Origin of the sequence: Pseudomonas poae RE*1-1-14 (assembly GCF_000336465.1) — a bacterium.
In the GTDB taxonomy this organism is placed as follows: Bacteria; Pseudomonadota; Gammaproteobacteria; order Pseudomonadales; family Pseudomonadaceae; genus Aquipseudomonas; species Aquipseudomonas poae.
On the sequence record NC_020209.1, the window covers coordinates 2,524,192 to 2,639,534 of the forward strand.

Consider the following 115,343-nt stretch of genomic DNA (forward strand, 5'->3'; position numbering starts at 1 on the left):
CACTTCTCAACCGCTGATGCACTTGTTCGATTTCCTCCAAAATTTGCGCCACTTCATCCAGATGCCGCGCCCAGGCGGATGTAGCACTGCCAATACCAATCGAGCCATACGCAAGAAAACTCTGCAGCAAATCATAATTGCCGATCACCACCGCGCCGACCGACGTATTCAATTCCAGGCTGCGACGAACCTGTTCAGCATGCCGCATCAACCAGGCCTCCTCGCCGGAACAGCTCACGCTGCCGACATCGGGAATAATCACCAATTGCCCCGGTGCCACCAGACCAGGGCGCAGGTGTCGGTTCAGTACGTCGAAATGATCAGAGCGCTGTCGATTCAGGCCGCCGCCCATCAAGCGCGATTTCAAACTCTCGTAGTCCATTGTGCGGTCATTGATATAGCTCTGCGCCATGCCTTACATCCGGGATGCAATGAAACTGGCGTCGAAATATAAGCAGGGGAGCACGGCCTGGACACAAGTCCGGGAGGGGTCCATCACATTTGGGAAGCTGCCTACACGGCAGAGACTTTGCGCTTACAGAAAGCGGCCCGACCTACCGTCAAACCTTCGGCAATAGCCGGTAGTCGGGAGCGCTCACTGAAGCCAGGCGCACCAATAGTCCCAACTGACAGCCCAAATCATCGCAAGTCGATAGGGCCATCCGGTCCAGCGTTTGAGTGATAGCGGAACGGCGGATAACTCTGCCTCAGTCATAAACCTTTTTTTCACGGCGTCCGTTGGATCACATCAGATTTGAATGTCGAACCACCAAAACCAGAGGCACCAAACGATGGTTGCGCCTCCCCAAATATAAGTAAGGTAAAAGGGCCACAGCACCCAACGCCTGAGTAACAAGGAAATGGATTGCAGTTCGGCCTCCGTCACGATTCCTGCTTCCACGTGGCGTTTTGAATCGGACAAAAACTCATAAATCTGCAACATGCGATAAAACCTGTCGATTGGCTGGTTTCTTCCCCAAAAGCGTTTAGTGTCGCGAACCTTTTCATTTTGGCTGAAGCAGCTTTCCAGACTGTCGAGTTTTACGTATTCGGCAAATAGTCGCAGCCCCAGGGTAACAAGGCCTCCAACAAACCAGACGACGGTGTAGACGAGAAAGAATGACACTTATCAGGCCCCTTCAGGTTCGAATATCAAGTCTCCATTAACTTCAATGATCTCCCCGCCCAAAAAAGCACCTCCAGCACCACCTGCATTTCCGCCTGCGCTGCCTCCCGCTGCACCTCCAATGACTCCACACGCAAGTAATCCATTTCCTTTCAAATAAACGCCCAGATACAAGCGACAAGCACTACGAGCTACATCAGCAGCTAATTTTGCCCCAATGGCAGCTCCCGTCACTCCGCCCACAAACCTGCCCATTTCCACATATTTCGCTCGTCTGCACTGCGCTTCCTTACCCGTCACACAGGCTTCCTTGATCTCCAAACCTGTGACGCCAACATCCAACAGCAATCCTGCATATGTCCCTTTGCCCAACCACTTCGACGTCTGCGTTATCGCCTTGATTCTTTGCGCATACCCTGCAATTTCATTCTTGTGCAGATAACTTTTCGTCGACAATCCGAGTACCTTCTTCAACGATTGATTGCCTTGCAATCCCGTCCCGAAACGCGCTGCTCCTTGCAGCTGCGCATCCAGTCGACCAAACAGCATCTGCCGCTGCCGAACAAATCCATCCCTGTCCAACCCGCCACTCTTCAACCGTTGGTGCAAACGTTCGATTTCTCCCAGTGTTCGCCCCACTTCATCCAGATGTCTCCCCCAGCCAGACGCTGCACTTCCCACACCAATCGAGCCATACGCAAGAAAACTCTGCAGCAAATCATAATTGCCGATCACCACCGCGCCGGCCGACGTATTCAACTCCAGGCTGCGACGAACCTGTTCAGCATGCCGCATCAACCAGGCCTCCTCGCCGGAACAGCTCACGCTGCCGACATCGGGAAATAATCACCAATTGCCCCGGTGCCACCAGACCAGGGCGCAGGTGTCGGTTCAGTACGTCGAAATGATCAGAGCGCTGTCGATTCAGGCCGCCGCCCATCAAGCGCGATTTCAAACTCTCGTAGTCCGTTGTGCGGTCATTGATATAGCTCTGCGCCATGCCTTACATCCGGGATGCAATGAAACTGGCGTCGAAATATAAGCAGGGGAGCACGGCCTGGACACAAGTCCGGGAGGGGTCCATCACATTTGGGAAGCTGCCTACACGGCAGAGAATTTGCGCTTACAGAAAGCGGCCCGACCTACCGTCAAACCTTTACCACTTTGGCGAGCGGGCCTGTCGTGGCGAGCGGATTTGCCCGCGTTGGGGTGCGAAGCAGCCCTTGAACCAGGCTCTGAGTAGTGTCAGGTAAACCGCGTTTTTCTTGATTGGGGGCGCTTCGCACCCCAACGCGGGGCAAGCCCGCTCGCCACAACAGACCCCCTCCCACATTTGAACAGGTGTACATCAACAACCACGCTTAGTACCCGGTCATCTCCAGATACCCCACCCCGCCCTCAAACTTCACCGGACCTTCCCAGTACGGAATATTCAAATCCATCCAGGCCTTGGGATTGACGGCCTGCGTCGTAATATCCAACCCCTTGCCGGGAATCTTCAGCGACCATCGCGTGGGAATACGGCGCTCGTCAATCTCGGTGGTGGCCAATGGCGTGAGCTGGATATCGGCGTTATGCAAGGTCTGCGTCACCCCTTGCGGATCAATCCAGGTACCCGTCAGGTAACCCGAACCGTCCTTTTGCCGCACACGAAACAGCATCAACTGCTCGCCCCCGTCCAGGTGCAGCGAAAACCAGTCCCAGCCCGTCTGGCTGGCGGCCAATGGTTGGCTGCTCCACTCCCGATCCAGCCAGGCCGGCCCGGTCACTTGATACACCTTGCCATCGATGCTGACACTGCCGCTGGCCGTGAAAAACGGCTGACTGTAGTAGTACGACGCCTGGCCCTGATCCGATTTACGGCTGTAGCCACGGTCACCTTGCAGCACCAGCGGGCGGCTGGAGGTCAGGCGCAAATCGTAGGCAAACTGCGCGCCGCCGGCCTTGAGTTGCATATCCGCCAAGGGGCTTGTCGCGTCGGCACGGCTGGCAAAATTCCAATCGTCGATCCAGGCAGCAAACGGCGCCGCCTGAGCACCGGCCTGGCCGACGCCGCCACGGGCATAACGCTCGGCAGCATAGTGCCGGGTGGCGGAAGTAACGGCGGCATGGCCCAGCCAGACGCTGGAATCGCGCCAACCAGCCTGCACGGGACCGGCCTGCAAGGCATTGCGAAACAGCGTCCACTGCACGCCAAACACATTGCCCTGGGCGTCCTTCACGTTGGCGGTCACGTACCACCATTCGATCCGAAACCCTGGATGAGCGCCGTGGTCTTCGGGAAACGTGAACACCTTGCCCGGCACCACTTGCGCAAAGTCCGCCGCATCGCTGCCAAGGCCGGCGAAGCTTTCTTCGGGGGCGGGGGCTTTGTCGCACGCGCTCAACAGCAGCAACGCGCACCACAGCCAGGCTTTAATTTTCATGGGCGAAGGTCCTCAGCAGATCCGCCGGGCGGCTACGGTACAGCTGCCACAGCGGCCAGGCCGAGGCCAGCAGCGTGGCGAGCATTGCCAGGCCCAGCAACTGCGCCAACTGCCACGGGAACACCTGCAACGGCAGGCGCCAGCCAAAGGCCTGCACGTTGATCACCGCATCCAGGCACCAGGCCAGCAGCAGGCCCAGGGGCAAGGCCAGCACCAGGGTCAACACCGCCAGCAGCCAGGTCTGGCCCAGGTTGAGCAGCATCAGTTGGCGGCGCGTCACCCCCAGCGCCCACAACGGCGCGAGTTGACCGAGGCGGCTTTGGCTCTGGGTCAACAGGCTGATGAACAGCGCCACGCCGGCGACGCCGAGGGTGAGGCTGTTGAGCGCGGCCGTGGCGGCAAACGTGCGTTCGAACACCTGGCTCGACCAACCTTTGAGCTGCTGTTGATCGATGATACGGCTGTCTTCCAGGGCAAACGTGCGCTGCACGGCCTGGATCAACGACGGTACATTTTGCGGCAGTACGCGCAGGTTGAAGCGCACCGGCGACAGCCCCGGCCAGTGCGACAACAGGTGCTGTGAATCGACCAGCAGATGGCCCTTGGGGTTGCCGTAGTCGGCGTAGATCCCGACCACCGAGGGCGACCAGTTGCCCTGCGGGGTGGGCAAGTTGAACGTATCGCCCAGTCCCACCTTCAAGCGCCGCGCCAATTGTTCGCTGAGCATCACCGTATCGCCTTGATGCAGGCGGTCCCAGGGTTGGCCGACGGCTTCCAGCAAAGGCCAGTGCTGACGGTAAGTCGGGTCGTCGACCACACCGAACACGTCCGCGGGCAAGCCCTGCAACTGCACGCTGACCTGCCAGGCGGGCAGCACCGCCTGCACCTGCGGTTGGCGCGCCAGCCAGGTGTGCATCTGCTCGGCCTGCGCCGGGTTTTGCGGGTTGAGGTAAAGCTCGGCGGTGAGGCGCTGTTCCAGCCAGTTATCGAAAGTGTGGCGAAAGCCCGAGGTCATGGAGCCCGCACCGATATTGGCCGCCAGCGCCAACAGCAGAGCCATCAGCGCCAGGCTCAGTGCCGGCAGTTGCTGGCGACAGTCGGCGAGGAACCACTGCCCCAACACCGAACGGCTGCGCCCCAGCACGCCCTTGAGCAGCGCATTGAGCAACACCGGCAAGCCAAGCGCCGCGCCCAGCAACAGAGCGGCCATCAGCACGAACCCGGCGGCCAGGCTGTTGCCCAGCCACAGCGCCAGCAGCGCAACCAGCAGCGCCGCCCCCGCCACCCAACCCTGACGTCGCAACCAGCGGCCATGGGCCTCATGCCAGGCCTGGGCGTTGGCCAGCGCCAGCAGCGGCAAGCGCGCCGCGCGCCACAGGCTGCCGGCGCCGGCCAGCAGTGCACCGAGCAGGCTCAAGCCGAGCCCGGCCAACCACCAGCCCGGGCTGAGGCTCAGCTGGCCTGGCACTTCGGCGCCATACAGGCCGCGCAGGCTGGCAGCGACATCCGGCAGTAACAGACTGGCCAGCAGGTAACCGCTGGCCACGCCCAGTACGCCGCCGAGCAACGCCAGCACGCCCAGCTCCACACCCAGGCTGAGGATCAGCAGCCGCGCACTGACCCCGCACGCGCGCAAGGTGCGCAGCAGGCTGCGTCGTTGCTCCAGGGCCAGACCGATGGCTGCGTGGACGATAAACAAGCCGACCACAAAGGACAGAAACCCCAGGGCATCCAGGTTCAGGTGAAAGCTTTCGGTGAGGCGCGCGAGGTTGTTGTCTTCGCCCTGCTTGAGTTGCAAGCCGGCCGGTGGCGTTGGATGGGAGGCGGCGAAGGTCTTGTCCAGCAGCAGGCGCGACAATTGCCCCGACATGCCCAGCAAAGGTTGGGCAAAGCCGATGTCCATCAGCAGCAGGCCGGGAGCCATGTCCGGCTGGGCCTGCAAGGGCGGCAGGGTTTGCCCGCTGACGGTGTGCGGTTGCTCGCCCTCGCGCAGGCCGAGCGCGTGCAGGGTCTGCGGCGAAATCCAGGTGCGCCCCGGCGCTGCAAAAAACGCGAGCATCTGCGCCTGGCTCAAGCGCTGCCCTGCTACCGCGCCACTGCCAGGCAGGGACAGCGGCTCAATGCCCATCAACTGCAGGCGTTGGTCTTCATGCCCCTTGAGCAGCACGCGCCCCTGCACCACGGGCGATACCGGCCAGCCGGCGCGACGCAACTGCGCGAACAACGCCTGGGGGAAAGCGGCGCTATCCGGCGCACTCAGGCTGGCTTGCGGCTCACCGCCAATCAACTGGCCGGCGCGTGCGTAACTGTCTCGCGCCTGGCTGTTGAGGGCTTGCACACCCGTGAGCAACGCCGTGGCGAGCCACAAGCCGGTGAGCACACTGAAAAACTGCACGGGGTGACGCCGCCAGTGGCTGAGCAGCGCGCGCAAGGCCCAATAAAATACCCTCATTTCAAGGCGCAACAGCAGGCACGACCTGCCCGCGATGCAGCACCACCTGGCGGTCGAGCCGCGCCGCGATGCGCGGGCTATGGGTGACCATCAACAGACTGGTGGGGCTGTCGCGCAGCAGGTCCAGCAGCAGTTGCAGTACGTCGTCGCTGGTAGCTTCGTCGAGATTGCCAGTGGGTTCATCCGCCAACAGCAGGCCCGGCCGTGACGCCAGGGCGCGGCCCACCGCGACCCGCTGCTGCTGACCGCCCGAGAGTTGCTCGGGATAACGCTTGAGCAAGTCGCCCAGGCCAAGGCGCTCGACCAGTTGCGCCTGCCACTGCGGATCAAAACGCCCAGCCAGGCGCGCCTGGAACGCCAGGTTATCGTCGACGCGCAAACTGCCGATCAGGTTGAACTGCTGGAACACCAGGCCGATTTCGCTGCGCCGCCACTGCGCCAGTTGCGCCTCGCCCAATTGGTCCAGGCGCTGCTCGCCCACCTGGATACTGCCGGCGTCCACACGGTCGAGCCCGGCCACCAGGTGCAGCAACGTGCTCTTGCCGCTGCCCGACTCCCCCATCAGCGCCAGGCTGCTGCGCTCGCCCAGATGCAGGTCGACGCCAGCCAGCACCGCCAGCGGCCCCTGAGGGGTGGTGTAGCTTTTGCGCACACCGTGCACCTGCAACATAAACATGCTCACTTGAAAAACCGAAAACGAGAATAACGGCTGATGGCGCAACGTAAGCAAATTTTTCACATGGATTTCACTGCCCGCCCACCACTGCCACTTTAAATTGCGGGCCTGTTACGGATGCGCCTGCAACTTGTTAGTTATCCAATGCGACAACTTTTAACCGTCGAATGTTCAGCCAAAAGACAGCCGCCCTGTGACAGCCTCCTTATCCCACTGCGGGTATCCGTTAATGCATTGCGCCTACTTGAATATTAATAAATACGGGCCATGGTGAATGATGTGGTTGACCTCACGCTGACCAAACCGCGCACGCGCCGACGCTTTATCAAGCGCTGGCAAACGTGGCGGATGAGCCTTGCCGTCGTAAGCCTGATGCTTGCGGGCTGGCTGTTGTGGCCTGCAACACCCCGCGACCTGGGTGTGGGCAAGCGGCTGATGACTGCGCACCTGCTGCCTGCCTGGCGGGAAGGTGAACTGATCGTGCTGGTGCGCCATGAAGAGCGCTGTGATCGCTCGAAAAACCCCTGTCTCGGTCCACTTGACGGCCTCACCGCCGTCGGCAACCAACACGCCGAGGCGCTGGGAAAAGCCTTCAGGGTATTGGGCATGACGCATACCGATGTGCTTGCCAGCCCCGCCACTCGCACGGTCCAGACCGCTCAGGCGATGTTCGGCAAGGTTCAATTGACGGCCGATCCGCAGGCCATCTGCGGCGAGGCGATCGGCGAAGAGTTGCTGCAACACAAACACCCTGGACGCAACCTGATCTTTGTCACTCACAGTGGCTGCATCGCCGACTTCGAAAAAGCCCTGGGCTATCCCCACGCGGCGTTTCCCCAGTACGGCAGTGCGCTGTTTATACGCGCAAGGGCCGACGGCAGGTTCGACACCCTGGGCCTGGTCAATGGTCCGGCATGGCCGGCTGTTTTGAAAAACCTGTAAACACACTCTTTTACATATCCAGCCCTGCCTATTCAGCAAAATGACAGGCCTGCTCTGGCATGTTGAGCCGCGCGTTAATTAACGCAGCCCACCATAACTCGACCCAGTTAGTGAACATTTTGAGTCCTGCTCTTATTACTTATATAGCCCCCCACTCCGTCAATAAGTGTCAAGGAGCCGTGCGCTCATGACCCGATTAAAACCTTTTCCCCTACTGTTGCTGGCAATCGCCGCGTTTTACCTGCTGCCCCTTGGCCTGCACGGCCTGTGGGTGCCCGACGAAACCCGCTACGCCCAGATCAGCCAGGAAATGCTCACCAGTGGCAACTGGGTGTCTCCGCATTTCATGGGGTTGCGCTACTTCGAGAAACCCGCCGGCGGCTACTGGTTGATTGCCCTGGGCCAGGCGGTGTTCGGCCAGAACCTGTTCGGCGTGCGGATTGCCTCGGCACTCACCACGGGCCTGAGCGTGCTGCTGGCCTACCTGATCGCCCGCCGCCTGTGGAACGACCCACGCAAAAGCTACGCCTGCGCCCTGCTCTACCTGAGCTTCGGCCTGGTGGCCGGGCAAGCCGGGTATTCCAACCTCGATCCGCAATTCACGTTCTGGGTCAATCTCAGCCTGGTCGCGCTGTGGTTCGCTCTCGACAGCCGCACGCCACGCGCCCGACTCGGCGCCTGGGCGCTGCTCGGGGTGGCCTGCGCCATGGGTTTCATGACCAAGGGGTTCCTCGCCTGGCTGCTGCCGGTGCTGATCGCCGTGCCCTACCTGCTGTGGCAGCGCCGGTTGGGTGAGCTGCTGCGCCATGGCCCATTGGCTGTCGGCATTGCCCTGCTGCTGTGCCTGCCCTGGGCCTGGGCGATTCATATGCAGGAACCGGACTACTGGCGCTTCTTTTTCTGGCACGAACACATCCGTCGATTTGCCGCCGATGATGCACAACATGCACGGGCGTGGTGGTTCTTCCTGCCGATCCTGGTAGTGGCGTGCCTGCCCTGGGCCGGGCTGCTACCCAGCACACTGCTCAAAAGCTGGCGGGAAAAACGTCAACCGGCCATCGTGTTCCTTTCCCTCTGGCTGTGGCTGCCGCTGGCGTTTTTCAGCCTGAGCCGGGGCAAGCTGCCAACCTACATCATGCCGTGCCTGCTGCCGCTGGCCCTGTTGATGGGGCATGCGCTGATCGACCTGGTCCACCAGCACAAACCACGCGCGATCCGCCTCAACGGCGTGATAAACCTGGTCGTCGGCCTGCTCGCGATGGCGGCCTTGATCTACCTGCAAATCGACCGCCCGCTGTACGGCAACAGCCATGCCGAGATGTTCAGCCTGTCGCTGGCATTTATCGTGCTGCTGGGCTGGATCCTTGCCAACCTGCTGCAAGCCTTCCGCCCGCTGACGCTGTGGGCGACACCAGCGCTGGGCATCGGCCTGCTGGTGGTGTTACTGCCGGTGGGGATGCCGGCGCAGATAGCCAATAACGAAATGCCCGATCAGTTCGTGCTCGAACACCTGGACGAACTGCAGCAGACCCAGGCGCTGTTGAGCAATCAACTGGAATCGGCGTCCGCACTGGCCTGGCGCCTGAACCGCGCGGACGTCACGCTTTACAACACCGAAGGCGAACTGCGCTACGGCCTGCAGTATGCCGATGCGGCGCACCGCAAGGTCAACCTGGAGAACGTCCAGGCCTGGCTCGCCGAGGCGCGCAAACACGGTTCGGTCGGCGTGCTGCTGCGCGTCAGAAGCACCAGCGAACACCGTGAAGAGGGGCAACTGCCACCCGGTGGCAAGCGCTACCGCAAGGGCGACCTGGTCATTACCCTCTACCCGCAAACCCCTTAGGACTACCCATGAGCTTCTGGAAAACCGAACGCGGCGCCCTGCTGTTGCTGCTGGGCGTATCAGCCCTGCTCCTGCTGCTGGGCCTGGGCAGCCGCGACCTGTGGGGACCGGAAACACGCTGGGCGAATATCGCCCTGCAGATGCTGCAAAGCGGCGACTACTTCGACCCTTATCTCAAGGGCGCGCCCTACTATGACAAACCCCTGCCCTCCTACTGGCTGATCACTGGCTTTGCCAACCTGATGGGCGGCCTGGGCCCGTGGTCGCTGCGCCTGTCGTCAGTGATCGCCGCGTGGTTGAGCATCTGGCTGGTGTACCTGATCGGCGAGCGCCTGTTTCGCAAGGGCACCGGGCTGATTGCCGGCTGGATGCTGGCCACCACGTTCTATTTTCTATTCTGGGCGCGGGTGGCCACGGCGGATGTGCTCACCGTGTGCGGCGTGCTGGCCGCCGTATGGTGGTACTGGCGCGGGCCGGACGACACGCGGCTGGGGCGCTATACGGTGTTTTTCCTGCTGCTGGCGGCGACGTCATTGTTCAAGGGCTTGATCGGTTTCGTACTGCCGGGCCTGGTGCTGTTACCGCACCTGCTCAGCGAACAGCGCTACAAACGCCACTTCAACCTTCGCCTGCTGCTGGCCGTGCTGATCGCCGGTGCGTTCTATGCGATTCCCTTCGTGCTGTCCCATCTCTATGGCGCACCCACCTATGGCGAAAGCGGCCTGGAACTGGTGTTCAAGGAAAACGTGGTGCGCTTCTTCGACCCCTTCGACCATATGGGGCCGATCTACACCTACCTGATCTACCTGCCGGCGTACACCCTGCCATGGGCACCCTGCTGGATGCTCGGCCTGTGGCTGGTGCTGCGCCACTGGCGCGACACGCCGCCCAATGTGCGCTGGCTGGTGTGGGGGCTGGGCCTGTTGTTCGTGTTCTTCACCGCCAGCGGCAGCCGACGCAGCTACTACGTACTGCCCCTGGTACCTTTTGCCCAACTGCTGGCGGCATGGTGGTTGAGCGAGCGCCTGGCGAAAAACCCCGCCAGTCGGCCGCGCTGGCAAAAGGGCTTTGGCTTCGCTGCGGGCTTGATGCTGCTGGTGATCGGCGGGGTGTATCCCTGGACCAACGGCAATGGCGGCGTGACACAGTTTGTCGAGGACGTGAAAGCACAGGCGGTGAAAACAGCGCCGTGGGATCAGTGGCAGATGGTATTGGTGGAAGTCGACAACAAGCTGCCGATGTACCTGAACAATGGCGGCAAACCCTTCTACTACGTCAGTGAAACCCAAAACTTCCCGCGCCAGGGCGACAGCGCCACGCTCATGGCCTGGCTGGAGAAAACCAGCGGCCAGCGGTTTGATCCACAGCACACCATCATCATCGCGCAGTTCTCCAAAGACGACCCGACGCCGCTGGCCTATCTGGGGGTGGATCACCAAGTGATTGTTACCCAGCCGGATAATGGAGAGCGGTTGTTCCACAAGCGTGAAGGTGGGAGTGTGGGGTTTATGCCAGTGCGCCAATGAAACAACCCCGGTCCTTATTTACACGGGATATCCAGTATGGGCGGGCTTGCTCCCGATAGCGGTGAATCAGTCAACCCATCATCGACTGACCCTCTGCCATCGGGAGCAAGCTCCCTCCCACTGGGAGCGCATTTCAAACTCGGGTTCAGCGTTAATACACCCTCAAATCCTGCGACGACGATTGAGCTGCGGAATGCTGGTTTGCGCCACTTCCACCCGCTGCACCTGCACCTGGGTGCGCGCGGCCAGTTGCGCCACGGTCGGCTGGCTGAACAGGGTGCGTGCATCCACTTCCAGTCCGGCCTTGCGCAGGCGTGCCACCAGGTTTACCGCCAGCAGGGAATGGCCGCCCAGCTCGAAAAAGTGGTCATGGCGCCCCACTCTCTCCAGTTTCAGCACATCGGCCCAGATCCCGGCCATGGTGGTTTCCACCTCGCCTTGCGGCGCCTCGTAGGCGCGGCTGATCACTGCCTCGAGGCCCGGCTCCGGCAAGGCCTTGCGGTCGAGTTTGCCCGCCGGGTTCAGTGGCAACGCCTCGATCTGCACGAAGGCGGCCGGCACCATGTACTCGGGCAGTTGCTCCAGCACATGGGCCCGCAGCGTTTCAAGGCTCGGCGCCGTTTCGCGTACGGTGAAATAGGCCACCAGACGATCTTCTCGGATCAGCACTGCCACTTCACGCAACGCCGGATGCGCCAGCAGGCGTGACTCGATCTCGCCCAACTCCAGGCGCACGCCGCGCAGCTTGACCTGGAAGTCATTGCGCCCCAGAAATTCCAGATTGCCGTCCGGCAGGTAACGCACCAGGTCGCCGGTGCGATACAGGCGGTCGCCGGCCACGAACGGGCTGTCGATAAAGCGCTCGGCGGTCATCTGCGTCAGGCCCAGGTATCCGCGCGCCACGCCAACCCCACCGATATGCAACTGGCCGCTGACCCCCAGCGGCACCGGCGTATCGTGGTCATCCAGCACATAAAGGCGCGTGTTGCTGATTGCGCGGCCGATCGGCAGTTGCAGCGCTGGCACCGGTGCGCCGGGTTCGAGGGTCCAGGCGCTGCTGTCGACGGTGGCTTCGGTGGGGCCGTAGACGTTGTGCAGCCGCACATGGGGCAAGCGCGCCTGCACGCCACGGGCCAGGGTTTCGGTCAGTTCGCCGCCGCCGCACAGCACGTCGGTGAGGCTGGTGCACAGCGCCGACTCGTCCAGTTCGAGGAACTGTTGCAACATCGCCGGCACGAACTTGATCACGCTGATGCGTTGCTCGCGAATCACCTGCGCCAGGTACGCCGGCTCCCGATGCCCGTCAGGTCGCGCCAGCACCAGGCGCATGCCGTTGGTCAGCGGCCAGAACAGCTCCCACACCGAACCGTCGAAGCTGAACGGCGCGCGTTGCAGCAGCGCGCCGCCTTCAGCATTCGGGCACAGTGTGGAACCCCAGTGCATCAGGTTGCTCAGGCCGCGATGCTCGATCATCACACCTTTGGGCGTGCCGGTGGAGCCGGACGTGTACATCACGTAGGCCAGGTTGGCGGCACTCAGGCCCGGCACCAGCGGATTGCCGGTCGGCGCGTGGCGCCAGGCGCAGCAGTCGAAGTCGATCAGCGGAATCGACACGTCGCCCGGCAGGTCGCGCGTTGCGGCATGCACCAGCAGCGCCACTGGCTGGCTGTCGTGCAGCATGTAGGCCAGGCGCTCGCGCGGGTAACCAGGGTCCAGTGGCACGTAAGCGCCGCCGGCCTTGAGAATCGCCAGCAAGCCCACGACCAGATCCAGCCCGCGCTCGACGCACAGCGCCACCCGCGAATCGGGCCGCACCCCGCGCTCACGCAGGTGGTAAGCCAGCTGGTTGGCGCGCTCGTTGAGCTGTTGGTAGCTCAGCTGCTGCTCGCCGGCCTGCACCGCGATGGCGTGAGGCGTATGCCGCGCATGCGTCTCGAACAGTGCCTGCACGCTGAAAGTGTCGGGGTAGACGGTGTCGGTGGCGTTGAAGGCCACCAGCAAGGTGCGCAGTTCGCCGGCGGGCAGCACCGGCACGTCGCGTAGCGCCGACGTCGGCGCCTGCTCCAATGCCCGCACCAGGCCACACACCGCCGTGTCGAGGTAGGCCAGCAGCCGCGCGGCGCCGATCTTGTCTGGCGCCTTGGCCTTGAGGCGGAACCCGTCGGCGGTGTCATCCACCGTGAGCATCAGCGGGTAGCTGAGGACGTCTTCACTGCTGAGCAGGGCAATCCCGGGCACCAGCTTCAGCTCGGGATCAGCCGAGGTATGCCGGTAATTGAGCAGGCTGTTGAACAACGGCGATGCGTTGCTGCAACGCTGGGCCAGCGCCAGCGACGCCTGCTCGTGAATGAGCAAGGCACTCAGTTGGGCGTGGGTGTCACTCAGCGCATCCACCACACGTTGCCCGGCCAGCCGCACCCGCAGCGGCAGCGTATTGATGAACATGCCCAGGGCGCGGTCAGCGCCCTCGCCCGCCTGCAGGCGGCCAAGCAATACGGTGCCGAACACCACGTCATAACGGCCCGACACACGGCTGAGAACCTGGGCCCAGGCCAGGTGAAACAGGCTCGCGGCACTCACGCCCACGGCACGAGCCTGTTCGCGTATGCGTTGATTGAGGTGTTCGCCGAGGGCCTGTTCGGCCTCTTCAGTGTCAGCGCGATTGGCCTGGCGCTCCTGCAAGCCGAACGCCAATGTCGGTTCGTCGACATCCGCCAGACGCTCGCGAAAAAACGCCTCATGGGCGGCCTGGCGCGCTGGCAAGCGGCTCTGCGCGACCACATTGCGATACGGCACCGGCGCCGGCAGTTGCGCCTGCTGGCCGAGCAGGTGCGCGCGAATCTCGTCCACCAGCACGGTGGTCGAGGTGGCGTCGTTGACCAGATGGTGGAAGCGCAATCGCGCAACCCAGCGCTGCTGCTGCGGCTGTTCGGCATAGTCCAGGGCCATCAGCGGCGCCTGACGCAAGTCCAGCGGTTCATGGGTGTCGCCCAGCGGCGCGACGCGCAAGTGCGCCTTGCGCCACACCACCTGCATCGGTTGTTCCAGCGCATCCCAGGCCAGGCTGGTGCGCAGGATGTCATGGCGGTCGATCACCTGTTGCAAAGCCTGGGCAAAAGCATCGAGCTGCTCGCGCCGGGCAAAGCTGAACATCGCGTGCTGCTGGTACGGGTCGCGCTCGTCGGTGAGGTGGTGATAGAGCAAGCCTTCCTGCAACGGCGCCAGCGGGTAGAGGTCCTGCACATTCGCCGCGCCGCCGGGAATGCCCGCGACGATGCGGTCGATGCTCGGCTGGTCGAGTTCGGCAAGGACCAGCAGGTCCGGGGTGATGTGGGTGCAATCTGGCGCAATGCGGTTGGCCGGCACCGCCGCTTCACGGCCTTGGCTGACGGCCGCCAGCGCCGCCAGGGTGGGCTGGCCGAACAGCACCTGTACGTCGGCATGCAGCCCCGCCTCGCGCATGCGCTGCACCAGTTGCACCGCCAGCAACGAGTGCCCGCCCAGCTCGAAGAAATGATCATGCCGGCCCACGTGCTGCACCTGCAGCAGCTCGGCCCAGATCTGCGCCAGGGTGGTTTCCGCGCCGTCGTACGGTGCTTCGTAGCGCCGGGTGACAAAGGCGTCCTGGGTCGGTGACGGTAACGCCTTGCGGTCGAGTTTGCCGTTGGCGGTGAGGGGCAGACTGGTCAGCTTCACGTAAGCGGCGGGCAGCATGTAGTCGGGCAGCGTCGTCTGCAGGTGCGCGCGCAGGGCATCGATATCGACAGGGCCATGCTCGATGAACCAGGCCAGCAGTTGCCCCTCGCGGAACTGCACCACGGCCTCCTTGACGGCAGGATGGCCGGCCAGGGCAGTCTCGATTTCTCCGAGCTCAATGCGCACACCGCGAATTTTCACCTGGTCGTCATTGCGCCCCAGGTATTCAAGGTTGCCATCGGGCAGCCAGCGCGCCAGGTCGCCGGTGCGGTACATGCGGCCGGGGTTGAAAGGGTCATCCAGAAAGCGTTCGGCGCTGAGGTCCGGGCGGTTGAGGTAACCGCGCGCCACGCCGTTACCGCCGACATACAACTCACCCGCAATGCCAATCGGCAGCAGGCGTTGCCGGGCATCCAATACGTAGACCCGGGCATTGGCCACAGGCTTGCCGATATGCAGCACCCGCCCCGCTTCGACCCGTGCGGACGTGGCGACCACCGTGGCTTCGGTGGGCCCGTAGTTGTTGATCACGTCGAAGGTTTGCCCACGGCTGAACGCGCGCAGGCGGTCGCCACCGATGAGCAAGGTGTGCAGGGTCGGATGTTCCAGGCCCTGGCTGAAGGCGTACTCGGCCACCGGCGTGGGCAGGAAGCACACGTCCAGCGGCTGCGCGCGCCACCAGTCGAGCAGCGCATCGATGTCTTCGGCGCCGTTGCGAGCCGGCGGCAGGTGCAGCGTGGCGCCCACGCACAGCGCCGGCCAGACCTCCCAGGCCATCGCATCAAAGCCGAACCCGGCGACGCTGGCGGTGTGGCTGCCCGCGTGCAGGTTGAAGGTCCGGCAGTGCCAGTCCACCAGGTTCGACACGCTGTGGTGCTCGACCATCACGCCTTTGGGCAGGCCGGTGGAGCCGGAGGTGTAGATCACATAAGCGAGGTGCGTGGGCTGCACCGCCACGTCGGGATTGGTGCCCAGGTGCAAGGCAGGCCGGTCCAGCTCGATCACCGGCACATCCAGCGCAGGCAGGCGCTGGCGCAGGTCATGTTGGGTCAGCACGGCGACCGGGGCGCTGTCGTGCAGCAGGTAGTTGAGACGTTCGGCGGGATGAGCCGGATCTACTGGCACATAGCAGGCTCCGGACTTGAGGATCGCCAGCAGCCCCACCAGGGTGTCCAGCCCGCGCCGGGCCAGGATCACCACGCGGTCGTCCGGCTGTACACCCTGTTCGATGAGCTGATGGGCCAGGGCATTGGCCTGTTGATTGAGCTGGGCATAGCTCAGTTGCCGCTCATGGTACACCGCCGCCACGGCCTGCGGCGTGCGCGCAGCCTGGGCTTCGATACGCGCGTGCAGGGTACTCGGCTGGGTGTCGGGCTGTGCGGTGGCGTTGAACTGTTGCAGTTGCGCCTGCTCGGCCGGGGTGATCAGGGACATTTCGGCGAGGGCGAGCGCCGTGTCTTGCAGGCCCTGTTCCAGCAACCCGATAACGCGCTGGGCCAGTGCCTGGACCTCGTCGTGACTGAAATACGCCTCGTTGTACACGCAATGCAGGCAGGCGGTGTCCTGCACGCGGTTGCTGCGCAGGTGAATGGCAATCGGCAGCGCTTCATGGTGGTTGGAGACCTTGACGGCGCGGGCCTGAAACTCGCCGTAGCGCAGCTCATGGTCGTCCTGCTCGTAGGACACCGACACCTCGAACAGCTGACCGCGATCCGTGCGGCGCAGGCCCAGCTCACGGTTCATCTCGCTCAAGGGGAAGCGCTGGTGGCGCATGTCCTGCTTGAGTTGGTCGCGCACGCCGCGCACCAGCTCGCCGAAAGACAGCTGCTCGCTGAATTGAAAACGTACCGCGCTGACCTGGGCAAACATCCCCACGGTCGCGCGAAATTGCGCATTGGCGCGGTTGAGCATCGGCAGCCCCACCACCCACTCATCGCGCTGATGGGCGCGGGTGAAAGACACATATAACGCCGCCAGCCATACATGGAACGCCGAGGCCTGGTAACGGCTGGCCACCTCTTCCATGCGGTGCAGCAACGCCACGGGAAACCCTTGCACCAGCGTGCTGCTCGGCGCTGGCGCGGAGTGCCGTGGCGTCAGCAGCGGCTCGGGCAGGGTCTGGTATTTGTCCAGCCAATACGCGCGGTCGCGTGTGCAACGCGGCGACTGCCGGTAGTGCTGGTCGGCGTCGATGAAGTCGATATACGACGGCGCCAGTATCTGTGGCCGCCGGCCTTGGGCCAGATCCGTGTAGAGCTGCGCCAGGGAATGCAGCATCTGGCCGAAGCCCCAGCCATCGAGGATCAGGTGATGGGCCTGGGTGCCGAGCCAATAGTGGTCAGCGTCGAGCTTGACCAGGAAAAAGCGGAACAACGGCTCGCCCTGCAACGCATAGGGCCGGGCCATCTGCGCCTGCATCAAGGCCTGGGCGGCGACTTGCGGCGCGGGCAAAGCCGAAAAATCGTGCTGCGGCACCTCTACCGTCAGTGCCGCAGCGAAGTACTGGCGTGGCAAGCCGTCGGCGTCGCTGAACAGCTGAGTGCGCAACCCATCGTGCAGGGCTACCAGGTGCTCGATGGCCTGCTGGATCAGCGCCGGCTCGACCGGGCCGTCAATGTCGAGAAAACCACCGATGTTGTAGAGCGGCGAGTCACCCGCGCGCTGTTGGTCGAGCCAGATGTCCTGCTGGGCGGCGGTGAGTGGGAAGCTGGGCGAAGGGCTGAAAATGTGCGGCATAAGATCCTTCTCATGGGGGGGGGGCGCCAGGGAGGTCCATCACGGCGAAATTGCCGGATTGGAGCATGGGGGTACGGGGCTGCCTGACACCCCAAACCCGGACATTCAAATGAATGGATCCGGCCAGGCTGAAGGTTCACCGCTGAAACGATTAAAGCGTTGTAGGAGATTGGCTATATCTGCCCGAGGATGGCAATTAGACATCTCAGCTTTAAATGGGTATTTCCCTTTTGAATCAATGGATTAAAAATCCATAAAAATCTGCGAGGGTTATGCGTATATGGAAATACCTGACAGAACCGTCGAATTATTGGCGGCGCTTTTGTGGCAGGTTGTGTCCCTCGTTTCCGCTACATACGTAGGACAAATCCATATGGCTAAATGAAATCTCGAACGCCGAGTTACGTTCAAGCAGTACGGCGCGTCCCGCACAGACCCAGGGCGCCCAATGACGGTTTTCGACATCAAGGATGAGATGGCTATGAGTCTGACGCGTACCCTGAGCAACACAACCAGCCCGCATTTCTATGCCGAAATGGGTGAACTGATTTCAAGCAGCGGCCAGGAAGACTTCGCCGCACACATGCTGCACCTGGTGGACAAATGGGTGCCGATCCACATGGTGGACCTCAGCGAATGGACCCTGGACGAGCTGCGTGATCGCGTGCTCGATATCAAGCTGCTCGGCAGCGCGGGCCTCAAAAGCGAGCTGTCTGCACCCCAGACCCTGCACCCGCTCAACGACCATCCGCTGCTGCGGGAGATGCTGCGCATGCAGGACCCGCTGCTGATTCAGATGCGCGCCCAACCCAACAGTGCACACCCGCGCGGCACCTCGCACCAGTGCAACCTCGTGGCTCGCCAGGGCAACCGGCGCCAGGTGATTTCGTTTTACCGCCCGCCGGCCCAGCGTGGGTTTTCCCTGGCACAACTGTCCTTCCTCAAGTGCCTGTCGGATACGCTGCTGCCGTTGCTGGAGCGCCATGCCCAATTGCTTCACCAGGCGCCGCAGAACAGTCTGGAACCGGTGCATAACCCGCTGGAGCAATCGCAATTGCAGCGTGAGTTCTACAAGCGCCTGTCGCTGAGCGATATCACGTTGTCGGCGCGGGAGCAGGAAGTGTGCCTGGGCCTGTTGACCGGCGGCACCGTGCCGCAGATGGCGGAAAAACTCAGCGTAAAAAACAGCTCGGTTGAAACCTACCTCAAGCGCGCCGCCGCCAAACTGGGCGTGAGTGGCCGCCATGGCCTGGCCAAATGGATGGTGGGCACGTGATGAGCAGGCCCTTGATTAATAGCGTCACCGTCACAGCCGTCGGCATGGCCTGCCTGCTCGGCGGCTGCTCGCTGATTCCCGAGTACCAACGGCCCCAGGCACCGGTGCCGCAGCACTACCCACAGGACGGGGTATACCGCCAGGCGCAAGCGGGCACGCAAACCACCTCGGACTGGCAGCACCTGTTCCATGACCCCGCGCTGCAACAGCTGATTGGTGAAGCACTGGTCAACAACCGCGACCTGCGGGTGGCGACGCTGAATGTCGAGGCATTCCACGCCCAGTACCGTATCCAGCGTGCCGACCTGTTCCCGGCAGTGTCCGCCGCCGGTGCCGGCAAGCGCCAGAAAGTGCCGGCGGACGTGACGGGCACCGGAAAGTCGGCGATCACCTCCAGCTATTCGGCCACCCTGGGCATCAGCGCTTATGAACTGGACCTGTTCGGCCGTGTTCGCAGCCTCAGCGAACAGGCGATGCTCACCTACCTGGGCACCGCAGAGGCCCGTCGCAGCGCGCAGTTGAGCCTGGTGGCGAATGTGGCCAACGCCTACCTCACATGGCGTGCCGATCAGGAGCTGCTGGACCTGGCACAACAAACCCTGACCGCCAACGAACGCAGTCTGCACCTCACCGACCGCAGCAAACGCGCGGGCAAGGCCTCTGCAGTGGAGGTGGTGCAGGCGCGCACCAGCGTCGAAAGCACCCGCGCCAGCGTGGCCCGTTACCAGCGCCAGGTGGCCCAGGACCTCAACAGCCTCGCCTTGCTGATCGGCGGCCCGGTAGACCCAAGCCTGCCGTCGCGCCCGCTGGCCGACGACCTGGTTGCACGGGTGCCCGCCGGCTTGCCCTCAGACCTGCTGCAGCGCCGCCCGGATATCCTCCAGGCCGAATACCAGTTGCAGGCCGCCAACGCCAATATCGGCGCCGCCCGCGCAGCGTTTTTCCCCTCGGTGAGCCTCACGGCCAATGCCGGCAGCGCCAGCACCGAGCTGTCGGGGCTGTTCAAGGGGGGCTCGGGCACCTGGACGTTTCAGCCGCAGATCAACCTGCCGATCTTCAACGCCGGCAGCCTGCGCGCCAGCCTTGACTACGCCAAGCTGCAAAAAGACATCACGGTGGCCCAATACGAAAAATCGATCCAGACCGCCTTCCAGGAAGTAGCCGATGGCCTCGCCGCACGTCAGACGTTCGTCGACCAGCTCAACGCGCAACGGGATTTCGTGGCCGCCAGCCAGACCTATTACGACCTTGCCCAGCACCGCTACCGCAGCGGTATGGACAGCAACCTGACGTTCCTCGACGCACAGCGTTCGCTGTTCAGCGCGCAGCAGGCATTGATCGTGGATCGACTGGCGCAGTTAGTGGCGCAGGTGAACCTGTATACCGCGCTGGGGGGCGCGTGGGCCGAGGCCCCGCGCCTCGCGGTTGCACCCTAGAGCAATTTGAGCCCGATCGCCGAGCGGTTGCGCCATTGTGATTCATTCAGCTCGGCTGCCTTTCCGTAGTCATCCAGCTTGCCGTTGATGACTGCCATTGAGTGCACTGAGTCAGCGACCGTGCCGATGGCCCCCCGCCTGAAGTCTTCAAGGGTGGCCGGGGCCACGTAGTTCTTCAGGCCCAGGCGGCGCAGGGCCTGCCCTGGGTATTCGCCATCGTTCAAACTGGTCAGGGCAGCGGTGTAGTCCTTTTTATCAACACCATCATTGCCTTCCATCTGGGCTCGCTTGCCACTGACGGCATACAGGAACTGTGCATTGACCAGCACGTCATTGGGCCTGTTTGCCTTGAAATCCGAGGCTTTGCGGGCTTGCTCCAACTCTGCGTGACTGATGTGCAGCCTGTAGGCATCGCGCATGACTACCTCAAAACCCGTGGCGGTCGCCCGTACCCGCTTGAAGACGCCGTGAGGGTTGTGACCGAACCTCATCATTGCCGCCTTGATTGCGGAAACGGTGACGCAGTTCCTTTCATCATTCTGATAAAAATCCGTGAATACATCGGCCGGTTTTATGCCGATATTCGCCGCCGTGCCGCGGATAAATCGCCCAGTCTCGACCGCACCCGGCGCCTGGTTTTCAGCCTGCGTGATGCGCAGGCGATTCACTTCGTGGGTGTCATACCGGACGCTCTGGCGTGCAGACAGTTGCCTTAGCCGTTTGCCCAACACGTCCATCGCACTGATCAGGTGTTCTGCGTTCTGCCTCGATGCAGGCTCGATCGGCGTACGCGCCGCGCCATGATCCGCCCTTCCAACATGCACATTCAGATTCAGCATTTTCCAACTCCAATCGGTGGCCGGTGCAGTCAATCAGCAAGCATGGCGACTTTCAGGGAAGGCGAGACGGGCCTGTTATACAACTGCCCCTCCATCACCCCGTCAATGATGACGCCGTTCTTGTAGCTGCCGCCTGACTTCACCGGCACACCCACCTGCGAGCCCAGGGTTTGCGCATCGACCACCCTGATCTGCTCTTTCAAGCCCAGCAAAGAGAGTGCCGAGTACCCATCGATGCCCTCACCCGCCGACGCCAGCACGCCCGGATAAGTGCGGTGCGCATGGTAGGCACTGTCCTCGCCATAGAGCTTCATGAACGGGTCCGAGGCTTTCTGAACATCCAGCTCGAGGCTCTGGCGCTTGTTCATCACGGCAAACAGGAAGCTGGCATCCTTGATCATGTCTTCATCGCCGCCGCTGAACTTTGCGGCCCTGAACGCCAGGTTCAGTTCTTCGAACGAGATATTCAGTTTGAAACCATCTCTCAGGGTGATGGTGTAGCCGTCCTTTGCACTCAGCACTTCCTTGAACACGCTGGCCGGGCTCTGCCCGAATTTCATCATTGCAACTTTGATGGCGCCTACATGTTCCTCTCTGCCAGAGCTGCCCAGGTAAGGGTAGTTTTCGTAAGACGCACGCAGGCCGTTGACGATGTCGTCCGGCTTGCGTCCTTGAGGTGCAGTCGACAGGAAACTCGTGAGCGGTTCGTAATGTTCATCCGCAAACATCTCAATCAATTCGCTATCGAAACGGGTGCGGGTACTTGCCAGGTTCGGCCGCTCCATGAACGCTGCCAGCCTGTCGCGCCAGACATTGTCCATGGGAGACGAGGCACATGGGGCCGGTGCAGGTTCCGCGCGTGGTGGGGGCGCGACAGTCACCGCGGGCAGTGGACTTGGCAGCGCTTTATCCTTGGCCATCCATTGATTCAATGCACTGACCAATGCGTCGTACATCTTCAACAAGGCCGCCAGTTCGGGATCTTTTTCCTGTGCCGCTAACTGTTGGCCAATCTCACTGAGCGCCGAGAACTGCCGAAGAGGATCAACGCTGTCGCTCGTTGTTTGTGGGTGATTGATTGATTCAGGCGTTTGGCGGGTGGGCACGAAAGTTTCACCGCCCAACATCATTGGACGATGGTTGTACGCAGCACTCATGAACATGACATTCAAGTCTCGGTAATTGAAATAAAGGTCGACCCGTCGATGTGGGTACTTCTGCGTGGCGGATCGAGTTCGATCGTTCCGGCCTTCAGCGGGCTGATACGTAACAACGACCTTCGATCTCAACCAATTGCCGGGGAAATGCGCTGCCTCGGCGTGTTTGTCCGAGGCGCGCTGCCCTGCTGGAACTCGCGCGGCGTACAGCCAAACTCACGCCGAAACACCGTGTGCAGATACTGCGCCGAGGTGAACCCGCAGCTAGCGGCAATATCGGCAATCGCCAGCGCCTGGTTGCCCAATTCCCTGGCGGCGGCGGCGAGTTTGAAGCGCAGGATTTCGTCATGCACGCTGCAGCCGCGCACCTTGCGAAAGTGCGCTTCCAGGGAGGAACGCGACACGCCGACATAGGCTGCGACTTGCGCGGTCTTGATGCCCTGGCAGGCGTACTGGCGAATAAACAGCAGGGCCTGCATCACATAGGGATTGCCCAGCGGTTGATGCAGGCTGGAGGCTTGCACGTTGATCGCGTCCGGCGGCACCAGCACCTGGGTGCCGGTGCAGGGTTTGCCATGCAGCATCTGGTGCAGCAACACGGCGGCGGTACGGCCCATGGTCTCGGTGCCCTGGATCACCGAACTGAGCGGCACCCGCGTAAGGGTGCGGGTCAGCGGGTCGTTGTCGATGCCGATCAGGGCGACCTGCTCGGGCACCGCAATGCCCGCCGTAAGGCAGGCTTGCAAGAGCTGCCGGGCGCGGGCATCGGTGACGGCGATAATGCCGATGGGCTTGGGCAGGCTGTGCAGCCAGGCGATCTGCTGTTCCACCGCGCTGTCCCACAGCGGCGCGCTGGTGCCCAGGCCGCGGTAGATCTGCACCGCCAAACCGTCACGCTGCATCAGCCCGCGAAAGGCCTTCTCCCGCTCCTGGGCCCAGCGGTTGGCCTGGGCTTCGGGCAGGCTGAAACAGGCAAACCGCGTCAGTCCGGCCTCGATCAGGTGTTCGTAGGCAAGCTTCATCAAGGCGTGGTTGTCGGTGGCCACGTAGGGAATGCCCTTGGGATAGGCGCGCACATCCTCGTAAGAGCCCCCCACCGCCACCACCGGCAACGCGCTCCCGGCCAGCGCCTCGCCGATCAGCGGGTCATCGAAATCGGCAATGATGCCGTCGCCCTGCCAGCGCTCGATGCCCTTGAGTCGGCACAGGAAGTCCTCTTCCAGAAACAGATCCCAGGACGCGCGGGTGCTGCTCAGGTAATTGCCGATCCCCGCGATGATGCCGCGGTCGTAGATTTTACTGCCGTTGAAGAGCAAAGCGATGCGGTGGACGGGCGGTAGGGTTTTCATTGTTGTTATCCTGAAGCCGGTCCGGACAGACTAGACCGCGCCACTCAAAATCGCACTACACCTTGGTGATTTTCATAATCGCCAGGCCACAGGCCATTGCTAGTATCCAGACACCGCCAAGAACAATAAGGAAAACGCCATGCCGTACTTCCCCGGTGTCGAGAAGGTTCGCTTCGAAGGCCCAGACAGCGACAATCCCCTCGCCTTTCGCCATTACGATGCCAACAAGCTGATCCTCGGCAAACCCATGCGCGAACACCTGCGCATGGCCGTCTGTTATTGGCACACCTTTGTATGGCCGGGCGCGGATGTGTTTGGCTCAGGCACGTTCAAGCGGCCGTGGCAGCGCAGCGGTGATCCGATGGAGGTCGCCATTGGCAAGGCTGATGCGGCCTTCGAGTTCTTCGCCAAGCTGGGCGTCGATTACTACAGTTTTCACGACACCGATGTGGCGCCCGAGGGCAGCTCGCTCAAGGAATACCGCAACCACTTTGCGCAGATGGTCGACCATCTGGAGCGCCATCAGGAGCAGAGCGGCATCAAGCTGCTGTGGGGCACCGCCAATTGCTTCAGCAATCCGCGCTTCGCCGCTGGCGCCGCGAGCAACCCGGACCCCGAGGTGTTTGCCTGGGCCGCCGCCCAGGTGTTCAGTGCGATGAACGCCACGCTGCGCCTCAAGGGCTCCAACTATGTGCTGTGGGGCGGCCGTGAAGGCTATGAAACCCTGCTCAACACCGACCTAAAACGCGAGCGTGAACAGCTCGGCCGTTTCATGCGCATGGTGGTGGAGCACAAGCACAAGATCGGCTTCAAGGGCGACCTGTTGATTGAGCCCAAGCCCCAGGAGCCGACCAAGCATCAGTACGATTACGACAGCGCCACGGTGTTCGGCTTCCTGCACGAGTACGGCCTGGAGCATGAGATCAAGGTCAATATCGAGGCCAACCACGCAACGTTGGCCGGGCACAGTTTTCACCATGAAATCGCGACGGCCGTGTCATTGGGCATTTTCGGCAGTATCGACGCCAACCGTGGCGACCCGCAGAACGGCTGGGACACCGACCAGTTTCCCAACAGCGTCGAGGAAATGACCCTGGCCACCTACGAAATCCTCAAGGCTGACGGATTCCGTAACGGCGGCTATAACTTTGATTCCAAGGTGCGCCGTCAGAGCCTGGACGAAGTGGACCTGTTCCACGGGCATGTCGCGGCCATGGACGTGCTGGCCCTGTCGCTCGAACGGGCGGCGGCGATGGTGCAGAACGACACGCTGCAGCAGTTCAAGGATCAGCGTTATGCCGGCTGGCAACAGCCCCTTGGCCAGGCAGTGCTGGCCGGTGAATTCAGCCTTGAGTCGCTGGCCGAGCACGCGTTCACCCATGAGCTCAACCCGCAGGCGGTAAGTGGGCGGCAGGAGATGCTGGAGGGTGTGGTCAACCGGTTTATCTATCGGTGAAGTTTGGCTTCTGTGGTGAGCCTGCGTCTGTGGCAAGCAGGTTCATTGTGGCGAGCGGGCTTGTTGTGGCGAGCGGGCTTGCCCCGCGTTGGGGGGCGAAGCGTCCCCAATCCAGCCAAACGCGGTGTACCTGATACGGCTCAGCGCCTGGTTTTGGGGCCGCTGCGCAGCCCAACGCAGGACAAGCCTGCTCGCCACAGGGAATCTGCGCTTAACTGAACGGCATTAGGGCTTGCCCGCTCGCCACAGAGGCCCGCTCGCCACAATCAGTACTGTGTTTGCCTAGAGTCTTCCAACAACAATAAAAGGACGCACCATCATGAAGTCATTCAAACGTACTTTGCTTGCCGCCACCCTGGCGGTGCTCGCCCTGCCGGTGATGGCCGACCCCGCCCACCCGAAAATCGGCTTTTCCATTGACGACCTGCGCCTGGAGCGCTGGTCTCGCGACCGTGATTATTTCGTGGCGGCGGCGGAAAAACTCGATGCCAAGGTGTTTGTGCAATCGGCCGATGCCAATGAGCAAAAGCAGATTTCGCAGATCGAAAACCTGATCTCCCGGGGCGTCGATGTGATCGTGATCGTGCCGTTCAACGCCACGGTGCTGACCAACGCGGTCGCCGAGGCCAAGAAGGCCGGGATCAAGGTGGTCTCCTATGACCGTCTGATTCTTAACGCGGACATCGACGCCTACATCTCCTTCGATAACGAAAAAGTCGGCGAGATGCAGGCCAGCGGCGTGCTGCAGGCGGCGCCCAAGGGCAATTACTTCCTGCTCGGCGGCGCCCCCACCGACAACAACGCCAAGGTGCTTCGCGAAGGCCAGATGAAGGTGCTGCAACCGGCCATCGACAAAGGCGATATCAAGATTGTCGGCCAGCAGTGGGTCAAGGAGTGGAACCCTACCGAAGCCCTGAGCATCGTCGAGAATGCCCTGACCCGGAACGACAACAAGATCGACGCCATCGTCGCCTCCAACGACGCCACCGCTGGCGGCGCCATCCAGGCCCTGGCCGCACAGAAGCTGGCGGGCAAGGTGCCGATCTCCGGGCAGGACGCCGACCTCGCCGCAATCAAGCGTGTGATCGACGGCACCCAGACCATGACGGTGTACAAGCCGCTCAAACTGATCGCCACCGAAGCCGCCAAACTCTCGGTGCAACTGGCCCGCAGCGAAAAACCGGCCTACAGCTCGCAGTACGACAATGGCAGTAAAAAGGTCGACACCATTCTGCTGACACCGACCCCGCTGACCAAGGCCAACGTGGACCTGCTGGAGAAGGACGGCTTTTACACCAAAGAGCAGATCGGCGGGCAATGACCGTCATGCCCGACTACCTGCTGCAAATGAACGGCATCGTCAAACGCTTTGGCGGTGTCAATGCGCTGAACGGCATTGATCTCAAGGTACGGCCCGGCGAGTGCGTGGGCCTGTGCGGCGAGAACGGTGCTGGCAAATCCACGCTGATGAAGGTGCTGTCGGCGGTCTATCCGCACGGCACCTGGGAGGGCGAAATCCTCTGGGACGGGCAGCCGCTGCAGGCCCAATCCATCCGCGAGACGGAAGCCGCCGGCATCGTCATCATCCACCAGGAACTGACGCTGGTGCCGGACCTTTCGGTGGCCGAGAACATCTTCATGGGCCACGAACTGACCCTGCCCGGCGGGCGCATGAACTACCCGGCGATGCTGCACCGCGCCGAAGCGCTGATGCGTGAACTGAAAGTGCCGGACATGAACGTGGCGCTGCCGGTGTCGCAGTATGGCGGCGGCTATCAGCAACTGGTGGAGATCGCCAAGGCCCTCAACAAACAGGCGCGCCTGTTGATTCTCGACGAGCCCTCCTCGGCCCTGACCCGCTCGGAAATCGAAGTGCTGCTCGACATCATCAAGGGGCTCAAGGCCAAGGGCGTGGCCTGCGTGTATATCTCCCACAAGCTCGATGAGGTGGCGGCCGTGTGCGACACCATTGCGGTGATCCGCGACGGCAAGCACATCGCAACCACGGCCATGGCCGACATGGATATCCCGCAGATCATCACGCAGATGGTCGGGCGCGAAATGAGCAACCTCTACCCCGCCAGACCTGACGGGGTGGGCGAAGTGATCTTCAAGGCGCGCCACGTCACTTGCTACGACGTGGACAACCCCAGGCGCAAGCGCGTCGACGATATTTCCTTCGTGCTCAAGCGGGGTGAAATCCTCGGCATCGCAGGTCTTGTGGGCGCCGGGCGCACGGAGCTGGTGTCGGCGCTGTTCGGCGCCTACCCCGGCCGCTACAGCGCCGAGGTGTGGCTGGACGGGAACGTGATCGACACGCGCACGCCGCTCAAATCGATTCGCGCCGGGCTGTGCATGGTGCCCGAAGACCGCAAGCGCCAGGGCATCATTCCCGACCTGGGCGTGGGTCAGAACATCACCCTGGCGGTGCTCGACACCTACGCGCACCTGACGCGCATCGATGCCGAGGCCGAACTGAGCAGCATCGACCAGCAGATCGCGCGCATGCACCTGAAAACCGCCAGCCCGTTCTTGCCGATCACCAGCCTCTCCGGCGGCAACCAGCAAAAGGCGGTGCTGGCGAAAATGCTGATGGCCAAACCCAAGGTGCTGATCCTCGACGAGCCTACACGCGGGGTGGACGTGGGCGCCAAATATGAGATCTACAAACTGATGGTCGCCCTCGCGGCCGAGGGCGTGGCAATCATCATGGTGTCGTCGGAACTGGCCGAAGTGCTGGGGGTGTCGAACCGCGTGCTGGTGATCGGCGACGGCCAGCTGCGCGGCGACTTCGTCAACCAAGGCCTCACCCAGGAACAGGTGCTCGCCGCTGCGCTCAGCCAACACAATAATGATCGGAAGACCGCTTAGATGAATCAGGTCAAACAGCTTTTTACCCGCTACAAAATGCTCGCGCTGGTGATCGCCGTGGCGTTCATCTGGCTGTTTTTCAGTTGGCAGACCGAGGGCGGTTTTCTCACGCCGCGCAACCTGTCCAACCTGCTGCGGCAGATGTCGATCACCGGGATTCTGGCGTGCGGCATGGTGCTGGTGATCATCAGCGGCGAGATCGATTTGTCGGTGGGCTCGTTGCTCGGGTTGCTGGGCGGGCTGGCGGCGATTCTCGACGTGGTGTACCACGTCCCGCTGCTGGCCAACCTGAGCCTGGTGGCGTTGTGCGGGTTGATGATCGGCCTGGCTAACGGCTACATGACGGCGTATCTACGCATCCCTTCGTTCATCGTCGGTCTGGGCGGCATGCTGGCGTTTCGCGGGATTTTGCTGGGGATCACCGGCGGCACCACCATTGCGCCGGTGTCGCCGTCGCTGGTGTATGTGGGCCAGGGTTATCTGCCGCATGCGGTGGGAGTAGGGCTGGGGATTTTGCTGTTTGCACTCACCGTGTTTCTCACCTGGAAGCAACGGCGCAATCGCGCGCTGCACGGCCTGGCCGCGCATTCGCGGGTGCGTGACGGGCTGCGTGTGGTGCTGATCGGAGCGGTGCTGGCCGGGTTCGTCACCACCCTCAACAGCTACGACGGCATCCCGGTGCCGGTGCTGCTGTTGCTGGCGCTGCTCGGGGTGTTCAGCTACGTCACCAGCCAGACCGTGTTCGGCCGCCGGGTGTATGCGGTGGGCAGCAACATGGAGGCCACGCGGTTGTCGGGCATCAATGTGCAGGCGGTGAAGCTGTGGATCTTCGGCATCATGGGGGTGATGTGCGCCCTCGCCGGCCTGGTCAATACCGCGCGCCTGGCGGCCGGCTCGCCGTCGGCGGGGAATATGGGAGAGCTGGATGCGATTGCCGCGTGCTTTATCGGCGGGACGTCGATGCGCGGCGGCTCGGGCACGGTGTACGGCGCGCTGCTGGGAGCGCTGGTGATTACCAGCCTGGATAACGGCATGTCGATGCTGGATGTGGACAGTTACTGGCAGATGATCGTCAAGGGCAGCATATTGGTGTTGGCGGTGTGGGTGGATGTGAGCACACGCACGGGGCGGCGCTGAACCCCAGTCTCACTGCCACCCTAAACCCTGTGGGAGGCGGTTTGCCCCCTCCCACATTTGACTGCATTTCAAGGCGTGTTCCGAGTGGTCTCCCTATTCAAACGCCTGTCGATTCTCCGGCGTGATCAACTTGAATGGTACCCACACCACCGTCGACTCCAGCACTTCGCCGCGCACCAGGCGCAGCGCGGTGTCCACGGCGCCACTGGCCTGGCCGGCGGCATCCTGGAACACGCTGACCGCCATCTTGCCCTCGGCCATCAATTTCAACCCGTCCGGTGTGCCGTCGATGCCGCCAACCCAATAGTCCCCGGCCTGCTTGCCGGCCTTTTCCAGCCCCATGATCGCGCCGATCGCCATTTCGTCGTTATTGGCCGCAATGATCGAAAAATCAACACCCTGCTTGAGCCAATCAATGACAATCGTGGCGGCCTGGCTACGTTCCCAGTTACCGACCTTTTTCTGTACCACTTTCATATCCGGGTATTTGGCGACGACTTTTTCCACATCCTCGGTGCGCATCAGGGAGGACGCGTTGGCTGGGTCGCCCACCAGAATCACTACGTTGCCTTTATAACCGGCACGGCGCGCCAACTCTTCCATCTGCAAAGTGCCCGACTCCAGTTCGTTGGAGCCGACGAACGCGGTCTGCGCCGGCCACTTTTCCGGGTTCGGGTTGCGGTTGACGAATACCAGCGGGATCTTGGCCTCTGAAGCCAACTGCATCATTTGCGCTGCACTTTTGCCGTCAACCATCGCGATGATGATCGCATCCACCTTGGAATTGACCAGATTGCGAAATTGGCGCATCTGCAAATCAATACTGTCTTTGCCATTCTCCATAAAGATATCGGCATTCATGACGCTGGCCTGTTGCTGCACACCATTGCGCAGCAGGGTCTGGAAGTTATCGTCGTATTTTGCCATCCCCACGCCCAGCAAGGGCGTGGCGGCCTGGGTGAGGCCCGGGACGAACAGCGTCGCGCCCAGCGCGAGCATTAACCATGCTTTCATGTTCTGACTCCTGCGGCTCAAACGCTGAAATGATGGAGCAGCTCGCGCTGCACTTTAGCCATGTCCGACAGTTCCTGGCTGCTGATGGCGGACTGCTCCGCACCGCTGGCGGTCTGTTGGGCCGAATCGTTGATCTGAATGACCATCCGACTGGTTTCCTGCACCGTGGCACTTTGCTGCTCGGTGGCGGCGGCAATCTGAATATTCATGTCGCGGATGCTGTCGACCGCGCCGCTCATGGAGAGCAACAGGTCACCGGCGCCCGAGGCCAGCGACACGCATTGACTGGACTGCACCTGACTTTCGTTCATGACGTGCACCACCGAATGAATTTTTTCCTGCATGAGCCCAATCATGTCCTGAATTTCGCTGGTCGAGGTCTGCGTACGGCTGGCCAGGGAGCGCACTTCATCGGCCACAACCGCAAACCCACGCCCTTGCTCGCCGGCACGGGCCGCTTCAATCGCCGCATTCAGGGCCAGCAGATTGGTCTGTTCGGCGATGGTGCGAATGGCCACCACAATGCCCTCGATGTTCTGCCCGTACTTCTGCAACTCATCGGTCACCTGCGTGGCTTTGTTCACCTGCTCGGCCTGCTGGCGGATATTGACGATGGTCTCGGCCACGCGCTCCTGCACCCGGTGCGTGAGATCACTCGTGTCGTCCACCGCCTGGCGTGTGTCCTGCGCGCGCCGCGCAACCTCTTCGACCGTGCTTTCCATCTGTGTCATGGCCGAAGCGGCCGATTGCAAGCGGTCCTTCTGCTCATCCACCACGCGGGTGGTCTGCTCGCTGTTCAAGGCGTTGCTTCCAGCGGTGACGGCCAGCGCATCGGCAGAGCTGATCAACTCACGGAAGGTCTTCTGCAGGGCTTTGGTCAATTCGTTCAGATAACCGCCCAACTCACCGAACTCATCCTTACGGCTGACATCGAAACTGACCCGCATGTCCCCGGCGGTAAGTGTCTTGAGTACATCGCGAAAGGCCGCCAACGGACGCCGCAAGCTGAAAGCGACCCACGTACCAATCGCCAACGCTGCCAGCACCGCCAGCACGCACGCGATCAACAGCAAGCTGCGGCTGGTGCCAATCGTGGCATTGGCCGAGTGACTGGCCTGGTTGGCGACCTCCAGGGACTGGCTGCCAAACTCGCCAATTCGCTCCAGGGTGGCCTTGAGCGCCGCGTCCACGGCATCGCGTTGCTGCTGCACTTGCGCTGCCAGTTTCGCCTCCACCTGATAGGCCTGGAACAGACCGTCAGGGGCGGTCAGGTCCGTGAGCAGGCGATTGACCATGACGCCGGCAATCCGTCCGACTCTCGGATCAATCGCCGTCAGGGCCTGGGCGCGCGTGCTGATCACTTCGTCCTGCAGGTTGAGCACGCGCTGTAATTTATCAATGGCGGGCGTGACGGAATGAGCCGCGAAGCCATCGTAGGATTTGTTGACTTCCAACAGCAGTTTTTCTGCGGCCGCCACCTGCTGCGGCTCGCCGGCACTGCGCGCCTGCGCGATGTAATCACGCAGATAGCTGGTCAACTGCATCGCCTGCGCACTGCTGTAGCCTTGCAGTTTGCGGGTCAGTACCCACTGCTGCACATGCTGCAAGTGAGACGTCATCAACGCCTGCGCCTGTTCGGCGTAGGCCCCTACCTGTTGACGCTGCTGCGCCAGATTCGCCCGCAACGCCTCATGCTCGCCGGTATAGGCCAGGGTGCTGTCGAGCAATTGGTTGAACAGGGTGATGCTCTCGGTAAACGGGCGCTTGCCGTCCTCGATCTGCTTGGGGTCGGTGCTGATCTGAATGGCCAGCAACGCCTGGTTGGCGCGCAGGATGTGCACGTACAACTCACTGGCGGCCCGGCTCAAGGGTGCCGATTGGCCGGTGATGGTGGACAAGCGACTGCTGATGGACTGCGTGTTCTGATAGCTGATCCCTGCCATGATCAGCAGCAACAGCACCAACACCGCAAATCCACCGATCACGCGCTGCAATATGGTCATGGCTACCCCTTTTTGATTTTTATTCGTTGGCCTGAACGACGACCAGGCGTGCACCTAGTGGCTGTATCGGCCCGGCGGGCGGGGACTTGAGCGCTGAAGACGGATTGAAAAGCGGTAAAAAAAAGTGGGAAGGAGCAAGCCCCCTCCCACCGTTGGATCGGTTTACACCTGATGAGTCAGGCCGATTTTTACACGGCGGTCACGGGTTCAACACCACATCGCGCATCGCGGGGATGTAACCGTAGTCGTAAGCCTCCTGCACAAACGAGCGATCGCCCTTCAATACAATCCTCACCGTGGGCGCTTCGGTGCCGCCGATGCGGAAGTCGTCACCGGTGGTGGGCACGCTGTCGATAAAGGACGTCACCAGGCCGTTGGGCATCACGCAATGAGAATAGGTCTGGAACGGCTGCGACGGTGGATTGCCAAGCACCAGCCCGGAGGCGTTCATCGGCGTGTAAGGGCCAAACAGGCGGTCGCCGACAAAACCGTAGACGCCATCAGGGCCGGTCACCCCATCCGCGTAAGTGAATTTATGACTGATGGTGAACAGGTAGTATTTGCCGTCCTGGAACACATAATGCGGCCGCTCGGTTTGATCGTTCACCCCCACGGCAGTGACCAGCGGCGGCAGGATTTCCCATTCGTCGCCGGCAAGGTCCTTGGCGACGGCGAGGCCGATGCAGCCGACCTGATAGCGCGCGCCCCCCACGCCCTCGTGCCCAGGCGGCACCAGGCCCAGCTCATTCGGGCCCACGTCGTGGGTGCCGCGTTCGCCGGCGACGTTGCCTTCAAACACCATGTACAACTTGCCATCCACCGGGTCGATAAACGGGCTGGGGTCGCGAAAGTTCCAGGTCGAGTTCTGCGCTTCGGTCTGGTAATAAGTGCCGTCTGCCTCGAATAGCGCCTTGACCTGGGTGAAGCCGCGTAGCTCCACACCGTTATCGGACGTGACGATTTGGCCTCTGACCTTGGCGATGGTCGCACCTGGGGTGACGCAGGTGTAATACAGGTCGATGTCGCCGTTGTTATTGAGCAGGATCGGGGTGCCGGCCCATTCACGCGTGGTCGGTGATACCCCTTCGGCCATGACCCGGCCACCGAAGATCCAGTCCTTGCCGGTGCGCGAGTACCAGTAGCAGATGCGCGCATGGCCATGGCGATCTTCCCAATCGCGCTTGATGTCGTAACGGCCGTCGGCATTGATGAACTGTGGATCGTGGGGACGACGGTCAGCCGTCAGGGTGAAAATGACGGACCAGCCGTTGACCGAAACCACCGTGCCATCCAGCGTGCGCAACGGCATGGTGTCCCAGATAAAGACCTTGTCGCTCATCACTGGAAAGTCGGCAGGCACCAACGGCTGGGTGGTGGTCGGGTCGTTTTCGTTGACTTTGAGCGCATCGGCGCGCGTCCAGCGAGTGGGGATAATCGTTGTGTGTTTCATCATTAAGTCCTTTTAATCGTGGTGAATTAATCCATTACTGCACACAGTGCCTGGCGTGGCTGACGTGACCCTTCCTGGGTGATCAGCACTTAAACACTGTGTTTATATACAGTATTCGGCGTTCGCCACGCCGTCAACCCTTGCGCCAAAAAAATGTGGGAGGGCGCTTGCTCCCGATGGCGGTCTGTCAGTCATGCCGATGTCGACTGATTTACCGCTATCGGGAGCAAGCCCCCTCCCACATGGGTCCTGGAGTGCCTGTTGAATCCTATTTAGAGACCGGCATCGCAAACTCCGCGCCCTGCTCGATGCTCTCTGACCAGCGCTGCATGATCGACTTCTGTTTGGTGTAGAAGCGCACGCCCTCAGTGCCGTAGGCATGCATGTCGCCAAACAGGCTTTTCTTCCAGCCGCCGAACCCGTGCCACGCCATCGGCACCGGGATCGGCACATTGATGCCGACCATGCCCACTTCGATGCGCCGCGCGAACTCACGGGCGATGTTGCCGTCGCGGGTGAAGCAGCTCACGCCGTTGCCGAATTCGTGGTCGTTGACCAGTTGCACGGCTTCGGCGAAGTCATTGACCCGCACGCAGGCCAGCACCGGGCCGAAGATTTCTTCGCGGTAGATGCTCATCTCTTTGGTCACGTGATCGAACAGCGTCGCGCCGAGCCAGAAACCGTTTTCCAGGCCGGGTTCGGAGGGCACGTAGTCACGGCCGTCGAGCAGCAACCGGGCGCCGGCCTGCACGCCCTGTTCGATGTAGCCACTGATGCGTTCCAGCGCCGCACGGGAAACAATCGGGCCCATTTCGGCCTTGAGGTCGCGGCCATCGGTGATGCGTAACTGCCTGGCACGTTCGGTCAGCGCGGTGACCACTTTATCGCCCACATCGCCCACCAGCACCGCCACGGAGATGGCCATGCAACGCTCGCCGGCACTGCCGTAGGCGGCGCCCATCAATGCGTCGACGGTTTTTTCAATATCGGCGTCGGGCATCACCACCATGTGGTTTTTCGCACCGCCCAGGCCCTGCACGCGCTTGCCGTTGCGCGCGCCGGTCTCGTAGATGTAGTGGGCAATCGGCGTTGAGCCGACAAAGCTCACGGCCTTGACGTCCGGGTGTTCAAGCAGCGCGTCCACCGCTTCCTTGTCGCCCTGCACCACGTTGAACACGCCCTGGGGCAAGCCGGCTTCGCGCAGCAGCTCGGCCATGAACAGCGAGGCGCTCGGGTCGGTGGGGCTGGGTTTGAGGATGAAGGTGTTGCCGGCGGCAATGGCGATCGGGTACATCCACATTGGCACCATCACCGGAAAATTGAACGGCGTCACGCCCGCCACCACGCCCAGGGGCTGGCGCAGGGTCCAGTTGTCCATGCCGCGGGACACTTGGTCGGAGTGTTCACCCTTGAGCAGATTCGGAATGCCACAGGCGAATTCGAGAATGTCAATACCACGGTCGACTTCGCCCTGAGCATCGGTGAACACCTTGCCGTGCTCGGCAACGATGATGCTGGCCAGCTCGTCCTTGCGCTCACGCAGCAGGTGCAGGTACTGAAACAACACGCGGGCGCGGCGGATCGGCGGCGTGTCGGCCCAGTCGGCAAAGGCGGCCTGGGCGGCGGCAACGGCTTCGCCCACGGTGTCGCGACTGGCCAGGGCGACGCGGCCGGTCACTTCGCCGGTGGCCGGGTTATAGACGTCCTGATAGCGATCATCGCGGCTGACGCGCTGGTCGTTGATGTAATGCTCAAGGGTGGTAATCATGGCAGCGGATCCCGGGTCGGTTAGCGTTGGCACCTACCATAGGCTTCCGCTTTGTTCCAAACCAGAGCAGAATCCAGAACTGATTGTGCACACAGGCGAACAATTGCCCCATGGAAAAAACCGAAATCGAAGGCCTGTGGACGCATATCCACTGGCTCTCCGTGCTGGAAGAGCACGGCACCTACACCGCCGCCGCTGCGCGCCTGGGCGTAAGCAAATCGGCGGTGAGCCAACGCATTTCCGAGCTGGAAGCCGCCACCGGCACCCGCCTGGTCACCCGCACCACACGCAGCGTGCGGCTCACCGACGCGGGGCGGTCACTGACCCGTGAAGTGCGCAGCGCCTACGAGCACATCGCCCGCAGTTTTTCCTCGGTGCGCGATTGGGCAGGAGAAATTCGCGGCCTGGTGCGCCTCACCGCGCCGGTCGCATTCGCGCGCCAGCAACTGGTGCCGCACCTGCCCGAATTCCTGCGTCAGCACCCACAGGTTCGCATTCAGCTGGACGTGTCCGATGCCTTGAGCTCACTCGCCGCCGAAGGCTATGACCTGGCCGTGCGCCACGGCTTCCAGGTGCCGGAAACCCATGTCGCCTGGAAACTCTGCGACACCACCTCGGTGCTGGTCGCCACCCAGGACTATCTGCACCGTCACGGCGAACCCCGCGAACCCGCCGACCTCATTGCCCACAACTGCCTCTACTATCCGCGCGGCGCCGACCAGCCCGCGTGGACCTTCGAGCGCGGCGTCAAAAAGACAGAACGCGTCACCGTGCCCATTGCCGGCAGTTTTTCCACCAATAACAGCGAGGCACTGCGTGACTCGGCGCTCAATCACCTGGGCATCGCCCTGCTTCCGGATTTCAGCGCCCACGCCGCGCTGGCCAGCGGTACGCTGAAGCAAGTGCTCAAGGGATGGCGATTGAAAGGCGCATTCGCCGATGAAATCCACTTGATACGGCCGTATTCGCCCCATGTGCCGAAGGCGGTGAGTGCATTGGTGCTTTTTTTGAAAGAGCAGCTGTCGGCAGGCTTTGGTCCTGGTAGTGACGCTGAGCGGCAGGTTGCGAAGAAATCCGATTGAATATTTTTTGAAAATGCTGCGATGCGTAGGATATTTCACACAGTTTTCACAGGCGGACACTTAAGCTCTACTCAGCTCCTAAGTGAACACCTTTTAAGCCCGCGCCCCCATCGTGGGCTTTTCTTTGTGTGGCGCAAAAAGCCCGGCTCAATGGCCGGGCTTCTTGTTAGGGAGCAGTACTCAATTGTCCGGGTGCTCACTCGCCACCGAGTCGGCCGCGTCCACGTCAGACATGTCTTCCTCGTCATCAGCCGGCAACGACTGCTCCGGGGCGTCCCGCTTGGGATCATGGCCAGTTTCACTGTCGGTGCCCCTGGTCACGGGCTGCTGTGAAATGTTGCCTGGGGCGTTCTCGTCGATTTCCATGCTGGCTCTCCGCTTGGGCGTCCGGGATATCCGCGCTCGAACATGAGAAGCACCGTGGGCTGACAAGTGCCGCTTGATAGACGAACGGTGGCCTGTTCAGACCTTGCTCGGTCGGGAGACCTTGAAATAGATCTCTTCGTCCGGGTCATTCTGGAACAGGTCATCGGAAATGGCCCGACTGTCCAGCAATGCCTGCGCGTCCTCCCAGGACATCTTGACCACTGCCTGTTTTTTTCCGGTGACGACATAGACCACGTCCATGCCATGGTTAGCCAGCGCCGCCAGGTAATCGGCCTCAGGCATCGCCTCGCTGAGCTCGTAATGACGCTGTTCTGCCGTCGTGACGCCTCCCATTTCAGCCAGCTTCCGGAGGGTCAGGCCCATGCGCCGCCGCTCCTGTTTCAACCTCCGGCCGATCTCTTTCATCACACACCTCTGCCTGGCTGATTCGCCTGATGACTATTTTTGGTAGAAAAAGATGCGTGCCAAAAATTCAGTTTAATCGTCAGGCTCTGGCGTTAACGGCTTTATCAATCGGCGCTGTAGAAAATTTGAATTAGCGGGTTGTCCTCCCGGTCAAGAATTATGAACGCAGTCAATCTGACGAGGTGAGCGCAATGACTATCCAGGCAGAGACACTCGTACAACTGACCGAAGCGCTGCGCGAACGCGGCTTGAATCTGGTGTCGGATGTGCACTTTACCCGTGCGCCTTATCGGCACAATCACCGCTGGATCTGCTCGGTGGAATGAAGGTCAGGTCAGACGTGCAGCAGCGTCACACAAAAACAAATGCCCCGACGAATCGGGGCATTTGCTGTGAGCCGGTGCAGACCGTGTTTTCACACCGCCCGCCCAGCGTTTTTTCACTTACTGCAAACTCACCTGACGCAGTTGCGGATCGCTGTCACTGCCGATCGTGATGCGTTTGGGCTTGGCCTCTTCAGGCACCACGCGCAGCAGGTTGATGCTCAGCAACCCGTTGTTCAGCGAAGCCCCGCGCACCTCAATGTGATCGGCCAGGCGGAACGACAACCGGAAGGCTCGTTGAGCGATGCCCTGGTGCAGGTAAGTCACCTCTTTCTCGCTTTCACGCTTGTCACCGACAACCGTCAAAACGCCCTTCTCGACCTGGATATCCAGATCCGCTTCAGTGAGCCCGGCGACTGCAATGACAATGCGATATTCGTCATCACCGTGCTTTTCTACATTATGAGGCGGATAGGTATTCGGAGCCTCGCTGCGCAGCGCAGACTCAAACAGGTCGTTGAAACGATCAAAGCCCACCGACTGACGGAACAGAGGGGCCAGGGAAAGAGTAGTAGCCATTTTAAAATCTCCTGATTAGATCCAAGTGATTTAATGCGCGACCCTGATTCGGCGTCGCGTGAAGGGAATTTATGTGCGGGGTGGAAGATTTCAAGGGCCGGATTTGAAATTTTTTTAAGGGCACGTGGCCCTGCGCTGAAAATCCCGTAGCGCTCGTCGGCTCACCGGCCATCGGGGAAAAGACCCGTTAAGCAAAACTAAATAAATCTTCATAAAGGGCTGAACGCCCTGTAAAGCAGGGGGTGTGTGGCTTTTCAATTATTTGGCGAGCTGAATGTTGTCATGCCGACTATCAAGTTACCCGACTTGGCGCCGACTCACGGGCATCTCGGAAAAAATCAAAGGCACACACCTGATGAGCGCAACATGGTTGGATAACCTGAAAGTCAGCAAGAAGCTCGGGCTGGGCTTCGCCGCTATTTTGCTGGGCGTGCTGACCGTCGCCGCAATCGGTTACTCCAGCACCAACCTGCTGATCGAGCGCCTTGGCAAGAGTGGCAAGGTCGCCGAGATCAAGGCTGATGTCCTCAACGCCCGCATCGCCGCACAGGCCTACGCCACCGGGCCGAGTGCTGCCGGCGTGCAAGCCTACAGCGGTGCGCTGGACAAGCTGAGCCGCAGTGTCGATGAGGGCATTGAGGTGTTCGACTTGTCGAGCAATCTGGCCAGGCTGCGTGACATCAAGGAGCAGGTTGGCGGCCTGAAGCAAACGTTTGATCAATTGGTCGGCATCAATCAGAAAATCGATGATGCCTTGAAACCCTTGATCAAGGTCTCGGACGAGGTCAGTGCCACGTTCGAAAACCTGCTGCAAAAGACCATTGACGACACCATGCGTGCTCCGGATGAGACCGGCATAAAGCAGGTCAAGATCGCGGGTGACTTGCGTAACGGCATGACCAACTTCCGGCTGGTGTTTCGCCGCTATCTGAGTATCCCCTCAGCCGATAACCGTCAGGCGACCTATAATTCTGCCGACGCACTGATCGCCCAGGTGGCGGCGGCCCGCAGCGAATTGCCAAGCCAGGCGAACGCCGCTGTAGACACCGCGATGAACGCGCTCAAACAGTACAAGGTGCTGATGTCGTCGATCTCGGAAATGCTTCAGCAGGCCGATCAGGTTCGCGGCAACCTGCAAAAGCAATCCATCGCAACAGCGGTCGTAGCCGATGATTTGGCGGCACAGCAGATTGTTGGCGCTCAAAAAGAAAAGAACACCGCCGTCGTTCAGTTGCTGAGTGTCGCGCTGGTGGTCTTGCTGATGGGTATCTTTGCTGCGTTTCTGATCACCCGCCAGATAACCCTTCCATTGAATGATACGGTCATTGCCGCGCGCCGGATTGCTGACGGTGACCTGACGCAGGACACCCTCACCACCCGTCAGGACGAACTCGGCTTGTTGCAGAACACCATGCAGCACATGACCGTTTCCCTGCGCGGCCTGATCGGTGGCATCGGCAACGGTGTCACGCAGATCGCTACGGCGGCCGACCAATTGTCTGCTGTCAGCGAGCAAACCAGCGCGGGCGTCACCCTGCAAAAAAACGAAGTCGACCAGGTCGCCACCGCCATGAACGAAATGGCCTCCACGGTACAGGAAGTAGCGCGTAACACCGAAGACGCTTCGCGGGCTGCCAAACAGGCCAGCGAACGTGCGGCCCATGGCAGCAGTGTGGTGCAGCACGCCACGCGGGAAATTGGTCAGTTGGCCGGTGAAGTGAAGCAGTTGGGCGAAGCCATGCAGCGCCTGACCGAAGACAGCAGCAAGATCGGCAGCGTGATTGACGTGATCAAGGCCGTCGCCGAGCAGACTAACCTGCTCGCGCTCAACGCCGCCATTGAGGCCGCGCGCGCCGGTGAGCAAGGTCGCGGTTTCGCCGTAGTCGCCGACGAAGTACGCTCGCTGGCACAGCGCACCCAGCACTCCACAACTGAAATCGAAGCGCTGATCCAGAGCCTGCAACAGGGCACGGGCGCCGCGTCAGGTTTGATGGATGCAAGCCTGCAACGCACCGAGGGCACCGTGGTGCTGGCGCGTCAGGCTGAACAGGCATTGGTTGAAATCAATCAGTCCATTGGCACGATTGAACAGATGAGCCAACAGATTTCAGCCGCTGCCGAACAACAGAGCGCAGTGGCCGATGAAATCAACCGCAGCGTACTAAGTGTGCGTGACATTGCCGAACAGTCTGCCTGCGCAACCGAGCAAAGCGCAGCATCGACTGCAGAGCTGGCACGCCTGGGCGGCGATTTGCAGAACATGGTCACTCGTTTCAAGATTTGAATATCCGGAGCCAGGCGCCTCGTGACGCGGTCACGAGGCGATCCACCGCTCTCGCGCCTGCACGACGCTGCACACTCCGACGCTGCCCCAGAAACGCAAAAGCCCCGCTTTCGCGAGGCTTCTGTGTAAATTTTGGCGGGAAACCAGGGATTCGAACCCTGGGAACGCTATTAACGTTCGCCGGTTTTCAAGACCGGTGCATTCAACCACTCTGCCAATTTCCCTTGTGCATCACGGGATTATAGTAGCCCTTCCCGTCTCAGCGGGCGCCATAATACCCGAATGAAACACACTGTCAAACTCTCGCCATCGCTTGTTACAGAGCGTCTGTTATGATCTTTGCGACTGAACGTTTCAAAACCACAGGAGTGTCGCCATGCGCGAACAGAATTACGCAGTGAATGGCAACGCCCAGGCTGAGCAGCTTGAAGTCAGCCGCGTGTTGCGCAACACCTACGGCTTGCTCGCCCTGACCCTCGCCTTCAGCGGTGTGATGGCGTTCATGGCTCAGCAGATGCGCGTCGGCTACCCGAATATCTTTGTTGTACTGATCGGCTTCTACGGTCTGTTCTTCCTGACCAACAAGCTGCGTGACTCGGCTTGGGGCCTGGTGTCGGCGTTTGCCTTGACCGGTTTCATGGGCTTTATCCTCGGCCCGATCCTCAACCGTTACCTGGGCATGGCCGGCGGCGCCGAAGTGGTCAGTTCGGCGTTTGCCATGACGGCATTGGTGTTTGGCGGCTTGTCGGCCTATGTGCTGATCACCCGCAAGGACATGAGCTTCCTCGGCGGCTTCATCACCGCAGGCTTCTTTGTGTTGCTGGCGGCGGTGGTTGCAGGCATGTTCTTCCAGATCAGCGGCCTGCAACTGGCGATCAGCGCAGGTTTCGTACTGTTCTCGTCGGTGTGCATCCTGTTCCAGACCAGCGCGATCATCCATGGCGGCGAGCGCAACTACATCATGGCGACCGTCAGCCTGTATGTGTCGATCTACAACCTGTTTATAAGCCTGTTGCAGATCTTCGGCATCATGAGCCGCGACGACTGATTCATTGCCGCAAACAAAAATGCCCCGTATCGAAAGATACGGGGCATTTTTATTGCGCGAGATTCAATATTGGTTGGGTTCCATCTCCAACTCAACCTTGAAACGCTGGGCGATGTCCTGCTGGATACGCCGCGCGAGGTTGGCAATATCCTGCCCGGTGGCGCCGCCGTAGTTGACCAGCACCAATGCCTGCAGGGTATGCACGCCGGCGTCTCCATCTCGAAAACCCTTCCAGCCGGCCTTGTCGATCAGCCAGCCGGCGGCGAGTTTCATTTGGCCACCGGCCTGGGGATAGGCCACCAAATCCGGGTACTGGCATTTCAGCTCGGCTGCGAGTGCCTCGGACACCAGCGGGTTTTTGAAGAAGCTGCCAGCATTGCCCAGTTCTGCCGGGTCCGGCAGCTTCTCGCGGCGAATGCTGCAGATCGCGCGGCTGACATCACTCGGCGTGGCATCGGTGATGCCCTGCGCCGTCAGGCGCTGTTGCACCGGGCCGTAGTCGAGTTTCAGGTGACGGGTGCGGCTCAGGGCAAAGCGCACGCGCAGGATCAACCAGCGTCCTATGTGTTGCTTGAAAAGACTGTCACGGTAGCCGAACTGGCACTCCTCCAGGCTGAAATCGCGCAGCTCGCCGGTCTGGCGATCCAGGGCGGTGAGGCCGGCGAACACATCCTTGATCTCCACCCCATAGGCACCGATGTTCTGCATCGGCGCCGCACCGACAGTGCCGGGGATCAGGCTGAGGTTTTCCAGACCACAGAAACCGTGCTCCAGGGTCCACAGCACAAATGGATGCCAGGGTTCACCGGCTTCGGCCTCGACCACTACGCGGTTGTCGTCGTCCTGCAACACCCGAATGCCACGGGTTGCCATGCGCAATACCAGGGCGGGAATGTCCTGGGTCAGCAGCAGATTGCTGCCGCCGCCGATCACCAGCAACGGCAGCGCCTGCGCAGCCGCATAGGTCAGCGCTTCACGCACATCGGCATCGCCATGGGCCTCGGCGAACAGTTGGGCGCGCACATCAATGCCAAAACTGTTGAAGGGCTTGAGCGAGACCTGCGCCCGCACCTGCAAGGTCATAACCGCCCCTTCAATTCGATCACCAATAAATCACAGGCACGCTCGATCAGGTCCAGCACCCTGTCAAAGCCTTGTTCGCCTTCGTAGTACGGGTCTGGCACTTCGTCCACCTCGGCATCGAAGCGGCGCAGGAACAGATCCAGCTCCGCCTTGCCCTGCCCCGAATGCATCGTCTTGAGGTGACGCAGGTTACTGTGGTCCATCGCAAGGATCAGGTCGTAGCGCGCGAAGTCAGCGCGGCTGACCTGCTGGGCGCGCTGGGACGACAAGTCATAACCGCGTATCAGCGCTGCACGCTGGCTGCGCTGGTCGGGCGGGTTGCCGACATGCCATTCACCGGTGCCGGCGGAGGCCACGTCGACCTGACCCGCCAGCCCCGCTTCGCGCAATTTATGGCGCAGCACGCCTTCAGCCGTGGGCGAGCGACAGATATTGCCCAGGCAGACAAACAAAACCTCCATCAGGCCCCCAGCAGGCGACGAACGCGATCGAGGTCTTCCTGGGTGTCGACACCGGCAGGAGGCGCTTCGAGTGCATCGCCGACATGGATGCGCACGCCGTGCCACAGGGCCCGCAGCTGCTCCAGGGACTCGGTGTTTTCCAGCCAGCATGGGCCCCAGCTGACGAAGTCGTGCAGGAACCCGGCGCGGTAGGCATAAATGCCGATGTGACGGCGGTACGGCACGCCTTTGGGCAACAAATCGGGATGTTGGGCAAAGGCATCACGCGCCCAGGGCAAGGTCGAACGGCTGAATGTCAGCGCCAAGCCATTGAGGTCGCTGACCACCTTGACCACGTTCGGGTTGAACAGGGTTTCCACGTCTTCGATCGGTTCGGCCAGGGTCGCCATGCGCGCTTCGCCATGGGCGGCCAGATTGGCGGCGACCTGATCGATCACGCTCGGTGGAATCAACGGCTCGTCACCTTGCACGTTGACCACGATGGCGTCGTGCGCCAGGCCCAGTTGCGTGGCCACTTCAGCCAGGCGGTCGGTCCCGGAGTTATGGTCTTCGCGGGTCAGCACCGCCTCGGCGCCAAACCCCTGGCAGGCTGCGACGATGCGTGCGTCGTCGGTAGCCACCACCACGCGTTCCGCGCTGCTTTTGCACGCTTGTTCCCACACCAGCTGAATCATCGGCTTGCTGCCGATCATTTGCAGCGGCTTGCCCGGCAAGCGGGTCGATGCGTAGCGCGAGGGAATGACAACGGTAAAGGCGGTGGTCATTTATCAAGACGCTCGTCGGTGGTCAGGGTGCGGGCTTCGCTTTCCAGCATCACCGGGATACCGTCGCGGATCGGGTAAGCCAGACCGGCGCCTTTGCTGATCAACTCGGTTTTGTCGGCGCTGAGCTTGAGCGGGCCTTTGCAGATCGGGCAAGCGAGGATGTCGAGCAGTTTGGTGTCCATGAAGGTTTCCTGGAAAGAAGCGTATTAGGGCAAGGGACGTGCGGGCAGCAGGCGCGTCAGCTGCGTGTCGAACCAGGCGATAAACGCCGGCGACGGCAGCGCATCCACCGCAAGGTACCACCAGTCGGGCTGTGCAAAGGCGCGGCACTTCACCGCGTCCTTCTCGGTCATCACCAGTGGCAACGACGGAGTAAAACTCAAGACCTCGGCGCTGTAGTGCGCGTGGTCGGCAAACCCATGGGGTATGGGCTGCCAGTGTAGCGTTTCAAGGGTAGTGAAGAAACGTTGCGGGTTGCCTATACCGGCGACCGCATGCACGGCCTGCCCCGCCGGAAAATGGTCAACCGGCCTGCGCTCGCCGCTGTACAGGTTGATCAGTGCGGTGGGCTGCAGGCGAAAGGCAAAACCGTCTTCGCGATCGGCACCTGCGCCGTTATACAACAGCGCATCGACACTCTGCAGACGCTCCACCGGCTCGCGCAGTGGCCCGGCAGGCAGGCAACGGCGGTTACCCAGGCCACGGGCGGCATCGATCAACACCAGTTCAAGATCACGGGCCAGGCGGTAATGCTGCAGGCCGTCGTCAGACAGAATCAGGTCCAGCGGTTCGCTTTCCAGCAAGGCTTGTACCGCACGGCTGCGGTCGGGGTCGATCATCAGCGGCACACCGCTGCGCTGCACGATCAGCAACGGCTCATCGCCGGCCACGGTGGCACTCTGGTCGGCCTCGACCCGCCAGGGCAGTTGCGGCGGTTTGGCGCCGTAACCACGACTGACCACGCCCACGCGCAGACCGGCGCGACGGCAGTGTTCGATCAACCACAGAATCAACGGCGTCTTGCCGGTACCGCCCACGGTGATATTGCCCACCACCACCAGCGGCACGGGCGCTTTATAGATCTCGCCCTCTCCCGCCACGAAGCGCGCGCGCTTGCGCTGCACCACCCGACGATATAGACACTCCAACGGCGTCAGCAGTGCAAGGGCCGGATGGCCCGCGTACCAGGCCTGGAGCAGACGGTCGGAGATTGCCATCAGGGTTGCCCCGCCGCCTCGACAGTGCTCATGCGTAAATGGCTGAAGCCCAGCTTGCCGGCGGCGTCCATCGCAGTGATCACGGCCTGGTGCTGGGCCTTGCCATCGGCACTGATGGACAGCGGCATTTTGGTGTCGCCGCCGGACTCCTTCTGCAACGCATCCATCAGGCTGTTGAGGTCGTTTTTCTCCAACAACTGGTTGTTCACGGTGAACACGCCGTCAGCGCTGATGGCGATGTCCAGTTGCTTGACCTGCTGGTCCTCGGCCGGCGAGCCGCTCACCGCCTCGGGCAGGTCGACACGCAGCGCGGTCTGCCGGGTGAAGGTGGTGGTCACGACAAAAAACAGCAGCAGGATAAACACCACGTCGATCAGCGACGCGAGGTTGATATCGACATTTTCCCGTCGCTTGCGGCGAAATTTCACACCTTGTCCTCAACCAGGTCCACGTCACGGTCGCCCTGCACCACTTCTACCAGCTTGATGGCTTCCTGCTCCATGCCCACCACCAGCTCATCGATGCGCCGTTGCAGGAAACGGTGGAAGAACACCGAAGGAATACCCACCATCAGGCCCGCTGCGGTGGTGATCAAGGCTTTGGAGATACCGCCGGCCAACACCGCCGCGTTGGTGGTCATGCCCGAGCCCATGAACGAGCTGAAGATATCGATCATGCCCAGCACGGTGCCGAGCAAGCCGAGCAACGGCGCCATCGCGGCGATGGTGCCGAGCGCATTGATGTAGCGCTCCAGCTCATGAATGACGCGGGCGGCGGCCTCTTCGATGCATTCTTTCATGATCTCGCGACCATGCTTGGAGTTGGCCAGGCCCGCCGCGAGGATTTCTCCCAAGGGCGAATTGGCGCGCAGTTCCTTGAGCTTCTGTTTGTCGAGCTGCTTGTTCTTGATCCAGCCCCACACCTGCCCCAGCAGATGCTCGGGGGTCACCCGACTGGCACGCAGGGTCCACAGACGTTCGGCAACGATGCCGAGTGCGGCGATGGAACTCAAGATGATCGGCAACATCATCCAACCACCGGATTTGACCAATTCCCACACAGTGAATGTCCCCTCGAAAAAGTGCGCCACTTTACCATATAGGTTCGGTCACGGGGCTCGTCGGCGACGGGCCCGCCCGTCGCAGCCCTTGAGTGGGTTGGATGGCGGATCAGCGTAACGGTTCACGCCAGAACCGGCGTTGCGCGCGTGCAACCTGCGCCGGCTGGAAGGCCCCCAATTGCAGGCGCACCGCACCGTGCTCGGCGCTGTCATACACGCGGCTGCCCAATGCCCGGTAACGCTCCATGACCTGGGCATGAGGATGACCGAATGCATTGCCACGCCCACGGGAGATCAGCACCGACGTGGGTGCCAACTGCTGCACAAAAGGCCGGGACGACGAACTGCGGCTGCCATGGTGGGGGACCTGCAGCCAGTCGGTGCGTTGCGCCAGCGGCGAGTCGAGCAAGGCACGCTCGGCGGCGCGATCAATATCGCCGGTGAGCAGCAACCGTTCGCCGTTGGCCTGTACCTGCAACACGCAGGACTTCGGATTGCCGTCGACGGCGCCAGGCCATTGCCACAGCTCGAATGACACGCCGTCCCACTCCCAGCGTTCGCCACTGAGACACGGTTGAGTGCCGAGAAACCCGGGCAGGCCGTCGGTTTCACCGCCCACCACGCGCTTGACCGGCAGCCCTCGCACCACTGCGGCCGCCCCGCCGGCATGGTCGGCATCGGCGTGGCTGATCAGCATCAAATCCAGTGACGCGATACCGAGTTTTTTCAGCGACGGCAACACCACCCGCGCGCCCAGGTCTGTGGCCCGCGAACGGGGGCCGGCATCGTAAAGCAGGGTGTGATGACGGGTACGCAGGACAATCGCCTGCCCCTGCCCAACATCCAGCTGCAAAACCTCGGCCCGTCCATGGGGCACCGGCTCGCGCGGTGGAAACACCGCCAGCAACAGCATCGGCCAGCCCAACAGCCGAAAAGGCACGCCGCCGGGCAGCAGCACGATCACCGCGCCGGCCAGACTCACCAGCCAGTACCCCAAAGACACTTCAGCCGGTATCCACGCCGGCAGGTACCCGGCCAGCAAGGCAAGACCCTGGAACAACAGGTCCAATGCGCCACCCGCCAACCACAGCACGACCTCCCCCACCAACGGCACCGCCAGCAGGAAAGTTCCCAGCAATGCCAACGGCAACACCACAAGACTGATCCACGGAACAGCAATCAGATTGGCCAAGGGAGCACTCAGGCTGATCGGCAAACCCAGTATCAACAACAAGGGGAAAAGACCGATGGCGATCAACCACTGCGGGCGCGTCCAGGCCTGCCAAAGGCTCCAGGGGCCCAATCGCCCGCCGAAGGCCAGTATCAAAACGGCAACGGCACCGAACGATAACCAGAATCCGGGCTGCAGACTGGCCAACGGCTCCAGCACCAGCACCCCGTTGAGTGCCAGCAGCAACGGCCACCAGGCACCCAGATGGCGAAAGCGCAAGCGCCACAGCAACACCAGGCCCACCATGACGCAGGCCCGCTGCACTGGCACACCGAACCCTGCCAGCAGGCCGTAACCCAGTGCTGCAACAAACGCCAGCCCACAGGCCCAGGGCAACCACGGCCAGGTGGCGGGCCAGCAACCATAACGCGCCAGCAACGCGATCAACCCATAGATCAACCCCGCCAACAAGCCTACGTGCTGGCCGGAGATCACCAGCAGGTGCACGGTGCCGGTGTCCTGCAACACTTGCCAGTCTTCGTCCGCCAGCCCGGAGCCGTCACCCAGCACCAGCGCGGCCAATCCCGCTTCGCGGCCCTGGGCATCCACCGCCATCAGGCGCTGGCGCAGCGCATCGCGCCAGGCGTTGCGGGCCGGCGTCAGGCGCTCGCCGTCCTTTACCGTACCGGTCGCGCCGATACGCTGCGCCAACAGCCAGGCTTCGTGATCGAACCCATGAACGTTGAGCAGCCCGGACGGTCGCTTCAGGGTCACGGCCAACCGCCAGCGCTCGCCGCTATGCACCGCCGGTCCACCATGCCAGGACACCCGGATGCGCCTGGGCAAACGGGCATTGCGTGACCGGCTGTCGGCCAGCTCGAAGCGCACGCCGCTGGATGTTTGCTGTGGCAACCCGACCACCCGTCCCTCCAGCCAGCGTGTCTGGCCGTCCAGGGCTGAGGTTAAACGGTCATCCAACGCCCATTGCGCGCTGATGCACGCCCAACTCACACCGAACAGAAAAAAGGCCAGCGCGAAGGTGCGAAACGGCAACAGCATCAAGGCCAATACCGACATGGCCAGCAGCCATCCCGTCGCCGGCAATGCCGGTAGAAAACGCAGGGCCAGCAACCCCAGCGCCAAGGCGAACATCCCTGTCTTCATGAGTCATCCTTTTCAAGTGACCCACTCAGTCATAGCCGGGCGGCGGACGGTGCCCATGATGTTTTGTCACAAAGTCTGAATTTTCTGTTTATAGAATGCGGGCATACTTGCCCCTCGAACTGACCTGGACCCCTTATGCCCCGGCGCTTATTCAAACGGTACATGCCTGACCCCAGCAGTATCAGGGAACACAAGTCATTACAGTTTCTTGGGACCTTGCTGCATGACCCGAACCTTTGGCACCTGAACCGGCATTCGGTGGCGCGGGCCATGGCCGTGGGTCTGTTCGCGGCCTTCATTCCAATTCCCTTGCAGATGTTATTGGCGGCGGTGCTGGCCATCGTGGTGCGGGGCAACATGCCCATCGCCGTCAGCCTGGTGTGGCTGACCAACCCGATCACCATGCCGGTGGTGTTCGTGTGCACCTACATGACCGGCGCCTGGCTGATGAACGTGCCGCCGCGCAGCCTGCCCGAACACCTCACCTGGGAATGGATCAGCGGTCAGCTGAGCACGCTGTGGCAGCCGTTCCTGCTCGGTTCGGTGGTGCTGGGCCTGGTGCTTGGCGCCCTCGCTTATTGCCTGACCATGGGCTACTGGCGCTGGTGGGTCGCGCGCCAATGGAAGCGCCGCAAACTGCGCCGCCGCTGACCCGCCGACACGCCGCACCTGCTCGACACCATTAATTTTCAGGATTCCAGGCCGCGCAAATGGCTACACTGCGCAGGTGGCGCGGGCCGGATGCCCGCGTGGAAGATTGATATCAGTGGTAGCAGGAGAAGTGGCGTGCTTAGAAGAATGGGAATTAAAGGCCGCGTACTGTTGCTGACCTTATTGCCGACCAGCCTGATGGCATTGTTACTGGGCGGGTATTTCACCTGGATGCAGCTCTCGGAGTTGCAGACCCAACTGCTGCAACGCGGCGAAATGATCGCCGAACAACTGGCACCGCTGGTGGCGCCCGCACTGAGCAGCAAGAACGCTGACCTGCTGGAACGCATCGCCACCCAATCCCTCGAGCAGACGGACGTGCGCACCGTGTCGTTCCTCGCACCGGACCGCACGCCCCTGGCCCATGCCGGCCCGACCATGCTTAACCCGCCGCCGACCGGCAATAATTCGCACCTGCTGCAGCGCACCGGCAATGACGCCACGCGCTATCTGCTGCCGGTGTTCGGCCGTCATCGCAACCTGGCCGGCGAGCTGATCCCCGATGAAGCCGACCGCCTGCTGGGCTGGGTAGAGGTGGAACTGTCGCACAACGGCATGTTGCTGCGCGGCTACCGCAGCCTGTTCGCCAGCCTTCTGCTGATCGCTGTCGGCCTGATCTTTACCGCGGCGCTGGCCCTGCGCATCAGCCGCACCATCAACGCGCCGATCGGCCAGATCAAGCAAGCCGTGGCCCAGCTCAAGGACGGCAACCTGGAAACCCGCCTGCCATCGCTGGGCAGCCAGGAGTTGGACCAGCTCGCATCGGGCATCAACCGCATGGCCGAAACGCTGCAGAACGCTCGCGAAGAACTGCAACACAGCATCGATCAGGCCACCGAAGACGTACGCCAAAACCTCGAAACCATCGAAATCCAGAACATCGAACTGGACCTGGCCCGCAAAGAGGCTTTAGAAGCCAGCCGTATCAAGTCGGAGTTCCTGGCCAATATGAGCCATGAAATCCGCACCCCGCTCAACGGTATTCTGGGCTTCACCCACCTGCTGCAAAAAAGCGAACTGTCGCCGCGCCAGCTGGATTATCTGGGCACCATCGAAAAATCCGCCGACAACTTGTTGGGCATCATCAACGAGATCCTTGATTTCTCGAAGATCGAAGCCGGCAAGCTGGTGCTCGACAGCGTCCCCTTCAATCTGCGCGACCTGCTGCAGGACACCCTCACCATCCTCGCCCCCGCCGCCCATGCCAAGCAGTTGGAACTGGTCAGCCTGGTGTACCGCGACACCCCGCTCGCGCTGGTCGGCGACCCGCTGCGCCTCAAGCAGATCCTGACCAACCTCATCAGCAACGCGATCAAGTTCACCCGTGAAGGCACCATCGTTGCCCGGGCAATGATCGAGGACGAACAGGAAGACAGCGTACAGCTGCGCATCAGCGTGCAGGACACCGGCATCGGCCTGTCGAGCCAGGATGTGCGCGCGCTGTTCCAGGCGTTCAGCCAGGCCGACAATTCGCTGTCACGCCAGCCCGGCGGCACCGGCCTGGGATTGGTGATTTCCAAGCGCCTGATCGAACAGATGGGCGGCGAAATCGGCGTCGACAGCACTCCGGGCGAAGGCTCGGAGTTCTGGATCAGTCTCAACCTGCCCAAGACCCGCGACGATGTCGACGACCTGCCCTCTGCGCCGTTGCTCGGCCGCCGCGTTGCGGTGATGGAAAACCACGAACTGGCGCGTCAGGCCTTGCAGCATCAGCTGGAAGACTGCGGTCTGGCAGTGACGCCGTTCAATACCCTGGAAAGCCTGACCAACGGTATCACCAGCGCTCACCAGACCGAACAGGCCATCGACCTCGCGGTGCTTGGCATTACCGCCAATGACATTCCGCCCGAGCGCCTCAACCAGCACCTGTGGGACCTCGAACATCTGGGTTGCAAAGTACTGGTGCTGTGCCCGACCACTGAACAGATGCTGTTCAACCAGTCGGTGCCCAACCCCAACAGCCAGTTGCAGGCCAAACCTGCGTGCACGCGCAAACTGCGCCGGGCCCTGGCCGACCTGATCAGCCCGCGCCCCTCGCGCGCCGAGCCTGGCGAGCCGCTGTCCAGCCGTGCACCGCGAGTACTTTGCGTCGACGATAACCCGGCGAACCTGTTGCTGGTGCAGACCCTGCTCGAAGACATGGGCGCCAAGGTGCAGGCCGTGGACAGCGGTTACGCGGCGATCAATGCGGTGAAGCAGGAAACCTTCGACCTGGTGTTGATGGATGTGCAGATGCCGGGCATGGACGGACGCCAGAGCACCGAGGCGATTCGCCAGTGGGAAAGCGAACGCCACGGCACGCCGCTGCCGGTGGTCGCGCTCACGGCCCACGCCATGGCCAACGAAAAACGCGCGCTGCTGCAGAGCGGCATGGACGACTACCTGACCAAGCCGATCAGCGAGCGGCAGCTGGCCCAGGTGGTATTGAAATGGACCGGCCTGGCCCTGCGCAACCAAGGGCCCGAGCGGGTCACCGAAAACCTCGGCCACGGCGTGCAATTGCAAGTGCTCGACCATGAGGAAGGCCTGCGCCTGGCCGCGGGCAAGACCGACCTGGCGGCCGACATGCTCGCCATGCTGCTGGCGTCGCTGGAGGCCGACCGCCTGGCCATCACCGTCGCCCGCGAAGCCAATGACAATCAGGCCCTGATCGAACGCGTCCACCGCCTGCACGGTGCCACGCGCTACTGCGGCGTGCCGCAACTGCGCGCCGCCTGCCAGCGCGCCGAAACCTTGCTCAAGCAGGACGACGCCAAGGCCACAGCGGCGCTGGATGAACTGGACATGGCCATCACCCGGCTGGCCAGCGAGGCACGAGTAAGCGCCTGACTCTTGTTGATCAGCGGTCACATACCGGGCTCATGATAGGCAGGCACCCGTGATAGGATGCCGCGCCTATTTGGAGGATCCATGGCCGAACACGATTTCCGCTTCAGCTTGCTGAGCCCGCAACACACCCTCATCGAATGCCGCGCCCTGGTGCCGGGCCGTTACCAAGTGACCGGCAACGGCGGTTCGATCAAGCATGGCGACGTGCTGATCGTCACCCTGCGCGGCAGTAAAACGCTGTCGATGCGACTGACCGTCGAAGGGGACGCACGCTACTCGATCCGCCCTGCCGGCCAGTGGGTTGCCATGGCCCACGGGCCGCAATTCGGCGAGCTGGAGATTCACACCTGGAAGGTCAACTGCGACAGCTGCGACAGCGTGCTGGAATTTGAATTTGCCGTTGAAACCAAACTGACCAAAGCGCCGCTGCAACCGGCGGCCAACGCGCGTATCAAGGAGTTGGGCTGGACCAGCGATGGCGACAGGCACCGCTGCCCGAAATGCCAGCAGGCCGCACAATGAGAGGCCTGCTGCTCGTCGCCCTTGCAGCTGGCCTGAGCGGTTGCGCCGGTAACACGGTCACGCTCAAGCAGGATCACAGCTACGTGGTGGAATGGATCGGTGAACGGCCGCTGATGGATGACGCGAACCTGACGGTCACCCTCGGCGCCGATGGCCGCGCTTACGGCAACGGTGGCTGCAACCACTGGTTTGCGCCCTACACCGTCAACGGTAACGCCCTCAGCTTCGGCAAAATCGGCAGCACCCGCAAGCTCTGCGCCGCAGCCCTGATGGAGCAGGAACAGCGCTTCTTTCAGGCCCTGCAAGGCGTGCAACGCTGGGACCTCTCGCCCATCGAACAGACCCGCTTCTGGCCGGCCGAAGGCAAACCGATTCGCCTGTGGCTTGAAGAAGGCTGATCGCAGAGTTGACGCACACCCAATGAGGGAGGGGGCTTGCCCCCGATGGCAGCGTGTCAGTCCATACATCGGTTGACTGACACACCGCTATCGGGAGCAAGCCCCCTCTCACATTTAGCCGCGCAATGCCTTGAGTTTGGCCAACACCCCCGCCGCCGTCTGCTCGCCCATCAACTGCTCGCGCACCTTGCCCTTGTCGTCAATGATGTAGGTCACCGGCAACGCCTCGCTGCGCGGAATATCAAAGAGTTCTTCGGGGTTCTGCGCCAATACGGTGAACTTGATCCCCAGCTTCTCGCTGGCGGCCTTGAGTTCCTCGCCTTGCACATTGTCGAAATTGACCCCGAACACGCCGACGTTCTGGGCTTTGAGCTGTTCAGACAACGCATTGAGCTCGGGGATTTCCGTGCGGCACGGGCCACACCATTCCGCCCAGTAGTTGACCACCAGCCACTGTTTGTCCAGGCGCTCTGCCGCCACTTTCTGGCCGTACTGGTCGACGCCGTAGTCGTTGCCGCAGCCGCTGAGCAGCAGGGTTGTGATGATCGCCAATGCACCGATCAGTCGCCTTGTCATGGAGTAATCCTTCGCAAAAATGAACGTGGGCTGCGACCGGTTGCCTCTTACGGTTTAAGGACGGGCCGCCACGCGGGTAGAATACCCGCCACCTTACGCAAGATGCGACCCGCACATGACCGATCTGACGCTTTATCACAACCCGCGCTGCTCGAAATCCCGCGGTGCGCTCGAACTGCTTGAAGCCCGCGGCCTCGCCCCAACCGTGGTGCGCTACCTCGAAACCCCTCTGAACGCCGCGCAACTGACGGCGTTGCTTGGCAAGCTCGGCATCACCGCGCGCCAGTTGCTGCGCACCGGTGAAGACGAATACAAGACCCTCGACCTGGCCGACGCCACCTTGAGCGAAGCCCAGGTGATCGCCGCCATCGCCGAGCATCCAAAGTTGATGGAACGCCCGATCCTGGAAACCGCCGACAAGGCCGTCATTGGTCGCCCGCCCGAGAAGATACTGGAGATTTTGCCGTGAGTACGCCGTATGTGCTGGTGCTGTATTACAGCCGCAATGGCTCGGTGAGCGAGATGGCGCGGCAGATTGCCCGCGGCGTCGAGCAAGGCGGGCTGGAAGCGCGCCTGCGCACGGTGCCGGCGATTTCCGCCGAGTGCGAAGCCGTGGCGCCGAGTATTCCGCAAGAAGGCGCGCTGTATGCGAGCCTGGACGACCTGAAGAACTGCTCGGCCCTGGCCCTGGGCAGCCCGACGCGCTTTGGCAACATGGCCGCGCCGCTCAAGTACTTTCTTGATGGCACCAGCAACCTGTGGCTCACCGGCGCCCTCGTCGGCAAGCCGGCCGGGGTGTTCACCTCCACCGCCAGCCTGCATGGCGGCCAGGAAACCACACTGATGTCGATGCTGCTGCCGTTGCTGCACCACGGCATGCTGATCACCGGCCTGCCCTACAGCGAACAGGCGCTGCTCGACACACAGGGCGGCGGCACGCCCTACGGCGCGAGCCACCATGCCGGAGCGGACGGCAAGCGCCTGCTCGATCAACATGAAACTGCGCTGTGCCGCGCCCTGGGCCAGCGCCTGGCAAACACCGCCCGGCTGTTGGACGGCCAACCAGGCTAAGGTTCTGCCACCCCTCCCCCACATTTTGCAAGGCATGCCAAATGTGGGAGCGGGGTTGCCCGCGAAGGGCTCCCGTGGGTCTCAATGATTGACGGTATACGCCAGCATCATCGACAACTGACACATCGGCCGCCCGCTCTCGGCGTGCCATTGGTTGAACGCACCCTGCACAGCCGCCAGATCGCGAAGGCTGGTCGGGGCCCTGTCGACGATCTTCTGCGCATTCAGCGCCGCCACCACGTCGTCACTGGGCACAAAGGTGTCCTTGCCGACCATGCGCAAAAAGCGCGGCGCCGACAGCCCGCCCAACTGGTGGCCGTGCTTGCTCAGGTACTTCCATAATCCGACGATATCGGTCACCGGCCAGTCGGCGACAAATGCGCCGAAGCTGCCCTTTTCCTGCTCGATGTCCAGAATCATCTGCGCGTTGCGCGGCACACTCTTGAGCTTGCCCAGGTGGCGGATGATGCGCGTGTCCTGCATCAGCCGTTCCAGGTGCTCGGCGCCCATCAGCACCACTTTCTCCGGGTCGAAGCCGAAGAATACCTGCTCGAATGCCGGCCACTTGGCGTCCACCACGCTGTGCTTCAAGCCTGCGCGAAACACCCGCAACGCCAGGGTCGACAGGTAGCGGTCATCGCTGATCTTGCGCAGCTGCGCCGGCGTTTTGGGCGTTGGCAGGTGGGCTTCCAGCTTGGCCGCCGAGCCGAAGCGGTTCAGACAATATTCGTTCAGCCACTTGTAATCGCGCATGCCCTCTCCCGGGGATTGAAATGAAAACGGCGCCCATGAGCGCCGTCCTTCAGAGCGTTGCAGAGACTCAGAGGTTCACTACATTGACGAAGCGCGAGGCGGCGCTCTCATCGATACGCAGGCTGTTGAAATCGAACAGGTTGCGGTCGGCCAACTGCGACGGGATCACATTCTGCAGGCTGCGAAAGATGCTTTCGGTACGCCCCGGGGTCTTGCGCTCCCAATCCAGCAGCATCTCCTTGACCACCTGGCGCTGCAGGTTTTCCTGGGAGCCGCACAGGTTGCACGGGATGATCGGAAACTGCTTGAGGTCGGAGTAGGCCTGGATATCCTTTTCGTTGCAATACGCCAGCGGCCGGATCACCACGTTGCGCCCGTCATCGGCACGCAGCTTGGGCGGCATGGCCTTGAGCGAGCCGTTGAAGAACATATTGAGAAAGAAGGTTTCGACGATATCGTCACGATGGTGACCCAGCGCCATCTTGGTCGCGCCGATCTCGTCGGCAAAGGTGTAGAGCGTGCCGCGTCGCAGGCGCGAGCACAGCGAGCAGGTGGTCTTGCCTTCGGGAATCAGTGCCTTGACCACCGAATAGGTGTCTTTCTCGACGATGTGGTACTCCACGCCCAATGCCTTGAGGTAGGCCGGCAGCACATGTTCGGGAAAGCCCGGCTGTTTCTGGTCCATGTTGACGGCGACGATGTCGAACTTGATCGGCGCGACCTTTTGCAGGTGCAACAACACATCGAGCATCGTATAGCTGTCTTTGCCGCCGGAGAGGCAGACCATGACCTTGTCGCCGTCCTCGATCATGTTGAAATCGGCAACCGCCTCACCGGCCAGGCGACGCAGGCGTTTTTGCAATTTGTTCTGGTTGACCGTAAGAGTGCCCATGGCGCTTGGATCCGCTGGAGATGTGTGACAAAAGCGCAGCATTTTACCGATAAGACCGCTGAAGTTCCAATGCGCACGCCAAGCCTTCAAATCCTGGGCGATGACCATTCGGCGCCTGACAGATTCGAAAACACTGCGCTTTGCGGCATACTGGACCGCTCTGGAGATAGATACAGCATGTCCGAGCCACTCAATACCCGCGTCGAAGATTGTTTCCTGCAAGCCGAATCCTTTTTCAAACGAAGCTTCAAACGCCCGCAAATCAGCCTCAAGCTGCGGGGCCAGAAAGCCGGTGTCGCGCATTTGCACGAAAACCTGCTGCGTTTCAATCCACAGCTGTACCGCGAAAACACCCAGCATTTCCTGAAACAGACCGTGGCCCACGAAGTGGCGCATCTGATTGCCCACCAACTGTTTGGCGAGCGTATCCAGCCCCACGGCGAGGAATGGCAACTGATCATGCGCGGCGTTTATGAACTGCCGCCGGATCGCTGTCACACCTACGCGGTCAAGCGCCGCCAGGTGACCCGCTACATTTACCGCTGCCCGTGTGCCGACAGCGACTTTGCGTTTTCCGCGCAGCGCCATGGCATGGTGGCTCAGGGGCGGCGGTATCTGTGTCGACGGTGTCGACAGACGTTGGTGTTCAGCGGGGAAACCCGGGTGGAATGAGGGCCTCATCGGGAGCAAGCCTTCTTCCACGCTTGGCTCGGTGAATGCAGTCAAATGTGGGGGCTGGCTTGCCTGCGACAGCGCCCGGCCGATCACCCCACCACTTTGATCACGGCGGGCTTTTTCGCGGCAGCCGCTTTATCATGGGCCCACGTTTGTTTGCCGAGTGTTCCATGAAGTTCGCGATTGCACTGTATAGCGCCGCCCATGCGCCCTCCTCGCGCCGCGCCTTGCTCTTCGCCCAGGCGGCATTGGCTGGCGGGCACGAGATCGTGCGGCTGTTCTTCTACCAGGATGGCGTGTACAGCGCGTCCAACAACATCGTCACGCCGCAGGATGAGCAAGACATCACGCGTCAGTGGCGTGAATTTGTCAGCCAGCATCAGCTCGATGGCGTGGTGTGCATCGCCGCCGCCCTGCGCCGTGGCGTGCTCAACAGCGAAGAGGCCGCGCGTTATCAACGCAGCGCGGTGAACCTGGATGCACCCTGGGCATTGTCGGGCCTGGGGCAATTGCACGACGCTATCCAGGACGCCGACCGCCTGATCTGCTTTGGAGGGCCGTGACATGTCCAAATCCTTGTTGGTGATCAGCCGCCAGGCGCCGTGGTCCGGACCCAGCGCACGGGAAGCCCTGGACATCGTGCTGGCCGGTGGCGCGTTCGATCTGCCGATCGGCCTGCTGTTCATGGACGACGGCGTGTTTCAGCTGGCCTCGGACCAGAACGCCAGGGCCGTGCAGCAGAAGGATCTGGGCGCCAACCTGCAAGCGCTGGAGCTGTTCGGCATCGACGACGTGTTCGCCTGCAACCATAGCCTGGAAGTACGCGGACTGAATGCGCCGGCCAGTGCTCAAGGCCTGGGCAGCGACGCCATTGCCCATTTGCTCGACCGTTACGACCAGGTGATAACCCTCTGATGTCGACTCTCCACGTGCTCTCCCATTCCCCGTTCACCGACACCCGCCTCGACAGCTGCCTGCGCATCTGTGGCGCCGAGGACGCGATCCTGCTCTGCGGCGACGGCGCCTACGGCCTGCAAAACGCGGCCCTGCAAGGCAAAGGCGTAAAAGTCTTCGTGCTGGCCGAAGACAGCCAGGCACGCAACCTGCCATTGCCCGACTGGGCCGACAGCGTCGACTACCCGGGCTTCGTGCAGCTGTGCGTCGACTACGACAAGGTCAACACCTGGCTATGAACACCCTCACCGTAGGCGCGCGCTGCCTCGAACTGGACAAGGACGGCTACCTCGTCGACCTCAACGACTGGTCGGTGGACGTCGCCAACGCCCTCGCCGCTGCCGAAGGCCTGGCACTGACGCCGGCGCACTGGGAAATCCTCGAGTTGCTGCGCGGTTTTTATGCCGAGTTCCAGCTGTCCCCGGCCACGCGCCCGCTGATCAAGTACACCGCCCTGAAGCTGGGCCCGGAAAAGGGCAACAGCCTGCACCTCAATAAACTGTTCAACGGCACTCCCGCCAAACTCGCCGCCAAGCTGGCGGGCCTGCCCAGGCCGACGAATTGCTTATGACCGACTTTGCCCCGCTTACCCTCGCAACGCCTGAAGAGCACCCGTTTGCGCCGTTCGTGCGCATCCTCGGCAAAGGCAAGCGCGGTGCGCGCAACCTGACCCGCGCCGAAGCCCGCGAAGCCATGGGCATGTTGCTCGACGAAAAGGTCGAAGACACCCAGCTCGGCGCCTTCCTCATGCTGCTGCGCCACAAGGAAGAAAGCCCGGAAGAACTCGCCGGCTTCACCGAAGCCGTGCGCGAGCGCCTGAATGCTCCCGCACTGAACGTGGACATCGACTGGCCCACCTATGCCGGCAAAAAGCGCCACCTGCCGTGGTTCCTGCTGGCGGCCAAGTGCCTGGCGCAGAACGGCGTACGCATCCTGATGCACGGCGGCGGCGCACACACGGCCGGTCGGCTGTACACCGAACAATTGCTTGAAACCCTGCAAATGCCCCTGTGCCGCACCTGGCAACAGGTCGAGGCGGCTTATGAACAGGGCAACCTGGCGTTTATCCCGCTGGGCGACTGGGCGCCGCAGTTGCAACGCATGATCGACTTGCGCAACACCCTGGGCCTGCGTTCGCCGATCCACTCGCTGGCGCGCCTGCTCAACCCGCTGAAGGCCCGTTGTGGCCTGCAAAGTATCTTCCACCCTGGTTATCAAGGCGTGCACCGCGATGCCAGCGGCCTGCTGGGCGATAACGTAATTGTGGTGAAGGGCGACGGCGGCGAGATCGAGATCAACCCCGACAGCGTCAGCCACTTGTACGGCACCACGGGCGGCCAGAGCTGGGACGAAGAATGGCCCGCCCTCTCCGCGCAGCGCCACGTCAAACCGGCAAGCCTGGAACCCGAGCATTTAAAGGCGCTATGGCGCGGCGAGGTCGAGGACAGCTACCCGCAACTGGCGCTGATCGCGACCATGGCCCTGGCCCTGCGCGGCCTTGGCCAGCCGCGGGAGCAGGCGTTCGAACGGGCTCGGCAGTACTGGGAAGCGCGGAACAAATCGATTTAATCGATGATTGTCGCCGGGTATTTGCGCTTTTAGTTCGAACTCACGCCTTTAGACTGGGCTCCAACGCTTAATAGCCAAGGAGCCAATCATGGGTTTGCTGATCGAAGGACACTGGAAAGACCAGTGGTACGAAAGTAGCGCAGATGGCGCGTTTCAACGCGAACAGGCACAACGCCGTCATTGGGTGACCGCCGACGGCGCGCCCGGCCCGAGCGGCGAAGGCGGCTTTGCGGCCGAGGCCGGACGCTATCACCTCTACGTGTCGCTGGCGTGCCCATGGGCGCACCGCACCCTGATCCTGCGCAAACTCAAGGGTCTGGAAAGCCTGATCGATGTGTCGGTGGTCAGCTGGTTGATGCTGGAAAACGGCTGGACGTTCGACAAGGCCCACGGCTCCACCGGCGACGCACTGGATGATTTCCAGTTCATGCACCAACGCTATACCGCGGACACCGCCAACTACACCGGGCGCGTCACCGTGCCGGTGCTATGGGACAAAAAACTCAAACGTATCGTGAGCAATGAATCGGCGGAGATCATCCGCATGTTCAACAGCGCGTTCAACGCGTTGACCGGCAACACCCTGGACTTTTACCCCGAGCACCTGCGCCCGACCATCGACGCCCTGAACGAGCGCATCTACCCGGCCGTCAACAACGGCGTGTACCGGGCGGGCTTTGCCACATCGCAGCAGGCGTACGAAAGTGCATTTGATGATGTGTTTGCCGAACTGGACTCTCTGGAACAGCACCTGGGCACGCATCGCTACCTGGCCGGTGAGTACCTGACCGAGGCGGATGTGCGCTTGTTTACCACGCTGATTCGCTTTGATGCGGTGTATTACAGTCACTTCAAATGCAATCTGCGCCGGATTGCCGATTATGCGAATTTGTCGAACTGGCTACGGGAGATGTATCAGTGGCCAGGGGTGGCCGAGACGGTGGATTTTGCGCATATCAAGGGGCATTACTATGCCAGCCATCGCATGATCAATCCTACCGGGATTGTGCCGAAGGGGCCGTTGCAGAGGTTTGACGGCGCACATGATCGCAACAGGCTGACTGGCCAGGGCGTTCACGGCTGACTGCACTTTGGGAAGCGGGCCTGCCTTCAGTTAACTGTGGCGAGCAGGCTTGTCCTGCGCTGGGCTGCGAAGCAGCCCCAAAACCAGGCGCTGAGCCGTATCAGGTACACCGCGTTTTGCTGGATTGGGGGCGCTACGCACCCCAACGCGGGGCAAGCCCGCTCGCCACAATAAGCCCGCTCGCCACAACAGGCGGGTTTGCCCCAAAAAAGGGGTTGCCATAAGGAGGCGATGTCAGACCTGGGCCTGGGCGCCTTCGAACCATTTGAGTTTTTCACGCAACACCACCACCTCACCCACGATCACCAGTGTCGGCGCATGCACTTCATGCTCCGCCACCATGCGCGGCAGGTCGGCCAGGGTGCCGGTGAAGACGCGCTGGTTGGCGGTGGTACCTTGCTGGATCAACGCCGCCGGGGTGTCCGGCGCGCGGCCATGCTGGATCAACTGCTCGCAGATGATCGGCAAACCGATCAACCCCATGTAAAACACCAGGGTCTGCGACGGGCCTACCAGATCACGCCAGGGCAGGTCCGAGGTGCCGTTCTTCAAATGCCCGGTGATGAAACGCACCGATTGCGCATAGTCGCGATGGGTCAGCGGAATTCCAGCATAAGCCGCGCAACCGCTGGCCGCGGTGATCCCCGGCACCACCTGGAACGGGATGCCGTGAGCGGCCAGCTCTTCGATTTCTTCCCCGCCACGTCCAAAGATGAATGGATCGCCACCCTTGAGGCGCAGCACGCGCTTGCCCTGCTTGGCCAGGCTGACCAATTGCTGGTTGATCTGCTCCTGTGGCACCGCGTGTTCAGCGCGACGCTTGCCGACGTACACCCGCTCGGCATCGCGGCGACACAGATCCAAAATCGCCGGAGCCACCAGGCGGTCGTACAGCACCACGTCGGCCTGCTGCATCAGGCGCAGGGCGCGGAAGGTCAGCAGGTCCGGGTCGCCAGGGCCAGCGCCTACCAGATATACCTCGCCCGGCGCATAGGGCGGCGCACCATTAACCTTTTCGATCAACAGGCGCTCGGCTTCAGCGCCCTGCCCGGCCAACTGACGGTCGGCAATCGGGCCTTGAAACACCTCTTCCCAGAACGCGCGGCGTTGCTGCACATCCGGGTACAAGCCTTTGACCTGAGCGCGAAAGCGTGCCGCCAGGCCAGCCAGTTGACCGTAAGTCGACGGAATCCAGGTTTCCAGCTTGGCGCGAATCAGCCGCGCCAACACCGGCGCATCGCCGCCGCTGGACACGGCGATCACCAGCGGCGAGCGGTCGACAATCGCCGGGAAAATCACGCTGCACAAGGCCGGCGCATCCACCACATTGACCGGCACGCAACGACGCTTGGCATCACTGGATACCTGCGCGTTCAACGGCTCGTCGTCGGTGGCCGCGATCACCAGCACGCAACCGTCGAGGTCGGCTTCCTGATAGCCGCGCAGCACGACCTCCCCGCCACTGCCCAGCACCAGTTCATGCAACTGGCCTTCGACCTGGGGAGCAACCACCTGCAGCAACGCACCGGCCTCGGCCAGCAGCCGGGATTTGCGCAAGGCAATTTCCCCACCGCCGACGACCAGTACACGACTGCCGCGCAGGTTATGAAACAGCGGCAGAAATTCCATTTAACCGATGACCTCGACGCCCGCCATGTAAGGCTTGAGCACCTCCGGCACGCGGATCGAACCATCGGCCTGCTGGTAGTTTTCCAACACGGCCACCAGGGTACGGCCAACGGCAAGGCCCGACCCGTTAAGGGTGTGCACCAGCTCCGGTTTGCCGGTTTCCGGGTTGCGGAAACGCGCCTGCATGCGTCGCGCCTGGAAATCGCCGCAATTGGAGCACGACGAAATCTCGCGGTATTTGTCCTGGCTCGGCACCCACACTTCCAGATCGTAGGTCTTCACGGCGCTGAAGCCCATGTCGCCGGTGCACAGCGCCAATACGCGGTAGGGCAGCTCAAGCAGTTGCAGCACGCGTTCGGCGTTGGCGGTCAGGCCTTCGAGCGCTTCCATCGACTTGGAGGGTTCGACTACCTGCACCATTTCGACCTTGTCGAACTGGTGCTGACGGATCATGCCGCGGGTATCACGACCCGAGGCGCCGGCTTCGCTGCGGAAACACGGGCTGTGGGCAACGAACTTGAGCGGCAGCTGTTTGGCGTCGAGGATCTCGCCGGCGACGATGTTGGTCAGCGACACTTCGGCGGTCGGGATCAGGTACAGGTCGGCTTCGCCGTCGCGGCTGATCTTGAACAGATCTTCTTCGAACTTGGGCAACTGGCTGGTGCCCATCAGCGCCGGCGCCTGTACCAGGTAAGGCGTGTAGGCCTCCTCGTAACCGTGCTCGGCGGTGTGCAGGTTGATCATGAACTGCGCCAGGGCACGATGCATGCGCGCAATCGGGCCACGCAGCAAGGCAAAGCGCGCGCCGGACATTTTGGCAGCGGTTTCGAAATCCAGGCCGCCGCTCAGTTCGCCCAGGGCCACGTGGTCCTTGATCTCGAAATCAAACGCTTTGGGCGTGCCCCAGCGACGCACTTCGAGGTTGCCGTCTTCGTCGGCGCCAATCGGCACCGACTCGTGAGGGATATTGGGGATGCCCAACAGGATCGAATCCAGCTCGGACTGGATCCTGTCCAGCTCGACCTTGCCCTCGGACAGCTCGCTGCCCATGCGCTCGACGTCCGCCATCAACGGCGCGATGTCTTCGCCACGCTGCTTGGCCTGGCCGATGGATTTGGAGCGCGCATTACGTTCAGCCTGCAGTGCTTCGGTGCGGGTCTGGACGGTCTTGCGCTGTTCTTCCAGCGCTTCGATGCGCGCAACATCCAAGGCAAAGCCACGGGATGCGAGGCGGTCCGCTACGTCCTGAAGGTTGCTACGTAACAGTTTGGAATCGAGCATGTCGGTCTCTCGTTTATCAAAGTTTGGTCAAGGACAGGCCGGCCCAGGTGGCGAGCAGCCCGCCGAACACGCTGATGCCCAGGTACCCGAAGGCAACCAGCGCCTGGCCGCTTTCCAGCAGGCGCAGCGTGTCCAGTGAAAAGGATGAAAAGGTCGTCAGACCGCCTACAAAGCCGACAATCAAGCCGGCGCGAATCTCAATCGGCACTTCCGGGCGCAACAGGAACCAGCCGTACAGCAACCCGATAATCAGGCAGCCCACCAGGTTGACCGCCAGGGTTGCCGCGTAAAAATGCTTCGGCCAGTTGGCGCTCACCCACGTACCGGTGGCGAAACGCAATAATGTACCAGCGATGCCGGCAGCGGACACGGCAAGAATTGTCTTGAGCACTACTTTCTCCGCTGCCTGGGGCTGAGACGGTCGAGTTGAGCGAGGTGATTGAGCTTCTCGCCGATCTTCAGCTCCAGGCCACGGGGCACCGGCTGGTAGAGGGGCAACGGCTCAAGCTCATCGGGGAAGTAATCTTCGCCGGCAGCATAGGCGTCCGGCTCATCGTGGGCGTAGCGGTATTCATCGCCGTAGCCCAGTTGCTTCATCAGCTTGGTCGGCGCATTGCGCAGGTGCATCGGCACTTCGAGAGAGCCGTGTTCGGCCGCCGCGCGCAGCGCCGACTTGAAGCCCATGTACACCGCATTGCTTTTTGGCGCGCAGGCAAGATAAGTGATGGCCTGGGCCACCGCCAGCTCACCCTCCGGGCTGCCGAGGCGCTCTTGCACATCCCAGGCGGCGAGGCACAGGCTCAGCGCGCGCGGGTCGGCGTTGCCAATGTCCTCGCTGGCCATGCGCACCACGCGGCGCGCCAGGTACAACGGGTCGCAACCGCCATCGATCATCCGTGCAAACCAGTACAACGCGCCGTCCGGGTTGGAGCCGCGTACCGATTTGTGCAACGCCGAAATCTGGTCGTAGAAAGCTTCGCCGCCCTTGTCGAAGCGTCGGCGCGTATCACCCAGCAGGCTCTGCAGGAGGTCGACGCCAATCTCGCTGCCGTCTTCGGCCAGGTCCGAGGCGTTTTCCAACAGGTTGAGAAAGCGCCGGCCATCACCATCGGCGGCGGTGAGCAGAATCTGAAAGCCTTCGTCGCTGACGCTCAACTGGCGCTTGCCCAGGCCCTTCTCTTCGCCCAAAGCGCGCTGCAACAGCTTCTGCATGGCGGCGGCGTCCAGGCTCTTGAGCACATAGACCCGCGCCCGCGAGAGCAAGGCGTTGTTGAGTTCAAAGGAAGGGTTTTCGGTGGTGGCACCGATAAAGATCAGCGTGCCATCCTCCACGTAGGGCAGAAACGCATCCTGCTGCGACTTGTTGAAGCGATGCACTTCGTCGACAAACAGGATGGTGCGCTTGCCGTACTGACCCGCCTGCTGCTTGGCGACTTCCACCGCCTGGCGGATTTCCTTGACCCCGGCGAGCACCGCCGAGACCGTTTCAAAGTGTGCATCCGAAACTTTGGCCAGCAGGCGCGCCAGGGTGGTCTTGCCCACGCCGGGCGGCCCCCAGAAGATCATCGAGTGCAGCGCACCCTGCTCCAGGGCTTCGCGCAGGGGCTTGCCGCGCGCGAGCAGGTGTTCCTGACCGACATACTCATCCAGGTTGGTCGAGCGCAGGCGCGCGGCCAGGGGCTGGGCAATCGGGTCACTTCGAAACAGGTCCATGGGCAGCGTTTGTAACCTCTGGGCAGTTTATTCCTGGATCACATCGGCACCCTTGGGGATGTCGAACTTGAACCTGGATGCGGGCACCGGTGTATTGGCCTTGACCCCGGTGAAGAGGATATCGGTGCGCTGGCCGACGCTGTCGATCAGGCGCATGTTGTTGATCACCCCATTGCCGAACGACAGTTGCAGGCTGTCAAACAGCGTGTCCCTGGATTTGGGCTTGAGGGTGAACTCGATCACGTTGCTGGTCTGTTTGGAAGTGATGTCGAAGCTATCGTTGATTTTCGACACATCACCGGACAACAGCAGCGCCGGGGTCTGATTCAGGCGCGGATCGAGCTTCTTGATGGTTGCCTGCTCCAGATCCGGATCCCACAGCGTAACCTTCTGGCCGTCGGAGACGATGGTCTGCTCGGACTTGCCTTCGGTGTGCCAGTAGAACAGGCCGGGGCGCTGCACGGCCATCTCACCGGCGGTTTCCTGCAGGCGGGTGCCGCCAGCGTCCAGAGTCAGTTGGGAAAAGCGCGCGGTCAGGGTCTGGGATTTGTCCAGCAGGTTTTTCAGGCTGGCGACGGAGGCCGGGTCGGCGTGCGCCGAAACAGCGGTCAGGGCCAGGGCCGGCAACAACAGCATGCGGATAAGGCGCATGGGAGTCCTCATTGAGTAATCAGGGCGCGCCGCGTGCTGCCACGCGGCGCGGGAGTCAGTCGCGCGCCTGCCCGGGGGCAATCACTTCGCGCGAGCCGTTGGTGTTCATTGCAGTGACGACGCCGGCGTTTTCCATCGATTCGATCATGCGCGCGGCGCGGTTGTAGCCGATCTTCAGCTTGCGCTGCACGGCGGAGATCGAGGCGCGGCGGCTTTCCAGCACGAAGGCCACGGCTTCGTCATAGAGCGCATCGGTTTCGGCATCATCGTCGCCGCCGCCGCTACCGCCGTCGAAGCCGCTGCCGGCCTCTTCCACCCCGGCGAGGATGTCGTCGTTGTATTCCGGCGCACCGCGCAGTTTCCACGCTTCCACCACGCGGTGCACTTCGTCATCGGACACGAAGGCGCCATGCACGCGAATCGGCAGGCTGGTGCCGGGCGGCATGTAGAGCATGTCGCCGTGGCCCAGCAGCTGCTCGGCACCGCCCTGGTCGATGATGGTGCGTGAGTCGATCTTGCTCGACACCTGGAACGCCATGCGCGTCGGGATGTTGGCCTTGATCAGGCCGGTGATCACGTCCACCGACGGGCGCTGGGTGGCGAGGATCAAGTGGATACCGGCGGCACGCGCTTTCTGGGCGATCCGCGCGATCAGTTCTTCGACCTTCTTGCCGACGATCATCATCATGTCGGCAAATTCGTCGACCACCACCACGATGGTCGGCAACTTGGTCAAAAGCGGTGCCTCGTCGTGAATGCTTTCGCGCTTGTACAGCGGGTCGGTCAGCGGCGTGCCGGCGTCCTGGGCTTCCTTGACCTTGGCATTGAAGCCCGACAGGTTACGCACGCCCATCTTGGCCATCAGCTTGTAGCGCCGTTCCATCTCGGCCACGCTCCAGCGCAGGGCGTTGGCGGCGTCCTTCATGTCGGTGACCACCGGGCACAGCAGGTGCGGAATGCCTTCATAAATCGACAGTTCGAGCATCTTCGGGTCGATCATGATCAGCTTGGCGTCGTCCGGGCCGGACTTGAACAGGATCGACAGGATCATCGCGTTCACACCCACCGACTTACCGGAACCGGTGGTACCGGCTACCAGCAGGTGGGGCATTTTCGCCAGGTCGGTGATCACCGGCTTGCCGCCGATGTCATGACCCAGGGCCAGGGTGACGGGGGACTTGAAGTTGTCGTATTCCGGGGTCGACAGCACTTCGGAGAAGCGCACGATCTGGCGGTCTTCGTTGGGAATCTCGATACCCACGGTGGTCTTGCCGGGGATCACTTCCACCACGCGCACGCTGGTTACGGCCAGGGAGCGGGCCAGGTCTTTGGCCAGGTTGGAAATACGGCTGACCTTTACACCGGCAGCCGGCTGAATTTCGTAACGGGTGATCACCGGGCCCGGGTGGATCGAGTCCACCGAGACTTCAACGCCGAATTCCTTGAGTTTGATTTCCAGCAGGTGGCCGACCGCCGCCAGGGATTCGGGGGAATAGTTGAGTTGTTTCTTTTCGGCCGGATCGAGAATCGAGATCGGCGGCAAGGTGCCTTCCACGGCGCTGTCGATGAACAACGGCGCCTGTTTTTCTTTCTGCACGCGATTGCTCGGCTCGGGCGCCTTTGCCGGTGCCGGGGCGATCACCGGCGGCACCTGCTTCTCGCGGTCCGACATGTGTTTGCTCAGGGCCTGCTCGCGCTCGATCAGGCGCTCCTTGACCTTGGCCTGCTCGCGGCGGTCCGGCGTGCTCGGCGCGACCACCTCGTTGACGCGGGTATCCACTTCGCGCAACTGCGCCACCATGCGTTTGCGCTCGACACGGGCCGACCACCAGCGGTTGGCGGCGCTCTGGAACAGCTCCAGCAGGTCGAGGGTGATCTTGCCGGTCACGTCCATCACCTTGAACCACGACAGGTCGGTGAACACCGTAAGGCCGAACAGGAACAGCGCGATGAACATCAACGTGCTGCCCTGGATATTCAGGCTCTTGCGTGCCAGGTCGCCGAGGCTTTCACCCAGCGCCCCGCCCGCACCCGCCGGCAGACCGGTGGGTGCATGGAAGTGAATATGCGCCAGCGCCGCACCGGACAGCACCAAAAACACCAGGCCGATCAGGCGCCAGGAGAACAGCCAGCCGCTCCACTGCCACGGTTCGTGACGCTGGCGGAAGATCTGCCAGGTCTTGATCGCCAGCAGCAACGGGAAGATATAGGCGAAATAACCCAGCACCATGAACAGGATATCGGCGCTGTAGGAACCGGCAGGGCCGCCGAAGTTCTGCACGTCTTCGATCTTGCTGTTGTGGCTCCAGCCGGGATCGTCCTTGCCGTAGGTGAGCAAGGCCATCATCAGGAACAGGCACAGGGCACCGATGGCAATCAGCGCGCCTTCCTTGAGTCGGTAGTGCAGGTGCTGGCGCCAGGCCGGCACGACTGCTGCTTTGGGTGTTGCGGCGGATTTCTTCAAAACGGGTCTTTTCCTGCGCCTTGGGCGCGTCCATCTGTTGAATGACTGCACACGCTGCCCAATCCGAGCAGCTGAAAAATAAACGAATATGGGTGAATCTACTGTTAACACAGGGCGAGGGACAGGCGAAATGGCGATAACGCCACACAATGGCCGCATTGTACGGATTTGCGTGCGTGATGCCATACACTTGCACCTTGCGCGCCAGCCTGAACAATTGGCGTGTCATGGCCTGTTCAATTTGAGCATGCATTGCCTTAGCTGACAAAGGCTTATGCGCGGTTTTTATCAGGCAAGGCAAGCTTGGCAAAGGGCCTGCATCCGCGCGACCCGATTACGACCGCACCCCTTGCACAGAGTTGCAGAAACACCCGTTTACGCTAATACCCGACAATGTGCCCTTCGGACTGGTCGTGCGCTGCCACGTCGACAATAATCACCGCTCAAGCGGCAGGCGTCATTTCTGCCACTCCCCTCCCCTTCCGCAAAGCCTGGATACCATGCTGACCTGGTTACAACGCGACACCCTGACTTTTCCGCCACTGGCCAAGGCCATGCGTGAACCCAATGGATTGCTGGCCGCCGGTGGCGACCTGTCGGCCGAACGGCTGATCCAGGCCTACCGTCACGGCTGTTTCCCCTGGTTTTCCGAGGGCCAGCCGATTCTCTGGTGGTCGCCGGACCCGCGCACGGTGATATTCCCCGACGAACTGCATGTATCACGCAGCCTGGGCAAGTTGCTGCGCCAGCAACGCTACAGGGTCACTTTCGATCAGGACTTCGCTGCGGTCATCCAGGCCTGCGCCGCGCCGCGCAGCTACGCCGATGGCACCTGGATCACCGAAGGCATCCAGAACGCGTATCTGGCATTGCACCAGCGCGGTTACGCGCATTCGGTGGAGGTATGGGACGATGACGAACTGGTGGGCGGGCTGTATGGCCTGGCGATGGGCCAGCTATTCTTTGGCGAATCCATGTTCAGTCGCGCCGACAATGCCTCTAAATTCGGCTTCGCCACCCTCACCCGGCAATTGCAGGCCTGGGGGTTCGTGCTGATCGACTGCCAGATGCCCAACGATCACCTGCACAGCCTCGGCGCGCGCGCCATCCCGCGCAGTGAGTTCGCCGACTTCCTGCACAAACATCTGGATCAGCCCACTGCAGGCCCGTGGGTTTCCTAGGCGACATCCGCGCACCTGGCTTACACTTATTTCAAAGCTTATCCCGAGGGTTGATCATGACCGAGCTGGCGCGCTTGAAGTTTTATGCCACTCAAGCCCACTCCTGCAGCTATCTGCCCGACGAGCAAGCCACCACGCTGTTCCTCGACCCCAGCCAGCCCATGGACGTGCATGTGTACGCCGACCTCTCGGAAATGGGGTTTCGGCGCAGCGGCGATCACCTGTATCGACCGCACTGCCAGCACTGCAATGCCTGCGTCCCGGCGCGCATCCCGGTGACGCAGTTTGTGCCCGACCGCAACCAGAAGCGCATCCTCAAGCGCAACGCCGACCTGACGGTGACGCCTGCCCTGCCCAGGTTCACCGAGGAATACTTCGACCTTTATCAGCGCTATATCGAACAGCGGCATGCCGACGGCGATATGTTCCCGCCCAGCCGCGACCAGTTTTCCACTTTTCTGGTGCGTGACCTGCCCTTCTCGCGTTTTTACGAGTTTCGCCTGGAGGGTCGTCTGGTGGCCGTCGCCGTCACCGACTTGCTGCCCAATGGCCTGTCGGCGGTTTATACCTTCTACGAGCCCAGGGAAGAGCGCCGCAGCCTCGGACGCTTTGCAATCCTGTGGCAGATCAGCGAGACGCTGCGCCAGGAACTGGAAGCGGTGTACCTCGGTTACTGGATCAAAAACTGCCAAAAGATGAACTACAAGACCCAATATCGGCCCATTGAGCTGCTGATTAATCAAAGATGGGTCACGCTTAACTAGAACCCCTTGGCTTGAACACCCTTTTTCGGGCACAATGCACGCCGCTTTTGCCTGGCGCAGTTGCACCGGGCCATTCACTGGATACCGAGGGCTTTACTGCATGTCGAAAGAAGACAGCTTCGAAATGGAAGGCACTGTCGTCGACACCCTGCCCAACACCATGTTTCGTGTGGAGTTGGAAAATGGGCACGTCGTAACCGCGCATATCTCCGGCAAGATGCGCAAGAACTACATCCGTATTCTTACCGGTGACAAAGTGCGCGTCGAGCTGACGCCCTATGACTTGAGCAAAGGGCGCATCACTTACCGCGCTCGCTAAGCAAGTCAATACAAAACGCCCGGTTATGCCGGGCGTTTTTGTGTGCACACGATTTAACAGTCACTACTTGACCCTGTGGGAGCTGGCTTGCCTGCGATAGCATTGGATCAGCCAAGCAGGTAGTGGCTGACAGACCACTATCGCAGGCAAGCCAGCTCCCACAGTTGATCTTCAGTGATCAACCGACCGACCCAGACAGCAAAAAGGCGCCTTTCGGCGCCTTTGGTATTGCTGTGGAGCGATCAGGCCATTTCAGCCGTGGTCTCGAACTCGAAGGTCAGCTCGCCATCCTTCAAATCGATATGCACCACGCCGCCATGGTCGGCAAGTTCGCCGAACAGGATCTCTTCAGCCAATGGCCGCTTGATCTTGTCCTGGATCAGACGCGCCATCGGGCGAGCGCCCATTGCCGCATCATAGCCACCCTCGGCGATCCAGCTGCGCGCCGCCTCCGTTACGTCCAGTTGCACGCGCTTGTCTTCCAACTGCGCCTGCAGCTCGGTAAGGAACTTGTCCACCACGCTCTTGATAACCTCATGGCTGAGGCGACCAAACTGGATGATGGTGTCCAGACGGTTGCGGAACTCCGGCGTAAAGCTCTTCTTGATCACTTCCATCGCATCGGAAGAATGATCCTGATGACTGAAGCCGATCGAGGCCCGCGCGGCAGTTTCGGCACCGGCGTTGGTGGTCATGATCACGATCACGTTGCGGAAGTCCGCCTTGCGCCCGTTGTTGTCGGTCAGGGTACCGTGGTCCATCACCTGCAGCAGCAGGTTGAAGACTTCCGGGTGCGCCTTCTCGATTTCATCGAGCAGCAATACGCAATGCGGTTGCTTGGTGATCGCCTCGGTCAACAGACCGCCCTGATCGAAGCCGACGTAGCCCGGAGGCGCACCGATCAGGCGCGACACGGTGTGGCGCTCCATATATTCGGACATGTCGAAGCGCACCAGCTCTATCCCCATGGCCTTGGCCAGTTGTCGCGCCGCCTCGGTCTTGCCGACGCCGGTAGGGCCTGCGAACAGGAACGAACCCACCGGCTTGTCCGGCGACTTGAGACCCGCACGCGACAGCTTGATGGCCGTGGACAACGAATCGATCGCAGCATCCTGGCCGAACACTGTGAGCTTGAGGTCGCGCTCCAGGTTACGCAGCAGCTCCTTGTCGGAACTGGTGACGTGTTTTGGCGGAATCCGCGCAATCTTCGCCACGATGTCCTCGACCTGAGGCACGTCGATGCGCTTCACACGTTTTTCGACCGGCTGCAGGCGTTGATAAGCGCCTGCCTCGTCGATTACGTCGATGGCCTTGTCCGGCATATGCCGGTCATTGATGTAGCGCGATGCAAGCTCCGCCGCAGCCCGCAGCGCCTCATCGGTGTACTCGATGCCATGGTGCGCCTCGAAACGCCCCTTGAGCCCGCGCAGAATGCCAATGGTGTCTTCGACCGAAGGTTCGGACACGTCGACCTTCTGGAAGCGTCGCGCCAAGGCACGGTCTTTTTCGAAGATGCCGCGAAATTCCTGGAACGTCGTCGAACCAATGCAACGAATATCACCCGACGACAGCAACGGCTTGAGCAGGTTGGACGCATCCATCACCCCGCCAGACGCCGCACCGGCACCGATGATAGTGTGGATTTCGTCGATGAACAGAATGGCTTGCGGGCGTTTTTTCAGCTCGCCGAGCAGCGCCTTGAAGCGCTTTTCGAAGTCGCCACGGTACTTGGTGCCAGCGAGCAACGCGCCGAGATCAAGGGAGTAGACGACGCTATTGGCCAGCAGATCCGGCACTTGATTGTCGACGATGCGCTTGGCCAGGCCTTCGGCGATTGCGGTTTTACCCACACCGGCCTCACCCACCAGCAGCGGGTTGTTCTTGCGCCGGCGCGCGAGGATCTGCGCCACACGCTCGACCTCAAGCTCACGCCCTACCAGCGGATCGATCCGCCCCTGGCGCGCCAGCTCGTTGAGGTTGCTGGCATAGGCATCCAGCGGGTTGCTTGAAGAAGAAGACTCACCGCCCTCGTCGTCCTGCATATCCTGCTCACCCTCGGAATGCTCGCCGTGCCCGGGCACCTTGGAGATACCGTGGGCGATGTAATTGACCACGTCGATACGGGCCACGCTCTGCTGCTTGAGCAGGAACACGGCCTGGCTTTCCTGTTCGCTGAAAATGGCAACAAGCACGTTGGCGCCTGTTACTTCACGCTTGCCGGAGCTCTGTACGTGGAACACAGCACGCTGCAGTACCCGCTGGAAGCCCAGGGTTGGCTGGGTTTCGCGATCCTCGTCATGCACGGGGATCAGCGGCGTGGTGGAGTCGATAAACTCCTGCAGGTCATGCTTGAGTTTGTCGAGGTTGGCGCCGCACGCACGTAAAACGGTAGCGGCAGCTTCGTTATCCAAAAGTGCCAGCAGCAGGTGCTCGACGGTCATGAATTCATGACGCTTCGAGCGAGCCTCCTTGAAGGCAAGATTGAGGGTGACTTCGAGCTCGCGGTTTAACATAGCTTCACCTCATACCCAAGTGGTCGGCGTTAACCGTCCTTCTCGATTTCACAGAGTAGCGGATGCTGGCTTTCCCTGGCGTACTGGTTGACCTGCATGGCCTTTGTCTCGGCGATGTCGCGGGTAAACACTCCACATACTGCCCGTCCTTCTGTGTGAACGGCCAGCATTACCTTGGTCGCCAACTCGCGGTTCAGGTTAAAAAACACCTCGAGCACTTCGACCACGAAATCCATCGGTGTGTAGTCATCATTGAACAAAACCACCTTGTACATCGGCGGCGCCTGTAGAGCAGGCTTGGCCTCCTGAACAGCAATGCCTGCAGAACCGTCGTCCTCGTGTTGGTGATCCGGGCGATCCTGATTGAAGGTTAGTCGAATCTGGCTGATTGCATGCATGGAAAGAAAGGTTCGTCAGTGGTTCAGTAACAGTGGTGGGGGCGGGCTGTCAGAATTTCAACTCCTGACAGCGAGTCGCCTTGACTATCGGCAAATCGGTGTTACAACCAATAGAACCCACAGTGGGTAAAAAAGGTCCGCGCAGTCAACCTTATTTATTCGGGTTAGGACGGATAAACTGGATGATACTCCAGTGATGGAGTCTGGTGCAGAGGGATATGGTATGTCTGACGTCAAGATCAATGGCAAGGTCAAATGGTTTAACAATGCCAAAGGGTATGGATTCATTATTGAGGATGGCAAGTCCGAGGACCTTTTTGCGCATTACTCGGCAATTAGCATGGAGGGATACAAAACGCTGAAAGCGGGCCAGCCGGTGTCTTTTAACATGATTCAAGGACCCAAGGGGCTGCACGCGGTCGATATTTGTGCTGTTTGCTCACAAGGACTCGGGAAAACCCACGATCAAACGCACGAGAAAACCCACGACGCACAGATTGCTCAGCAGGAAATAAAAGAACTGGCCTAGCCAGGTACCTGGCTGAGCGGCCTGCAAAATGAAACCGGCTACCCTGACATGATCAGGATGGCCGGTTTTTTTCAGCCTCATCTTACATATGCGAAATCAACGCATCGCCAAAACCCGACGACGACACCAGCGTCGCCCCGTTCATCAGGCGCTCGAAGTCATACGTGACAGTCTTGGCCGAAATAGCCCCATTGGTGCCTTTTATAATCAGGTCTGCCGCCTCGGTCCAGCCCATATGGCGCAGCATCATTTCCGCCGACAGAATCAGCGAGCCCGGGTTAACCTGGTCCTTGCCCGCGTACTTGGGCGCTGTCCCATGGGTAGCCTCGAACATGGCCACGGTGTCGGACAGGTTGGCCCCCGGCGCAATGCCAATACCGCCCACTTCCGCCGCCAGCGCATCCGACAGGTAGTCACCATTCAGGTTAAGCGTGGCGATCACGTCATATTCAGCCGGACGCAGCAGGATCTGCTGAAGCATGGCGTCGGCAATGGCGTCCTTGACCACTACATCCCTGCCCGTTTTGGGATTCTTGAACTGCATCCACGGGCCACCGTCGAGCAGGGTCGCACCAAACTCCTTCTCGGCGATGCCATAGGCCCACTCTTTGAAGGCGCCCTCAGTGAACTTCATGATGTTGCCTTTGTGCACGATCGTCAGCGAATCACGGTCGTTGTCCACCACGTACTGCAGGGCCTTGCGCGCCAGACGCTCGGTGCCCTCCTTTGACACGGGTTTGACGCCAATGCCGCAGTCCTGATCGAAGCGGATCTTGGTGACGCCCATTTCTTCCTTGAGAAACTTGATGACCTTGATCGCTTCCGGCGAGCCGGCCTTCCATTCGATACCGGCGTAAATGTCCTCGGAGTTTTCGCGAAAGATGGTCATGTCCACATCCCCAGGCTTCTTCACGGGACTGGGTACGCCTTCGAACCAGCGCACCGGGCGCAGGCACACGTACAGGTCCAGTTGCTGACGCAGGGCCACGTTCAGCGAACGGATCCCGCCACCTACCGGCGTGGTCAGCGGGCCCTTGATGGACACCACGTAATCCTTGACCGCATCAAGGGTTTCCTGGGGCAGCCAGGTGTCCTGGTCGTAGACTTGAGTCGCCTTCTCGCCGGCGTACACCTCCATCCAGGAGATTTTGCGCTTGCCGCTGTAGGCCTTTTCAACCGCTGCATCGACCACCTTGATCATCACCGGGCTGATGTCGACGCCAATACCGTCGCCTTCGATGTAGGGGATGATCGGTTGGTCGGGCACATTGAGAGAATGGTCTGCATTGACGGTGATTTTGTCGCCGACGGCCGGAACCTGAATTTTCTGGTATCCCATGCTGAACTCCATCTATGGATTGAACATCTGCCTGCGCTCGAGCCTACTCCAGATAAATGACACCTGACACCCGGCGCCCTGCCCATTTGCATCGAAAACAACGTCATTTGTCGCCTACAAGCTATATAAAAACGGCAAAGTCGCCAATCTTGAGCACATCGAGCAATCTCAAGCGCGCCCCACCCGCCTGCGACCTTTAGACCAATGGACGACGCCCCTTTTGTGTGAAGGCTCTACGTGAGCATAGCGACCTATGTATAATGCTGCCGCTGACCCAAGAGTCACGACGGCTGACCGCTCTGGAACAGGTGCCTTCAGCTGCCGAGCCGGACTACTACAATAGTCCACCCGCTTGACGCTCGACTGATGCAACTCAACATCACCGCGAAGAAACCTCGACATTTCGCTCATGGATGACTTTGAACGAACGCGCTCAACCCGGCGCATCTCGAGTTTCTGCGCACGCTTTCAGCAAAGAAGAGAGTTAATCCGAATATGCCCACCCGCTCGAAGATCATCTATACCTTCACCGACGAAGCCCCGGCCCTCGCCACCTATTCATTGCTGCCTATCGTAGAGGCCTTCACCGCTTCCGCTGATATTGCCGTGGAAACCCGCGATATCTCCCTCGCCGGGCGCATCCTCGCAAGCTTCCCCGAGCAACTGGGCGCCAAGGCTGTAGCGGACCACCTCGCCGAATTGGGCGACCTGGCCGTGACCCCTGAAGCCAACATCATCAAACTGCCTAACATCAGCGCCTCGACTCCGCAGCTGCAAGCCGCGATCAAGGAACTGCAGGCCCAGGGCTATGCCCTGCCGGACTACCCGGAAACCGTAACCACCGACGCGGAAAAAGAAACCCGTGCGCGTTACGACAAGGTCAAGGGCAGCGCCGTGAACCCGGTACTGCGCGAAGGCAACTCCGACCGCCGCGCACCACTGTCGGTCAAGAACTACGCGCGCAAGCATCCGCACAAAATGGGCGCCTGGGCAGCTGACTCCAAGTCCCACATTGCTCACATGAACAATGGCGACTTCTACGGCAGCGAAAAATCCGTCCAGATCGACGCCGCTGACGCGGTCAAGATCGAGCTGATCGCTCAGGACGGCACCGCCAGCGTCCTGAAAGAGAAGACCTCGGTACAGACCGGCGAAATCATCGACACCGCCGTGCTGAGCAAGAAAGCGTTGCGCAGCTTCATCGCCGCCGAAATCGAAGACGCCAAGAAACAGGGTGTGCTGCTGTCGGTTCACCTTAAAGCCACCATGATGAAGGTCTCCGACCCGATCATGTTCGGCCAGATCGTTGCCGAGTTCTATAAAGACGCCCTGGCCAAGCACGCCGCCGTGCTCGAGCAGATCGGCTTCAACCTGAACAACGGCATCGGCGACCTCTACGCACGCATCAAGGCCCTGCCGGCCGAGCAGCAAGCGCAGATCGAAGCGGATATCCAGGCGGTTTACGCCGCTCGCCCATCGCTGGCGATGGTCAACTCCGACAAGGGCATCACCAACCTGCACGTGCCGAGCGACGTCATCGTCGACGCCTCGATGCCGGCAATGATCCGTGACTCCGGCAAGATGTGGGGCACCGACGGCCAGTTGCACGACACCAAGGCCGTGATCCCGGACCGCTGCTACGCGACCATCTACCAGGCGGTCATCGAAGACTGCAAGGCTCATGGCGCCTTCGACCCGACCACCATGGGCAGCGTGCCGAACGTTGGCCTGATGGCCAAGAAAGCCGAAGAGTACGGCTCCCACGACAAGACGTTCCAGATCAAGGCTGACGGCGTCGTGCGCGTCACCGACAGCAAGGGCAACCTGCTGATGGAACAGACCGTCGAAGCCGGCGACATCTTCCGCATGTGCCAGACCAAGGACGCGCCGATCCAGGACTGGGTCAAGCTCGCCGTCAACCGTGCCCGCGCCAGTGACACTCCGGCCATCTTCTGGCTCGACCCACAGCGCGCGCACGATGGCGTCGTGGTCGAGAAAGTTCAGGCCTACCTGAAAGACCACAACACCGAAGGCCTGGACATCCGCATCATGTCGCCGGTCGACGCGATGAAGTTCACCCTGGAGCGCACCCGCAAGGGCCTGGACACCATCTCGGTAACCGGCAACGTCCTGCGTGATTACCTGACCGACCTGTTCCCGATCATGGAACTGGGCACCAGCGCCAAGATGCTGTCGATCGTGCCGCTGATGAACGGCGGCGGCCTGTTCGAAACCGGCGCCGGCGGTTCGGCGCCCAAGCACGTGCAGCAACTGCTGGAAGAAAACTTCCTGCGCTGGGATTCCCTGGGCGAGTTCCTGGCCCTGGCTGCGTCCCTTGAGCATTTGGGTGTGACCTACAACAACCCTAAAGCGCTGGTGCTGTCCAAGACCCTGGACCAGGCCACCGGCCAGTTCCTGGACAACAACAAATCGCCTTCGCGCAAAGTCGGCAACATCGACAACCGCGGCAGCCACTTCTACCTGGCGCTGTACTGGGCTCAGGCCCTGGCCGCCCAGACCGAAGATACCGCGCTGCAAGCGCAGTTCGGCGAACTGGCCAAAACCCTGGCCGCGAACGAAGCAACCATCGTTGCCGAGCTCAACGCCGTACAGGGCAAGCCCGTGAACATCGGTGGCTACTACGCGCCGAACCCCGAGCTGACCAGCAAGGCCATGCGCCCGAGCGATACGCTCAATGCGGCGATTGCCAAGTTGAAGTAAGGTTGTAAAGATGCAAAGAAGCCCCGGCCAAGTGCCGGGGTTTCTGCTTTTAGGGACTTCATTGAAGAAACCCAATCAAATGTGGGAGCTGGCTTGCCTGCGATTGCAGTCTGTCAGTTCATACAGGTGTAGCTGACCCACCGCCATCGCAGGCAAGCCAGCTCCCACATTGACCGAGTCACCTTCCAGATACCGAGGCTTGCAATGACCTGGCTCCCCCACATCACCGTCGCCACCCTCGTCGAAGACAACGGCCGCTTCCTGATGGTCGAAGAACTCAAGGGCGGGCGCGCCGTGCTCAACCAGCCGGCCGGGCATCTGGAGCCGAAGGAGACCCTCACCGAAGCCGCCGTACGCGAAACCCTCGAAGAAACCGGCTGGGACGTCGAAGCCACCGGCATCGTCGGCATTTACCTCTACACCGCTCCGAGCAATGGCGTGACCTACCAGCGCGTGTGTTTTATCGCCAAAGCGCTCAAGCACCACCCCGACTATCAACTCGACGAAGGCATCCTGCGGGCTCGCTGGCTGTCCCGTGACGAATTGATCGCCCTGCGCGCCGACTGGCGCAGCGAGCTGATCATCCGCTGTATCGATGATTATCTGGCTGGCCAGAGGCACAGCCTGGAATTGATCCGTCCTTCTCTTTAGCCTTAGCGGCTTCGGCCTGCTAGAATCGCGTCCTTTTTCAAGACACCCGTTGAAACCCTATGCGTGATCCAGCCCCTTCTGACACACAAAAGAAGCGCGTCATCGTCGGCATGTCCGGCGGCGTGGACTCTTCCGTTTCCGCCGTTCTGCTCATGGAGCAGGGCTATGAGGTGGAAGGCCTGTTCATGAAGAACTGGGAAGAAGACGATGGAACGGAATACTGCACCGCCATGGACGATCTGGCGGATGCACAGGCCGTATGCGACAAGATCGGTATCAAGCTGCACACCGCCAACTTCGCCGCCGAGTACTGGGACAATGTGTTCGAGCACTTCTTGGCCGAATACAAGGCCGGCCGCACGCCGAACCCGGACATCCTGTGCAACCGCGAGATCAAGTTCAAGGCGTTCCTCGACTACGCCCTGATGCTCGGTGCCGACCTGATCGCTACCGGGCACTACGTGCGCCGCCGCGATATCGATGGCCGCACCGAGCTGCTCAAGGGGCTGGACCCGAACAAGGATCAGAGCTACTTCCTGCATGCCGTCGGCGGCGAACAGATCGCCAAGACCCTGTTCCCGGTGGGCGAGCTGGAAAAACCCGAAGTGCGCAGAATCGCCGAGCAACATGGCCTGGCCACCGCCAAGAAGAAAGACTCCACCGGCATCTGCTTTATCGGTGAGCGCCGTTTCAGCGACTTCCTCAAGCAGTACCTGCCGGCGCAGCCGGGCGAGATCAAGACCCCCTCAGGCGAAGTCATCGGTCGTCACCACGGCCTTATGTACCACACCATCGGCCAGCGCCAGGGCCTGGGCATCGGCGGCTTGAAGGACGCCGGCGAAGAGCCGTGGTACGTGCTGGTCAAGGACCTGGAACACAACGTGCTGGTCGTCGGCCAGGGCAACGAGCACCCGCTGCTGTTTTCCGGCGCGCTGCTCGCGTCCGAGATCTACTGGGTCAACCCGGTAGACCTCAGCACACCGCGCCGCCTGACCGCCAAGGTGCGCTATCGCCAGGGCGACCAGCCCTGCACTCTGGAAAAAACCGCCAGCGGCTACCGTGCCACCTTCGACGACCCGCAACGCGCGGTCACCCCGGGACAGTCTGTGGTGTTCTACGACGGCGAAATCTGCCTGGGCGGCGGCGTAATTGAAGTCGCGCAAGCCTGGAGCCACCCGGCATGAGTCCGACCCAGGAGCAATTGACGGCGCTGGGCGGTGTGTTTCTTGCGGCGGTGCTGGTGGACAAGATCGCCAGGACCGGCCAGGTCACTGAAGCCGGCCTGACCTGCATGCTCGGCAGCCTGCTGATCCGCGACCCCAAGGACACCCTGGAAGTCTACGGTGGCGATGACCTGGCGCTGCGTGAAGGCTACCGTGCGCTGATCGGCGCCCTGGAGCGCGACCCCAGCACCCTGCAGCGCGAGCCGTTGCGCTACGCCCTGTCGATGCTCGGCCTGGAACGTCAACTGGCCAAGCGCGACGACATGCTCGACACCATCGGCAAGCGCCTGCCGCAGATCCAGTCCCAGGTCGAACACTTCGGCCCGGCCCATGAAAACGTAGTCGCAGCCTGCGGCGCGCTGTACCAGGACACCCTGAGCACCTTGCGCCAGCGCATTCAGGTGCACGGCGACATGCGCAACCTGCAGCAACCAAACAACGCCTCGAGGATCCGCGCGCTGCTGTTGGCCGGTATTCGTTCGGCGCGGTTGTGGCGACAGCTGGGCGGCCATCGCTGGCAACTGGTGATCAGCCGGCGCAAATTGCTCAAAGAGCTTTACCCGTTGATGCGCAACGAATAAGTCGCTGCAACAGGTGTATTTTCACGCCGTTATGCGTAATACGCCGGTCAGTTGGCAACGGACCGGCGAATTTTTTCATGTATGATACGCGCCCCATTTCGTTGCCCGACTGTCCGAGAGCACCCCATGCAGCTTTCTTCGCTCACTGCGGTTTCCCCTGTTGACGGCCGCTACGCCGGCAAAACCCAGGCCCTGCGCCCTATTTTCAGCGAATACGGCCTGATCCGTGCGCGCGTGCTGGTTGAAGTTCGCTGGCTCCAGCGCCTCGCCGCTCACCCTGGCATCAGCGAAGTGCCGGCGTTCTCCGCCGAAGCCAACGCTGTGCTCAACACCCTGGCGGACAACTTCGCCCTGGAGCACGCCGAGCGCGTGAAAGAGATCGAGCGCACCACCAACCACGACGTCAAAGCCATTGAGTACCTGCTCAAGGAGCAAGCGGCCAAGCTGCCGGAGCTGGCCCAGGTCAGCGAGTTCATCCACTTTGCCTGCACCAGCGAGGACATCAACAACCTGTCCCACGCCTTGATGCTGCGCGAAGGCCGTGATGACGTGATGCTGCCGCTGATGCGCCAGACTGCCGAGGCCATCCGTGAGCTGGCCGTGCGATTCGCCGCTGTGCCGATGCTGTCGCGCACCCACGGCCAGCCGGCTTCGCCGACCACGCTGGGCAAGGAACTGGCTAACGTCGTGTATCGCCTGGAGCGCCAGATCGCCCAGGTGGCCGCCGTGCCGCTGCTGGGCAAGATCAATGGCGCCGTGGGCAACTACAACGCGCACCTGTCGGCCTACCCGCAAATCGACTGGGAAGAAAACGCCCGCGCCTTCATCGAAGACGAGTTGGGCCTGGGCTTCAACCCCTACACCACGCAGATCGAACCCCACGATTACATCGCTGAACTGTTCGACGCCATCGCTCGCTTCAACACCATCCTGATCGACTTCGACCGCGATATCTGGGGCTACATCTCCCTGGGCTACTTCAAGCAGCGCACCATTGCCGGCGAAATCGGTTCGTCGACCATGCCGCACAAGGTCAACCCGATCGACTTCGAAAACTCCGAAGGCAACCTCGGCATCGCCAACGCGCTGTTCCAGCACCTGGCCAGCAAGTTGCCGATTTCCCGTTGGCAGCGCGACCTGACCGACTCCACCGTACTGCGTAACCTCGGCGTGGGCTTTGCCCATAGCGTGATCGCGTACGAAGCCAGCCTCAAAGGCATCAGCAAGCTTGAGCTCAACGAGCAGAAGATCGCCGCTGACCTGGATGCCTGCTGGGAAGTGTTGGCCGAGCCGATCCAGACCGTGATGCGCCGCTACAACATCGAAAACCCCTACGAAAAACTGAAAGAACTGACGCGCGGCAAGGGCATCAGCCCCGAAGCGTTGCAAACTTTCATCGACGGACTGGACATGCCAGCCGCTGCCAAGGCCGAGCTGAAACTGCTGACGCCTGCCAATTACATTGGCAACGCTGTCGAGCAAGCCAAACGCATCTGACCATCGCAAGACCCTTGAGACGCCCGGCCGCGCCGGGCGTTTTTATTTCAGTCTTAAAAGTGCTTTTTTTCAATAGGTTACACATGAATCCTGATATCCCTCTTCAACTCTTGGGCGGCATCACGGCACGGGAGTTCCTGCGCGACTACTGGCAGAAGAAACCCTTGCTGATCCGTCAGGCCATCCCTGATTTCGAAAGCCCGATTGACGCCGACGAACTGGCCGGACTGGCGCTGGAAGAAGAAGTCGAATCGCGCCTGGTGATCGAACATGGCGAGCGTCCGTGGGAACTGCGTCGCGGGCCGTTCGCCGAGGACGCCTTCAGCACCCTGCCGGAGCGCGAGTGGACGCTGCTGGTGCAGGCGGTCGACCAGTTCGTGCCGGAAGTGGCCGAGCTGCTGCAACAGTTCCGCTTCCTGCCGAGCTGGCGCATCGACGACGTGATGATCAGCTTCGCCGCACCGGGCGGCAGCGTGGGCCCGCACTTCGACAACTACGACGTGTTCCTGCTGCAGGCCCAGGGCAAGCGCAACTGGAAAATCGGCCAGATGTGCAGCTCCGAGAGCCCGCTGCTGCAACACGCCGACCTGCGCATCCTCGCTGACTTCGAAGAAAGCGCCGAGTGGGTGCTGGAGCCGGGCGACATGCTCTACCTGCCGCCACGCCTGGCCCATTTCGGCATTGCCGAAGATGATTGCATGACCTACTCGGTGGGCTTTCGCGCGCCGAGCGCCGCCGAAGTGCTGACTCACTTCACCGACTTCCTCAGCCAGTACCTGACCGACGAAGAGCGCTACACCGACGCCGATGCGCAGCCGGTCAGCGACCCGCATCAGATCCAGAGCGACGCCCTCGACCGCCTCAAGAGCCTGCTCGCCGAGCACATGAGCGACGAACGCATGTTGCTCACCTGGTTCGGCCAGTTCATGACCGAGCCGCGCTACCCGGAACTGGTGGCCGGCGAAGAGCTGGGCGAAGACGACTTCATCGCCAGCCTGCAGGAGGGCGCGATCCTGGTGCGCAACCCAAGCGCGCGCCTGGCGTGGTCGGAAGTCGACGACGATGTGCTGCTGTTCGCCAGCGGCCAGAGCCGCTATCTGCCAGGCAAGCTGCGTGAGCTGTTGAAGCTGGTGTGCTCGGCCGATGCGCTGCACAGCGAAAACCTTGGTCCATGGCTGGCCGATGAAGACGGCCGTGACCTGCTGTGCGAACTGGTCAAGCAAGGCAGCTTGGGGTTCGCCGATGAATAGGATTCACGTAAGTGTCGCGGACTGGCGAAAGGATATCGACGAGATTCGGCGCATTCGTGAAGCGGTGTTTATCGCGGAACAATCGGTTCCACCGGAGCTGGAGTGGGATGCCGACGACGCCGGCGCCCTGCATTTTCTGGCGTTTGAGGGCGACTTTCCCATTGGCACGGCGCGCTTGCTGCCCAGCGGCGAGATCGGCCGCGTGTCAGTCCTCAAGGACTGGCGCGGGCTGAAAGTGGGCGACAAGCTGATGGAAACGGTGATCGGCGTGGCCGAGCAACGTGGGCAGACTCGGCAGTTCCTCAGTGCGCAGGTGTACGCGGCGCCGTTTTATGAGCGACTGGGGTTCAAGATCGTCAGTGATGAGTTTCTTGAGGTCGGGATTCCGCATGTGGATATGGTGCGCGAGGGCTGATTGAAACCGCATCGCGACTATCGGGAGCAAGTCCCCTCCCAAAATGCCCTGACTTGCGATAATGCCGTTCAGTTAAGGAAAATGTGTGGGCTTATTGTGGCGAGCGGGCTTGCCCCGCGTTGGGGTGCGAAGCGCCCCCCATCCAGCAAAACGCGGTGTACCTGATACGGCTCAGCGCCTGGTTTTGGGGCTGCTGCGCAGCCCAACGCAGGACAAGCCTGCTCGCCACGGGGAAGCTGCGCTTAACTGAACGGCATTATGCCTTGCCAGGGCATTTTGCTGTCCGGGATTCAACTTGCGACCCGTCAGGCCGACAAACTGGCACTATCCAGGCTTGAACCAATCGCAGAGATCACGGACATGTCCCTACGCACCCTGCTCACCGCCCTCCTCCTGACCACGAGCGTGTCGGCCATGGCCGACACGGCCGTGGTCGACCTGAGCAACCGCACCAGCGCCGACCTGCTGCCCGTGGCACAGCACTTCATCGGCAAGGACGGCACCGTCAGCGCCTATGGCAATCAGCTGATCGTCAATGCGCAACCGGATAAAATCGAGGGTTTGCGCGCCCTGCTCGCGCAGTTGGACATACCCGCCAAGCGCCTGCTGATCACCGTCGACACCAATGAAAACAACCAGCAAACCAATGGCCAGGTGATCAGCTACAGCACCGAAAGCCGTGAAGGCGGCATCCAGCAGATCCAGGCCAGCGAAGGCGTGCCCGCACTGATCCAGGTAGGCCAGAGCGTGCCGCTGACCAGCACTCAGCAGGACAGTTACGGCCGTCTGCAGAATCAGACCCAATACCGCAGCGTCACCCAGGGTTTCTATGTCACCGCCAGCGTTACCGGCGAGACCGTCCACCTGGCGATCAGTACCAATCGTGACCGCATGAGCCAGGAACGTCCCGATGTAGTGAACGTGCAAAGCACCGACACAACTGTCAGCGGCCGCTTGGGAGAGTGGATTTCCCTGGCCGGCATCAATCGTGCGACCCAAGCCGATAAATCCTCTACAACCCGCAGCTACTCTACCCAGGGGCGTGACGACCTGACCATACGGGTCAAAGTCGACAGCTTGAACTGAGCCACCAAAAACTGACTGACAAGTCGCACAAAGGCAAATATGTAGTGCTTTGAAAAAAGCACTACAAAACATTTGACGCCCCAAAAAAGGCTGTGCATGATGGCCTCGCTCCCGCTAATCCAGGGCCCTGGCAAGGGCCCTCGACCCCTAACAAGACGCGACGACGAGGTTTATCTCCATGGCACTGACACGCGAACAGCAAATTGCAGCCCTCGAAAAAGACTGGGCTGAAAACCCACGCTGGAAAGGCGTGACCCGCGCTTATTCGGCTGCTGACGTCGTCCGCCTGCGCGGCTCGGTTCAACCTGAGCACACCTTTGCCAAACTCGGCGCCGAGAAGCTGTGGAACCTGGTGACTCAGGGCGCCAAGCCGTCCTTCCGCCCCGACAAGGATTTCGTCAACTGCATGGGCGCCCTCACCGGCGGTCAGGCTGTGCAGCAGGTAAAAGCCGGAATCCAGGCGATCTACCTGTCCGGCTGGCAAGTGGCGGCGGACAACAACTCCGCCGAATCCATGTACCCCGACCAATCGCTGTACCCGGTGGACTCGGTGCCAACCGTGGTCAAGCGCATCAACAACTCGTTCCGTCGTGCCGACCAGATCCAGTGGAAGGCCGGCAAAGGCCCGGGCGATGAGGGCTACATCGACTACTTCGCGCCAATCGTGGCGGACGCCGAAGCCGGTTTTGGCGGCGTGCTCAACGCCTACGAACTGATGAAGAGCATGATCGAGGCAGGCGCTGCCGGCGTGCACTTCGAAGACCAGTTGGCCTCGGTGAAAAAATGCGGCCACATGGGTGGCAAGGTACTGGTTCCCACTCAGGAGGCTGTGCAAAAGCTGACCGCCGCGCGCCTGGCCGCTGACGTGGCTGGCACCCCGACCATCATCCTCGCCCGCACCGATGCCAACGCAGCTGACTTGCTCACGTCCGACTGCGACCCGTACGACCAACCGTTCGTGACCGGCGAGCGCACTCAGGAAGGCTTTTACAAGGTGCGCGCCGGTCTGGACCAGGCGATCGCCCGTGGCCTGGCCTACGCGCCCTATGCCGACCTGATCTGGTGCGAAACCGCCAAGCCGGACCTGGATGAGGCCCGTCGTTTCGCCGAAGCGATCAAAAAGGAATACCCCGACCAGTTGCTGTCCTACAACTGTTCGCCGTCCTTTAACTGGAAGAAGAACCTGGACGACGCGACCATCGCCAAATTCCAGCGCGAGCTGTCAGCCATGGGCTACAAGCACCAGTTCATCACCCTGGCCGGCATTCACAACATGTGGCACAGCATGTTCAACCTGGCGCACGACTACGCCCGCAACGACATGACCGCCTACGTGAAACTGCAGGAACAGGAATTCGCGGACGCATCCAAGGGTTACACCTTTGTGGCGCACCAGCAGGAAGTGGGCACCGGCTACTTCGACGACATGACCACCGTGATCCAGGGCGGCACTTCGTCGGTGACTGCGCTGAAGGGTTCGACTGAGGAAGAACAGTTCCACTAAACCACAACGCCGCACAGCAAAAAGCCCCGACTGGTTCGGGGCTTTTTGCTGTGCGGCGCTGCGGCCCAACTGTAGGAGGGGGCTTGCTCCCTCCCACAAAGGATCAGGTACTGAGTCAGCAGGTTTCGCGCAAAACATTGATCCATGGCGGTATCTGCGCACAGCGGATCGGTTAAAAATCCGTTCCAGCAACTAACCGCATTCAATCAAGTAACAACAACTTCCCGCGCCACGCGAGAACCATTCGCTTAAACTCCGCCCAAACAATAGTCATTATCATTTGGCGCATAAAAACTTGATTACCGTGTCAACGGAACGTAATTGATTCAACGCCCGCTAATGCCCGCAGCGCAAGGGCTGCAGCCCCACAAAGGTGCACTATGTGCTTCATCCGCCGAATAATTTCGCCGCAGGAATTTTACTTGCCCGGTGTTTAGCCATAAAATCACCGAGATTGATTGCAGTGCGACATATCGTCACTGCATCGTTACTTTTTCGAGCTCAGAGACCTTTGCTCTCTGTTAAGGATTTCCAGCATGACCGAAGCGACAGGACTCATCGCCCACAACTGGGGCTTTGCCATTTTCCTCCTCGGTGTTGTGGGGCTTTGCGCCTTCATGCTCGGCGTCTCCAGCCTCCTCGGGTCAAAAGCCTGGGGGCGCAGCAAAAATGAACCGTTCGAGTCTGGCATGCTGCCTACAGGTGGCGCCCGCTTGCGGCTCTCAGCCAAATTCTATCTGGTCGCGATGCTCTTCGTGATCTTCGATATCGAAGCCCTTTTTCTCTTTGCCTGGTCTGTGTCCGTCCGCGAAAGCGGCTGGACCGGATTCGTCGAAGCTCTCGTTTTCATAGCAATTCTGTTGGCAGGTCTTGTCTACCTGTTCCGAGTGGGCGCCCTTGACTGGGCTCCGGAAGCTCGTCGCAAGCGGCAAGCGAAGCTGAAACAATGAGGCTTTGGCGATGCAATACAATCTCACCAGGATCGACCCGGATGCTCCTAACGAGCAGTACCCCATCGGCGAACGGGAAACCGTCTCCGATCCGTTAGAAGATCAAGTCCATAAAAACATCTACATGGGCAAACTCGAAGACGTGCTGAGTGGCGCGGTGAACTGGGGGCGTAAAAACTCCCTGTGGCCTTACAACTTCGGCCTTTCGTGCTGCTATGTGGAAATGACCACCGCCTTCACGGCGCCCCACGACATCGCGCGCTTTGGCGCCGAAGTAATCCGGGCGTCACCGCGTCAGGCGGATTTCATGGTTATCGCCGGCACCTGCTTTATCAAGATGGCGCCGATCATTCAGCGTCTCTACGAGCAGATGCTCGAGCCCAAGTGGGTGATCTCCATGGGTTCGTGCGCCAACTCCGGTGGCATGTACGACATCTACTCCGTGGTTCAGGGGGTGGACAAGTTCCTGCCCGTGGACGTCTACGTGCCTGGCTGCCCGCCCCGCCCTGAAGCTTTTCTGCAAGGCTTGATGCTGCTGCAGGAATCGATTGGCAAGGAGCGTCGCCCGCTTTCCTGGGTCGTCGGCGATCAAGGCGTGTACCGCGCCGAGATGCCGTCACAAAAGGAACAGCGCCGCGAACAGCGAATCGCAGTCACCAACCTGCGCAGCCCCGACGAAGTCTGATCCAGCCCGCTTCTTTTATAGAACGAACACCTGGCCTCATTCTTTACGTTGACCGAAAGCGATAAAAAACCATGACTACAGGCAGTGCTCTGTACATCCCGCCTTATAAGGCAGACGACCAGGATGTGGTTGTCGAACTCAATAACCGTTTTGGCCCTGACGCCTTCACCGCCCAGGCCACACGCACCGGTATGCCGGTGCTGTGGGTGGCGCGCGCGCGGCTCGTCGAAGTCCTGAGCTTCCTGCGCAACCTGCCCAAGCCGTACGTCATGCTCTATGACCTGCATGGCGTGGACGAACGTCTGCGCACCAAGCGCCAGGGCTTGCCGAGCGGCGCCGATTTCACCGTGTTCTACCACCTGCTGTCGATCGAACGTAACAGCGACGTGATGATCAAGGTTGCCCTTTCCGAAGGCGACCTGAGCGTGCCGACCGTGACCGGTATCTGGCCCAACGCCAGCTGGTACGAACGCGAAGTCTGGGACATGTTCGGCATCGACTTCCCGGGCCACCCGCACCTGACGCGCATCATGATGCCGCCGACCTGGGAAGGTCACCCGCTGCGCAAGGACTACCCTGCCCGTGCCACCGAATTCGACCCGTTCAGCCTGACGCTCGCCAAGCAGCAGTTGGAAGAAGAAGCGGCGCGCTTTCGTCCGGAAGACTGGGGCATGAAGCGCTCCGGCACCAACGAGGACTACATGTTCCTCAACCTTGGGCCGAACCACCCTTCGGCTCACGGTGCCTTCCGCATCATCCTGCAACTGGACGGCGAAGAAATCGTCGACTGCGTGCCCGACATCGGCTACCACCATCGCGGCGCCGAGAAGATGGCCGAGCGTCAGTCCTGGCACAGCTTCATCCCGTACACCGACCGTATCGACTACCTGGGCGGCGTGATGAACAACCTGCCGTACGTGCTCTCGGTCGAGAAGCTCGCCGGCATCAAGGTGCCGGACCGCGTCGATACCATCCGCATCATGATGGCCGAGTTCTTCCGCATCACCAGCCACCTGCTGTTCCTGGGCACCTACATCCAGGACGTCGGCGCCATGACCCCGGTGTTCTTCACCTTCACCGACCGTCAACGCGCCTACAAGGTCATCGAAGCCGTCACCGGTTTCCGCCTGCACCCGGCCTGGTACCGCATCGGCGGCGTGGCCCACGACCTGCCAAATGGCTGGGAGCGTCTGGTCAAGGAATTCATCGACTGGATGCCCAAGCGTCTGGACGAATACCAGAAAGCCGCCCTGGACAACAGCATCCTCAAAGGCCGCACCATCGGCGTCGCCCAGTACAACACCAAAGAGGCCCTGGAATGGGGCGTCACCGGTGCCGGCCTGCGCTCCACCGGTTGCGATTTCGACCTGCGTAAAGCGCGCCCGTACTCCGGCTACCAGAACTTCGAGTTCGAAGTGCCGCTGGCCGCCAATGGCGATGCCTACGACCGTTGCATCGTGCGCGTCGAAGAAATGCGCCAGAGCCTCAAGATCATCGAGCAGTGCATGCGCAACATGCCGGCCGGCCCGTACAAGGCGGATCACCCGCTGACCACGCCGCCGCCGAAAGAACGCACGCTGCAGCACATCGAAACCCTGATCACGCACTTCCTGCAGGTTTCGTGGGGCCCGGTCATGCCGGCCAACGAATCCTTCCAGATGATCGAAGCGACCAAGGGTATCAACAGTTATTACCTGACGAGCGATGGCGGCACCATGAGCTACCGCACCCGGATTCGTACGCCAAGCTTCCCGCACTTGCAGCAGATCCCTTCGGTGATCAAAGGCGAGATGGTCGCGGACTTGATTGCGTACCTGGGTAGTATCGATTTCGTTATGGCCGACGTGGACCGCTAAGCATGAACAGCACGCTTATCCAGACAGACCGTTTCACCCTGAGTGAAACCGAGCGCTCGGCCATTGAGCACGAGCTGCATCACTACGAAGACCCGCGCGCGGCGTCGATCGAAGCATTGAAGGTCGTCCAGAAGGAACGTGGCTGGGTGCCGGACGGCGCCCTCTACGCCATCGGCGAGATCCTCGGCATCCCCGCCAGCGACGTTGAAGGCGTGGCCACGTTCTACAGCCAGATCTTCCGTCAGCCGGTAGGCCGCCACATCATTCGCGTGTGCGACAGCATGGTCTGCTACATCGGTGGTCACGAGTCCGTGGTCAGCGAAATCCAGGCCAAACTGGGCATCGGCCTTGGCCAGACCACCGCAGACGGGCGTTTCACGCTGCTGCCGGTGTGCTGCCTGGGCAACTGCGACAAGGCGCCGGCGTTGATGATCGACGACGACACATTCGGTGACGTCCAGCCTGCTGGCGTGGCCCAATTGCTCGAGGGCTACCCATGACCCTGACTTCTTTCGGCCCGGCCAACCTGATCAAGCGTTCGGCCGAGACCCACCCGCTCACCTGGCGTCTGCGTGACGACGGCGAACCCGTGTGGCTCGACGAATACCAGACCAAGAACGGCTACGCCGCTGCGCGCAAGGCCTTCGCCGACATGGCCCAGGACGACATCGTCCAGACCGTGAAAGACGCCGGCCTCAAGGGTCGCGGCGGTGCGGGTTTCCCCACTGGCGTGAAGTGGGGCCTGATGCCCAAGGACGAATCCATCAACATCCGCTACCTGTTGTGCAACGCGGATGAAATGGAGCCGAACACCTGGAAAGACCGCATGCTGATGGAGCAACTGCCCCATCTGCTGATCGAAGGCATGCTGATCAGCGCCCGCGCGCTGAAAACCTACCGTGGCTACATCTTCCTGCGTGGCGAATACACCACCGCCGCCAAGCACCTCAACCGCGCCGTGGCAGAAGCCAAGGCCGCTGGCCTGCTGGGCAAGAACATCCTCGGTTCCGGTTTTGACTTCGAGCTGTTCGTGCACACCGGCGCCGGGCGTTACATCTGCGGTGAAGAAACCGCACTGATCAACTCCCTCGAAGGCCGCCGCGCCAACCCGCGCTCCAAGCCGCCCTTCCCCGCCGCCGTGGGCGTGTGGGGCAAGCCGACCTGCGTGAACAACGTCGAAACCCTGTGCAACGTGCCGGCGATCATCGCCGACGGCGTGGACTGGTACAAATCGTTGGCCCGCGAAGGCAGCGAAGACATGGGCACCAAGCTCATGGGCTTCTCCGGCAAGGTCAAGAACCCTGGCCTGTGGGAGCTGCCATTTGGCGTCACCGCACGCGAGCTGTTCGAGGACTACGCTGGCGGCATGCGCGACGGCTACACCTTGAAAGCCTGGCAGCCAGGCGGCGCCGGTACCGGCTTCCTGCTCCCCGAGCACCTCGACGCACAGATGTATGCCGGCGGCATCGGCAAGGTGGGCACCCGGATGGGTACTGGCCTGGCCATGGCGGTGGACAACACGGTGAACATGGTCTCGCTGCTGCGCAACATGGAGCAGTTCTTTGCCCGTGAATCCTGCGGCTTCTGCACCCCGTGCCGTGACGGTCTGCCGTGGAGCGTGAAGCTACTGATGGCCCTGGAAAACGGCGAAGGCCGCGAAGGAGACATCGAGACCCTGTTGGGTCTGGTCGGTTTCCTCGGCCCAGGCAAGACTTTCTGTGCTCACGCACCGGGCGCCGTGGAGCCATTGGGCAGCGCAATCAAATACTTCCGCCCTGAATTCGAGGCCGGCATCGCGCCAACCCGCGCGGGCGAGCTCACTCAGGTGGTATCGCCGACCATGGTCGGCGCGTAACGCTTTAAAGGCGAAGGGCCCGTGCCCTTCGCTTTCTCATGTGCTGACGCCTTGATGGCTGTGTAGATGCACATGAATAACAAGATTCCATTAGCCACGCCCGCTGACAACGGGCCAACGAAGAACTTTGAACCATGGCCACTATCCACGTAGACGGCAAAGCGCTCGAAGTCGATGGGGCGGACAACCTGTTACAGGCATGTCTGTCACTCGGCCTCGACATCCCGTATTTCTGCTGGCACCCCGCGCTCGGTAGCGTCGGTGCCTGTCGCCAGTGTGCGGTCAAGCAGTACACCGACGAGAACGACACCCGTGGTCGTATCGTCATGTCGTGCATGACCCCAGCCACCGACAACACCTGGATCTCCATCGAAGATGAAGAATCCAAGGCGTTCCGCGCCAGTGTCGTCGAATGGCTGATGACCAACCACCCCCACGACTGCCCGGTCTGTGAGGAAGGCGGTCACTGCCACCTGCAAGACATGACGGTGATGACCGGCCACAACGAGCGCCGCTATCGCTTCACCAAGCGCACCCACCAGAACCAGGACCTCGGCCCGTTCATTTCCCACGAAATGAACCGCTGCATCGCCTGCTACCGCTGCGTGCGTTTCTACAAAGACTACGCCGGCGGCACCGACCTCGGCGTCTTCGGTGCCCACGACAACGTGTACTTCGGTCGCGTTGAAGATGGCGTGCTCGAAAGCGAGTTCTCCGGCAACCTCACCGAGGTCTGCCCGACCGGTGTGTTCACCGACAAGACCCACTCCGAGCGCTACAACCGCAAGTGGGACATGCAATTCGCGCCGAGCATCTGCCATGGTTGCTCCAGCGGTTGCAACATCTCCCCGGGCGAGCGCTACGGTGAACTGCGCCGCATCGAAAACCGCTTCAACGGTTCGGTCAACCAGTACTTCCTGTGCGACCGTGGCCGTTTCGGCTATGGCTACGTCAACCGCAAGGATCGTCCGCGCCAGCCGTTGCTGGCCGATGGCACCCCACTGAGCCTGGACAGCGCGCTGGATAAAGCCGCCGAACTGCTGCGCGGCCGCAACATCGTCGGTATCGGTTCGCCACGCGCCAGCCTCGAAAGCAACTTCGCGTTGCGCGAGCTGGTCGGCGCCGAGCACTTCTACTGCGGTATCGAAGCCGGCGAGCTGGAGCGCATCCGTCTGGTCCTGCAAGTGCTGAATGACAGCCCGCTGCCAGTGCCGAACATGCGCGACATCGAAGACCACGATGCGATCTTCGTACTCGGTGAAGACCTGACCCAGACCGCTGCGCGCGTGGCACTCTCCCTGCGCCAGTCGGTCAAGGGCAAGGCCGAAGACATGGCCGACGCCATGCGCGTGCAGCCGTGGCTCGACGCCGCCGTGAAAAACATCGGCCAGCACGCGCTGAACCCGCTGTTTATCGCCTCCCTGGCTGAAACCAAGCTCGACGATATCGCCGAAGAATGCGTCCACGCCGCACCCGACGACCTGGCCCGCATCGGTTTCGCCGTGGCCCACGCCCTCGACGCGAGCGCACCGGCCGTCGAAGGCCTGGACACTGAAGCCCTCGAACTGGCCCAACGCATCGCCGACGCCCTGCTGGCGGCCAAGCGTCCATTGATCATTGCCGGCACCTCGCTGGGTTCCAAGGCGCTGATCGAAGCCGCCGCCAACATCGCCAAGGCCTTGAAGCTGCGCGACAAGAACGGCTCCATCAGCCTGGTGGTGCCGGAAGCCAACAGCCTTGGCCTGGCCATGCTCGGCGGCGAGTCCCTCGACGCCGGCCTGCAAGCGGTGATCGACGGCAACGCCGACGCCATCGTGGTGCTGGAAAACGACCTGTACACCCGCACCGCTGCCGCCAAGGTTGACGCTGCACTGAGCGCTGCCAAGGTCCTGATCGTGGCCGACCACCAGCAGACCGCAACCAGTGAACGCGCCCATCTGGTACTGCCGGCCGCCACCTTCGCCGAAGGCGACGGTACGCTGGTCAGCCAGGAAGGCCGCGCCCAGCGCTTCTTCCAGGTGTTCGATCCGAAATACATGGACGCCAGCATCCTGGTTCACGAAGGCTGGCGCTGGCTGCATGCCCTGCGCGCGACCCTGCTGAACCAGCCGATCGACTGGACCCAGCTCGACCACGTCACCGCCGCTACCGCCGCCAGCGCGCCACAACTGGCCCGCATCGTCGATGCCGCACCGTCCGCCGCGTTCCGCATCAAAGGCATGAAACTGGCCCGCGAACCGCTGCGCTACTCCGGCCGCACGGCCATGCGCGCCGATATCAGCGTGCACGAACCGCGCACCCCGCAGGACCATGACACCGCGTTCGCCTTCTCCATGGAAGGCTATTCGGGTTCAGCCGAACCCCGTCAGCAGGTGCCGTTTGCCTGGTCGCCGGGCTGGAACTCGCCTCAGGCCTGGAACAAGTTCCAGGACGAAGTCGGTGGTCACATCCGCGCTGGCGACCCGGGCACCCGCCTGATCGAAACCCAGGGCGACTCGCTGAACTGGTTCGCCGCCGTACCGCGTCCATTCAACCCGGCGCCGGGCACTTGGCAGGTTGTGCCGTTCTTCCATCTGTTCGGCAGCGAAGAAAACTCTTCCAAGGCCGCACCGGTGCAAGAGCGCATTCCGCACGCCTACGTGTCGCTGGCCAAGTCCGAAGCCGATCGCCTGGGCGTCAACGACGGTGCCCTGCTCAGCCTGAACGTGGCCGGCCAGACCCTGCGTCTGCCGCTGCGCATCAACGATGAGCTGGGTGCGGGCCTGGTTGCACTGCCTAAAGGCCTCGCCGGTATCCCGCCTGCGATCTTTGGCAAAACCGTTGACGGTCTGCAGGAGGCAGCGCAATGACCTGGTTCACCCCTGAAGTGATCGACGTGATCATCTCGGTCCTCAAGGCCATCGTGATCCTGTTGGCCGTGGTCGTTGCGGGCGCCCTGCTCAGCTTCGTCGAACGCCGTCTGCTGGGCTGGTGGCAGGACCGTTACGGTCCGAACCGCGTTGGCCCGTTCGGCATGTTCCAGATCGCCGCCGACATGCTGAAGATGTTCTTCAAGGAAGACTGGACGCCGCCGTTCGCCGACAAGGTGATCTTCACCCTGGCGCCGGTGGTTGCCATGAGCGCCTTGCTGATCGCCTTCGCGGTCATCCCGATCACCCCGACCTGGGGCGTGGCGGACCTGAACATCGGCCTGCTGTTCTTCTTCGCCATGGCCGGTCTGTCGGTGTACGCGGTGCTGTTCGCCGGTTGGTCGAGCAACAACAAGTTCGCCCTGCTGGGCAGCTTGCGCGCCTCGGCCCAGACCGTGTCCTACGAAGTGTTCATGGGCCTGGCGCTGATGGGCATCGTGGTGCAGGTCGGCTCGTTCAACATGCGCGACATCGTCGAGTATCAGGCGCAGAACCTGTGGTTCATCATTCCGCAGTTCTTCGGCTTCTGTACCTTCTTCATCGCAGGCGTGGCCGTGACTCACCGTCACCCCTTCGACCAGCCGGAAGCGGAACAGGAACTGGCCGACGGTTACCACATTGAATATGCCGGCATGAAGTGGGGCATGTTCTTCGTCGGTGAGTACATCGGCATCATCCTGATCTCGGCCCTGCTGGTGACGCTGTTCTTCGGCGGCTGGCACGGTCCGTTTGGCATCCTGCCGCAGTTGGCGTTCTTCTGGTTCTTCCTCAAGACCGCGTTCTTCATCATGTTGTTTATCCTGCTGCGCGCTTCCATTCCGCGTCCACGATACGACCAGGTGATGGATTTCAGCTGGCGCTTCTGCCTGCCACTGACCCTGATCAATTTGCTGGTGACCGCTGCCGTTGTGTTGTTGAACACGCCAGCGGCCGCGGTTCAGTGAGGATTTGACCCATGTTCAAATATATTGGCGACATCGTTAAGGGTACTGGTACCCAGTTGCGAAGCCTTGTGATGGTGTTCGGTCACGGCTTTCGCAAACGCGACACCCTGCAATACCCGGAAGAAGCGGTGTACCTGCCGCCGCGCTACCGCGGCCGCATCGTGCTCACCCGCGACCCGGATGGCGAAGAGCGTTGCGTAGCCTGCAACCTGTGCGCCGTGGCGTGCCCGGTGGGTTGCATCTCCCTGCAGAAAGCTGAAACCGAAGACGGTCGCTGGTACCCGGACTTCTTCCGCATCAACTTCTCGCGCTGCATTTTCTGCGGCCTCTGCGAGGAAGCTTGCCCGACCACCGCGATCCAGCTCACGCCGGATTTCGAGATGGCCGAGTTCAAACGTCAGGACCTGGTGTACGAGAAAGAAGATCTGCTGATCTCTGGTCCCGGTAAAAACCCTGATTACAACTTCTATCGTGTTGCAGGTATGGCCGTTGCCGGTAAGCCCAAGGGCGCCGCACAAAACGAAGCCGAGCCGATCAACGTGAAGAGCTTGCTGCCTTAAGGAAGAAAGATGGAATTCGCTTTCTATTTCGCATCGGGTATCGCGGTTGTGTCCACGCTTCGCGTGATCACCAACAACAACCCCGTGCACGCCCTGCTCTACCTGATCATTTCGCTGATCGCCGTGGCGATGACCTTCTTTGCCCTCGGCGCGCCGTTCGCCGGTGTGCTGGAAGTGATCGCCTACGCCGGCGCCATCATGGTGCTGTTCGTGTTCGTGGTGATGATGCTCAACCTGGGGCCGGCTTCGGTCGCCCAGGAACGCGTCTGGCTCAAGCCCGGCATCTGGCTCGGCCCGGTTGTCCTCGCAGCCCTGCTGCTGGGTGAGCTGCTGTATGTGCTGTTCGCTCACCAGAGCGGCCAGGCCATCGGCCACACCACCGTAGATGCCAAGGCCGTGGGTGTGAGCCTGTTCGGCCCGTACCTGCTGGTGGTCGAACTGGCTTCGATGCTGCTGCTCGCGGCAGCCATCACCGCCTTCCACTTGGGCCGCAACGAAGCCAAGGAGCAATGACGATGCCTGCTATCCCTTTGGAGCATGGTCTGGCGGTCGCCGGCATCCTGTTCTGCCTTGGCCTGGTCGGCCTGATGGTGCGCCGTAACATTTTGTTCGTGTTGATGAGCCTGGAAATCATGATGAATGCCGCAGCACTGGCGTTCATCGTGGCAGGCGCTCGTTGGGGCCAGCCGGATGGACAAGTCATGTTCATCCTGGTGATCAGCCTGGCAGCCGCCGAGGCCAGCATCGGCCTGGCGATCCTGCTGCAGCTGTACCGTCGCTTCCACACGCTTGATATCGACGCTGCCAGTGAGATGCGCGGATGAACATGATCTTTCTGACTTTCGTATTTCCCCTGATCGGTTTCCTGCTGCTGTCGTTCTCTCGCGGGCGCTGGTCGGAAAACCTCTCGGCCTTGATCGGCGTGGGCTCCATTGGCCTGTCGGCCATCGTCGCGGCCTATGTCATCTGGCAATTCAACGTAGCCCCGCCCGAAGGCGGCCACTACACCCTGGTGCTGTGGCAGTGGATGTCGGTCGAGGGCTTCAAGCCCAACTTCGCCCTCTACGTGGACGGCCTGTCGATCACCATGCTCGGCGTGGTCGTCGGCGTAGGCTTCCTGATCCACCTGTTCGCGTCCTGGTACATGCGCGGTGAAGCGGGCTACTCGCGCTTCTTCTCGTACACCAACCTGTTTATCGCCAGCATGCTGTTTCTGGTACTGGGCGATAACCTGTTGTTCCTGTACTTCGGCTGGGAAGGCGTGGGCCTGTGCTCGTACCTGTTGATCGGTTTCTACTACAGCAACCGCAACAACGGTAACGCGGCGCTCAAGGCGTTTATCGTCACCCGTATCGGCGACGTGTTCATGGCCATCGGCCTGTTCATCCTGTTCCAACAGGTGGGCACGCTGAACATTCAGGAACTGCTGGTGCTGGCACCGCAGAAATTCCAGGTCGGCGACTTCTGGATCACCCTGGCCACGCTGATGCTGCTGGGCGGCGCCGTGGGTAAATCCGCGCAACTGCCGCTGCAAACCTGGCTGGCGGATGCGATGGCCGGTCCTACCCCGGTTTCGGCCCTGATTCACGCCGCAACCATGGTGACCGCCGGTGTCTACCTGATCGCACGGACCCACGGCCTGTTCACCCTGGCGCCGGACATCCTGCATCTTGTAGGCATCGTCGGCGGCGTGACCCTGGTACTGGCCGGCTTCGCCGCGCTAGTGCAGACCGACATCAAGCGCATCCTCGCCTACTCGACCATGAGCCAGATCGGCTACATGTTCCTGGCCCTGGGCGTCGGCGCCTGGGACGCGGCGATCTTCCACCTGATGACCCACGCGTTCTTCAAGGCACTGCTGTTCCTCGCCTCCGGTGCGGTGATCGTGGCCTGCCACCACGAGCAGAACATCTTCAAGATGGGCGGCCTGTGGAAGAAACTGCCGCTGGCCTATGCCAGCTTCATCGTCGGTGGTGCCGCCCTGGCCGCGCTGCCACTGGTGACCGCCGGTTTCTATTCCAAGGACGAAATCCTCTGGGAAGCCTTTGCCAGCGGTAACCAGAACCTGCTGTATGCAGGCCTGGTGGGTGCGTTCATGACCTCGCTGTACACCTTCCGCCTGATCTTCATCACCTTCCACGGTGAAGCCAAGACCGAAGCGCACGCAGGTCACGGCATCTCCCACTGGCTGCCGCTGTCGGTGCTGATCATCCTGTCGACCTTCATCGGCGCGATGATCACCCCGCCACTGGCCGGTGTACTCCCGGAAAGCGCCGGGCATGCCGGTGGCGCCGCCAAGCACAGTCTGGAAATCGCCTCGGGCGCTATCGCCCTGGCCGGTATCCTGCTGGCTGCGCTGCTGTTCCTTGGCAAGCGTCGCTTCGTCACGGCCGTGGCCAACAGTGGCATCGGGCGCTTCCTGTCGGCCTGGTGGTTCGCCGCCTGGGGCTTCGATTGGATCTACGACAAACTGTTCGTCAAGCCTTACCTTGCGATCAGCCATGTACTGCGCAAAGACCCGCTCGACCAGACCATCGGTTTGATCCCGCGCGCCGCCAAGGCCGGTCACACCGCCCTGAGCCGCAGCGAGACCGGCCAACTGCGTTGGTATGCAGCGTCCATGGCGGCCGGTGCCGTTCTGGTGATTGGCGCTATCGTCGTCGTGGCGGTCTGACCATGTCTATGCACTTTGCGAACTTGCGAAAGGAAACGAGCCCGTCATGATTCTGCCCTGGCTAATCCTGATCCCCTTTATCGGCGGCCTGCTCTGCTGGATGGGTGAACGCTTCGGCGCCACCCTGCCCCGCTGGATTGCGTTGCTGACCATGTCCCTGGAACTCGCGCTCGGCCTCTGGCTGTGGGCCCACGGTGACTATTCATTCGCTCCGGCTCCAGGCGTCGATCCCACGTTCGCGCTTGAATTCAAGCACGTGTGGATCCAGCGCTTCGGCATCAACGTGCACCTGGCCCTCGACGGCCTGTCGCTGTTGATGATCCTGCTGACCGGCCTGCTGGGTATCCTCTCGGTACTCTGCTCGTGGAAAGAGATCCAGCGTCACGTGGGTTTCTTCCACCTGAACCTGATGTGGATCCTGGGCGGCGTTGTTGGCGTGTTCCTCGCCCTCGACCTGTTCATGTTCTTCTTCTTCTGGGAAATGATGCTGGTGCCGATGTACTTCCTCATCGCGCTCTGGGGTCACAGTTCTTCGGACGGCAAGAAAACCCGGATCTACGCGGCGACCAAGTTCTTCATCTTCACCCAGGCTTCCGGCCTGATCATGTTGGTGGCGATCCTGGGTCTGGTTCTGGTCAACTTCAATAGCACGGGCGTGATCACTTTCAACTACGCCGACCTGTTGAAAACCAAGATGTCCCTGACCACCGAGTACATCCTGATGCTGGGCTTCTTCATCGCGTTTGCGGTGAAGCTGCCGGTGGTGCCCTTCCACTCCTGGTTGCCGGATGCTCACGCCCAGGCGCCGACCGCCGGTTCCGTGGACCTGGCCGGTATCCTGTTGAAGACCGCGGCCTACGGCTTGCTGCGTTTCGCCCTGCCGCTGTTCCCGAATGCCTCGGCCGAGTTCGCGCCGATTGCCATGACCCTGGGTCTGATCGGGATCTTCTACGGTGCGTTCCTGGCCTTCGCGCAAACCGACATCAAACGTCTGATCGCCTTCTCGTCCGTTTCCCACATGGGTTTCGTCCTGATCGGTATCTACTCCGGCAGCCAGCTGGCGTTGCAGGGCGCGGTGATCCAGATGCTGGCTCATGGTGTCTCGGCCGCCGCGCTGTTTATCCTGAGTGGTCAGCTGTACGAGCGTCTGCACACCCGTGACATGCGTGAAATGGGTGGCGTGTGGTCGCGCATCGCGTACCTGCCGGCGATCAGCCTGTTCTTTGCCGCTGCGTCGTTGGGCTTGCCGGGTACCGGAAACTTCATCGGCGAGTTCCTGATCCTGATGGGGGCCTTTGTGCAGACGCCATGGATCAGTGCGATTGCCACCTCCGGCCTGGTATTCGGTTCGGTCTACTCGCTGATCATGATCCACCGCGCCTACTTCGGCCCGGCCAAGTCCGACACCGTCCTGCAAGGGATGGATGCGCGCGAACTGATCATGGTGCTCGGCCTTGCGTTGCTGCTGATCTACATCGGCGTGTACCCGCAACCGTTCCTGGACACGTCTGCCGCCACGATGCATGGCGTGCAGCAGTGGTTCGGCACCGCCTTCTCTCAACTCGCTTCGGCCCGGTAAGAGCGCTATGGAATTCACGATCCAACACTTTATCGCGCTTGCGCCGCTGCTGATCACCAGCCTCACCATCGTGGTGGTGATGCTGGCGATCGCCTGGCGCCGCAATCACTCGCAAACGTTCCTGCTGTCCTGTGCCGGTCTGAACCTGGCCCTGCTGTCGATCATCCCGGCGCTCAAGGTGGCACCACTGGCGGTCACGCCTTTGATGATGGTCGATGACTTCGCGCTGCTGTACATCGCGTTGATCCTGGTCGCGACCTTGGCCTGCGTCACCCTCGCCCACGCCTACCTCGGCGAAGGCGGCACCGGTTACCCAGGCAACAAGGAAGAGCTGTACCTGCTGATCCTGCTGGCGGCGGCCGGCGGTATCGTGCTGGTCAGCGCACAGCACCTGGCGGGCCTGTTCATCGGCCTGGAACTGCTGTCGATCCCGACCTACGGCTTGGTGGCCTACGCCTTCTTCAACAAGCGCTCTCTGGAAGCCGGCATCAAGTACATGGTGCTGTCGGCGGCAGGTTCGGCGTTCCTGTTGTTCGGTATGGCCCTGCTCTACGCCGAAGCCGGCAGCCTGAGCTTCACCGGTATCGGTCACGCCCTGGCCACCACCAGCATGCCTGCGCCGATTGCCCAACTGGGCCTGGCGATGATGCTGATCGGCCTGGCTTTCAAGCTGTCGCTGGTGCCGTTCCACCTGTGGACCCCGGACGTGTACGAAGGCGCCCCGGCGCCAGTGGCTGCGTTCCTGGCGACCGCATCGAAGGTGGCAGTGTTTGCGGTGATGGTGCGTCTGTTCCAGATCTCGCCTGCGGCCAACACCGGTGTGCTGAGCAACGTACTGACCGTGATCGCCATTGCGTCGATCCTGTTCGGCAACCTGCTGGCACTGACCCAGAACAACCTCAAGCGTCTGCTGGGTTACTCGTCCATCGCCCACTTCGGCTACCTGCTGATCGCCCTGGTGGCGAGCAACGGCCTGGCCGTGGAAGCCATCGGCGTGTACCTGGTCACCTACGTGATCACCAGCCTGGGCGCGTTCGGCGTGATCACCCTGATGTCCTCGCCGTACAAGGGCCGTGACGCCGACGCGCTGTACGAATACCGCGGCCTGTTCTGGCGCCGTCCGTACCTGACCGCCGTCCTCACTGTGATGATGTTGTCCTTGGCGGGTATCCCGCTGACGGCGGGCTTTATCGGCAAGTTCTACATCGTTGCTACCGGTGTTGAAGCGCACCAATGGTGGCTGGTTGCGTCCTTGGTACTGGGCAGCGCCATCGGCGTGTTCTACTACCTGCGCGTGATGGTCACCCTGTACCTGATCGAGCCGAACCTGCGCCGCGTCGACGCCGAGCTGCACTGGGAACAGAAGGCAGGCGGCGTGATGCTGCTGGCCATCGCCCTCCTCGCGTTCTTCCTGGGCGTGTACCCACAACCGTTGCTCACCCTGGTGCAGCATGCGGTGCTGGGCGTTTGATCGCTTAGTCAAATGCAGTAAACAGAACGGCGCCTTCGGGCGCCGTTTTGCGTTTCTGGGGCGTGCGGCCTCTGCCCTTCCCTGTTCGCGGAATTTTCCTGTTCCATCTACCTCTTCATCTGGCATCCATGCGTTTGAGGCGACCTTATGGTGGTTGCGTTTTAAGAAGGTTCCCACAGCACGGTCACTTGACACCCTTGCGAGTGGGTCAGCAAACTATACGCAGGCTACGTACATAACATGGATGCTCTATTTATCGAACTGCCGGCCTTCGAGCGGCATCGCAAGGATTATCTGAGTGACGAGCTTTTCCACGGTTTTCAACAGGTGTTGATGAAAAACCCGGAAGCGGGAGACGTGATCGAAGGCACCGGCGGATTGCGCAAGGTTCGCTTCGTCGATCAGCGGCGCAACAAAGGTAAACGCGGTGGCCTGCGAGTCATTTACTACTGGTGGTCAGGCGGCACTCAATTCTGGCTGTTCACCCTGTACGGCAAGCATGAACAGGACGATCTTGCCCCCCACCACAAAAAAACGCTTAAACAGATGCTGGACAAGGAAATCAAAGCGAGGACACCCCATGAAACGTGAAATTTTCTCCGAACTGGTCGAAGGCTTCGACGCATTGGCCGAGGAGCGCCAGGGCAAAGTCACCCTGCGTACCCACAAGGTTCAACTCACCTACCTGGCACCGCTCACCGCCGAAGAAGTGGTTGCGGTGCGTCAGCAGCTCAACCTGTCCCGCGCGGTATTCGCCATGTACTTGCGCACCAATACCCGCACGCTGGAAAACTGGGAGCAAGGTCGAGCCAAACCCAATGCTCAGGCAGTGACGCTGATCCGTCTGGTAGCACGCTTTCCGGAAACCGTGGCGCAGTTGGCCGCATTGACTTGATGGACTGCTCGTTTCTCGCCTGTAAGGCAGCTGGGCATCATGCAGGTTGTCATTTTGAATGAACCTTTCATAACGCCTTCCTATCCATTTATAACAAGACAGGGAGGCAACATGAGTACCGCAAAAATCTACACCATCCACTACCACCTGCACGGTACGCCGAAATCCTTTGTCGTACGTGCCGACGTCATGAATAACGCTGAAGCCTGGCACTGGGCGGCCGTTGATGCCGACATTGCACACGTTAGTCGTATCGGCCGCGTAGGCCATGAGCAGGTCAAGAAAACCACGCGCCCCTGGGCGGAGAAATACGGCATCACCGAAGTCAGCTGGAACCCACCCAGATAAACAAAGCCCCGCACAATGGCGGGGCTTTTTTTACTTTTTCAAGTCGCCCAACGGATCGTAGGGCGGCTTTTTTTCCGACTGCTTTTTCTCGTCCAGCGGGGCGATAGCCGGGCCGATGGGATCGACCTGCGGGTCCGACACATCGGGAGAGTCGGGGTCGAAACCCAGCTCGTCATTCTGCGTGGCATGCTCGCTTGAACTCGGGCCTTTCGGGGGATTGCTCATGGTGATCTCCTCTCTTACAACGGACGGGCCTTGTCATGGAGATTGTCGAGGTTTTTCTCGACGTGCTTCACATCGTCGTCCGGCCGGTCCTGTGGGTCGTTGGGGCGCAACGCATCGTTGTCACGCTCCTCTTCGCCAGGGGTGCGATGGGAATCGGGCGTACCCGGCGGTGGCTGCTTGTATTCGGGCATGGTGGCGTACCTGTGAAGGGCTTCACAAGGTTAGAGAAACCGCGCGCGGCCATCGTTCAACTTGTTTGCCCCCGCGCCTGCGTGCGCCAGCACAACAGCGCACTGATCGCAATCGCCGCGCCCGCCAGGCCAAACACCAGCGACGCCGAGGCCACCGGCAATAACAACCCCGCCAGCAACGGCCCGAAACCCGCGCCGATATCGCGCCATACCGCGTTGGACGCGAGCGCCGATACCCGCATCGAGCCTGGGTTGCGCTCAGTCACCAGGGTGGTCACCAAGGGCAGTTGCAAGGCACGCAGCACCAGCACCGCCGCTGCGCCGGCAATCACCCACTCACTGCCGAACGCCCCCAGCGCCAGGGCGCTCATGAATGAAAACAGCAACAGCATCGAGGTGGCCCCGAACCGCTGCGCCGCATGCCCCCCCAATGGGCTGAGCAATAATTCCGATAAATACCGCAGGCCCATCAGACCACCGGCGATCAGCACCGCGTCACCGCCCACGATCTTCTGCGCCTGGATCGACAGGCCAAAGATAAACAGGCCGTCCAGCGCCACGCCCTCGATAAACGACCACAACGCCACACTGTCGGGCCAGTTGAAACGTCGCCCCGGCGTGCTGTGCAGATCGTGCCCGGTACTGGGCAACCCGCGCGCCAGCCACAGCCCCATGAGGCAGCACACGGTGAGGATCAGGAAAATCGGGCGCGGCCCGGCCCACAAGGTCAGCAGCCCGCCCAGCGGCAACGCCAGCATCGGCCCCAGGGCGATCAACGCCCGTGAGCGCCCTGCCCGGCGCGCGGCGCCGTCCAGTTCGGAGGTGGCCAATACCTGGGTCGACAGGTTCAACGCCGCATAACACAGGCCCCACACCAGCCGCAGTCCGAGCAAGGCAGCAAAGCCGGACAACACCGAGTTGCCCAAGGCACACAGCGCAGCAGCGCCGGCAGCAAGCATGCAAGTGAGTCGATCGCCGTGACGTGCATAGAAATTCAGCACATGCCGATAGCCAAAGATCCGCACCAGGCGGTTGGCCGCCAACAGCACGCCGGCCTGGGCCAACGTGATGCCGAAGGCTTCTGACTCCATCGGCAGCAGCAGGTAAAGCAACACGTCACTGGGCAGGCAGAACCCGAGGGTCAGCGCGGCGCGGCGAGAGGTGGCATCGGCGGTATGGTGGGTCTGGCTGGTCATAAAGCTGAAACATTTAGAATCAGGTCGTCACACTAGCCCTCACCCGCGCTGCTTTACAAGGGTCAGATCCGCTGCCGGTCAGTGAGTTTGCGCCTTGTGGCGAGCAGGGTCAGACCCGCTGTTTATAAGGCAACAAACGCAGCCCGCTGGCCACACTGCCCACCAGCGCGAACGCACATCCCAGCCACAGCGCGTAGTGCGGGCCACTGTTCACGGACAAGTGAAAACACAGCGCCACCAACGAGGCGCCCAGTGTCTGCCCCAGCAACCGCGAAATCGCCACAATGCCGCTGGCCCCGCCACTGCGGGCCAGGGGTGCACTGGTCATCAGGGCCTTGAGATTGGGCGACTGGAAAAACCCGAAGCCGGCGCCGCACAACGCCATGCGCCAGCCGATATCAAATGCCGAGGCCTCATTGCCCAGGGTCGCCAGCGCGCCCATGCCGAGGCTGAGCATCAGCAGGCCGATGCCGCACAGCAGGCCCAGGGACACCCGATCCGCCAGACGCCCCGCCACCAGCGCCATCACCGCCACCACCGCCGGCCAGGGGGTCATCAGAAAGCCGGTCTCCACCTGGCTATGGCCCAACGCCGCCTGCAACAGAAACGGCAGCGACACGAACGCCAGGCCCTGGGCGCTGAACGCGCAAATAGCCGTGAGCGAAGACAAGGCAAATACCGGGCGCTTGAACAGGTCCACCGCCAGCATCGGCGCCGGGTGTCCGGCCTCGCGACGCAGCAGCAGCGCACCGCACACTGCCGCGAGCGCCACCAGCCCCAGGGTCAATGCGCCCTGCGCGCCATGCACGGCGGCGCCCAGGCCCAGCACCAGCAACGCGAACACACCGGCACACAGCAACGCGGCCAGACGATCGAAGGCGTGCCCGCTGATCGGCAACCTGGGCAGCGAGCGCAACCCCAGGCCCAGGGCCAACAGCCCCAACGGCACATTGATCAGGTACAGCCAGTGCCAACTGGCCACCGAGAGAATCGCCGACGCCGCCGTCGGCCCCAGCGTAAATGCCAGCCCTACCACCAACGAGTTATAGCCCAGGCCTCGCCCGAGCATCTTCGAGGGGTAGATGTGCCGCAACAACGCGGTATTGACGCTCATCAACGCCGCCGCACCCAATCCCTGGGCCACGCGCGCAGCGGTAAGCGTCAACAGCGAACCGGCCAGACCGCACAGCAACGACGAGACGATAAACAGCAGTAACCCGCCCAGGTAGACGCGGCGATGCCCCAGCACATCGCTCAACGACGCAAACGGCAGCACCGTCGCGATAATCGCCAGTTGGTAAGCGTTGACCACCCAGATCACCGAGGCCGAATCGGTGCCGATGCCTTCGGCCAGGGTCGGCAACGCCGTGTTGACGATGGCCGTGTCCAGCGTCGCCATGCCAATGCCCAGGGACAGCGCGATAACGGCCGGCAGGCGCTTATTGAGGGGTAGCCCATCGGCAACAGAAGACATGAAACGCTCCGCGCGGGTGACAAGGGGCGTGTAGATTACGGGCAGCGCAGATTTTTTTCAGGCGACAATCGGCTGGCTATCAAAATATTCATCCTGGGGCGAGCAAGGCTCAGTTAAACGCAGACTCCCTGTGGGAGCAGTAGTGCGACGATTGGACTTGTCCGGCAAAGCTGCGCAGCCCTTGCCATTGAGCCGCTGGATAGGTGACTCTCTCGTCATGTTTGGCCACTATTTCAGGGGTAGCGACATGACCACCAGCAACCTGCTCGCCCAGCTGTTTCCCACCGCCTCCACCGATATTCCCGAACCCTTTCGCCTGGCCGCGCCGATTGAACAACGTGATTACCTGGTCGATGGCCGACTGCAGGTATGGAACGGCCCGCTGGCCCGCGTGCAAAGCCCGGTGCAGTTGGGTGATGAACGCGTGCATATCGGCAGCACGCCGTTGCTGGATGCCGACACCGCCCTCACCGCCCTCGACGCCGCCGTGCGCGCCTACGACCGTGGCCAGGGCGAGTGGCCGACGATGCGCGTGGCCGACCGTATTCAGCATGTCGAAGCGTTCCTGCGGCGCATGCGCGAGCAGCGCGACGCGGTGGTCAAGCTGCTGATGTGGGAGATCGGCAAGAACCTCAAGGACTCGCAGAAAGAGTTCGACCGCACCTGCGACTACATCACCGACACCATCAACGCCCTCAAGGAACTCGACCGTCGCTCCAGCCGCTTCGAGCTGGAACAGGACACCCTCGGCCAGATCCGCCGCGTGCCGCTGGGTGTGGCGTTGTGCATGGGGCCTTACAACTACCCCCTGAACGAAACCTTCACCACGTTGATCCCGGCGCTGATCATGGGCAATACCGTGGTGTTCAAGCCGGCCAAGCTCGGCGTGCTGCTGATTCGTCCGTTGCTGGAGGCGTTTCGCGACAGTTTCCCGGCCGGGGTGATCAACGTGATCTACGGCAGCGGCCGCGAAACCGTGAGCGCGCTGATGGCCAGCGGCAAGATCGATATCTTTGCGTTTATCGGCACCAACAAGGCCGCCAGCGATTTGAAGAAACTGCACCCCAAGCCGCACCGCCTGCGCGCAGCCCTGGGCCTGGATGCGAAAAATCCCGGCATCGTGCTGCCCGAGGTCGACCTGGACAATGCCGTCAGCGAAGCACTTACCGGCGCCCTTTCGTTCAACGGCCAGCGCTGCACGGCGCTGAAAATCCTGTTTGTGCATGAAGCGGTGGTCGACAGCTTCATCGAAAAATTCAACGCCCGACTGGCCACGCTCAAGCCTGGCATGCCCTGGGAAGACGGCGTGTCGCTGACGCCCCTGCCGGAAGTGGGCAAGGTGGACTATCTCAACGCGCTGGTGGCCGATGCCGCGCTGCACGGCGCCAAGGTGGTGAACCCGAACGGCGGCGAGAGTCGCGGCTCCTTTTTCTACCCGGCCGTTTTGTACCCGGTGAACCCGCAGATGCGCGTCTACCACGAGGAGCAGTTCGGCCCGGTGGTGCCGATCGTGCCCTACCGTGACCTGGACAAGGTGATCGACTACGTGCTCGATTCCGACTTCGGCCAGCAATTGAGCCTGTTCGGCACCAACGCTGTGGAAGTGGGGCGACTGGTAGACGTTTTTGCCAATCAGGTCGGCCGTATCAACATCAACGCCCAGTGCCAGCGCGGGCCGGACACCTTCCCGTTCAACGGGCGCAAGAACTCGGCCGAGGGCACGCTGTCTGTGCATGACGCCCTGCGCGTGTTCTCGATTCGCACCCTGGTGGCAACGAAGTTCCAGGAAAGCAACAAAGCGTTGGTCAGCGATATTCTGCGTAATCGCGATTCAAGCTTTCTGACCACCGATTACATCTTCTGACGAATACAGGCGCGGGCTTGCCTCCCGGATCTGTCTGCAAGGCAACGGTGAGGCTATCGCAGGCAAGCCAGCTCCCACACCTGGGTCACCTTTTGTCCTGATTACCGAGGTCTCGTTACTCCCGATGAATCTACCCCTGTTTGCCCGGCGCCTTTTGCGCCCGTTGCTGGACCCCTACCGCCGCTATCGCCACGCCAAGCTGATCCACGCCGTGCGGGTGTCCATCGGCTTGCTGGCGACAATCCTGCTCACCACTGGCCTTCACCTGCCTCACGGTGAATGGGCTTCGGTGACCATGCTGATCGTGATCGGCGGCTTGCAGCACCACGGCAACATCGGCAAAAAAGCGGTGGAACGCGCCTACGGCACCTTGATCGGCGCCAGTGTCGGCTTGCTGCTGGTGGTGCAGCAGGCCTATTTCGGCCTGCCGCTGTTGACCTACCTGCTGATGTCAGTGGTGTGCGGGTTCTTTTCCTATCACGCCATCGGCAAGGGCGGTTACATCGCGCTGCTGTCGGCGATCACTGTGTTTATCGTAGCCGGCCACGGTGACAACCCGATCTCGGACGGTTTATGGCGCACCGTGGACATCCTCATCGGCATCGTGCTGGCGCTGGCATTTTCCTTCGCCCTGCCGCTCTACGCGGTGTACTCCTGGCGCTACAACCTGGCCAGTGCGTTGCGCGACTGCGCAGCGATCTACAGCCGGATTATCGGCGGCCAGTCGGTGACCGACGATGAACACCTCAAGCTGCTCAACCGCTTGAACGCAGCGATGGTGCAACTGCGTTCGCTGATGCCGTCGGTGTCCAAGGAAGTGCGCATTTCCCTGACCGAACTGGACGCCATTCAACGGCATCTGCGCATGTGCATCAGCACCCTGGAGATTCTCGGCAATACCCGGCCAGACCCGCGCGATGAGCAGGCGACGGCACGCATGCAAGTGATGTTGAAAGCCGAGCACCGGCAGATTCGCGTGCAACTGGTGGGCATGGCGCGGGCGTTGAAGTCCGGGTTTACCGAACGGCTGGACCGGCCCGCTGCGCATGCAGTCGCAGAAAGCGGGCTGCAAGCGCCGGTGCACAGTGCGCTGGATGGCTATCGGTTATTAACGTTGCAACTGGCGCAGAACGTGGATGGGATGCGTCAGCGGTTGGCGAGGACGTCGAATCACTGGAGGATTTGAGGGATCGAAAAAGAGCAGCCTGTCGCTGAGTGCAGCAGTTGGAACTGACGGTGGTGACGAGTACAGCGCCCTGAGCAGCCTGAAATCGCAGATTAAAGGGAATCGACTATAAAACGCTTTTTCTTACATTTTTTTCACGATTTATTCACACCCCGAACCGTACTGTGAAGCCTCATCCGTTACAAATGCTGCACATTAAGAACCCGCCGCCCCAGCGGGTTTTTTTTGCCTGTAATTCAAGCTCAGCGCGCCGCCTTGGTTACCGGCGCTGCCGCTTCTTCCCGAATGGCGCGCTGGGTATCCAGCACTTTAGCCAGCGCAGTTTGCGCCTCAGGGCTTTGCTGCGGCACGCGGATAGCAGCCGACACCAGGGTAATCAGCTTGGCCATCACCTCGGCGTCGGTGGCCGGGCGACCGAGACTCATGGAGTTCATCAGCAAGCGCAGTTCGGTGCCGGCCATCACCCCGGAAATCGCCTTGAGGGCAAATTGCAGGCGCACGCCCAGCTCGTTACGCGGCAGGTCCGGCAGCGCCAGGGCGAAGGCTTCGAAGAAGCGCTGGAACACCGGCTGGTAATGCACCTTGAGGTATTCCTGGATAAACGGCGACGTGTCGCTATACACGCGGCCGAGGAAACGGATGAACGAGCGACCTTCCCCGCTACCCGGGTCGCTGCGCTCCAGCCCCATGGCCGGGGCAAACAGCACGCCAAGCAAGGTATCGCAATCGAGCGGCCCCTCGGACTCGGCCTCACAGCGCGCGAGCAATTCCAGGCGCTGCTCGTTGAGCGGCTCCAGGCGCTGCATCAGCAGGGTCTTCATCAGGGAATCCTTGTCCCCGAAGTGGTAATTCACGGCGGCCAGGTTCACCTGGGCACGCTCGGTTATCTGCCGTAACAAAACAGCGTCGTACCCGTACTTAATGAAGAGCGCCTCTGTCGCATCCAGCAATCGAGTCTTGGTAATGTTTGGCGTGCTGATTTTCTTGGCGACCATAAGGGTTCCACGGCGGAAATATTGTTTTAAAAAATAATTTGATTTTTTATACCGGGGCTGCTCTTTGAAAGCAAGTACCGAGAGGGCGCCATACGACCGAAAGCCTCGCCGGGCGGGCTTCTACACGGTAGTTGAAGGCGTGTTCGGCGATAGCGCCCAGTTGTCGGATAAATCGTTGCCAAGCGTAAAACCGCTCTACCCCACTGGCTGGCGAAGCGCCTGGAACGCGGTTACTATTCAAACAATATTTTAAAAACAAGAAACAAATCAGTCAGCGATGCAATCCGCACCGCCCCGCGATCTTGTTACAAACATTTTCCGGGCAGCGCTGGCGGTGTCGAAAGGACTGCAAGGCGTAGGCACGATGACAGAGCACTTCGCGCAACCTCCATTGATCGCCCTGCAAGGTATCGGCAAGCGCTACCAACTCGCCGGGCAAGCCCTGTCGATTCTCGATGACGTGTGCCTGTCCATCACGCGCGGCGACAGCTGCGGCATCCTCGGCGCCTCCGGCTCCGGCAAAAGTACCCTGCTCAATATTCTCGGCCTGCTGGATTTGCCCAACTGCGGCCAGTATCAATTTGCTGGCCACGATATCTTCAGCGCCACGCCGGATGAACTGGCCGCGATCCGCAACCAGCAGATCGGCTTCGTGTTCCAGAGTTTCAACCTGCTGCCACGTCTTAGCGCCCTGGACAACGTTGCCCTGCCCCTGAGTTATCGCGGCGTGTCGCGCCATGAATCGGTGGCCCAGGCGCTGCGCATGCTCGACCAGGTCGGGCTGGCCGAGCGCGCGCACCATCACCCTGCCGACCTCTCCGGCGGCCAGCGCCAGCGGGTTGCCATTGCACGGGCGCTGGTGGGCAACCCCTCGGTGATCCTGGCCGACGAACCCACCGGCAATCTCGACAGCAACACCGCCCAGGACATCATGGACCTGCTGCTGACGCTCAACCGCGAGCAGCAGGTGACGCTGATCATCGTCACCCACGATGCGCAGATCGCCGAGCGCCTGCAGCGCAAGATCCTGGTGCGCAACGGCGTGGTGAGCGAGGCCGGTGGCCTATGAGCCTGCGCGTTGAACAGAGCCTGAGCCAACTGCTGCATGAAGCCTTCGTCAGCCTGCGCACCCTGGGCAAACGCTCGGTCCTCGCGTTGCTGGGCATTGTGATCGGCAGTTCGTCGGTGGTGGCGCTGATCAATATCGGCCACAACGCGGCGGTGGATGCCGCGATGATTTTCAAGGACATGGGCACCGACACCCTGATCGCCCAATTTCCGGCCAAACGCAGCGGTAACCTGAGCATGCGCGCCCACCTCGACCTGGACGCCGTGCGCAGCGCCGTCCCTGGCATCGCGCATATCGGCGCGCTCAGCCTGTTCAGCGGCCCCATCGTGTTCCATGGACGCACCGCGAATGCCAACCTGGTCGGCACCACACCGGCTATTCACGAGGCCATGCGCCTGGTGCTGCGCGAAGGACGCTTCCTGTCACCCTTCGACGCCAATGAAACCTACGCGGTGATCGGTGACCAGGTGGCCCAGGTCCTCGGCGCACCGGGCGACCCGCTCAGACTGGGCGACCGTGTGCGCATCCACGATTACCTGTTTCTGATCGTGGGCATCCTGCACAACCAGCCCCGGGCGATGCTGATGCCGGTGCAGGCCAACGAGTCGCTGTTCATCCCCGCCGAGGGCATGCGCCGCATCTACGCCAACCCGCAGATCGGCAATGTGATCATCCGCGCAGCGCCCGGGCAGGACATGGAACGCATCGCGCGCCAAACCGCCGTTGCGCTGCAACGTCAGCTGACCGACCACAGCGTCGACATTACCGTGCCCCAGCAGATGATCGACGGCATGACCCGTCAGAGCCGCACCTTCGCCTATCTGCTGCTGGCCCTGGGCGCGATTTCACTGGTGGGCGGCGGCGTCGGGGTGATGAACGTGATGTTGATGAACGTCTCGCAGCGGCGTCGCGAGATCGGCATTCGCATGGCGCTGGGCGCGCGTCAGCGCGATATCCGCAACCTGTTCCTGATCGAAGCGGTCACCCTCACCGCCGTCGGCGCCCTGTGCGGCGCCGTGCTGGGCATGACCGCGGCGTGGCTCTATGCGTGGCTGTCGGGCTGGGTGTTTTCACTGGCGGCGGCGGCGTTGCCCCTGGGGGTTGGCAGCACGCTGCTGGTGGGCTTGTTCTTTGGTATTTACCCGGCGGTCTCGGCCTCCCGCTTACAGCCGGTGGAGGCCTTGCGCGATGAGTAAATGGCTGTGGCTGCTGGCGCTGATCAGCCTGCCCGGTGTGGCGGCGCAGGTAGTGATCAAGCCGTCGGCACCAAGCACCACCCGCAGCGGCTACGACCGAGGTGTGTCGCTGAGTGCCCAGGCCACCAGCCTGACCCTGGGCGACGCCGTGTACCTGGGCCTGCGCAACAACCCGGCGATTCGCAGCGCCTACCTGCAGCGGGTGGCACAGAAATTCGACCTGCGGGTGGCCGAAGACGTGTTCAAGCCCAAGCTCACCCTTAACAGCTATTACCGTGGCACCCGCGGCTCCCAGGACAGCGCGCGCAACGCCAACCTAACACCGTCCACCAGCCTGCTCGGCGAATACGGCACACGCCTGAGCATGGCCTGGACCCAGCAACTGAACAGCGCCGACCGCGCCGGACGTTACCGCAGCGACGGTCTGGACCTAGCCGTCATCCAGCCCCTGGCACGCGGCGCCGGCTGGGACGCCACCACCGCGCCGCTGCGCCTGTCGCGCCTGTCCGAACAGGCCAACCGCCTGAACCTCAAGGCCACCGTGGCGGGCACCATCAGCCAGATCATCGCCACCTACCGCGAACTGCTGCGCGCCCAGGAGCAACAGTTGATCGTGCAGGAGGCCCTCAAACGCTCCAACACGTTGCTGGAGGTGAACAAAGCGCTGATCAGCGCCGGGCGCATGGCCGAGTTTGAAATCGTGCAGACCGAAGCCGATATCGCCACCCAGCAACTGGGCGTCGAAGAAGCGCAGAACCAGCTCGACAGCAGCCGCCTGGCATTGCTGCGCCTGCTCGCGCTGGACCTGTCAACGCCGATTCGCGCCAGCGAAGCGCTGGAGGCCAGGCCCATGGAGATCGACAAGCGTCAGGCCTTCAACCTCGCGCAAACCCAGCAACCGGAATACCTTGCCGCCCTGCTCGGCAGCCAGCAGGCCGACCTCAACCTGGTAATCGCCAAGGACTCCGGGCGCTGGCAAGTGGACCTGGTGGCCGGCGCGAACCAGGTACGTGATGCCTATGACAATGACAACGGGCGCAGCAACAACCGCAGCTGGGACAGCTATGCCGGCGTGCAGGTGCAGATCCCCATCGGCGACATCAGCACGCGCCAGGCCGAAGTGCGCGCGCGGGTGAATGTGGAAGATCAGGAGATCCGCATCACCGACGCCCGCCAGGAGCTGGAACGCTCGGTCAACGATGTGGTGCGCGACCTGGGCACCCGCTGGCGCCAATATGAAATCTCGCGGCGCGCGGTGGAGCTGTCGCGGCGCAAGATTGAGATCGAGCGCGACAAACTCAGCGCCGGGCGCTCCACCAACTTCCAGGTGCTGAGTTTCGAGACCGACCTGCGCAACGCCGAGAACGCGCAGCTCAATGCGTTGATCGCTTACCTCAACGCCCAGACCCAGCTCGACCTGACGCTGGGCATGACCCTGGAAAGCTGGGAAATCGCCCTCAATGACTACTAATCAGAAACGCCTGCTGGGCGCTGTGTTGATCATGCTGGTGGCCGCTGCTGGCCTGACCCTGCGCAGCCCGGCGCAAACGCCGAGCAGTGCCGGCGAGCAATGGCTGGCGGTGACACCCGACCAGTTGGTGCACCAGATCGGCCTGGTGGGCAAGATCGAGCCCGACACTACCGTCACCCTCACGGCGCCGTTCGACGGCAATGTGCAGGCCAACCTGGTGGAGCAAGGCCAGCGCGTCGAAGCCGGCCAGGTGCTGTTGCGCATGGACCCTGCCACGCTGGAGGTGCAACTGCGCGACGCCCTCTCCGCCCAGCTCAAGGCGCGGCGCAGCGTGCAGGACATGCAGGATTGGGACAGCAGCGCCAATGTAAGTCGCGCCCGCCGCAGCCTGCGCACCGCCGAAATGACCGCCGACGCGACCCGGCGCAGACTCGGCGAAAGCGAAGACCTGTTCAAGCGCGGCATCATCCCGCGCAACGAACTGGACGACCTCAAGCAGCAGGCCCGGCAGCAACAACTGGACCTGGCGGCGGCGCGCGCCGAACTGCAACAGGCCCAGGATCAGGGCCGTGGCGAATACCGGCAGATCGCCGATATGGAGCTGACCAACGCCACGGTGAAGTACGAGGCGCTGCAGCAATTGCTGGCAGGCAAGGAGGTCAAGGCGCCGTTCTCCGGCATCGTGGTGCCCGCGCCCGGCAATAATTCGGCGCAAGCGGGCGGCAACACCAATGCCCCGGTGCAGTCCGGCAGCAAGGTCAGCCAGGGCCAGGTGCTCTTCGGGCTGGCCAACATCGAGCGGCTGAAAATCGTCGCCAAGGTCTCCGAGCTGGACATCAACCAGTTGCACCAGGGCCAGGCGGTGGAGGTCTTGGGCGATGGCTTCGATGGCGAACGGCTGAGCGGGACGGTGAGTGTGGTCAGCGGCTTGGCGATTGCCAGTGATGGCCAGGGCAGCGCGCAATTTCCGGTGACCCTGGCGATCCCCACGCTTACCCCGCAGCAGTTGCAGCGGGTGCGCCTGGGCATGAGCGCGCGCCTGACCATCGTGACCTACAACAATGCGCAGGCAATGGTGGTGCCAGGCCAGGCGATCGGGGCGGATATGACCGTGGAATATCGCGCGGCGATGGATCAGCCGGTGGAGCGGGTGAAAGTGACCACCGGGCAATCGACGCCGCAGGGCGTGGAGGTGTTCGGCCTCAAGCCGGGCTTCGTGAAAATCCCGAGATCTTGAAGTATTGACTGCACATGAGCCATTTCAGACAACCCCCCATCCCTGTGGCGAGCGGGCTGTTGTGGCGAGCAGGCTTGTCCTGCGTTGGGCTGCGCAGCAGCCCCAAACCAGGCGATGAGCCGTATCAGGTACTCCGCGTTCTGCTGGATTGGGGGCGCTTCGCACCCCAACGCGGGGCAAGCCCGCTCGCCACAATAAGCCGGCTTGCCACAGTGAGCCCGCTCGCCACAAAAAGCCCGCTCGCCCACCCTTAGATCGTTGTCAATTTGAGGGCCAAGGCCTTGGCCTGGAGCACCACGTCGGTCACCGCCGTGCTTTCCCACCACATCCCGCGTAGCGGCGGGCCCATGGCGAACAGGTGCCCACTGACCCGCCCCTGGGCATCGAGCACCGCACCGCTTGCATCCGCCGCGATGCCCAACGCCAGCGGCCCGGGCTGGATCAGCCCGCGCTTGAGCAACTGTTGCGGCAGCGGTCGGGCCACGCGGCGCCAGTCGTATTCGATGCCGCTGGAGTTGATCAGCGCGGCGCCGCTCACCTGGGTAACGCCCTGCTCGCCGCGA

103 protein-coding genes, 1 tRNA gene and 2 pseudogenes (2 of these 106 only partly in view) are annotated in these 115,343 nt (G+C 61.7%); 62 read left to right on the forward strand and 44 right to left on the reverse strand.

Annotation, left to right across the window (positions count from 1 at the left end):
- The 6 genes and pseudogenes from H045_RS10795 to H045_RS10820 all read right to left on the reverse strand — a co-directional run.
- Positions 1-412: the 5' end (the start) of a hypothetical protein gene (locus H045_RS10795; protein WP_015372369.1), read on the reverse strand. It extends 584 nt beyond the left edge of the window; 412 of the gene's 996 nt are visible here — the first part of the coding sequence; its start codon is at positions 410-412; its stop codon lies off the left edge, out of view.
- A gap of 336 nt (positions 413-748) precedes the next feature.
- Positions 749-1,126: a hypothetical protein gene (locus H045_RS10800; RefSeq protein ID WP_015372370.1), complete on the reverse strand. Its 378-nt coding sequence runs from the start codon at positions 1,124-1,126 to the stop codon at positions 749-751.
- 3 nt (positions 1,127-1,129) lie between these two features.
- Positions 1,130-2,126 (reverse strand): annotated as a pseudogene (locus tag H045_RS10805) (hypothetical protein).
- Between the two features lie 361 nt (positions 2,127-2,487).
- Positions 2,488-3,552, reverse strand: coding sequence for a lipocalin-like domain-containing protein (locus H045_RS10810; protein ID WP_015372372.1), 1,065 nt, complete (start codon positions 3,550-3,552; stop codon positions 2,488-2,490).
- On the reverse strand, positions 3,542-6,004 hold the full coding sequence (locus tag H045_RS10815; RefSeq protein ID WP_015372373.1) for an ABC transporter permease: 2,463 nt from the start codon (positions 6,002-6,004) through the stop codon (positions 3,542-3,544). Before H045_RS10815 ends, H045_RS10810 begins: the two co-directional genes overlap by 11 nt.
- A 1-nt stretch (position 6,005) precedes the next feature.
- Positions 6,006-6,674, reverse strand: coding sequence for an ABC transporter ATP-binding protein (locus tag H045_RS10820; protein WP_015372374.1), 669 nt, complete (start codon positions 6,672-6,674; stop codon positions 6,006-6,008).
- Positions 6,675-6,947: 273 nt separating this feature from the next.
- On the opposite strand from H045_RS10820, the gene pmrG reads away from it, so the two are divergent.
- The 3 genes from pmrG to H045_RS10835 all read left to right on the forward strand — a co-directional run bounded on the left by pmrG (position 6,948) and on the right by H045_RS10835 (position 10,991).
- A complete protein-coding gene (pmrG, locus tag H045_RS10825; RefSeq protein WP_003232207.1) occupies positions 6,948-7,622 on the forward strand; it encodes a lipopolysaccharide core heptose(II)-phosphate phosphatase PmrG in 675 nt (224 codons plus the stop codon).
- Positions 7,623-7,809: 187 nt separating this feature from the next.
- Complete coding sequence (gene arnT / locus H045_RS10830) at positions 7,810-9,465, forward strand: lipid IV(A) 4-amino-4-deoxy-L-arabinosyltransferase (protein WP_015372375.1); 1,656 nt, start codon at positions 7,810-7,812, stop codon at positions 9,463-9,465.
- A gap of 8 nt (positions 9,466-9,473) precedes the next feature.
- Positions 9,474-10,991, forward strand: a complete 1,518-nt coding sequence (locus H045_RS10835) for an ArnT family glycosyltransferase (protein ID WP_015372376.1) — start codon at positions 9,474-9,476, stop codon at positions 10,989-10,991.
- 162 nt (positions 10,992-11,153) lie between these two features.
- On the opposite strand, the gene H045_RS10840 is transcribed toward H045_RS10835, so the two are convergent.
- Positions 11,154-17,423, reverse strand: a complete 6,270-nt coding sequence (locus tag H045_RS10840) for a non-ribosomal peptide synthetase (protein WP_015372377.1) — start codon at positions 17,421-17,423, stop codon at positions 11,154-11,156.
- Between the two features lie 481 nt (positions 17,424-17,904).
- On the opposite strand from H045_RS10840, the gene H045_RS10845 reads away from it, so the two are divergent.
- Positions 17,905-18,699 carry a helix-turn-helix transcriptional regulator gene (locus H045_RS10845; protein ID WP_015372378.1) on the forward strand — a complete coding sequence of 265 codons (795 nt, stop codon included), beginning with the start codon at positions 17,905-17,907 and terminating at the stop codon, positions 18,697-18,699.
- On the forward strand, positions 18,699-20,135 hold the full coding sequence (gene adeC / locus H045_RS10850) for an AdeC/AdeK/OprM family multidrug efflux complex outer membrane factor (RefSeq protein WP_015372379.1): 1,437 nt from the start codon (positions 18,699-18,701) through the stop codon (positions 20,133-20,135). The genes H045_RS10845 and adeC overlap by 1 nt, the downstream gene beginning before the upstream one ends.
- Here adeC and H045_RS10855 read toward each other — a convergent pair.
- From H045_RS10855 to H045_RS10865, 3 genes are all read right to left on the reverse strand, one after another.
- Positions 20,132-20,974, reverse strand: a complete 843-nt coding sequence (locus tag H045_RS10855) for a hypothetical protein (protein WP_015372380.1) — start codon at positions 20,972-20,974, stop codon at positions 20,132-20,134. The genes adeC and H045_RS10855 overlap by 4 nt on opposite strands.
- A gap of 29 nt (positions 20,975-21,003) precedes the next feature.
- Entirely contained in the window at positions 21,004-22,131 is a 1,128-nt protein-coding gene (locus H045_RS10860) for a type III secretion protein (protein ID WP_236277539.1), read from the reverse strand.
- Between the two features lie 128 nt (positions 22,132-22,259).
- Positions 22,260-23,480, reverse strand: a complete 1,221-nt coding sequence (locus H045_RS10865; RefSeq protein WP_015372382.1) for a XylR family transcriptional regulator — start codon at positions 23,478-23,480, stop codon at positions 22,260-22,262.
- Positions 23,481-23,619: 139 nt separating this feature from the next.
- Here H045_RS10865 and xylA point away from each other — a divergent pair, with 139 nt between their 5' ends.
- The 4 genes from xylA (at position 23,620) to H045_RS10885 (ending at position 28,944) form a co-directional block, all read left to right on the forward strand.
- Entirely contained in the window at positions 23,620-24,936 is a 1,317-nt protein-coding gene (gene xylA / locus H045_RS10870; protein WP_015372383.1) for a xylose isomerase, read from the forward strand.
- A 319-nt stretch (positions 24,937-25,255) separates the two neighbouring features.
- A complete protein-coding gene (gene xylF, locus H045_RS10875; RefSeq protein WP_003232188.1) occupies positions 25,256-26,257 on the forward strand; it encodes a D-xylose ABC transporter substrate-binding protein in 1,002 nt (333 codons plus the stop codon).
- Complete coding sequence (xylG, locus tag H045_RS10880; RefSeq protein ID WP_041931496.1) at positions 26,254-27,807, forward strand: D-xylose ABC transporter ATP-binding protein; 1,554 nt, start codon at positions 26,254-26,256, stop codon at positions 27,805-27,807. Before xylF ends, xylG begins: the two co-directional genes overlap by 4 nt.
- Entirely contained in the window at positions 27,808-28,944 is a 1,137-nt protein-coding gene (locus tag H045_RS10885) for a sugar ABC transporter permease (RefSeq protein ID WP_003232185.1), read from the forward strand.
- A 93-nt stretch (positions 28,945-29,037) separates the two neighbouring features.
- Here H045_RS10885 and H045_RS10890 read toward each other — a convergent pair whose 3' ends face one another.
- The 4 genes from H045_RS10890 to H045_RS10905 all read right to left on the reverse strand — a co-directional run bounded on the left by H045_RS10890 (position 29,038) and on the right by H045_RS10905 (position 35,179).
- Complete coding sequence (locus tag H045_RS10890) at positions 29,038-29,958, reverse strand: substrate-binding domain-containing protein (protein WP_003232183.1); 921 nt, start codon at positions 29,956-29,958, stop codon at positions 29,038-29,040.
- Between the two features lie 17 nt (positions 29,959-29,975).
- The gene (locus tag H045_RS25990; RefSeq protein WP_015372385.1) at positions 29,976-31,961 is read right to left on the reverse strand and encodes a methyl-accepting chemotaxis protein; all 1,986 of its coding nucleotides are present in this window, start codon (positions 31,959-31,961) and stop codon (positions 29,976-29,978) included.
- 199 nt (positions 31,962-32,160) lie between these two features.
- Positions 32,161-33,411, reverse strand: coding sequence for a glycoside hydrolase family 68 protein (locus H045_RS10900; protein WP_003232180.1), 1,251 nt, complete (start codon positions 33,409-33,411; stop codon positions 32,161-32,163).
- 268 nt (positions 33,412-33,679) lie between these two features.
- Positions 33,680-35,179 (reverse strand): CoA-acylating methylmalonate-semialdehyde dehydrogenase, encoded by a 1,500-nt coding sequence (locus H045_RS10905; protein ID WP_003232179.1) that lies wholly within the window; start codon positions 35,177-35,179, stop codon positions 33,680-33,682.
- Between the two features lie 110 nt (positions 35,180-35,289).
- Between H045_RS10905 and H045_RS10910 the strand changes: the two genes are divergently transcribed.
- Positions 35,290-36,261 carry a LysR family transcriptional regulator gene (locus H045_RS10910; protein WP_015372386.1) on the forward strand — a complete coding sequence of 324 codons (972 nt, stop codon included), beginning with the start codon at positions 35,290-35,292 and terminating at the stop codon, positions 36,259-36,261.
- A 180-nt stretch (positions 36,262-36,441) separates the two neighbouring features.
- Here the strand turns inward: H045_RS10910 and H045_RS10915 are convergent, their stop codons facing one another.
- Both H045_RS10915 and H045_RS10920 read right to left on the reverse strand, forming a co-directional pair.
- Positions 36,442-36,627: a hypothetical protein gene (locus H045_RS10915; protein WP_003232175.1), complete on the reverse strand. Its 186-nt coding sequence runs from the start codon at positions 36,625-36,627 to the stop codon at positions 36,442-36,444.
- A 96-nt stretch (positions 36,628-36,723) separates the two neighbouring features.
- Positions 36,724-37,053, reverse strand: coding sequence for a helix-turn-helix domain-containing protein (locus H045_RS10920; RefSeq protein WP_003232173.1), 330 nt, complete (start codon positions 37,051-37,053; stop codon positions 36,724-36,726).
- Positions 37,054-37,244: 191 nt separating this feature from the next.
- Between H045_RS10920 and H045_RS25625 the strand changes: the two genes are divergently transcribed.
- Positions 37,245-37,379, forward strand: coding sequence for a hypothetical protein (locus H045_RS25625; protein WP_256094241.1), 135 nt, complete (start codon positions 37,245-37,247; stop codon positions 37,377-37,379).
- A gap of 117 nt (positions 37,380-37,496) precedes the next feature.
- Here H045_RS25625 and H045_RS10925 read toward each other — a convergent pair whose 3' ends face one another.
- Positions 37,497-37,955: an Hsp20 family protein gene (locus H045_RS10925; RefSeq protein ID WP_003232172.1), complete on the reverse strand. Its 459-nt coding sequence runs from the start codon at positions 37,953-37,955 to the stop codon at positions 37,497-37,499.
- Between the two features lie 355 nt (positions 37,956-38,310).
- Between H045_RS10925 and H045_RS25840 the strand changes: the two are divergent.
- Both H045_RS25840 and H045_RS25845 read left to right on the forward strand, forming a co-directional pair.
- Positions 38,311-39,333, forward strand: a pseudogene (locus H045_RS25840) (methyl-accepting chemotaxis protein); the annotation flags it as partial.
- Positions 39,334-39,534: 201 nt separating this feature from the next.
- Positions 39,535-40,239 (forward strand): methyl-accepting chemotaxis protein, encoded by a 705-nt coding sequence (locus H045_RS25845; protein ID WP_420875634.1) that lies wholly within the window; start codon positions 39,535-39,537, stop codon positions 40,237-40,239.
- 133 nt (positions 40,240-40,372) lie between these two features.
- On the opposite strand, the gene H045_RS10935 is transcribed toward H045_RS25845, so the two are convergent.
- Positions 40,373-40,463, reverse strand: a tRNA-Ser gene (locus tag H045_RS10935).
- 152 nt (positions 40,464-40,615) lie between these two features.
- Between H045_RS10935 and H045_RS10940 the strand changes: the two genes are divergently transcribed.
- A complete protein-coding gene (locus H045_RS10940; protein ID WP_003232168.1) occupies positions 40,616-41,287 on the forward strand; it encodes a Bax inhibitor-1/YccA family protein in 672 nt (223 codons plus the stop codon).
- Positions 41,288-41,350: 63 nt separating this feature from the next.
- On the opposite strand, the gene murB is transcribed toward H045_RS10940, so the two are convergent.
- The 8 genes from murB to H045_RS10980 form a co-directional block, all read right to left on the reverse strand.
- Positions 41,351-42,370 carry a UDP-N-acetylmuramate dehydrogenase gene (gene murB / locus H045_RS10945; protein WP_015372388.1) on the reverse strand — a complete coding sequence of 340 codons (1,020 nt, stop codon included), beginning with the start codon at positions 42,368-42,370 and terminating at the stop codon, positions 41,351-41,353.
- Positions 42,367-42,831: a low molecular weight protein-tyrosine-phosphatase gene (locus H045_RS10950; RefSeq protein ID WP_015372389.1), complete on the reverse strand. Its 465-nt coding sequence runs from the start codon at positions 42,829-42,831 to the stop codon at positions 42,367-42,369. The genes murB and H045_RS10950 overlap by 4 nt, the downstream gene beginning before the upstream one ends.
- On the reverse strand, positions 42,831-43,595 hold the full coding sequence (gene kdsB, locus H045_RS10955) for a 3-deoxy-manno-octulosonate cytidylyltransferase (RefSeq protein ID WP_003232162.1): 765 nt from the start codon (positions 43,593-43,595) through the stop codon (positions 42,831-42,833). The genes H045_RS10950 and kdsB overlap by 1 nt, the downstream gene beginning before the upstream one ends.
- Positions 43,592-43,777 (reverse strand): Trm112 family protein, encoded by a 186-nt coding sequence (locus H045_RS10960; RefSeq protein ID WP_003174668.1) that lies wholly within the window; start codon positions 43,775-43,777, stop codon positions 43,592-43,594. Before H045_RS10960 ends, kdsB begins: the two co-directional genes overlap by 4 nt.
- Positions 43,778-43,801: 24 nt before the next feature.
- Positions 43,802-44,812 carry a tetraacyldisaccharide 4'-kinase gene (lpxK, locus tag H045_RS10965; RefSeq protein ID WP_015372390.1) on the reverse strand — a complete coding sequence of 337 codons (1,011 nt, stop codon included), beginning with the start codon at positions 44,810-44,812 and terminating at the stop codon, positions 43,802-43,804.
- Positions 44,812-45,240: an ExbD/TolR family protein gene (locus tag H045_RS10970; RefSeq protein ID WP_003232159.1), complete on the reverse strand. Its 429-nt coding sequence runs from the start codon at positions 45,238-45,240 to the stop codon at positions 44,812-44,814. The genes lpxK and H045_RS10970 overlap by 1 nt, the downstream gene beginning before the upstream one ends.
- Entirely contained in the window at positions 45,237-45,872 is a 636-nt protein-coding gene (locus H045_RS10975) for a MotA/TolQ/ExbB proton channel family protein (protein WP_015372391.1), read from the reverse strand. The genes H045_RS10970 and H045_RS10975 overlap by 4 nt, the downstream gene beginning before the upstream one ends.
- Before the next feature lie 109 nt (positions 45,873-45,981).
- Positions 45,982-48,207 carry a DNA internalization-related competence protein ComEC/Rec2 gene (locus tag H045_RS10980; RefSeq protein WP_236277538.1) on the reverse strand — a complete coding sequence of 742 codons (2,226 nt, stop codon included), beginning with the start codon at positions 48,205-48,207 and terminating at the stop codon, positions 45,982-45,984.
- Positions 48,208-48,342: 135 nt separating this feature from the next.
- Here H045_RS10980 and H045_RS10985 point away from each other — a divergent pair, with 135 nt between their 5' ends.
- The 4 genes from H045_RS10985 (at position 48,343) to H045_RS11000 (ending at position 52,667) form a co-directional block, all read left to right on the forward strand.
- Complete coding sequence (locus tag H045_RS10985; RefSeq protein ID WP_015372393.1) at positions 48,343-48,858, forward strand: DUF2062 domain-containing protein; 516 nt, start codon at positions 48,343-48,345, stop codon at positions 48,856-48,858.
- A 135-nt stretch (positions 48,859-48,993) separates the two neighbouring features.
- The gene (locus H045_RS10990) at positions 48,994-51,747 is read left to right on the forward strand and encodes a response regulator (protein WP_015372394.1); all 2,754 of its coding nucleotides are present in this window, start codon (positions 48,994-48,996) and stop codon (positions 51,745-51,747) included.
- An 81-nt stretch (positions 51,748-51,828) separates the two neighbouring features.
- Positions 51,829-52,269 (forward strand): hypothetical protein, encoded by a 441-nt coding sequence (locus H045_RS10995; protein WP_003232149.1) that lies wholly within the window; start codon positions 51,829-51,831, stop codon positions 52,267-52,269.
- Positions 52,266-52,667: an META domain-containing protein gene (locus tag H045_RS11000; protein WP_003232146.1), complete on the forward strand. Its 402-nt coding sequence runs from the start codon at positions 52,266-52,268 to the stop codon at positions 52,665-52,667. The genes H045_RS10995 and H045_RS11000 overlap by 4 nt, the downstream gene beginning before the upstream one ends.
- A 114-nt stretch (positions 52,668-52,781) precedes the next feature.
- Here the strand turns inward: H045_RS11000 and H045_RS11005 are convergent, their stop codons facing one another.
- Positions 52,782-53,243, reverse strand: a complete 462-nt coding sequence (locus H045_RS11005; protein ID WP_003232144.1) for a TlpA disulfide reductase family protein — start codon at positions 53,241-53,243, stop codon at positions 52,782-52,784.
- A 115-nt stretch (positions 53,244-53,358) separates the two neighbouring features.
- Between H045_RS11005 and arsC the strand changes: the two genes are divergently transcribed.
- Positions 53,359-53,712 carry an arsenate reductase (glutaredoxin) gene (gene arsC / locus H045_RS11010; RefSeq protein WP_015372395.1) on the forward strand — a complete coding sequence of 118 codons (354 nt, stop codon included), beginning with the start codon at positions 53,359-53,361 and terminating at the stop codon, positions 53,710-53,712.
- The gene (gene wrbA / locus H045_RS11015) at positions 53,709-54,314 is read left to right on the forward strand and encodes an NAD(P)H:quinone oxidoreductase (protein WP_015372396.1); all 606 of its coding nucleotides are present in this window, start codon (positions 53,709-53,711) and stop codon (positions 54,312-54,314) included. The genes arsC and wrbA overlap by 4 nt, the downstream gene beginning before the upstream one ends.
- Before the next feature lie 81 nt (positions 54,315-54,395).
- On the opposite strand, the gene H045_RS11020 is transcribed toward wrbA, so the two are convergent.
- Both H045_RS11020 and ttcA read right to left on the reverse strand, forming a co-directional pair.
- Entirely contained in the window at positions 54,396-55,067 is a 672-nt protein-coding gene (locus H045_RS11020; protein ID WP_015372397.1) for a DNA-3-methyladenine glycosylase I, read from the reverse strand.
- 67 nt (positions 55,068-55,134) lie between these two features.
- A complete protein-coding gene (ttcA, locus tag H045_RS11025) occupies positions 55,135-55,959 on the reverse strand; it encodes a tRNA 2-thiocytidine(32) synthetase TtcA (RefSeq protein ID WP_015372398.1) in 825 nt (274 codons plus the stop codon).
- A 177-nt stretch (positions 55,960-56,136) separates the two neighbouring features.
- Between ttcA and H045_RS11030 the strand changes: the two genes are divergently transcribed.
- From H045_RS11030 to H045_RS11060, 7 genes are all read left to right on the forward strand, one after another.
- A complete protein-coding gene (locus tag H045_RS11030; protein WP_003232136.1) occupies positions 56,137-56,631 on the forward strand; it encodes a SprT family zinc-dependent metalloprotease in 495 nt (164 codons plus the stop codon).
- 173 nt (positions 56,632-56,804) lie between these two features.
- Positions 56,805-57,197 carry a sulfurtransferase complex subunit TusD gene (gene tusD, locus H045_RS11035; protein WP_015372399.1) on the forward strand — a complete coding sequence of 131 codons (393 nt, stop codon included), beginning with the start codon at positions 56,805-56,807 and terminating at the stop codon, positions 57,195-57,197.
- A gap of 1 nt (position 57,198) precedes the next feature.
- Complete coding sequence (tusC, locus tag H045_RS11040; RefSeq protein WP_015372400.1) at positions 57,199-57,549, forward strand: sulfurtransferase complex subunit TusC; 351 nt, start codon at positions 57,199-57,201, stop codon at positions 57,547-57,549.
- A complete protein-coding gene (tusB, locus tag H045_RS11045; protein ID WP_003232130.1) occupies positions 57,549-57,827 on the forward strand; it encodes a sulfurtransferase complex subunit TusB in 279 nt (92 codons plus the stop codon). Before tusC ends, tusB begins: the two co-directional genes overlap by 1 nt.
- A complete protein-coding gene (locus tag H045_RS11050) occupies positions 57,824-58,159 on the forward strand; it encodes a TusE/DsrC/DsvC family sulfur relay protein (protein ID WP_003232128.1) in 336 nt (111 codons plus the stop codon). Before tusB ends, H045_RS11050 begins: the two co-directional genes overlap by 4 nt.
- Entirely contained in the window at positions 58,156-59,157 is a 1,002-nt protein-coding gene (locus H045_RS11055; RefSeq protein ID WP_015372401.1) for a glycosyl transferase family protein, read from the forward strand. The genes H045_RS11050 and H045_RS11055 overlap by 4 nt, the downstream gene beginning before the upstream one ends.
- 88 nt (positions 59,158-59,245) lie before the next feature.
- The gene (locus H045_RS11060) at positions 59,246-60,241 is read left to right on the forward strand and encodes a glutathione S-transferase family protein (protein WP_015372402.1); all 996 of its coding nucleotides are present in this window, start codon (positions 59,246-59,248) and stop codon (positions 60,239-60,241) included.
- A gap of 234 nt (positions 60,242-60,475) precedes the next feature.
- Here the strand turns inward: H045_RS11060 and cysG are convergent, their stop codons facing one another.
- The 6 genes from cysG to H045_RS11090 are packed head-to-tail and all read right to left on the reverse strand — an operon-like array spanning position 60,476 to position 67,979.
- Positions 60,476-61,870: a siroheme synthase CysG gene (cysG, locus tag H045_RS11065; protein ID WP_003232124.1), complete on the reverse strand. Its 1,395-nt coding sequence runs from the start codon at positions 61,868-61,870 to the stop codon at positions 60,476-60,478.
- On the reverse strand, positions 61,871-63,151 hold the full coding sequence (gene serS / locus H045_RS11070; RefSeq protein WP_003232123.1) for a serine--tRNA ligase: 1,281 nt from the start codon (positions 63,149-63,151) through the stop codon (positions 61,871-61,873).
- A 16-nt stretch (positions 63,152-63,167) separates the two neighbouring features.
- Complete coding sequence (crcB, locus tag H045_RS11075) at positions 63,168-63,542, reverse strand: fluoride efflux transporter CrcB (RefSeq protein WP_003232122.1); 375 nt, start codon at positions 63,540-63,542, stop codon at positions 63,168-63,170.
- The gene (locus H045_RS11080) at positions 63,542-64,864 is read right to left on the reverse strand and encodes a replication-associated recombination protein A (RefSeq protein ID WP_003232120.1); all 1,323 of its coding nucleotides are present in this window, start codon (positions 64,862-64,864) and stop codon (positions 63,542-63,544) included. Before H045_RS11080 ends, crcB begins: the two co-directional genes overlap by 1 nt.
- A 27-nt stretch (positions 64,865-64,891) precedes the next feature.
- The gene (lolA, locus tag H045_RS11085) at positions 64,892-65,515 is read right to left on the reverse strand and encodes an outer membrane lipoprotein periplasmic chaperone LolA (RefSeq protein ID WP_003232118.1); all 624 of its coding nucleotides are present in this window, start codon (positions 65,513-65,515) and stop codon (positions 64,892-64,894) included.
- Between the two features lie 55 nt (positions 65,516-65,570).
- Complete coding sequence (locus H045_RS11090) at positions 65,571-67,979, reverse strand: DNA translocase FtsK (RefSeq protein ID WP_015372403.1); 2,409 nt, start codon at positions 67,977-67,979, stop codon at positions 65,571-65,573.
- Between the two features lie 500 nt (positions 67,980-68,479).
- Here H045_RS11090 and aat point away from each other — a divergent pair, with 500 nt between their 5' ends.
- The 3 genes from aat to infA all read left to right on the forward strand — a co-directional run bounded on the left by aat (position 68,480) and on the right by infA (position 70,243).
- Positions 68,480-69,160: a leucyl/phenylalanyl-tRNA--protein transferase gene (gene aat / locus H045_RS11095; protein ID WP_015372404.1), complete on the forward strand. Its 681-nt coding sequence runs from the start codon at positions 68,480-68,482 to the stop codon at positions 69,158-69,160.
- A gap of 56 nt (positions 69,161-69,216) precedes the next feature.
- The gene (locus H045_RS11100) at positions 69,217-69,924 is read left to right on the forward strand and encodes an arginyltransferase (protein WP_003232112.1); all 708 of its coding nucleotides are present in this window, start codon (positions 69,217-69,219) and stop codon (positions 69,922-69,924) included.
- 100 nt (positions 69,925-70,024) lie between these two features.
- Positions 70,025-70,243 carry a translation initiation factor IF-1 gene (gene infA / locus H045_RS11105; RefSeq protein ID WP_002553999.1) on the forward strand — a complete coding sequence of 73 codons (219 nt, stop codon included), beginning with the start codon at positions 70,025-70,027 and terminating at the stop codon, positions 70,241-70,243.
- A 242-nt stretch (positions 70,244-70,485) separates the two neighbouring features.
- Here infA and clpA read toward each other — a convergent pair whose 3' ends face one another.
- Positions 70,486-72,756 (reverse strand): ATP-dependent Clp protease ATP-binding subunit ClpA, encoded by a 2,271-nt coding sequence (gene clpA, locus H045_RS11110; RefSeq protein ID WP_003232110.1) that lies wholly within the window; start codon positions 72,754-72,756, stop codon positions 70,486-70,488.
- A gap of 29 nt (positions 72,757-72,785) precedes the next feature.
- Positions 72,786-73,154, reverse strand: a complete 369-nt coding sequence (gene clpS / locus H045_RS11115) for an ATP-dependent Clp protease adapter ClpS (protein ID WP_003232108.1) — start codon at positions 73,152-73,154, stop codon at positions 72,786-72,788.
- 223 nt (positions 73,155-73,377) lie between these two features.
- Between clpS and cspD the strand changes: the two genes are divergently transcribed.
- A complete protein-coding gene (cspD, locus tag H045_RS11120) occupies positions 73,378-73,683 on the forward strand; it encodes a cold shock domain-containing protein CspD (protein ID WP_015372405.1) in 306 nt (101 codons plus the stop codon).
- An 82-nt stretch (positions 73,684-73,765) separates the two neighbouring features.
- Here cspD and icd read toward each other — a convergent pair whose 3' ends face one another.
- A complete protein-coding gene (gene icd / locus H045_RS11125; protein WP_015372406.1) occupies positions 73,766-75,022 on the reverse strand; it encodes an NADP-dependent isocitrate dehydrogenase in 1,257 nt (418 codons plus the stop codon).
- Positions 75,023-75,517: 495 nt separating this feature from the next.
- On the opposite strand from icd, the gene H045_RS11130 reads away from it, so the two are divergent.
- The 25 genes from H045_RS11130 (at position 75,518) to H045_RS11250 (ending at position 102,676) form a co-directional block, all read left to right on the forward strand.
- Entirely contained in the window at positions 75,518-77,743 is a 2,226-nt protein-coding gene (locus H045_RS11130) for an NADP-dependent isocitrate dehydrogenase (protein WP_003232102.1), read from the forward strand.
- A 204-nt stretch (positions 77,744-77,947) separates the two neighbouring features.
- Positions 77,948-78,394: an NUDIX hydrolase gene (locus H045_RS11135; RefSeq protein ID WP_003232100.1), complete on the forward strand. Its 447-nt coding sequence runs from the start codon at positions 77,948-77,950 to the stop codon at positions 78,392-78,394.
- 59 nt (positions 78,395-78,453) lie between these two features.
- Positions 78,454-79,578: a tRNA 2-thiouridine(34) synthase MnmA gene (gene mnmA, locus H045_RS11140; protein WP_003232098.1), complete on the forward strand. Its 1,125-nt coding sequence runs from the start codon at positions 78,454-78,456 to the stop codon at positions 79,576-79,578.
- Positions 79,575-80,198, forward strand: coding sequence for a high frequency lysogenization protein HflD (hflD, locus tag H045_RS11145; RefSeq protein WP_003232096.1), 624 nt, complete (start codon positions 79,575-79,577; stop codon positions 80,196-80,198). The genes mnmA and hflD overlap by 4 nt, the downstream gene beginning before the upstream one ends.
- A 126-nt stretch (positions 80,199-80,324) precedes the next feature.
- Positions 80,325-81,695, forward strand: coding sequence for an adenylosuccinate lyase (gene purB / locus H045_RS11150; protein WP_015372407.1), 1,371 nt, complete (start codon positions 80,325-80,327; stop codon positions 81,693-81,695).
- A gap of 83 nt (positions 81,696-81,778) precedes the next feature.
- Positions 81,779-82,945 (forward strand): ribosomal protein uL16 3-hydroxylase, encoded by a 1,167-nt coding sequence (locus tag H045_RS11155; protein ID WP_003232092.1) that lies wholly within the window; start codon positions 81,779-81,781, stop codon positions 82,943-82,945.
- Entirely contained in the window at positions 82,938-83,360 is a 423-nt protein-coding gene (locus H045_RS11160) for a GNAT family N-acetyltransferase (RefSeq protein ID WP_003232090.1), read from the forward strand. Before H045_RS11155 ends, H045_RS11160 begins: the two co-directional genes overlap by 8 nt.
- A gap of 360 nt (positions 83,361-83,720) precedes the next feature.
- Positions 83,721-84,446, forward strand: coding sequence for a secretin N-terminal domain-containing protein (locus tag H045_RS11165; protein ID WP_015372408.1), 726 nt, complete (start codon positions 83,721-83,723; stop codon positions 84,444-84,446).
- Positions 84,447-84,624: 178 nt separating this feature from the next.
- The gene (aceA, locus tag H045_RS11170; RefSeq protein WP_003232086.1) at positions 84,625-85,950 is read left to right on the forward strand and encodes an isocitrate lyase; all 1,326 of its coding nucleotides are present in this window, start codon (positions 84,625-84,627) and stop codon (positions 85,948-85,950) included.
- Between the two features lie 536 nt (positions 85,951-86,486).
- Positions 86,487-86,900, forward strand: coding sequence for an NADH-quinone oxidoreductase subunit A (locus H045_RS11175; protein WP_015372409.1), 414 nt, complete (start codon positions 86,487-86,489; stop codon positions 86,898-86,900).
- Between the two features lie 10 nt (positions 86,901-86,910).
- Entirely contained in the window at positions 86,911-87,585 is a 675-nt protein-coding gene (locus H045_RS11180) for a NuoB/complex I 20 kDa subunit family protein (protein ID WP_003174719.1), read from the forward strand.
- A 71-nt stretch (positions 87,586-87,656) separates the two neighbouring features.
- Positions 87,657-89,441 (forward strand): NADH-quinone oxidoreductase subunit C/D, encoded by a 1,785-nt coding sequence (gene nuoC / locus H045_RS11185; protein ID WP_015372410.1) that lies wholly within the window; start codon positions 87,657-87,659, stop codon positions 89,439-89,441.
- Between the two features lie 2 nt (positions 89,442-89,443).
- A complete protein-coding gene (nuoE, locus tag H045_RS11190; protein ID WP_015372411.1) occupies positions 89,444-89,941 on the forward strand; it encodes an NADH-quinone oxidoreductase subunit NuoE in 498 nt (165 codons plus the stop codon).
- Positions 89,938-91,296: an NADH-quinone oxidoreductase subunit NuoF gene (gene nuoF / locus H045_RS11195; protein WP_003232078.1), complete on the forward strand. Its 1,359-nt coding sequence runs from the start codon at positions 89,938-89,940 to the stop codon at positions 91,294-91,296. The genes nuoE and nuoF overlap by 4 nt, the downstream gene beginning before the upstream one ends.
- A gap of 134 nt (positions 91,297-91,430) precedes the next feature.
- On the forward strand, positions 91,431-94,145 hold the full coding sequence (gene nuoG, locus H045_RS11200) for an NADH-quinone oxidoreductase subunit NuoG (RefSeq protein ID WP_015372412.1): 2,715 nt from the start codon (positions 91,431-91,433) through the stop codon (positions 94,143-94,145).
- The gene (nuoH, locus tag H045_RS11205; RefSeq protein ID WP_003232075.1) at positions 94,142-95,149 is read left to right on the forward strand and encodes an NADH-quinone oxidoreductase subunit NuoH; all 1,008 of its coding nucleotides are present in this window, start codon (positions 94,142-94,144) and stop codon (positions 95,147-95,149) included. Before nuoG ends, nuoH begins: the two co-directional genes overlap by 4 nt.
- Before the next feature lie 11 nt (positions 95,150-95,160).
- Positions 95,161-95,709, forward strand: a complete 549-nt coding sequence (gene nuoI / locus H045_RS11210; RefSeq protein ID WP_003174725.1) for an NADH-quinone oxidoreductase subunit NuoI — start codon at positions 95,161-95,163, stop codon at positions 95,707-95,709.
- A 9-nt stretch (positions 95,710-95,718) separates the two neighbouring features.
- A complete protein-coding gene (nuoJ, locus tag H045_RS11215) occupies positions 95,719-96,222 on the forward strand; it encodes an NADH-quinone oxidoreductase subunit J (protein WP_003232074.1) in 504 nt (167 codons plus the stop codon).
- 2 nt (positions 96,223-96,224) lie between these two features.
- Entirely contained in the window at positions 96,225-96,533 is a 309-nt protein-coding gene (gene nuoK / locus H045_RS11220; RefSeq protein ID WP_003174727.1) for an NADH-quinone oxidoreductase subunit NuoK, read from the forward strand.
- A complete protein-coding gene (gene nuoL / locus H045_RS11225) occupies positions 96,530-98,383 on the forward strand; it encodes an NADH-quinone oxidoreductase subunit L (RefSeq protein ID WP_003232073.1) in 1,854 nt (617 codons plus the stop codon). The genes nuoK and nuoL overlap by 4 nt, the downstream gene beginning before the upstream one ends.
- 46 nt (positions 98,384-98,429) lie before the next feature.
- Positions 98,430-99,962 carry an NADH-quinone oxidoreductase subunit M gene (nuoM, locus tag H045_RS11230; RefSeq protein ID WP_015372413.1) on the forward strand — a complete coding sequence of 511 codons (1,533 nt, stop codon included), beginning with the start codon at positions 98,430-98,432 and terminating at the stop codon, positions 99,960-99,962.
- Between the two features lie 7 nt (positions 99,963-99,969).
- On the forward strand, positions 99,970-101,433 hold the full coding sequence (nuoN, locus tag H045_RS11235; RefSeq protein ID WP_003232071.1) for an NADH-quinone oxidoreductase subunit NuoN: 1,464 nt from the start codon (positions 99,970-99,972) through the stop codon (positions 101,431-101,433).
- A 240-nt stretch (positions 101,434-101,673) separates the two neighbouring features.
- Positions 101,674-102,024: a hypothetical protein gene (locus tag H045_RS11240; RefSeq protein WP_003232069.1), complete on the forward strand. Its 351-nt coding sequence runs from the start codon at positions 101,674-101,676 to the stop codon at positions 102,022-102,024.
- Entirely contained in the window at positions 102,014-102,328 is a 315-nt protein-coding gene (locus H045_RS11245; RefSeq protein WP_015372414.1) for a helix-turn-helix domain-containing protein, read from the forward strand. The genes H045_RS11240 and H045_RS11245 overlap by 11 nt, the downstream gene beginning before the upstream one ends.
- Positions 102,329-102,439: 111 nt before the next feature.
- Positions 102,440-102,676 (forward strand): DUF6555 family protein, encoded by a 237-nt coding sequence (locus H045_RS11250; RefSeq protein WP_003232065.1) that lies wholly within the window; start codon positions 102,440-102,442, stop codon positions 102,674-102,676.
- Between the two features lie 30 nt (positions 102,677-102,706).
- Here the strand turns inward: H045_RS11250 and H045_RS11255 are convergent, their stop codons facing one another.
- The 4 genes from H045_RS11255 to H045_RS11265 form a co-directional block, all read right to left on the reverse strand.
- On the reverse strand, positions 102,707-102,901 hold the full coding sequence (locus tag H045_RS11255; RefSeq protein WP_015372415.1) for a DUF6021 family protein: 195 nt from the start codon (positions 102,899-102,901) through the stop codon (positions 102,707-102,709).
- Positions 102,902-102,915: 14 nt separating this feature from the next.
- A complete protein-coding gene (locus H045_RS25265) occupies positions 102,916-103,092 on the reverse strand; it encodes a hypothetical protein (RefSeq protein WP_003232061.1) in 177 nt (58 codons plus the stop codon).
- 56 nt (positions 103,093-103,148) lie between these two features.
- On the reverse strand, positions 103,149-104,288 hold the full coding sequence (locus H045_RS11260; protein WP_015372416.1) for an MFS transporter: 1,140 nt from the start codon (positions 104,286-104,288) through the stop codon (positions 103,149-103,151).
- Positions 104,289-104,397: 109 nt separating this feature from the next.
- Positions 104,398-105,762 carry an MFS transporter gene (locus H045_RS11265; RefSeq protein ID WP_015372417.1) on the reverse strand — a complete coding sequence of 455 codons (1,365 nt, stop codon included), beginning with the start codon at positions 105,760-105,762 and terminating at the stop codon, positions 104,398-104,400.
- 247 nt (positions 105,763-106,009) lie between these two features.
- Here H045_RS11265 and H045_RS11270 point away from each other — a divergent pair, with 247 nt between their 5' ends.
- Positions 106,010-107,626, forward strand: a complete 1,617-nt coding sequence (locus tag H045_RS11270; RefSeq protein ID WP_015372418.1) for an NADP-dependent glyceraldehyde-3-phosphate dehydrogenase — start codon at positions 106,010-106,012, stop codon at positions 107,624-107,626.
- Positions 107,627-107,750: 124 nt separating this feature from the next.
- Positions 107,751-108,812 carry an FUSC family protein gene (locus tag H045_RS11275; protein WP_003232053.1) on the forward strand — a complete coding sequence of 354 codons (1,062 nt, stop codon included), beginning with the start codon at positions 107,751-107,753 and terminating at the stop codon, positions 108,810-108,812.
- Positions 108,813-109,054: 242 nt separating this feature from the next.
- Here H045_RS11275 and H045_RS11280 read toward each other — a convergent pair whose 3' ends face one another.
- The gene (locus H045_RS11280; RefSeq protein WP_015372419.1) at positions 109,055-109,807 is read right to left on the reverse strand and encodes a TetR/AcrR family transcriptional regulator; all 753 of its coding nucleotides are present in this window, start codon (positions 109,805-109,807) and stop codon (positions 109,055-109,057) included.
- A 364-nt stretch (positions 109,808-110,171) separates the two neighbouring features.
- On the opposite strand from H045_RS11280, the gene H045_RS11285 reads away from it, so the two are divergent.
- The 4 genes from H045_RS11285 to H045_RS11300 are packed head-to-tail and all read left to right on the forward strand — an operon-like array spanning position 110,172 to position 114,780.
- On the forward strand, positions 110,172-110,876 hold the full coding sequence (locus H045_RS11285; protein WP_003232048.1) for an ABC transporter ATP-binding protein: 705 nt from the start codon (positions 110,172-110,174) through the stop codon (positions 110,874-110,876).
- Positions 110,873-112,072: an ABC transporter permease gene (locus H045_RS11290; RefSeq protein WP_015372420.1), complete on the forward strand. Its 1,200-nt coding sequence runs from the start codon at positions 110,873-110,875 to the stop codon at positions 112,070-112,072. The genes H045_RS11285 and H045_RS11290 overlap by 4 nt, the downstream gene beginning before the upstream one ends.
- Positions 112,065-113,543 (forward strand): TolC family protein, encoded by a 1,479-nt coding sequence (locus tag H045_RS11295; RefSeq protein ID WP_015372421.1) that lies wholly within the window; start codon positions 112,065-112,067, stop codon positions 113,541-113,543. Before H045_RS11290 ends, H045_RS11295 begins: the two co-directional genes overlap by 8 nt.
- Positions 113,533-114,780, forward strand: a complete 1,248-nt coding sequence (locus tag H045_RS11300; RefSeq protein ID WP_015372422.1) for an efflux RND transporter periplasmic adaptor subunit — start codon at positions 113,533-113,535, stop codon at positions 114,778-114,780. Before H045_RS11295 ends, H045_RS11300 begins: the two co-directional genes overlap by 11 nt.
- A 250-nt stretch (positions 114,781-115,030) precedes the next feature.
- Here H045_RS11300 and H045_RS11305 read toward each other — a convergent pair whose 3' ends face one another.
- Positions 115,031-115,343, reverse strand: the final stretch of a protein-coding gene (locus H045_RS11305; protein WP_015372423.1) for an FAD/NAD(P)-binding protein. The gene runs 1,082 nt beyond the window's last position; the window shows 313 of its 1,395 coding nt (coding positions 1,083-1,395); its start codon lies off the right edge, out of view — the gene reads right to left on this strand; it ends in the stop codon at positions 115,031-115,033.

Coding starts and splice junctions, on each gene's coding strand:
- H045_RS11275 (WP_003232053.1), top strand. CDS start 107,751: ATGAATCTACCCCTGTTTGCCCGGCGCCTTTTGCGCCCGTTGCTGGAC.
- H045_RS10815 (WP_015372373.1), bottom strand. CDS start 6,004: ATGAGGGTATTTTATTGGGCCTTGCGCGCGCTGCTCAGCCACTGGCGG.
- H045_RS11240 (WP_003232069.1), top strand. CDS start 101,674: ATGGATGCTCTATTTATCGAACTGCCGGCCTTCGAGCGGCATCGCAAG.
- nuoF (WP_003232078.1), top strand. CDS start 89,938: ATGACCCTGACTTCTTTCGGCCCGGCCAACCTGATCAAGCGTTCGGCC.
- nuoE (WP_015372411.1), top strand. CDS start 89,444: ATGAACAGCACGCTTATCCAGACAGACCGTTTCACCCTGAGTGAAACC.
- H045_RS10950 (WP_015372389.1), bottom strand. CDS start 42,831: ATGGAGGTTTTGTTTGTCTGCCTGGGCAATATCTGTCGCTCGCCCACG.
- H045_RS11080 (WP_003232120.1), bottom strand. CDS start 64,864: ATGGACCTGTTTCGAAGTGACCCGATTGCCCAGCCCCTGGCCGCGCGC.
- H045_RS11000 (WP_003232146.1), top strand. CDS start 52,266: ATGAGAGGCCTGCTGCTCGTCGCCCTTGCAGCTGGCCTGAGCGGTTGC.
- H045_RS11290 (WP_015372420.1), top strand. CDS start 110,873: ATGAGCCTGCGCGTTGAACAGAGCCTGAGCCAACTGCTGCATGAAGCC.
- H045_RS10910 (WP_015372386.1), top strand. CDS start 35,290: ATGGAAAAAACCGAAATCGAAGGCCTGTGGACGCATATCCACTGGCTC.
- H045_RS10900 (WP_003232180.1), bottom strand. CDS start 33,411: ATGAAACACACAACGATTATCCCCACTCGCTGGACGCGCGCCGATGCG.
- H045_RS10925 (WP_003232172.1), bottom strand. CDS start 37,955: ATGGCTACTACTCTTTCCCTGGCCCCTCTGTTCCGTCAGTCGGTGGGC.
- H045_RS25265 (WP_003232061.1), bottom strand. CDS start 103,092: ATGCCCGAATACAAGCAGCCACCGCCGGGTACGCCCGATTCCCATCGC.
- H045_RS11180 (WP_003174719.1), top strand. CDS start 86,911: ATGCAATACAATCTCACCAGGATCGACCCGGATGCTCCTAACGAGCAG.
- H045_RS11060 (WP_015372402.1), top strand. CDS start 59,246: ATGGGTTTGCTGATCGAAGGACACTGGAAAGACCAGTGGTACGAAAGT.
- H045_RS11165 (WP_015372408.1), top strand. CDS start 83,721: ATGTCCCTACGCACCCTGCTCACCGCCCTCCTCCTGACCACGAGCGTG.
- H045_RS11135 (WP_003232100.1), top strand. CDS start 77,948: ATGACCTGGCTCCCCCACATCACCGTCGCCACCCTCGTCGAAGACAAC.
- infA (WP_002553999.1), top strand. CDS start 70,025: ATGTCGAAAGAAGACAGCTTCGAAATGGAAGGCACTGTCGTCGACACC.
- nuoL (WP_003232073.1), top strand. CDS start 96,530: ATGAACATGATCTTTCTGACTTTCGTATTTCCCCTGATCGGTTTCCTG.
- H045_RS11245 (WP_015372414.1), top strand. CDS start 102,014: ATGAAACGTGAAATTTTCTCCGAACTGGTCGAAGGCTTCGACGCATTG.
- H045_RS10810 (WP_015372372.1), bottom strand. CDS start 3,552: ATGAAAATTAAAGCCTGGCTGTGGTGCGCGTTGCTGCTGTTGAGCGCG.
- H045_RS25845 (WP_420875634.1), top strand. CDS start 39,535: ATGGCCTCCACGGTACAGGAAGTAGCGCGTAACACCGAAGACGCTTCG.
- H045_RS10980 (WP_236277538.1), bottom strand. CDS start 48,207: ATGAAGACAGGGATGTTCGCCTTGGCGCTGGGGTTGCTGGCCCTGCGT.
- aceA (WP_003232086.1), top strand. CDS start 84,625: ATGGCACTGACACGCGAACAGCAAATTGCAGCCCTCGAAAAAGACTGG.
- H045_RS10890 (WP_003232183.1), bottom strand. CDS start 29,958: ATGAAAGCATGGTTAATGCTCGCGCTGGGCGCGACGCTGTTCGTCCCG.
- nuoN (WP_003232071.1), top strand. CDS start 99,970: ATGGAATTCACGATCCAACACTTTATCGCGCTTGCGCCGCTGCTGATC.
- nuoG (WP_015372412.1), top strand. CDS start 91,431: ATGGCCACTATCCACGTAGACGGCAAAGCGCTCGAAGTCGATGGGGCG.
- H045_RS11050 (WP_003232128.1), top strand. CDS start 57,824: ATGAACACCCTCACCGTAGGCGCGCGCTGCCTCGAACTGGACAAGGAC.
- tusB (WP_003232130.1), top strand. CDS start 57,549: ATGTCGACTCTCCACGTGCTCTCCCATTCCCCGTTCACCGACACCCGC.
- H045_RS10915 (WP_003232175.1), bottom strand. CDS start 36,627: ATGGAAATCGACGAGAACGCCCCAGGCAACATTTCACAGCAGCCCGTG.
- tusC (WP_015372400.1), top strand. CDS start 57,199: ATGTCCAAATCCTTGTTGGTGATCAGCCGCCAGGCGCCGTGGTCCGGA.
- H045_RS10835 (WP_015372376.1), top strand. CDS start 9,474: ATGAGCTTCTGGAAAACCGAACGCGGCGCCCTGCTGTTGCTGCTGGGC.
- xylG (WP_041931496.1), top strand. CDS start 26,254: ATGACCGTCATGCCCGACTACCTGCTGCAAATGAACGGCATCGTCAAA.
- nuoH (WP_003232075.1), top strand. CDS start 94,142: ATGACCTGGTTCACCCCTGAAGTGATCGACGTGATCATCTCGGTCCTC.
- H045_RS11005 (WP_003232144.1), bottom strand. CDS start 53,243: ATGACAAGGCGACTGATCGGTGCATTGGCGATCATCACAACCCTGCTG.
- serS (WP_003232123.1), bottom strand. CDS start 63,151: ATGCTCGATTCCAAACTGTTACGTAGCAACCTTCAGGACGTAGCGGAC.
- H045_RS11285 (WP_003232048.1), top strand. CDS start 110,172: ATGACAGAGCACTTCGCGCAACCTCCATTGATCGCCCTGCAAGGTATC.
- H045_RS11155 (WP_003232092.1), top strand. CDS start 81,779: ATGAATCCTGATATCCCTCTTCAACTCTTGGGCGGCATCACGGCACGG.
- nuoJ (WP_003232074.1), top strand. CDS start 95,719: ATGGAATTCGCTTTCTATTTCGCATCGGGTATCGCGGTTGTGTCCACG.
- H045_RS11270 (WP_015372418.1), top strand. CDS start 106,010: ATGACCACCAGCAACCTGCTCGCCCAGCTGTTTCCCACCGCCTCCACC.
- mnmA (WP_003232098.1), top strand. CDS start 78,454: ATGCGTGATCCAGCCCCTTCTGACACACAAAAGAAGCGCGTCATCGTC.
- cspD (WP_015372405.1), top strand. CDS start 73,378: ATGTCTGACGTCAAGATCAATGGCAAGGTCAAATGGTTTAACAATGCC.
- H045_RS11255 (WP_015372415.1), bottom strand. CDS start 102,901: ATGAGCAATCCCCCGAAAGGCCCGAGTTCAAGCGAGCATGCCACGCAG.
- nuoK (WP_003174727.1), top strand. CDS start 96,225: ATGCCTGCTATCCCTTTGGAGCATGGTCTGGCGGTCGCCGGCATCCTG.
- arsC (WP_015372395.1), top strand. CDS start 53,359: ATGACCGATCTGACGCTTTATCACAACCCGCGCTGCTCGAAATCCCGC.
- cysG (WP_003232124.1), bottom strand. CDS start 61,870: ATGGAATTTCTGCCGCTGTTTCATAACCTGCGCGGCAGTCGTGTACTG.
- H045_RS11130 (WP_003232102.1), top strand. CDS start 75,518: ATGCCCACCCGCTCGAAGATCATCTATACCTTCACCGACGAAGCCCCG.
- H045_RS10905 (WP_003232179.1), bottom strand. CDS start 35,179: ATGATTACCACCCTTGAGCATTACATCAACGACCAGCGCGTCAGCCGC.
- H045_RS11295 (WP_015372421.1), top strand. CDS start 112,065: ATGAGTAAATGGCTGTGGCTGCTGGCGCTGATCAGCCTGCCCGGTGTG.
- H045_RS10840 (WP_015372377.1), bottom strand. CDS start 17,423: ATGCCGCACATTTTCAGCCCTTCGCCCAGCTTCCCACTCACCGCCGCC.
- H045_RS25990 (WP_015372385.1), bottom strand. CDS start 31,961: ATGACCATATTGCAGCGCGTGATCGGTGGATTTGCGGTGTTGGTGCTG.
- H045_RS10985 (WP_015372393.1), top strand. CDS start 48,343: ATGCCCCGGCGCTTATTCAAACGGTACATGCCTGACCCCAGCAGTATC.
- arnT (WP_015372375.1), top strand. CDS start 7,810: ATGACCCGATTAAAACCTTTTCCCCTACTGTTGCTGGCAATCGCCGCG.
- clpA (WP_003232110.1), bottom strand. CDS start 72,756: ATGTTAAACCGCGAGCTCGAAGTCACCCTCAATCTTGCCTTCAAGGAG.
- H045_RS11280 (WP_015372419.1), bottom strand. CDS start 109,807: ATGGTCGCCAAGAAAATCAGCACGCCAAACATTACCAAGACTCGATTG.
- H045_RS11020 (WP_015372397.1), bottom strand. CDS start 55,067: ATGCGCGATTACAAGTGGCTGAACGAATATTGTCTGAACCGCTTCGGC.
- H045_RS11265 (WP_015372417.1), bottom strand. CDS start 105,762: ATGTCTTCTGTTGCCGATGGGCTACCCCTCAATAAGCGCCTGCCGGCC.
- H045_RS10940 (WP_003232168.1), top strand. CDS start 40,616: ATGCGCGAACAGAATTACGCAGTGAATGGCAACGCCCAGGCTGAGCAG.
- H045_RS11175 (WP_015372409.1), top strand. CDS start 86,487: ATGACCGAAGCGACAGGACTCATCGCCCACAACTGGGGCTTTGCCATT.
- tusD (WP_015372399.1), top strand. CDS start 56,805: ATGAAGTTCGCGATTGCACTGTATAGCGCCGCCCATGCGCCCTCCTCG.
- pmrG (WP_003232207.1), top strand. CDS start 6,948: ATGGTGAATGATGTGGTTGACCTCACGCTGACCAAACCGCGCACGCGC.
- H045_RS10820 (WP_015372374.1), bottom strand. CDS start 6,674: ATGTTGCAGGTGCACGGTGTGCGCAAAAGCTACACCACCCCTCAGGGG.
- H045_RS11300 (WP_015372422.1), top strand. CDS start 113,533: ATGACTACTAATCAGAAACGCCTGCTGGGCGCTGTGTTGATCATGCTG.
- H045_RS10845 (WP_015372378.1), top strand. CDS start 17,905: ATGAGTCTGACGCGTACCCTGAGCAACACAACCAGCCCGCATTTCTAT.
- nuoM (WP_015372413.1), top strand. CDS start 98,430: ATGATTCTGCCCTGGCTAATCCTGATCCCCTTTATCGGCGGCCTGCTC.
- ttcA (WP_015372398.1), bottom strand. CDS start 55,959: ATGGGCACTCTTACGGTCAACCAGAACAAATTGCAAAAACGCCTGCGT.
- nuoC (WP_015372410.1), top strand. CDS start 87,657: ATGACTACAGGCAGTGCTCTGTACATCCCGCCTTATAAGGCAGACGAC.
- icd (WP_015372406.1), bottom strand. CDS start 75,022: ATGGGATACCAGAAAATTCAGGTTCCGGCCGTCGGCGACAAAATCACC.
- purB (WP_015372407.1), top strand. CDS start 80,325: ATGCAGCTTTCTTCGCTCACTGCGGTTTCCCCTGTTGACGGCCGCTAC.
- adeC (WP_015372379.1), top strand. CDS start 18,699: ATGAGCAGGCCCTTGATTAATAGCGTCACCGTCACAGCCGTCGGCATG.
- H045_RS10865 (WP_015372382.1), bottom strand. CDS start 23,480: ATGAAAACCCTACCGCCCGTCCACCGCATCGCTTTGCTCTTCAACGGC.
- lolA (WP_003232118.1), bottom strand. CDS start 65,515: ATGCGCCTTATCCGCATGCTGTTGTTGCCGGCCCTGGCCCTGACCGCT.
- H045_RS10920 (WP_003232173.1), bottom strand. CDS start 37,053: ATGAAAGAGATCGGCCGGAGGTTGAAACAGGAGCGGCGGCGCATGGGC.
- H045_RS11260 (WP_015372416.1), bottom strand. CDS start 104,288: ATGACCAGCCAGACCCACCATACCGCCGATGCCACCTCTCGCCGCGCC.
- murB (WP_015372388.1), bottom strand. CDS start 42,370: ATGACCTTGCAGGTGCGGGCGCAGGTCTCGCTCAAGCCCTTCAACAGT.
- H045_RS10855 (WP_015372380.1), bottom strand. CDS start 20,974: ATGCTGAATCTGAATGTGCATGTTGGAAGGGCGGATCATGGCGCGGCG.
- H045_RS25625 (WP_256094241.1), top strand. CDS start 37,245: ATGACTATCCAGGCAGAGACACTCGTACAACTGACCGAAGCGCTGCGC.
- H045_RS10860 (WP_236277539.1), bottom strand. CDS start 22,131: ATGAGTGCTGCGTACAACCATCGTCCAATGATGTTGGGCGGTGAAACT.
- clpS (WP_003232108.1), bottom strand. CDS start 73,154: ATGCATGCAATCAGCCAGATTCGACTAACCTTCAATCAGGATCGCCCG.
- H045_RS10885 (WP_003232185.1), top strand. CDS start 27,808: ATGAATCAGGTCAAACAGCTTTTTACCCGCTACAAAATGCTCGCGCTG.
- H045_RS11160 (WP_003232090.1), top strand. CDS start 82,938: ATGAATAGGATTCACGTAAGTGTCGCGGACTGGCGAAAGGATATCGAC.
- aat (WP_015372404.1), top strand. CDS start 68,480: ATGCTGACCTGGTTACAACGCGACACCCTGACTTTTCCGCCACTGGCC.
- xylF (WP_003232188.1), top strand. CDS start 25,256: ATGAAGTCATTCAAACGTACTTTGCTTGCCGCCACCCTGGCGGTGCTC.
- H045_RS10995 (WP_003232149.1), top strand. CDS start 51,829: ATGGCCGAACACGATTTCCGCTTCAGCTTGCTGAGCCCGCAACACACC.
- H045_RS11250 (WP_003232065.1), top strand. CDS start 102,440: ATGAGTACCGCAAAAATCTACACCATCCACTACCACCTGCACGGTACG.
- kdsB (WP_003232162.1), bottom strand. CDS start 43,595: ATGACCACCGCCTTTACCGTTGTCATTCCCTCGCGCTACGCATCGACC.
- H045_RS11030 (WP_003232136.1), top strand. CDS start 56,137: ATGTCCGAGCCACTCAATACCCGCGTCGAAGATTGTTTCCTGCAAGCC.
- xylA (WP_015372383.1), top strand. CDS start 23,620: ATGCCGTACTTCCCCGGTGTCGAGAAGGTTCGCTTCGAAGGCCCAGAC.
- nuoI (WP_003174725.1), top strand. CDS start 95,161: ATGTTCAAATATATTGGCGACATCGTTAAGGGTACTGGTACCCAGTTG.
- hflD (WP_003232096.1), top strand. CDS start 79,575: ATGAGTCCGACCCAGGAGCAATTGACGGCGCTGGGCGGTGTGTTTCTT.
- H045_RS11055 (WP_015372401.1), top strand. CDS start 58,156: ATGACCGACTTTGCCCCGCTTACCCTCGCAACGCCTGAAGAGCACCCG.
- H045_RS10960 (WP_003174668.1), bottom strand. CDS start 43,777: ATGGACACCAAACTGCTCGACATCCTCGCTTGCCCGATCTGCAAAGGC.
- lpxK (WP_015372390.1), bottom strand. CDS start 44,812: ATGGCAATCTCCGACCGTCTGCTCCAGGCCTGGTACGCGGGCCATCCG.
- H045_RS11100 (WP_003232112.1), top strand. CDS start 69,217: ATGACCGAGCTGGCGCGCTTGAAGTTTTATGCCACTCAAGCCCACTCC.